The organism is Cognataquiflexum aquatile, assembly GCF_003316845.1.
GTDB classification, from domain to species: Bacteria; Bacteroidota; Bacteroidia; order Cytophagales; family Cyclobacteriaceae; genus Cognataquiflexum; species Cognataquiflexum aquatile.
On record NZ_QMIK01000004.1, the window covers coordinates 230,687 to 346,029 of the forward strand.

At 40.3% G+C, this 115,343-nt stretch carries 110 protein-coding genes (2 of these 110 running past the window's edge); 61 read left to right on the forward strand and 49 right to left on the reverse strand.

Annotated elements, in window-relative coordinates; translation table 11 throughout:
• A protein-coding gene (gene ppsA, locus DQW11_RS12485) for a phosphoenolpyruvate synthase (protein ID WP_449396618.1) crosses the window boundary here: on the forward strand, nt 1-262 show its 3' end. It extends 2,219 nt beyond the left edge of the window; 262 of the gene's 2,481 nt are visible here — the last part of the coding sequence; the start codon falls outside the window, past its left edge; the stop codon is at nt 260-262.
• Between the two features lie 109 nt (nt 263-371).
• Nucleotides 372-827, forward strand: a complete 456-nt coding sequence (locus tag DQW11_RS12490) for a hypothetical protein (protein WP_113924412.1) — start codon at nt 372-374, stop codon at nt 825-827.
• On the opposite strand, the gene DQW11_RS12495 is transcribed toward DQW11_RS12490, so the two are convergent.
• The 4 genes from DQW11_RS12495 to DQW11_RS12510 form a co-directional block, all read right to left on the reverse strand.
• The gene (locus DQW11_RS12495) at nt 814-1,572 is read right to left on the reverse strand and encodes a hypothetical protein (RefSeq protein WP_113924413.1); all 759 of its coding nucleotides are present in this window, start codon (nt 1,570-1,572) and stop codon (nt 814-816) included. The two genes, DQW11_RS12490 and DQW11_RS12495, sit on opposite strands and share 14 nt — an antisense overlap.
• A gap of 168 nt (nt 1,573-1,740) precedes the next feature.
• A complete protein-coding gene (locus DQW11_RS12500) occupies nt 1,741-2,943 on the reverse strand; it encodes an ATP-grasp domain-containing protein (RefSeq protein ID WP_113924414.1) in 1,203 nt (400 codons plus the stop codon).
• Between the two features lie 31 nt (nt 2,944-2,974).
• Nucleotides 2,975-3,397, reverse strand: coding sequence for a DUF2141 domain-containing protein (locus DQW11_RS12505; RefSeq protein ID WP_113924415.1), 423 nt, complete (start codon nt 3,395-3,397; stop codon nt 2,975-2,977).
• Nucleotides 3,394-4,470 (reverse strand): AMP-binding protein, encoded by a 1,077-nt coding sequence (locus DQW11_RS12510; protein WP_113924416.1) that lies wholly within the window; start codon nt 4,468-4,470, stop codon nt 3,394-3,396. Before DQW11_RS12510 ends, DQW11_RS12505 begins: the two co-directional genes overlap by 4 nt.
• A gap of 81 nt (nt 4,471-4,551) precedes the next feature.
• On the opposite strand from DQW11_RS12510, the gene DQW11_RS12515 reads away from it, so the two are divergent.
• Together DQW11_RS12515 and DQW11_RS12520 are read left to right on the forward strand one after the other, a co-directional pair.
• The gene (locus tag DQW11_RS12515; RefSeq protein WP_113924417.1) at nt 4,552-5,391 is read left to right on the forward strand and encodes a 1,4-dihydroxy-2-naphthoyl-CoA synthase; all 840 of its coding nucleotides are present in this window, start codon (nt 4,552-4,554) and stop codon (nt 5,389-5,391) included.
• Nucleotides 5,391-6,233, forward strand: coding sequence for an alpha/beta hydrolase (locus DQW11_RS12520; RefSeq protein ID WP_113924418.1), 843 nt, complete (start codon nt 5,391-5,393; stop codon nt 6,231-6,233). Before DQW11_RS12515 ends, DQW11_RS12520 begins: the two co-directional genes overlap by 1 nt.
• A 112-nt stretch (nt 6,234-6,345) precedes the next feature.
• Here DQW11_RS12520 and DQW11_RS12525 read toward each other — a convergent pair whose 3' ends face one another.
• Both DQW11_RS12525 and DQW11_RS12530 read right to left on the reverse strand, forming a co-directional pair.
• The gene (locus DQW11_RS12525; protein ID WP_113924907.1) at nt 6,346-7,149 is read right to left on the reverse strand and encodes a universal stress protein; all 804 of its coding nucleotides are present in this window, start codon (nt 7,147-7,149) and stop codon (nt 6,346-6,348) included.
• Between the two features lie 100 nt (nt 7,150-7,249).
• Entirely contained in the window at nt 7,250-7,855 is a 606-nt protein-coding gene (locus DQW11_RS12530; protein WP_113924419.1) for a class I SAM-dependent methyltransferase, read from the reverse strand.
• Between the two features lie 377 nt (nt 7,856-8,232).
• Here DQW11_RS12530 and DQW11_RS12535 point away from each other — a divergent pair, with 377 nt between their 5' ends.
• From DQW11_RS12535 to DQW11_RS12545, 3 genes are all read left to right on the forward strand, one after another.
• Nucleotides 8,233-9,129: a sterol desaturase family protein gene (locus tag DQW11_RS12535; RefSeq protein WP_113924908.1), complete on the forward strand. Its 897-nt coding sequence runs from the start codon at nt 8,233-8,235 to the stop codon at nt 9,127-9,129.
• Nucleotides 9,110-9,373 carry a hypothetical protein gene (locus DQW11_RS12540; RefSeq protein WP_113924420.1) on the forward strand — a complete coding sequence of 88 codons (264 nt, stop codon included), beginning with the start codon at nt 9,110-9,112 and terminating at the stop codon, nt 9,371-9,373. The genes DQW11_RS12535 and DQW11_RS12540 overlap by 20 nt, the downstream gene beginning before the upstream one ends.
• Nucleotides 9,374-9,437: 64 nt before the next feature.
• Nucleotides 9,438-9,773, forward strand: coding sequence for a rhodanese-like domain-containing protein (locus tag DQW11_RS12545; protein WP_113924421.1), 336 nt, complete (start codon nt 9,438-9,440; stop codon nt 9,771-9,773).
• A 79-nt stretch (nt 9,774-9,852) separates the two neighbouring features.
• Here the strand turns inward: DQW11_RS12545 and DQW11_RS12550 are convergent, their stop codons facing one another.
• Nucleotides 9,853-11,445 (reverse strand): glucoamylase family protein, encoded by a 1,593-nt coding sequence (locus tag DQW11_RS12550; protein ID WP_113924422.1) that lies wholly within the window; start codon nt 11,443-11,445, stop codon nt 9,853-9,855.
• Nucleotides 11,442-13,871 (reverse strand): penicillin acylase family protein, encoded by a 2,430-nt coding sequence (locus tag DQW11_RS12555; RefSeq protein WP_113924423.1) that lies wholly within the window; start codon nt 13,869-13,871, stop codon nt 11,442-11,444. The genes DQW11_RS12550 and DQW11_RS12555 overlap by 4 nt, the downstream gene beginning before the upstream one ends.
• Before the next feature lie 159 nt (nt 13,872-14,030).
• On the opposite strand from DQW11_RS12555, the gene DQW11_RS12565 reads away from it, so the two are divergent.
• On the forward strand, nt 14,031-14,450 hold the full coding sequence (locus DQW11_RS12565) for a Dabb family protein (protein WP_113924425.1): 420 nt from the start codon (nt 14,031-14,033) through the stop codon (nt 14,448-14,450).
• An 89-nt stretch (nt 14,451-14,539) separates the two neighbouring features.
• Here the strand turns inward: DQW11_RS12565 and DQW11_RS12570 are convergent, their stop codons facing one another.
• Nucleotides 14,540-14,947, reverse strand: a complete 408-nt coding sequence (locus tag DQW11_RS12570) for a hypothetical protein (RefSeq protein WP_113924426.1) — start codon at nt 14,945-14,947, stop codon at nt 14,540-14,542.
• Nucleotides 14,948-15,608: 661 nt separating this feature from the next.
• Between DQW11_RS12570 and DQW11_RS22265 the strand changes: the two genes are divergently transcribed.
• Nucleotides 15,609-15,833 (forward strand): hypothetical protein, encoded by a 225-nt coding sequence (locus tag DQW11_RS22265; RefSeq protein ID WP_157966109.1) that lies wholly within the window; start codon nt 15,609-15,611, stop codon nt 15,831-15,833.
• Between the two features lie 132 nt (nt 15,834-15,965).
• Complete coding sequence (locus DQW11_RS12580) at nt 15,966-16,208, forward strand: hypothetical protein (protein ID WP_113924428.1); 243 nt, start codon at nt 15,966-15,968, stop codon at nt 16,206-16,208.
• An 831-nt stretch (nt 16,209-17,039) separates the two neighbouring features.
• Here the strand turns inward: DQW11_RS12580 and msrB are convergent.
• Complete coding sequence (msrB, locus tag DQW11_RS12590; protein WP_113924430.1) at nt 17,040-18,143, reverse strand: peptide-methionine (R)-S-oxide reductase MsrB; 1,104 nt, start codon at nt 18,141-18,143, stop codon at nt 17,040-17,042.
• A 278-nt stretch (nt 18,144-18,421) separates the two neighbouring features.
• Between msrB and DQW11_RS12595 the strand changes: the two genes are divergently transcribed.
• Nucleotides 18,422-19,000 carry an outer membrane beta-barrel protein gene (locus tag DQW11_RS12595; protein WP_113924431.1) on the forward strand — a complete coding sequence of 193 codons (579 nt, stop codon included), beginning with the start codon at nt 18,422-18,424 and terminating at the stop codon, nt 18,998-19,000.
• Nucleotides 19,001-19,105: 105 nt separating this feature from the next.
• Complete coding sequence (locus DQW11_RS12600) at nt 19,106-21,808, forward strand: PQQ-dependent sugar dehydrogenase (protein WP_113924432.1); 2,703 nt, start codon at nt 19,106-19,108, stop codon at nt 21,806-21,808.
• A gap of 69 nt (nt 21,809-21,877) precedes the next feature.
• Here DQW11_RS12600 and cas6 read toward each other — a convergent pair whose 3' ends face one another.
• The 5 genes from cas6 to DQW11_RS12625 all read right to left on the reverse strand — a co-directional run bounded on the left by cas6 (nt 21,878) and on the right by DQW11_RS12625 (nt 26,025).
• Nucleotides 21,878-22,747 carry a CRISPR-associated endoribonuclease Cas6 gene (cas6, locus tag DQW11_RS12605; RefSeq protein ID WP_113924433.1) on the reverse strand — a complete coding sequence of 290 codons (870 nt, stop codon included), beginning with the start codon at nt 22,745-22,747 and terminating at the stop codon, nt 21,878-21,880.
• Nucleotides 22,748-22,854: 107 nt separating this feature from the next.
• The gene (gene ychF, locus DQW11_RS12610; RefSeq protein WP_113924434.1) at nt 22,855-23,952 is read right to left on the reverse strand and encodes a redox-regulated ATPase YchF; all 1,098 of its coding nucleotides are present in this window, start codon (nt 23,950-23,952) and stop codon (nt 22,855-22,857) included.
• Between the two features lie 13 nt (nt 23,953-23,965).
• The gene (locus tag DQW11_RS12615; RefSeq protein WP_113924435.1) at nt 23,966-25,048 is read right to left on the reverse strand and encodes an AI-2E family transporter; all 1,083 of its coding nucleotides are present in this window, start codon (nt 25,046-25,048) and stop codon (nt 23,966-23,968) included.
• A 121-nt stretch (nt 25,049-25,169) separates the two neighbouring features.
• Nucleotides 25,170-25,499: a DUF3276 family protein gene (locus DQW11_RS12620; protein WP_113924436.1), complete on the reverse strand. Its 330-nt coding sequence runs from the start codon at nt 25,497-25,499 to the stop codon at nt 25,170-25,172.
• Nucleotides 25,500-25,677: 178 nt separating this feature from the next.
• A complete protein-coding gene (locus tag DQW11_RS12625; RefSeq protein WP_113924437.1) occupies nt 25,678-26,025 on the reverse strand; it encodes a 4Fe-4S dicluster domain-containing protein in 348 nt (115 codons plus the stop codon).
• Between the two features lie 144 nt (nt 26,026-26,169).
• On the opposite strand from DQW11_RS12625, the gene DQW11_RS12630 reads away from it, so the two are divergent.
• Nucleotides 26,170-27,183, forward strand: coding sequence for an acyl-CoA reductase (locus DQW11_RS12630; protein ID WP_113924438.1), 1,014 nt, complete (start codon nt 26,170-26,172; stop codon nt 27,181-27,183).
• Nucleotides 27,184-27,191: 8 nt separating this feature from the next.
• Here the strand turns inward: DQW11_RS12630 and DQW11_RS12635 are convergent, their stop codons facing one another.
• Complete coding sequence (locus tag DQW11_RS12635) at nt 27,192-28,940, reverse strand: sensor histidine kinase (RefSeq protein ID WP_232826738.1); 1,749 nt, start codon at nt 28,938-28,940, stop codon at nt 27,192-27,194.
• Between the two features lie 483 nt (nt 28,941-29,423).
• On the opposite strand from DQW11_RS12635, the gene DQW11_RS12645 reads away from it, so the two are divergent.
• The 4 genes from DQW11_RS12645 to DQW11_RS12660 all read left to right on the forward strand — a co-directional run bounded on the left by DQW11_RS12645 (nt 29,424) and on the right by DQW11_RS12660 (nt 36,092).
• The gene (locus tag DQW11_RS12645; protein WP_113924440.1) at nt 29,424-31,688 is read left to right on the forward strand and encodes an aconitate hydratase; all 2,265 of its coding nucleotides are present in this window, start codon (nt 29,424-29,426) and stop codon (nt 31,686-31,688) included.
• Between the two features lie 56 nt (nt 31,689-31,744).
• A complete protein-coding gene (locus DQW11_RS12650) occupies nt 31,745-32,332 on the forward strand; it encodes a hypothetical protein (RefSeq protein WP_113924441.1) in 588 nt (195 codons plus the stop codon).
• Nucleotides 32,332-33,009 carry a DUF2490 domain-containing protein gene (locus tag DQW11_RS12655; protein ID WP_113924442.1) on the forward strand — a complete coding sequence of 226 codons (678 nt, stop codon included), beginning with the start codon at nt 32,332-32,334 and terminating at the stop codon, nt 33,007-33,009. Before DQW11_RS12650 ends, DQW11_RS12655 begins: the two co-directional genes overlap by 1 nt.
• Nucleotides 33,010-33,140: 131 nt before the next feature.
• Entirely contained in the window at nt 33,141-36,092 is a 2,952-nt protein-coding gene (locus DQW11_RS12660) for an ATP-binding protein (RefSeq protein ID WP_113924443.1), read from the forward strand.
• Here the strand turns inward: DQW11_RS12660 and DQW11_RS12665 are convergent.
• Both DQW11_RS12665 and DQW11_RS12670 read right to left on the reverse strand, forming a co-directional pair.
• Nucleotides 36,083-37,018 (reverse strand): tetratricopeptide repeat protein, encoded by a 936-nt coding sequence (locus DQW11_RS12665; protein ID WP_113924444.1) that lies wholly within the window; start codon nt 37,016-37,018, stop codon nt 36,083-36,085. The two genes, DQW11_RS12660 and DQW11_RS12665, sit on opposite strands and share 10 nt — an antisense overlap.
• The gene (locus tag DQW11_RS12670) at nt 37,005-38,090 is read right to left on the reverse strand and encodes an AI-2E family transporter (RefSeq protein WP_113924445.1); all 1,086 of its coding nucleotides are present in this window, start codon (nt 38,088-38,090) and stop codon (nt 37,005-37,007) included. The genes DQW11_RS12665 and DQW11_RS12670 overlap by 14 nt, the downstream gene beginning before the upstream one ends.
• 139 nt (nt 38,091-38,229) lie before the next feature.
• Here DQW11_RS12670 and DQW11_RS12675 point away from each other — a divergent pair, with 139 nt between their 5' ends.
• Together DQW11_RS12675 and DQW11_RS12680 are read left to right on the forward strand one after the other, a co-directional pair.
• Nucleotides 38,230-39,225 carry a cation diffusion facilitator family transporter gene (locus DQW11_RS12675; protein WP_113924446.1) on the forward strand — a complete coding sequence of 332 codons (996 nt, stop codon included), beginning with the start codon at nt 38,230-38,232 and terminating at the stop codon, nt 39,223-39,225.
• A 372-nt stretch (nt 39,226-39,597) separates the two neighbouring features.
• On the forward strand, nt 39,598-41,034 hold the full coding sequence (locus DQW11_RS12680; RefSeq protein WP_113924447.1) for an amidohydrolase: 1,437 nt from the start codon (nt 39,598-39,600) through the stop codon (nt 41,032-41,034).
• 112 nt (nt 41,035-41,146) lie between these two features.
• Here DQW11_RS12680 and DQW11_RS12685 read toward each other — a convergent pair whose 3' ends face one another.
• Complete coding sequence (locus tag DQW11_RS12685) at nt 41,147-43,174, reverse strand: M3 family metallopeptidase (RefSeq protein ID WP_113924448.1); 2,028 nt, start codon at nt 43,172-43,174, stop codon at nt 41,147-41,149.
• Between the two features lie 122 nt (nt 43,175-43,296).
• Entirely contained in the window at nt 43,297-43,944 is a 648-nt protein-coding gene (locus DQW11_RS12690; RefSeq protein WP_113924449.1) for a sulfate ABC transporter permease, read from the reverse strand.
• A 76-nt stretch (nt 43,945-44,020) separates the two neighbouring features.
• On the opposite strand from DQW11_RS12690, the gene DQW11_RS12695 reads away from it, so the two are divergent.
• The 5 genes from DQW11_RS12695 to DQW11_RS12715 all read left to right on the forward strand — a co-directional run bounded on the left by DQW11_RS12695 (nt 44,021) and on the right by DQW11_RS12715 (nt 49,310).
• Nucleotides 44,021-45,214, forward strand: a complete 1,194-nt coding sequence (locus tag DQW11_RS12695) for a tetratricopeptide repeat protein (RefSeq protein WP_113924450.1) — start codon at nt 44,021-44,023, stop codon at nt 45,212-45,214.
• Nucleotides 45,215-45,424: 210 nt separating this feature from the next.
• Complete coding sequence (locus DQW11_RS12700) at nt 45,425-45,907, forward strand: Lrp/AsnC family transcriptional regulator (RefSeq protein ID WP_113924451.1); 483 nt, start codon at nt 45,425-45,427, stop codon at nt 45,905-45,907.
• Nucleotides 45,908-45,969: 62 nt separating this feature from the next.
• Nucleotides 45,970-46,509, forward strand: a complete 540-nt coding sequence (locus DQW11_RS12705) for an NUDIX domain-containing protein (protein ID WP_113924452.1) — start codon at nt 45,970-45,972, stop codon at nt 46,507-46,509.
• A gap of 18 nt (nt 46,510-46,527) precedes the next feature.
• Nucleotides 46,528-47,895, forward strand: coding sequence for an MATE family efflux transporter (locus DQW11_RS12710; protein ID WP_113924453.1), 1,368 nt, complete (start codon nt 46,528-46,530; stop codon nt 47,893-47,895).
• 59 nt (nt 47,896-47,954) lie between these two features.
• On the forward strand, nt 47,955-49,310 hold the full coding sequence (locus DQW11_RS12715) for a M24 family metallopeptidase (protein ID WP_113924454.1): 1,356 nt from the start codon (nt 47,955-47,957) through the stop codon (nt 49,308-49,310).
• A gap of 3 nt (nt 49,311-49,313) precedes the next feature.
• On the opposite strand, the gene DQW11_RS12720 is transcribed toward DQW11_RS12715, so the two are convergent.
• The 15 genes from DQW11_RS12720 to mltG all read right to left on the reverse strand — a co-directional run bounded on the left by DQW11_RS12720 (nt 49,314) and on the right by mltG (nt 64,900).
• Nucleotides 49,314-50,039 carry a lysoplasmalogenase family protein gene (locus tag DQW11_RS12720; protein ID WP_113924455.1) on the reverse strand — a complete coding sequence of 242 codons (726 nt, stop codon included), beginning with the start codon at nt 50,037-50,039 and terminating at the stop codon, nt 49,314-49,316.
• 173 nt (nt 50,040-50,212) lie between these two features.
• A complete protein-coding gene (locus DQW11_RS12725) occupies nt 50,213-51,400 on the reverse strand; it encodes an MFS transporter (RefSeq protein ID WP_113924456.1) in 1,188 nt (395 codons plus the stop codon).
• Nucleotides 51,401-51,473: 73 nt separating this feature from the next.
• A protein-coding gene (prfB, locus tag DQW11_RS12730) for a peptide chain release factor 2 (RefSeq protein WP_113924457.1) occupies nt 51,474-52,575 on the reverse strand; the annotation gives its coding sequence in 2 pieces (ribosomal slippage) (nt 51,474-52,514 and nt 52,516-52,575; 1,101 coding nt in all).
• A 60-nt stretch (nt 52,576-52,635) separates the two neighbouring features.
• On the reverse strand, nt 52,636-53,160 hold the full coding sequence (locus tag DQW11_RS12735; RefSeq protein WP_198669895.1) for a hypothetical protein: 525 nt from the start codon (nt 53,158-53,160) through the stop codon (nt 52,636-52,638).
• A gap of 328 nt (nt 53,161-53,488) precedes the next feature.
• On the reverse strand, nt 53,489-54,556 hold the full coding sequence (locus DQW11_RS12740) for a branched-chain amino acid aminotransferase (RefSeq protein ID WP_113924458.1): 1,068 nt from the start codon (nt 54,554-54,556) through the stop codon (nt 53,489-53,491).
• A gap of 4 nt (nt 54,557-54,560) precedes the next feature.
• Nucleotides 54,561-55,109 (reverse strand): cob(I)yrinic acid a,c-diamide adenosyltransferase, encoded by a 549-nt coding sequence (locus tag DQW11_RS12745; protein ID WP_113924459.1) that lies wholly within the window; start codon nt 55,107-55,109, stop codon nt 54,561-54,563.
• Nucleotides 55,110-55,189: 80 nt separating this feature from the next.
• Nucleotides 55,190-55,912, reverse strand: coding sequence for an ABC transporter ATP-binding protein (locus tag DQW11_RS12750; protein ID WP_113924460.1), 723 nt, complete (start codon nt 55,910-55,912; stop codon nt 55,190-55,192).
• Nucleotides 55,913-55,992: 80 nt separating this feature from the next.
• The gene (locus DQW11_RS12755; protein ID WP_113924461.1) at nt 55,993-58,803 is read right to left on the reverse strand and encodes a tetratricopeptide repeat protein; all 2,811 of its coding nucleotides are present in this window, start codon (nt 58,801-58,803) and stop codon (nt 55,993-55,995) included.
• Nucleotides 58,803-59,090, reverse strand: a complete 288-nt coding sequence (gene gatC / locus DQW11_RS12760; RefSeq protein ID WP_113924462.1) for an Asp-tRNA(Asn)/Glu-tRNA(Gln) amidotransferase subunit GatC — start codon at nt 59,088-59,090, stop codon at nt 58,803-58,805. Before gatC ends, DQW11_RS12755 begins: the two co-directional genes overlap by 1 nt.
• Nucleotides 59,087-59,851 carry a lysophospholipid acyltransferase family protein gene (locus DQW11_RS12765; protein WP_113924463.1) on the reverse strand — a complete coding sequence of 255 codons (765 nt, stop codon included), beginning with the start codon at nt 59,849-59,851 and terminating at the stop codon, nt 59,087-59,089. The genes gatC and DQW11_RS12765 overlap by 4 nt, the downstream gene beginning before the upstream one ends.
• Nucleotides 59,852-59,854: 3 nt before the next feature.
• Nucleotides 59,855-60,241: a globin domain-containing protein gene (locus tag DQW11_RS12770; protein ID WP_317047884.1), complete on the reverse strand. Its 387-nt coding sequence runs from the start codon at nt 60,239-60,241 to the stop codon at nt 59,855-59,857.
• Between the two features lie 58 nt (nt 60,242-60,299).
• Nucleotides 60,300-62,396: a phosphate acetyltransferase gene (gene pta, locus DQW11_RS12775; RefSeq protein ID WP_113924465.1), complete on the reverse strand. Its 2,097-nt coding sequence runs from the start codon at nt 62,394-62,396 to the stop codon at nt 60,300-60,302.
• 86 nt (nt 62,397-62,482) lie between these two features.
• On the reverse strand, nt 62,483-63,436 hold the full coding sequence (locus DQW11_RS12780; protein ID WP_113924466.1) for a YihY/virulence factor BrkB family protein: 954 nt from the start codon (nt 63,434-63,436) through the stop codon (nt 62,483-62,485).
• A gap of 11 nt (nt 63,437-63,447) precedes the next feature.
• Nucleotides 63,448-63,855: an acyl-CoA thioesterase gene (locus tag DQW11_RS12785; RefSeq protein ID WP_113924467.1), complete on the reverse strand. Its 408-nt coding sequence runs from the start codon at nt 63,853-63,855 to the stop codon at nt 63,448-63,450.
• A 1-nt stretch (nt 63,856) separates the two neighbouring features.
• Nucleotides 63,857-64,900, reverse strand: coding sequence for an endolytic transglycosylase MltG (mltG, locus tag DQW11_RS12790; RefSeq protein WP_113924468.1), 1,044 nt, complete (start codon nt 64,898-64,900; stop codon nt 63,857-63,859).
• A 75-nt stretch (nt 64,901-64,975) separates the two neighbouring features.
• Here mltG and DQW11_RS12795 point away from each other — a divergent pair, with 75 nt between their 5' ends.
• The 7 genes from DQW11_RS12795 to ctlX all read left to right on the forward strand — a co-directional run bounded on the left by DQW11_RS12795 (nt 64,976) and on the right by ctlX (nt 72,480).
• Entirely contained in the window at nt 64,976-65,383 is a 408-nt protein-coding gene (locus tag DQW11_RS12795; protein ID WP_113924469.1) for a (deoxy)nucleoside triphosphate pyrophosphohydrolase, read from the forward strand.
• A gap of 26 nt (nt 65,384-65,409) precedes the next feature.
• On the forward strand, nt 65,410-66,039 hold the full coding sequence (locus tag DQW11_RS12800) for an L-threonylcarbamoyladenylate synthase (RefSeq protein ID WP_113924470.1): 630 nt from the start codon (nt 65,410-65,412) through the stop codon (nt 66,037-66,039).
• Between the two features lie 80 nt (nt 66,040-66,119).
• On the forward strand, nt 66,120-66,752 hold the full coding sequence (locus DQW11_RS12805) for a WbqC family protein (protein WP_232826739.1): 633 nt from the start codon (nt 66,120-66,122) through the stop codon (nt 66,750-66,752).
• A gap of 82 nt (nt 66,753-66,834) precedes the next feature.
• Nucleotides 66,835-69,360, forward strand: a complete 2,526-nt coding sequence (locus tag DQW11_RS12810) for an ATP-dependent Clp protease ATP-binding subunit (RefSeq protein ID WP_113924471.1) — start codon at nt 66,835-66,837, stop codon at nt 69,358-69,360.
• 152 nt (nt 69,361-69,512) lie between these two features.
• On the forward strand, nt 69,513-70,454 hold the full coding sequence (locus DQW11_RS12815; RefSeq protein ID WP_232826740.1) for a hypothetical protein: 942 nt from the start codon (nt 69,513-69,515) through the stop codon (nt 70,452-70,454).
• 168 nt (nt 70,455-70,622) lie between these two features.
• On the forward strand, nt 70,623-71,525 hold the full coding sequence (locus tag DQW11_RS12820) for a hypothetical protein (protein ID WP_113924472.1): 903 nt from the start codon (nt 70,623-70,625) through the stop codon (nt 71,523-71,525).
• Nucleotides 71,526-71,544: 19 nt separating this feature from the next.
• On the forward strand, nt 71,545-72,480 hold the full coding sequence (ctlX, locus tag DQW11_RS12825) for a citrulline utilization hydrolase CtlX (RefSeq protein WP_113924473.1): 936 nt from the start codon (nt 71,545-71,547) through the stop codon (nt 72,478-72,480).
• Here the strand turns inward: ctlX and DQW11_RS12830 are convergent.
• Nucleotides 72,472-74,028, reverse strand: a complete 1,557-nt coding sequence (locus DQW11_RS12830; RefSeq protein WP_113924474.1) for a SulP family inorganic anion transporter — start codon at nt 74,026-74,028, stop codon at nt 72,472-72,474. The two genes, ctlX and DQW11_RS12830, sit on opposite strands and share 9 nt — an antisense overlap.
• A 156-nt stretch (nt 74,029-74,184) precedes the next feature.
• Entirely contained in the window at nt 74,185-75,531 is a 1,347-nt protein-coding gene (gene purB / locus DQW11_RS12835) for an adenylosuccinate lyase (protein ID WP_113924475.1), read from the reverse strand.
• Nucleotides 75,532-75,821: 290 nt separating this feature from the next.
• Between purB and DQW11_RS12840 the strand changes: the two genes are divergently transcribed.
• Nucleotides 75,822-76,928 (forward strand): ferredoxin--NADP reductase, encoded by a 1,107-nt coding sequence (locus DQW11_RS12840; protein WP_113924476.1) that lies wholly within the window; start codon nt 75,822-75,824, stop codon nt 76,926-76,928.
• Nucleotides 76,929-76,932: 4 nt separating this feature from the next.
• Nucleotides 76,933-77,424 (forward strand): hypothetical protein, encoded by a 492-nt coding sequence (locus DQW11_RS12845; RefSeq protein ID WP_113924477.1) that lies wholly within the window; start codon nt 76,933-76,935, stop codon nt 77,422-77,424.
• Between the two features lie 22 nt (nt 77,425-77,446).
• On the opposite strand, the gene DQW11_RS12850 is transcribed toward DQW11_RS12845, so the two are convergent.
• Complete coding sequence (locus DQW11_RS12850) at nt 77,447-77,770, reverse strand: HesB/IscA family protein (RefSeq protein ID WP_113924478.1); 324 nt, start codon at nt 77,768-77,770, stop codon at nt 77,447-77,449.
• A gap of 117 nt (nt 77,771-77,887) precedes the next feature.
• On the opposite strand from DQW11_RS12850, the gene DQW11_RS12855 reads away from it, so the two are divergent.
• The 5 genes from DQW11_RS12855 to DQW11_RS12875 all read left to right on the forward strand — a co-directional run bounded on the left by DQW11_RS12855 (nt 77,888) and on the right by DQW11_RS12875 (nt 81,670).
• Nucleotides 77,888-78,409 carry a DUF7935 family protein gene (locus DQW11_RS12855; protein ID WP_113924479.1) on the forward strand — a complete coding sequence of 174 codons (522 nt, stop codon included), beginning with the start codon at nt 77,888-77,890 and terminating at the stop codon, nt 78,407-78,409.
• Nucleotides 78,410-78,413: 4 nt separating this feature from the next.
• The gene (locus DQW11_RS12860; protein WP_113924480.1) at nt 78,414-78,827 is read left to right on the forward strand and encodes a YkvA family protein; all 414 of its coding nucleotides are present in this window, start codon (nt 78,414-78,416) and stop codon (nt 78,825-78,827) included.
• Between the two features lie 48 nt (nt 78,828-78,875).
• Nucleotides 78,876-79,592 carry a Rossmann-fold NAD(P)-binding domain-containing protein gene (locus DQW11_RS12865; RefSeq protein ID WP_113924481.1) on the forward strand — a complete coding sequence of 239 codons (717 nt, stop codon included), beginning with the start codon at nt 78,876-78,878 and terminating at the stop codon, nt 79,590-79,592.
• A gap of 3 nt (nt 79,593-79,595) precedes the next feature.
• The gene (gene dtd / locus DQW11_RS12870; RefSeq protein WP_113924482.1) at nt 79,596-80,048 is read left to right on the forward strand and encodes a D-aminoacyl-tRNA deacylase; all 453 of its coding nucleotides are present in this window, start codon (nt 79,596-79,598) and stop codon (nt 80,046-80,048) included.
• Nucleotides 80,049-80,176: 128 nt separating this feature from the next.
• Nucleotides 80,177-81,670 (forward strand): ATP-binding cassette domain-containing protein, encoded by a 1,494-nt coding sequence (locus DQW11_RS12875; protein ID WP_113924483.1) that lies wholly within the window; start codon nt 80,177-80,179, stop codon nt 81,668-81,670.
• 3 nt (nt 81,671-81,673) lie between these two features.
• On the opposite strand, the gene DQW11_RS12880 is transcribed toward DQW11_RS12875, so the two are convergent.
• Nucleotides 81,674-82,327, reverse strand: coding sequence for a metallophosphoesterase family protein (locus DQW11_RS12880; RefSeq protein WP_113924484.1), 654 nt, complete (start codon nt 82,325-82,327; stop codon nt 81,674-81,676).
• A gap of 236 nt (nt 82,328-82,563) precedes the next feature.
• Between DQW11_RS12880 and DQW11_RS12885 the strand changes: the two genes are divergently transcribed.
• Nucleotides 82,564-83,142 carry a DUF4136 domain-containing protein gene (locus DQW11_RS12885; RefSeq protein WP_113924485.1) on the forward strand — a complete coding sequence of 193 codons (579 nt, stop codon included), beginning with the start codon at nt 82,564-82,566 and terminating at the stop codon, nt 83,140-83,142.
• A 6-nt stretch (nt 83,143-83,148) separates the two neighbouring features.
• Here DQW11_RS12885 and DQW11_RS12890 read toward each other — a convergent pair whose 3' ends face one another.
• The 8 genes from DQW11_RS12890 to DQW11_RS12925 form a co-directional block, all read right to left on the reverse strand.
• Nucleotides 83,149-84,711, reverse strand: coding sequence for a glycoside hydrolase family 3 protein (locus DQW11_RS12890; protein ID WP_113924913.1), 1,563 nt, complete (start codon nt 84,709-84,711; stop codon nt 83,149-83,151).
• 416 nt (nt 84,712-85,127) lie between these two features.
• The gene (locus tag DQW11_RS12895) at nt 85,128-86,411 is read right to left on the reverse strand and encodes an MFS transporter (protein WP_113924486.1); all 1,284 of its coding nucleotides are present in this window, start codon (nt 86,409-86,411) and stop codon (nt 85,128-85,130) included.
• Complete coding sequence (locus DQW11_RS12900; protein WP_113924487.1) at nt 86,408-86,887, reverse strand: GNAT family N-acetyltransferase; 480 nt, start codon at nt 86,885-86,887, stop codon at nt 86,408-86,410. Before DQW11_RS12900 ends, DQW11_RS12895 begins: the two co-directional genes overlap by 4 nt.
• A complete protein-coding gene (locus DQW11_RS12905) occupies nt 86,884-88,581 on the reverse strand; it encodes a glycoside hydrolase family 10 protein (RefSeq protein ID WP_113924488.1) in 1,698 nt (565 codons plus the stop codon). Before DQW11_RS12905 ends, DQW11_RS12900 begins: the two co-directional genes overlap by 4 nt.
• A 6-nt stretch (nt 88,582-88,587) precedes the next feature.
• Nucleotides 88,588-89,253 carry an N-acetylmuramoyl-L-alanine amidase gene (locus tag DQW11_RS12910; protein ID WP_113924914.1) on the reverse strand — a complete coding sequence of 222 codons (666 nt, stop codon included), beginning with the start codon at nt 89,251-89,253 and terminating at the stop codon, nt 88,588-88,590.
• Between the two features lie 162 nt (nt 89,254-89,415).
• A complete protein-coding gene (locus DQW11_RS12915) occupies nt 89,416-89,862 on the reverse strand; it encodes an Hsp20/alpha crystallin family protein (RefSeq protein WP_113924489.1) in 447 nt (148 codons plus the stop codon).
• A 117-nt stretch (nt 89,863-89,979) separates the two neighbouring features.
• Nucleotides 89,980-90,939, reverse strand: coding sequence for a formimidoylglutamase (gene hutG / locus DQW11_RS12920; RefSeq protein WP_113924490.1), 960 nt, complete (start codon nt 90,937-90,939; stop codon nt 89,980-89,982).
• A gap of 50 nt (nt 90,940-90,989) precedes the next feature.
• Nucleotides 90,990-91,214 carry a hypothetical protein gene (locus tag DQW11_RS12925; protein WP_113924491.1) on the reverse strand — a complete coding sequence of 75 codons (225 nt, stop codon included), beginning with the start codon at nt 91,212-91,214 and terminating at the stop codon, nt 90,990-90,992.
• A 249-nt stretch (nt 91,215-91,463) separates the two neighbouring features.
• Between DQW11_RS12925 and DQW11_RS12930 the strand changes: the two genes are divergently transcribed.
• The 12 genes from DQW11_RS12930 to DQW11_RS12985 all read left to right on the forward strand — a co-directional run bounded on the left by DQW11_RS12930 (nt 91,464) and on the right by DQW11_RS12985 (nt 102,844).
• Entirely contained in the window at nt 91,464-92,870 is a 1,407-nt protein-coding gene (locus tag DQW11_RS12930) for an anthranilate synthase component I family protein (RefSeq protein WP_113924492.1), read from the forward strand.
• A gap of 97 nt (nt 92,871-92,967) precedes the next feature.
• Entirely contained in the window at nt 92,968-93,534 is a 567-nt protein-coding gene (locus tag DQW11_RS12935) for an anthranilate synthase component II (protein WP_113924915.1), read from the forward strand.
• 259 nt (nt 93,535-93,793) lie between these two features.
• Nucleotides 93,794-94,807 (forward strand): anthranilate phosphoribosyltransferase, encoded by a 1,014-nt coding sequence (gene trpD / locus DQW11_RS12940; RefSeq protein WP_113924493.1) that lies wholly within the window; start codon nt 93,794-93,796, stop codon nt 94,805-94,807.
• Nucleotides 94,808-94,812: 5 nt separating this feature from the next.
• The gene (trpC, locus tag DQW11_RS12945) at nt 94,813-95,631 is read left to right on the forward strand and encodes an indole-3-glycerol phosphate synthase TrpC (RefSeq protein WP_113924916.1); all 819 of its coding nucleotides are present in this window, start codon (nt 94,813-94,815) and stop codon (nt 95,629-95,631) included.
• A gap of 1 nt (nt 95,632) precedes the next feature.
• Nucleotides 95,633-96,271, forward strand: coding sequence for a phosphoribosylanthranilate isomerase (locus DQW11_RS12950; RefSeq protein ID WP_113924494.1), 639 nt, complete (start codon nt 95,633-95,635; stop codon nt 96,269-96,271).
• A 66-nt stretch (nt 96,272-96,337) separates the two neighbouring features.
• Entirely contained in the window at nt 96,338-97,516 is a 1,179-nt protein-coding gene (gene trpB, locus DQW11_RS12955) for a tryptophan synthase subunit beta (RefSeq protein ID WP_113924495.1), read from the forward strand.
• Between the two features lie 166 nt (nt 97,517-97,682).
• Nucleotides 97,683-98,456, forward strand: coding sequence for a tryptophan synthase subunit alpha (trpA, locus tag DQW11_RS12960; protein ID WP_113924496.1), 774 nt, complete (start codon nt 97,683-97,685; stop codon nt 98,454-98,456).
• A 4-nt stretch (nt 98,457-98,460) separates the two neighbouring features.
• A complete protein-coding gene (aroF, locus tag DQW11_RS12965; RefSeq protein WP_113924497.1) occupies nt 98,461-99,480 on the forward strand; it encodes a 3-deoxy-7-phosphoheptulonate synthase in 1,020 nt (339 codons plus the stop codon).
• Nucleotides 99,481-99,730: 250 nt separating this feature from the next.
• Entirely contained in the window at nt 99,731-100,510 is a 780-nt protein-coding gene (locus tag DQW11_RS12970; protein WP_394337146.1) for a phenylalanine 4-monooxygenase, read from the forward strand.
• A 219-nt stretch (nt 100,511-100,729) separates the two neighbouring features.
• Nucleotides 100,730-101,323, forward strand: a complete 594-nt coding sequence (hisH, locus tag DQW11_RS12975) for an imidazole glycerol phosphate synthase subunit HisH (RefSeq protein WP_113924499.1) — start codon at nt 100,730-100,732, stop codon at nt 101,321-101,323.
• Between the two features lie 213 nt (nt 101,324-101,536).
• Nucleotides 101,537-102,259, forward strand: a complete 723-nt coding sequence (gene hisA / locus DQW11_RS12980) for a 1-(5-phosphoribosyl)-5-[(5-phosphoribosylamino)methylideneamino]imidazole-4-carboxamide isomerase (RefSeq protein WP_113924500.1) — start codon at nt 101,537-101,539, stop codon at nt 102,257-102,259.
• 96 nt (nt 102,260-102,355) lie between these two features.
• Nucleotides 102,356-102,844: a hypothetical protein gene (locus DQW11_RS12985; protein ID WP_113924917.1), complete on the forward strand. Its 489-nt coding sequence runs from the start codon at nt 102,356-102,358 to the stop codon at nt 102,842-102,844.
• A gap of 70 nt (nt 102,845-102,914) precedes the next feature.
• Here the strand turns inward: DQW11_RS12985 and proC are convergent, their stop codons facing one another.
• Entirely contained in the window at nt 102,915-103,718 is an 804-nt protein-coding gene (proC, locus tag DQW11_RS12990) for a pyrroline-5-carboxylate reductase (RefSeq protein WP_113924501.1), read from the reverse strand.
• Between the two features lie 208 nt (nt 103,719-103,926).
• On the opposite strand from proC, the gene DQW11_RS12995 reads away from it, so the two are divergent.
• From DQW11_RS12995 to rfbB, 7 genes are all read left to right on the forward strand, one after another.
• Nucleotides 103,927-104,340, forward strand: coding sequence for a hypothetical protein (locus tag DQW11_RS12995; protein ID WP_232826741.1), 414 nt, complete (start codon nt 103,927-103,929; stop codon nt 104,338-104,340).
• A gap of 18 nt (nt 104,341-104,358) precedes the next feature.
• The gene (locus DQW11_RS13000; protein WP_157966110.1) at nt 104,359-104,811 is read left to right on the forward strand and encodes a hypothetical protein; all 453 of its coding nucleotides are present in this window, start codon (nt 104,359-104,361) and stop codon (nt 104,809-104,811) included.
• 11 nt (nt 104,812-104,822) lie between these two features.
• Nucleotides 104,823-105,023, forward strand: coding sequence for a helix-turn-helix transcriptional regulator (locus DQW11_RS13005; RefSeq protein ID WP_113924503.1), 201 nt, complete (start codon nt 104,823-104,825; stop codon nt 105,021-105,023).
• Between the two features lie 125 nt (nt 105,024-105,148).
• Nucleotides 105,149-106,327, forward strand: coding sequence for a 6-bladed beta-propeller (locus DQW11_RS13010; RefSeq protein ID WP_113924504.1), 1,179 nt, complete (start codon nt 105,149-105,151; stop codon nt 106,325-106,327).
• 100 nt (nt 106,328-106,427) lie between these two features.
• Nucleotides 106,428-107,591: a glycosyltransferase family 4 protein gene (locus DQW11_RS13015; RefSeq protein WP_113924505.1), complete on the forward strand. Its 1,164-nt coding sequence runs from the start codon at nt 106,428-106,430 to the stop codon at nt 107,589-107,591.
• A 94-nt stretch (nt 107,592-107,685) separates the two neighbouring features.
• Entirely contained in the window at nt 107,686-108,738 is a 1,053-nt protein-coding gene (locus DQW11_RS13020) for an NAD-dependent epimerase (protein WP_113924506.1), read from the forward strand.
• An 85-nt stretch (nt 108,739-108,823) separates the two neighbouring features.
• Nucleotides 108,824-109,873, forward strand: a complete 1,050-nt coding sequence (gene rfbB, locus DQW11_RS13025) for a dTDP-glucose 4,6-dehydratase (RefSeq protein WP_113924507.1) — start codon at nt 108,824-108,826, stop codon at nt 109,871-109,873.
• Between the two features lie 75 nt (nt 109,874-109,948).
• On the opposite strand, the gene DQW11_RS13030 is transcribed toward rfbB, so the two are convergent.
• Nucleotides 109,949-113,116, reverse strand: a complete 3,168-nt coding sequence (locus DQW11_RS13030) for a VPS10 domain-containing protein (protein ID WP_449396768.1) — start codon at nt 113,114-113,116, stop codon at nt 109,949-109,951.
• Between the two features lie 400 nt (nt 113,117-113,516).
• Between DQW11_RS13030 and DQW11_RS13040 the strand changes: the two genes are divergently transcribed.
• The 3 genes in view from DQW11_RS13040 to DQW11_RS13050 are tightly spaced (at most 6 nt apart) and all read left to right on the forward strand, a layout consistent with a single transcriptional unit that may run on beyond the window.
• Nucleotides 113,517-114,683 (forward strand): LysM peptidoglycan-binding domain-containing protein, encoded by a 1,167-nt coding sequence (locus tag DQW11_RS13040; RefSeq protein ID WP_113924510.1) that lies wholly within the window; start codon nt 113,517-113,519, stop codon nt 114,681-114,683.
• 6 nt (nt 114,684-114,689) lie between these two features.
• On the forward strand, nt 114,690-115,244 hold the full coding sequence (locus DQW11_RS13045) for a hypothetical protein (protein ID WP_113924511.1): 555 nt from the start codon (nt 114,690-114,692) through the stop codon (nt 115,242-115,244).
• A gap of 1 nt (nt 115,245) precedes the next feature.
• Nucleotides 115,246-115,343 carry the 5' end (the start) of a TIGR02757 family protein gene (locus DQW11_RS13050; RefSeq protein WP_113924512.1) on the forward strand. 667 nt of this gene lie beyond the right edge of the window, so 98 of the gene's 765 nt are visible here — the first part of the coding sequence; it begins with the start codon at nt 115,246-115,248; its stop codon lies off the right edge, out of view.

A 115,343-nucleotide genomic window follows, 5' to 3' on the forward strand; every position in this document is an offset into this window, starting at 1 on the left:
GGATTCAGAAATAGTTTCTGACATTTTTGACGAGAACAATGAGGCCGTCAAAAGCATGTTATCTATGGTAATCCAATCAGCCAAAAAAGCCAAAGTCAAAATCGGTCTTTGTGGGCAGGCGCCGAGTGATTACCCGGAATTTGCCGGTTTTTTGGTGGACGAAGGTATTGACAGCATTTCTTTCAATCCTGATGCGCTTTTGAAAGGAATAGAAAACATTGCACTTGCAGAATCAAAAAAACACACGAAAATCAAAAATTAAGAGCTTCAATTTAAAGGAACATTGGCCCGAAAACAGTAACTTAATTTCGGGAATTAAAATAAATTTAAAACCGAGCAATGAACATTTATATCAATAAAACCCAAATAATATGAACAGCAATTCATTCAAACAAGTAGGCGTGTGGATAGACCACTCTAAAGCACATTTTGTTGGATTCAATGATGGGAACACCGTTTTGATCGAGACAATTGAATCCCCTTTTGAAAGCATGAAGCGGGAAGTTGGGGAAGGAAGTGACAAAACAAGGTTCTCCTCCTCAAATCTCCATTCCTCCAACAATGAACACCGAAAGCATAATATTTCCCAAAAGGAACTCAATGAATATTACAAAATGATGGAAACCAAACTTCATTCTTTTGATGATATTCTTCTGTTTGGTCCGGGTGTAGCCAAAGAACAAATGCGGAATCGCCTGCGCGAAAACAAATCTTTTGATGGAAAATGGCTATCTGTACAGACGAGTGATAAGCTTACCGATAACCAACTCTTGGCCTTTGTGAGGGATTTTTACATCAATGCCAATCCTGATTTCAAATCAGTCTGAGAAAACCTTGCTTAATTTTACTTACTGCATCAAAGGAGTCGTCAATATTGAAGACTCCTTTTTGCATATCATGCCAATACCCATCGCCGCACTCGATAAAATGACCTTTTTGGGTTGGCTTTGACTCGGTTGCGATTCCATAATCATAGTCAGGTAAAAAAATGAAGGAAAGCAATTCTTTGGTTTGGTCCCAATCGGCTTCTTTGGTTTTTCCGTTCACAGTTGCCTCAATTTTTCTGATCGAAAATTTCACTGTCAAACTGATTTCGTTTACTTTTTCGTTTTCTCTGATCAGATAATGAAGAGTGAGAGGTGCTTCTTTTTTTGAGATTTCGTATATGGCCTGAATATAATCCTGAGAAAAAAACTGCCAATCTTCTTGGTTAAATGGTACCGTCCGTACAATCTGACCGTGAGAATCTTTTGCAAGGAGTTTGATGCCACCTTCTTCGTCCAGCTTTTTATTGGACCATTTTGACTTGGCGTAAAGTTCCCTCAACGGTTTTTCCCACACTTTTGGAATTTCCCCCTGAAAATGATAATCATCATCCATGGTAAAACCCTCATTGAGAATTTCATCCTCAGAAATCTCTTCGCGGTCTGTATACACCAAATCCAACTGGGTTTCTAGAAAATTCTTTCCAAAACCGATTTTTAACTTGAATATATGACTGTATGGCGGTGGCATTACGCCTGAATCATATTCAATTTCGATTCTTGTCAGGTCTTCTGTTCTAAGATGCATGCTGTTTGGATTCAAATGAAGGATATTCTTAGTCAAAATTAAGGGATTCTTTTGATTTTGAGTGTTTCGGTAAGAACCTCATGGGAATGGTGAAAGGTTCAATCGCAATTTCACCTCGTTTCAAACTTCATTTAACAAAGGTGATTCCACCGCTTTTTACCAAAATGGTCACATCAATATTGCTTTATTTTCAAAACCGGATTTGAGTTGGATATATTTTTTGAGATCTGAATGGAGAATTTCTGTCAACTCAGATTCATTTTCCTCAGAAGTTTCGGTAAATAAAAACCCGAAAACTCCAAACCTGTCCAAGTCGATTTTTCTGAGGTGCAGCGGGTTTTCAAAATCTGAGAGGAGCGCATCATAATCAAATCCTGCGATTTCTTGAGGCTCAAATCCGGTCGTATTGTCCAAAAGGATTAAACTGTATTTTTTCCCTTTTCTGGTTTTGAATATAGATTCCCAATCCGGCTTTTTGGAATAAAAGAAATGTTCATACGAATTGATTCCATAAGCAAACCATGACAGGTCTCCCGTCGTGCACCATCCTCCAAATCTCATTGGATTGACTTCAATGGGAAAAAATTTTCCCTCGTCGTCTATCCGAATTTCAATATGCAAAGGGAAATTTCTGAGTTTTACTTTTGACCCAATAACACCGAGAAAGTCCAAAATAGGACTTTGAAGTTTTTGGATGATATCGGGAGAACTTGAATAAACCCGGTCGCTGACGTCGTTTTCTGAGGTGAAAACATGGTTCAGGATGTTTAGAATCACGGGATTACCTTCCCCATCAAAATAACAATCAAAAGCATATTCCTCGCCCCTGATGTATTGTTCGATGATAAATTCGGTATTGTCGATGACCTCCTTGGGGTAGAGAGATTGGGTTCTGATGATGTCTTGTTCAATCTTTGCCACTGTGCCTGTCCACGCTTCGGGGCTGTCCACTTTGTATACTGCAATGCTGAAAAAACCCACTGCAGGTTTGATGATAAACGGAAATTTGAATCCGGAAACATCCATACTCCTCAGATTTTCCGCTGCCACAGCTTCGAAAAAGTAATCAGGATAGGCCGTTTTTATAAGGTTCCTAAACTTATACTTATTTTTGAAAAGGTCTATGATTTCGGGAAGATCCGTTCCTTGGGTATTTTGTTGGATCCAACTGATGCTGTTTTCCGAATTGGTATAAATAGGAGTGTGGGGATTATCCTTGAGAATGCGGGCCGCATCTTCCTCAGCCATCCAATTGATGGCTTTGTTGCCTCCAATTTGCTTTGCTTCTTTTGTGGCGATCACCGGGAATTTATTTTCAATAATCGTCTGTAGCAGAAAATCTGATACATAAGGGTAATCAAGCAGGATCATTTTGAAAGGGTTTATTGACGCAAAGGTAATTTCATCTCAGTTTGATGCTGACATTATTTTTACCGGCGGTTACTTTAAAGGCAGCTTTTTCAAATGAAGGCGGACCAAAAGTACCCATCGAATTGTTTGAAAAACCATATCCATCCCTTGGGATTCCAAATGAATTGGTTCTCAATTTGCCTGTGTTCTGACTGTCATGAAATACCGAAAGGGCATAAGTCCCTTCTGGAACAGCTCCAAAATCTATCACTGCCTTTCCATCTTTGATCTTGACTGAAGCACTTTTGAAGGCTTTAGCTTCATCATCAGGAAAGCCTGCCTCACCTTTGAAAAGCAATACCCTGACTAATCCCTGGTCGTTTTTGACGCGGGTGACCTGAAGGGAAAGTGTTGTCGGATTTTGATTGACAAGGAATAATGCGGACATGGTCAAAAATAGAATTAGCAGTTTCATTTTGTGGATTTAATGGTTTCTGATTTATTGATTTTGCCGGAAGGGGTTTTAACAAATTCCTTAACGAAGATGACTTCTTTTGGGATTTGGTATTTGTGGACCAAGTCGGAAATGGAATACAGCAATTTTCCTGCCTTTTCATTATCTGTCTGGTTGGATCCGATGACCAAGACCAATTTTTGACCCAACTTCTCGTCATCCAGTCCGAAAAGAAAAAACGCTACCTTTCCATAATAGGCTTCAATAGTAGGAGCAATTTGGGACTCCAAGATTTCCGGTTGGATTTTGAACCCGCCGGAATTGATGGTGAAATCTGATCTCCCGATCCACAAGAAATGCTTCTCATCCACGATATCTACCAAGTCATTGGTCTGCAACCTTTTTTCTTTTGCCATTGGCGCTTCTATCCAAAGCCTTTTGTCCAGATCTACACCAATGGTTACCCCGGGAAGTGTTTCATAAACCAACTCAGTTCCTGCTATTTTGGCCAAAGCAATATGGGAAACGGTCTCTGTCATCCCGTAAGTCTGGAAAGAAGAAATCTTTTCCTTCGAAAGAAATTCAAGAAGTGATATAGGAGAAGGTGCTCCGCCGATCAGAAGAGTTTTGATTTTTCTCAGTTTTTGGAGGGAGGGGTTTTGAGAAAGGCATGCAGCCACCTGTATCGGGACCATGGCCACAAAGTCAAACGCGCCATCCACCCATTCTTCTTCGAGAGGATTTTCTTTTGGCTTTGTCAATATCAGGTTCGCATCCCACATCATTGCCCTCACCAACATCATTTTGCCAGCTATCATTTGGGTATTGAGGCAGCATAGCAAGCGGGGATTTTTTGCAATCCCGAAGAATTTTCCGGTAGCTGTTGCTGAAATCTCCATTTGTCTCCTGTCTACAGCAATGGTCTTTGGGATTCCGGTCGAACCGGAGGTTTGGAGCAAAAAGGAATCCTGCCCGTGCAGCCAACTTTGGCAAAAGTGAAGTGATTCATTAAAATAAGCATCCGCTTCCTCCCAATTGCCTTGTTGGATTTGGTCAAAAGTGTACGCATTTTTTTCAAGAATGATTTTTCCCATTGTAAAGCATTGCCTTTTCAAAAATCAACAAAATTCCTTTAAGGCTGTTATCTTGCGTAAAATAATTAAACCAAAAATAGCATGGAGATCAATTGGAAAACCGCTAAGGAATACGAAGACATAACCTATAAAAAATGTGATGGCGTGGCAAGAATTGCTTTTAACAGGCCTGAGGTAAGGAACGCTTTCCGTCCAAAAACCACCAAAGAACTTTATGATGCTTTTTATGACGCCCAAGAGGATACATCAATAGGAGTAATTTTGCTTTCTGCAGAGGGACCTTCACCAAAAGACGGCATTTATTCATTTTGCTCTGGTGGTGACCAAAGGGCTCGTGGTCAGCAAGGGTATGTCGGAGAGGATGGCTACCACCGATTGAATATTCTGGAAGTTCAGCGTTTGATCCGGTTTATGCCAAAAGTCGTCATAGCCGTTGTTCCCGGTTGGGCGGTAGGAGGAGGACATAGCCTGCATGTGGTCTGTGACCTGACTTTGGCGAGTAAAGAACATGCCATTTTTAAGCAGACCGATGCGGATGTGACGAGTTTTGATGGTGGATATGGTTCGGCGTACCTTGCCAAAATGGTGGGACAGAAGAAAGCCCGCGAGATATTTTTCCTCGGCAGAAACTATTCTGCACAGGATGCCTATGAAATGGGAATGGTCAATGCCGTGATTCCACATGCCGAATTGGAGGCTACCGCCTATGAATGGGCACAGGAAATATTAGCCAAATCCCCAACATCCATCAAAATGTTGAAGTTTGCGATGAACCTGACGGATGACGGTATGGTCGGGCAGCAGGTTTTTGCAGGGGAAGCCACGAGGTTGGCCTACGGCACAGAGGAAGCAAAAGAGGGAAGAAATGCCTTTTTGGAAAAGAGAAAACCGAATTTCAAAGACATCAAATGGATCCCTTAATGAAACATCTGGAGACAAGTTATACGACTCATGATGGCTTGAAGCTTTACCTTCAGGCTTGGATGCCGGAATTACCAAAAGCAGCTGTTCTGATAGTTCATGGTTTGGGTGAGCATTCTTCCAGGTATGCCCATTTGGCCAAAAAGCTTGTGGATAAAGATATTGCGGTCTTTACCTTCGATGGGAGGGGACATGGCAAATCCTGTCTTCCTAAGCCGGATGCCTACTTTTCCGATCATGAGGATTACCTCAAAGACATCGATGCTTTATTCGGAAAAGTAAAAACTTACGTGCCCAATGTCCCTGCATTTATTTTTGGACACAGTATGGGTGGCGGATTGGTTGCCGCCTATGTGTTGAAATACCAGCCAAATGCAAAAGGGATTGTCCTAAGTGCCGCAGCTTTGAAGCCTGCAGATGATGTCTCCAAATTACTTATTGCAGCTTCTTCAGTGGTGAGTAAAATAGCTCCAAGATTAAAGGTATTGAAATTGGATAGCAGCAAAGTTTCGCACGATCCTGCAGAAGTAAGAAAATATGATGAAGATCCTTTGAATTACCATGAAGCGATTCCTGCCAGGACAGGCTACGAATTGCTCAGGATGATGAGGGAAATAGAACAAAAAGCCAGTCAATTCAAACTTCCGGTACTTTTGCTTCACGGGACCGGTGATATGCTTACCAATCCAAAAGGATCAGAGGAGTTTTTTGGGAAAATTTCATCCCATGATAAATCCTTTAACAAATATCCAGGCCTTTTCCATGAACTGGTCAATGAATATGAAAAGGAGGAAATCATGGGAGATATTGTCAAGTGGATTGAGGAGAGGGTGGATGCTTAAATCTTGGATAAAGATTATTGGTTAATACGGTAAGAAGAAAAAGGTAAGAGGTGGAAACCGATTACCTCTTACCTTTAACCACTTACCTTTTACCTCTAATCTTTCCCCTTTTTCACTTGATCACCAAAAGTGGCACGTGGGTATGGTAAGCCATCTCCAGACTCGTGCTTCTGTTGAATAGGTATTCAAAAAATGATTTGTTTTTGTAAAACATAACCAAAATAGATCCCGGATTTTTTTTGAGATAAGATTCTATACCGGAGTTGACATCAGAAGATTCTTCTACAACAAAGCTGATTTTCTCATTTTTATACTTTTCCTTAAGCACATCCTCGAGCCCTATCAATCCAATTTCCTTCTCAAAACTATCTTCGGTTTTGACATGAAAAAATTCATAAGGTAGGCTCATGTGGCCGGTTAGTTTAAACAATAAATTGAAGAATTTTTCCTCCTCCTTATCCAGTTCAAGGCCTATGGAGAATTTAGTCCAGTTCTCCCATTTTGAATTTTGGGGAACTGCCAGAACCGGAACTTTACTTTCTTTGATGACATGTCCCGTGTTTGAACCCATTAGGGCTTTTTTTATACCTCCTGCACCTTGTGTTCCCATGATGATCAAGTCAAATTCCTCTCTGTATGCGAGTGCTGTTACTGCTGAAGCTATGGCACCTTGGACAATCCTGAATTCAGTTTCAATTCCAAGCGCTGTAACTTCTTTCGCAGATTTTTTTAGAGCTTTTCTCGCATCTGATTCTATTTGATTGACGATTTCTGTGGCTTGGGCTGCGAAATCATACACGGCATAAAAGGCAAACATCAACGTTATAGAAGCCTTTTCCTTTAAGGCGATTTTTGTTGCAAAATCCAATGCATTGTTTGCATTGTCTGAAAAGTCGGTGGGAACAAGAATTTTCATGGCCATGTCAGGTTAGGGTTTAGCTATTGTTAGCTTTATGGGCTTTTATTTGGTCTCAATTTAAGAGAATTTAAAAAACAAAAAGCTGATATTCATCAGTTTATAGTTTGATTTTTTCCCCAACCAATCTGATAACATGTGCCTCACCGACGTGACCGACGCCTTCATTCAGTTGGATTATCCCGTCAAATTCGATTTCCCATTTTAGGTTTTTAAAAATTGATTTTAAACTTGAAAGTTCATAAAGCATATCAAGATTTTTTGGACCTCCTGATTGGTATTGGAGCTGCTTTTTACCAAAACCTTCAATAATCATTTTGCCTCCCGCTTTCAAGGCTTTCTCAAATTTGGAATAAACTTCAGCCAATATTTCTTTTGGCAGGTGAAAATACACCAAAGCAACCACATCAAAAGATTCCGGTTCGGGTATATACACCAAAGCATCACATTCATGGTATTCGATCCGAAGTCCTAATTTTTCGGCTTTTTGTAAACAATGTTTTTTGGCGGTTTCACTTTGGTCAATGGCTGTCACCTGCCAACCCATAGAAGCAGCATAAAGGGCATTCCTGCCTTCTCCCTCTCCCGGAAAAAGGATTTTGCCGGCTGGCGTCGAATCGATATATGATTTTACAAACTCATTAGGATGCTCTCCATATAAATTAGGAGTTTGAGAAAACTTTTCATTCCAGAAAATATTGTCCATTTATAGTTTTTGCTCAAATAACTCCAAATATTTTCATGAGTTCTGAAATTAAAGGTACTTTTTCAGATTAAAATCATGAATAAATGTAACATTCGTCACATTTTTATGTGGTTGTTGTGATTACTTTTGAATTGTAATAATAAGACAGTTAATATTTCAGACCCAGAGTTTAGGGTTTTTGAGAACTGGTCTTAGCTATTTCCGAATAAGTTAATTGGAATTCTAAGTTGGTCAAAAAAAAGTAAGCTTGGGAAAAAGGTGAAAATCCCTCCAAGCCGAAAACAAAGATAATTAGTTGTGGTTTATGGGAGTATCGAAAGAGGGCAATCATGTGGATTGTCCTTTTTCTTTTAAATGAAAAAAGCTAGAATATGGAATTGGAGAAATACATCAAAATCATCGGGGATTCCTACTATGGTTATTGGAATTACCTCATCAGCGAAATGTTTTACCCTTCCTGGCACAATTACTTTTGGTGGTTATTGGGACTATCGGTTGGGGTTTGGTTATTGGAGATTTTTCGCCCTTGGAGGGAAAACCAGTCAGTCTTCAGAAAGGATTTTTGGCTGGACGGATTTTATATGTTTTTCAACTATTTCCTATTTTCCCTGATCGCCTACAATGCCATTTCCAATGTTGCGGTAGAAGCATTCAATGACTTCTTGGGATTATTCGGGATTGAAAATATGGTGGCCTTACATATTGAAACCTGGCCAAGATGGTCCCAATTTTTGCTGTTATTCTTGGTTGCGGATTTTATTCAATGGAATGTCCACAGGGTATTGCATAGGGTTCCGATCCTTTGGGAGTTCCATAAAGTCCATCACTCTGTGGAAGAAATGGGTTTTGCGGCACATTTGAGATTCCATTGGATGGAAACCATCCTTTACAAATCTGCCCAGTATATCCCTTTGGCAATGATTGGCTTTGGTCTGGAAGACTTCTTTATCGTGCATATCTTCACCACGGCCATCGGTCATCTCAACCATGCCAACCTGAGAATCACCTATGGTCCGCTGAAATATATTCTAAATAATCCCATCATGCATTTATGGCATCATGTGAAAGTTTTGCCAAAAGACAGGCCTTACGGAGTCAATTACGGCATCACCCTCAGTGTTTGGGATTACCTTTTTGGTACCAATTATATTCCCCATGAAGGCAGAGATGAACCATTGGGTTTTGAAGGAATGGAAGAATTTCCCAAGACTTTCTTCCAACAGATCACTTACCCTTTTATAAAGAAAAAGCAACATGAAAGCAACCCTCAATAACTGGCGCTTTGTCATTATCCTCAGCCTGACTTTAGGTTTGGCCCCTTTTGTCCCTGAGCCACATATATGGGGAAAGATCAAATGGATAGCTGGTGGAGCCAAAGGGATGGCTGCTTTGGATTGGTTTGATTTTGTTTACCATGCCATTCCTTGGGCATTGTTGATCAGACTCTCCATCCTCCAACTGACCGGTAAGCTCTCAAAACCTTTAGAGAATCAAACAGAAGCAAAAAATCCTATGTGATTTTGGTTACGGTTTGGAAGTATTTCTGATCATAACTTTGTAATCATAATAAAACGAAAAAAACATGTTTGATTTCTTTAGAACTAAACCAAAAAAATATACAGACCTATTTTGTGAAGATTTCCAAAAAGGTATGACTGCCAAAGATGCTGTGATTCTTGATGTGAGGACTGCAGGGGAGTTTCACTCCGGAAAATTGAAAGGAGCTAGGAACATTGACATGATGAGTCCAAACTTTATGTCCCAAATCCAAAACCTTCCCAAGGATAAAAAGTATTATATCTACTGCCGAAGTGGAAACAGGAGCGGACAGGCTTGCGAAATCATGAGTGAAATGGGATTTGAATACACTTATAATATGGCCGGCGGAATTATCAGATGGCCTTACGAAATCGTTTAAAATATTGATTGGGTTGAATGGTGTTAAAGTCCATCGGCAGGCAACTGACCGATGGATTTTTTATTATTCCTAGGGTCTATCACTGCCCCTCCAATCCATTTTTGTTGACTGAAAATCCGAGTTTTTCCAAGCCTGTGGAGATTTCTGGAGCCTGCATGAACAGCTTCCAACCCAAGCCTGTGCGGTAATTTTCGATCAGGCCCACAATTGGTCCCTGGTCAATTGCGAGATATCTTTTTGGGAAAAATTCATGTTCCGGACTCATGGCATCATAGAAACCATATTTTCCAAAAACCTTGTCACCGTAGTTGAAATACAGGTTTTTCAACACTTTCATAGATTCTTCATAGGAGTAAGGAATGGAAGAAAGTGCCGCAGTCGGAGAAATAACCCCTGTATCATTTCCCGGATGGTGGGCATTATAGCCATTGATAGAGTAGGAGGCAGTCAATCCCCAAAGATCTTCTCCATATCCTTTAAAGTTTCCTGGATTTGCTATACACCAAGCTCGATTGATCAGGGTTTGGTTTTGGTTTTCCTGCCAATAATCGGCATACTCATCATTCAATCCCCTTGGATCCAAGCCCATGTAAGAGTAATGGGCCCAAAACAATGGACCTCCCATTTTTTCGGCATAATTGTGTCTGAGCTGTAAAGGAAATCCGAATGCTTCCACCGGGTTTTTGATACTTCCGGACCGTGCCCATCCTTTATGGTAGGCGGCAGAGTCAATGGTAAAAGTTGGTGAAGCTGCCGCCAGGACATAGGTAATCAGACATTCATTGTATCCTTCCAAGGGGAAATTCATTTCCCATCCAAAGTTGGGGGACCAATGCCAATACAATTTGTTTTCCCCGTTTTTGGTATGAAAATTCCACTGCATTTCTTCCCAAAGTTTGTTGATTCTTTGGGATAATGCCTTTTCATCGTTGTTCCCGTTTCGGTAATATTCCCTTACCGCTAGGAGTCCCTGCACCAGGAATGCGGATTCTACCAAGTCTGCACCATCGTCTTTTGGAGAAAAAGGTTTGGTTTTGCCTGTTTGGCCATCCATCCAATGTGCCCATATACCGTGGTATCGGTCAGCTTTTTCCAAGAAAGTGACCATTTTTTCAAAGTGTGCTAGTCCCTGTTCTTTGCTTATCCAACCTCTTTCAATTCCTGCTATCAATCCAAAAATCCCAAATCCTGTTCCACCTGTGGTGACAATATGGGCATCATTTTCAGGGTATTCGCCATCGATATGAATCCTTTCAGGCGCCATGCCGGAAGTAGGTTCTGCACCATAATAAAAATACCTAAAGGTGTAAAATTGAACCATGTCCAATAATTCTTCCTCATTCATTTCACGGGTTTGGGTGGTTATCTGTGCGACTTCCTTCTTCCCTTTGTTGGTGACTGCTTCGATTTTATAGTCTATTGGCTTTCTTCCATCTTCCTTATTCATCCAAAAATCCATCAGCAACGTGTCCGAAGTTTCGGCTCTTTGGGCAAATTCGCCTCCATCCAAACTGGCAAAAATCAAATAAGAATTTGCTCCCTCAATTTTTGGCCATTGGAGCTCAATGTGGCTGTCATAAGGAAACACCTGGATTTCAACCTCTTTTTGTTTGCATGAATAGAAACCTGATAAGGCAAGCAGGCAGCTGATAAAAATATGTCGGATTTTCATGGGTTCATTGGTTTTAAGTAGATTCGCTCGATTGCGTTTTTTTTGACTCTATCGTATCCGAAGGGTATATTGACAAACTCGTCCGCCGCCCAAATAGGAAATAGATTTCTATAAAATGGACTATTGGGATTGCCTGATTGACCGGGAGTATTGATGCCAATGGTCTTTTCCCAATCACCGGTATCGACTACAATCCTGAATGAAGCACCTGAAGTATTGTTGTCCCCATAGGCATTTGCACTGGGTGTAAAACTGTAACCACCTCTCGCCACCGGACCTGCATCCAATTTTTTCTTCCAGGCATCCGACAAGGCAGGGCTCAAAGGATGTGTGATGTAGGCATGTTTGTAGGAAGTCTGACCGTATTGCCAGTTGTTGCTGTTTTTTCCAAGTTTTGACTCGAGTTCTTGAATAGCCAACTCAAAGCAATTTACGAGAAACTTATCCCTTTCCATAGCGGGATTATTGGAAAATAAACCTTCTGGATGCTCTATCCAAGTTATCACACGGGTCATTTGTATGCTGCCGACCAAACCCAAAACCTCTTTGGGAACTGAGATTTCCTTTATTCTTTCTCTGATTTTTCTTTCCCACATGACATAAATTCCTGCTGGAATAGAGTTCTTTCCCAGCTTGAAATCCCAATCCAAAAGCAAATCCCTCAATTTTCCGGCTTCATTTTTCTCAAAAACAAGATCCTTTAAGTAGGGGACCAAAGTTCTTGCAGGAAGCGACAGATAGTCATTTTGAAGCTTTCCCATTTCTTCCACTGAAAAATTGGATCCTTCTCCGAGAACTTCCCTGACCCGGTCACCGCGATACGAGTCAGACCATTCATAACCTAGGGCATTTTTGTGTGGATAGTCCGCCGGAGTTACGTTTTCATTGGCGGTGGCTATAAAACCATTTTCAGGGTTATAATCATGTGGTCTCTCAGAAATGGGCAAGTAGTCGTCCCATTCCTTACTTCCATCTCCCAAAGTTGCTACCAAACCCGAAAAACCATTTCTGATGGGTGAGATTCCTGTTGCCTGCCAACCGATGTTCCCTTCCCTGTCTGCCCAAATCATGTTTTCAGCCGGAATGTGGTTGTAAGTACAGGCATCTCTGAACTCTTCCCAAGTTGTCGATTGGTTCATTCTCAAGCTAGCCAAATAGGGTGCGCCGCCCTTTTCAAGCCATGCACACTGTACTGCAACTGCTTTTTTCAGATCCTGATCTACGAATGTCACCGGACCATGGATGGTATAGAAATGTTTCACAACAGCATCGGATTTTCCTTTTACCTTGATAGTATCCGAAATCACTTCCATTTCATGCCATTTTCCTTTATGGAAATATAGGTGCGGATTTTCGGGATGAATGTCATAGATGCGCATGTCCTCGTTATCTGTTTCGAAAATCGTCAAACCCCAAGCTCCAAATTGGCTGTGACCTATCGATACTCCGGGAATCACAGGTTCTCCGGCGCCAACCACATCCCAACCCGGTGCATGGAGGTGAACCATATACCTAAGCGAAGGAACTGCGATCAGTCTATGGGGGTCATTTGCCATGATAGGATAACCACTTTCAGTTAATTTGCCACTGACTACCCAATTGTTGCTACCGATGGAAAATTTCTCAGTCTCGAGGGTTTCCTGAATTTCGGTTTCATAATCCAGTAATTGGGTAAGGAATTTTTCGGGATTGTTTCGGGCTTCCGGGATGATGTATTCAGGATAATAGGTCATGCTTTTCCGAAAAGCATTATAGGGAGCAAGAATATCCTTGAACAGCAACGCTGTCGGGATAGACTTGTCAAGAACCAAAATGGGTTCATTAGGGTGGAAATAGTGGATTCCTTTCGTTTTTTCGGCTCCGATGAGACTTACAATCCGGCTAAAATTCAATTCATCTTTGACGTTTTCTAGCAGTCCTTGATGGCGGGAAATGACTACTTCCCAAGTCCAAAATTCAGGTAAGATGCCCAAAAGCTTGAATTCTATTGGAAGGTTTTCCGGCGATTGGAGGGCTTCTGAAATGTAGGTGTTGACTCCTTCCACAAATGAATCAATGATCAATTCACCCCGCGGATGATAATGGGCCAATTCGGATTTTTTATCTCCTCGAAATTTGAAAAGTCTTACCCCTTTATCCCGATCCAATTCTTTTTCCCCGAAGATTTCTGCCGAGGTTCCCGTGGCCTGCCTCCTCCAGATTTCAAACTGGAATAAGCGGTCCTTGGCAGCCATGTAGCCTTGGGTAAAAAAAAGGTCCTGTTCGTTTTTGGCAAAAATATGGTTGATCCCGCTGCTGTCCCGAAATACTTCGACTTCCCCGTGCAGATTTTTTATGCTGAGTTGCTGTGAAAAAGAATTTTGGTTTATTACTAAGAAGAGGAGAAGTATAAATAAGATGTTTGGTTGTTTTTGGAGTTTTCTCATTGTTCTTAATTTCTGGCTGACAACAATAAATGGTCAGGGAGGTTTAATGTCCTTTTTAAGTTCTGAAAATATTTTGAATCCAATAAGAAAATTGGATAAACGGTCGAAACCATTCATCTTTATTTTTCAAATTGCTACCATAACCAAAAACCTTCAACCATGAGAAACTTAATGATTTTGGCTTTTTCGCTGCTGCTGTTTGCAGCTTGCCAAGCTCCCCAAAAAGAGGAAAAAATTATTGAAAAAGTAATCGAAAAAGAAATAGTGACTATGGACAAAGCACTGCGACATGTTGTTTTATTTAAGTTCAAAGATGGTACTGCCGAAGCGGACATTCAGAAAGTGGTAGATGCCTTCACCGCACTTCCATCAAAGATTGATGTCATCAAGTCAATCGAATGGGGAACCAATAACAGTCCTGAAGGATTGGATCAAGGCTTTACGCATTGCTTTTTTCTAACCTTTGCCTCTGAAGCAGACAGAGACATTTACCTTCCACATCCTGACCATAAGGCTTTTGGTGCAGTATTGGGGCCACATTTTGACAAAGTATTGGTGGTGGATTATTGGACTAAATAATCAAAATGTAGAAAAAATAAAAACTCCAACAGGTTCAAATTCTGTTGGAGTTTTTTATTTGATTTTTTTGGAAAATTTAGATTCTCAGGTCAGTTTTTATTCATGGGTAACTCGGTATTGACCTCGCCCCTCCCGCCTATTTCGATGATTTCATAGACTACTACTTCGCTTGCGCCTCTCCAAGGTAAAGAATTGAGGTACTCTTTGTACCGAAGTTCAACGAATTTGCCACCTGCACGCTCAAGCTGCTCAACAAGAGCTTCATTCTGAACACTGAATCTAAACTCGTTGCTTTGAAGGGCACCGGCAGTAGGACTTTGGAAACCTTCCTGAACGATACGGCCTTCCCAGGTTTTGAAGACGTATCCTTTTTTCTCAAAATAATTGAGCGTGCCGCCTTTGACACCTTCACTGAACACAAAGTAATACCTCCAATAGAATACTCCTGCAAGGATAATGATGAGGGCAAAAATGCCGATTTTAACGAATTTGTTCATGTTGGTTGGTTTTTAGATTCTTTAAACAATTACAGAAATTGTGCAATTTAAACTATAAATCTGAAAACCAATTTCTCATAAATGCTTCAATTAAACAACAATTTATTTGGGCATTTATTTTAACCTCATCCAAAGCCCAAAATCATTAATCCCTGAGCGTAGAAAGGTGAAGGCGCTAGGTGCAGATTCTGTCTATACCTTTTTATTTAGTAAAATTTGTAATTCATTTTACCAAGAATTACCTTTCGTTAGGGTGTTTGGTTGAATCCAATTACATCCCGATCATTGTCGCGGATGGAAAAGATAAAAGGGTGGAGTCAGAGGTCAAAAATGACTTGTTCAAGTTCTGGAAAAAACGATTCGAAACCAAATTCAAAAAGAAATGAAGGATCAAAAAAAACTGAGACAACCAGAAAAAATAGCTGGTTTAAAATTTATGAGTTGCTTCAAAGTGTGGAAGATTGGATCAAACGGGGTTTTCGGTAAAGATAGATTTTCAATAGCATTCATTACTTTTATCTTGATAGTCATGTGTTTTTGTAATCAGAAATCTAATGTTCTTGTAGAGGATTTTGATGATTTCTATCGAAAATTCAATAACGACTCATTATTTCAATTGAGTCGTGTCAAGTTCCCGCTTCCGGGCTTGAATACCGAGGAAATGAGCGCTCTTGACTCTGTATATTTTTGGGAAATGGAAGATTGGAAATATGTAGGATTGTCCAAAATCGATACCTCGCATTTTAGCCATATTATTGAGAACCACAGAGGATCAGTGAGAGAGGAAGTAAAATCGAAATCCTTTTTGGGTCTTGTTTTTAGAAGAAAATTTGAGCAGATCGACGGGATTTGGTATTTGACATCTCAGGAAGATATCAATCTTTAGTGAAGGATATTCTTTGAACTGAAGATAATTCTATACGGGAGTAGGTGATCTAGAAATTTTTAAAACTAATTCCTTTGAAATCGGGAATCAAATAGCGGACGGAATAATATATTATTTAGAGAACAATAAACGATGAAATACACACTAATCATACTTTTGATTTTTCATGTGAATGCGGCATTCTCTCAGAAGGTTTCCACCTTAGATGAAGCAACACAATTTTCTATTTCTCTGCTAATGTTGCATGAACTAAACCCGATTGAGACATGTGAGTCTCAAAAAATTAATGAAATGCTGAAAAATTCAGCCAAACAATATTTAGAAAATGAAAGCGCAGTCAATGAAGAAAAAGAGAAGATTTTATTAACTCTCTAAGTGAACGGAAGGTCTGAATATGATGATTCAGTTGATGAAAGAAGAATGAGAACAAGACGAGCAATATGCCTTATAGCACTGGCTTTCCAATCAGATCCATCTTGCAGGAATATTTTTGTTGAGTTTGCAAAATTTTCATTATCCTCGTGCGATCAATTTTCCGAAGACAAATTGCTGGCAGAGGAGAAACTGGGAATACAATTGGTTGAATTGTTGTTTAAATTCGAGAACAATCAGCTTCAAAGACAGGATGTAACTCGTGTTGAAGAATTTCTAAGGGCAAACTCAACCAACTTAGCTTCAGATGTGAAACATAGAACATCATTATTTTTGGAGTATTTTATAGACAATTTAAGTAGACATTAATTCACTTACCAGTTAGGGAATCCCACATTTTAGTAGAATTCCCCGTCAGGAAGTAGAATGGCGTAATCGCTAAGGGTAGTTTGTAACTACCCTTTTCTATTATATGAATTTGTAATTCATTTTACCAAGAATTACCTTTCGTTTGGGTGTTTGGTTGAATCAAATTACATCCCGACAATTGTCGCAGATGGAAAAGATAAAAGGGTAGGACAAGGCGTTTGGAAATGATCCCTATCTGGGAGTAGAATGGCGTAACCGCTAAGGGTAGTTTGTAACTACCCTTTTCTATTATATGAATTTGTAATTCATTTTACCAAGAATTACCTTTCGTTAGGGTGTTTGGTTGAATAGTCCAATTGTAAATTGGAAAAGATAAAAGGGTGGAATTACAAATTCCACCCAGTCCTAGGATCAATCGTTATATTACGCCGAATTGAGATTGACCCACCTTTGTGCAGGTTTTTTTTAATCGACTACCCAAAGCCAATCTTTGTAACCTTCTTTTTCCATGTCCTTTTTTGGGATGAATTTCATGGCGGCTGAATTCATGCAATACCGAAGTTTGGTAGGTTCGGGTCCGTCATTGAATACGTGCCCAAGATGGGAATCACCGAGTTTGCTCCTGACTTCCACACGCATCATTCCGTAAGCGGTATCGGTTGGTTTGCCGATGACGCGGGCATCGATCGGTTTGGTGAAACTCGGCCAACCTGAATAGGACTCATATTTATCCGAAGAACTGAACAAAGGCACGCCCGAAACAATGCAGACATAGATTCCTTCTTCTTTGTTTTCATTGTAATCGTTGGTAAATGCCCGCTCAGTTTCTTCATGCATGGTGACTTGGTATTGAAGTTCTGTGAGTCTTTTCTTTAACTCTGAGTCAGAAGGTTTTTTGTATTTATCTTCCAATTTTACAGGCCAATGTTTTGCAATAAATGCATCCCTTCCCGAACCTGTTCTGTAAGCATAATACTCGGTCGGGTTCTTCTTATAATAATCCTGATGGTAATCTTCCGCCGGATAAAAGTTAGTAAACTTGATCAAAGGAGTCACGATGGGTTTGTCAAATTTACCTGATTGGGAAAGCTTTTGAAGGGAAGTTTCTGCAGCCGCTTTTTGAATTTTGTCATGGTAAAATACTGCAGAAGTATATTGAAATCCCCTGTCATAAAAAGAACCGCCTTCGTCCGTGGGGTCAAATTGCTGCCAAAAAATTTCCAATATCTCCGAATAACTGATGATATCAGGATTAAATGTGACTTGTACAGATTCTCTGTGGGTTGTTTTTCCTCCTGATACATCCGAATAGGTTGGATTTTTTTCTTTGCCACCGGCATAGCCGGAAACCACAGATACAATACCGTCAACTCCCTCAAAAGGAGCTTCTATACACCAAAAGCATCCACCTGCAAAAGTGGCCAAAGCTGTAGGTCCATCATAAATTTCTTCAGGAGCATCGGAATTTTCACTTTTTTGTTTTCCATTTTCTGCCTTTGAGCAGGAAAACACCAAAAGACTGAAAGTAGGAATTAATACCAGATAAAGGATTTTTTTTGAAAAGGCCATGATCTTATTGACTGTTTTGATTATTGAATTTGAATGGGGCATGATTTTAGATAATTGGCATACTTGGGATTCGGTTGCTGTCTATAAAGACAATTGAATAACGACATTTTCTGGACATTCAAATTATACAAGAATCCGGAAGATATACGTTTACTAACAGCAAATCAGATGAATGTGTTTGCAAAGATTAACAATTGCTCAAAAAAGAATTGTCAGATATGCGTCAACCATGACATCATTTGCTGAAAATATATTTCAATTCACATAAACCAACTATTATGAAAACTACATTGAAAGCAAGCGTAATCATGTTTGTCCTGATGGTATTCTGCCATTCAGGGTATTCTCAAACCAGTGGAGGGTTTGGAATCAAAGGAGGATTAAATTACAATTCAAACGGACAGTATTTTAAGGATGCTGAGGCGATTTGGGGATCTCCAAAAAATAACCTTGGCTACCATTTGGGATTATTCGGGAAGGTAAATGCAGGACCTGTTTTTCTCAGACCGGAACTTAATTATACCAATTTAAAATCAGAAATCAATTCAGTCCAACTGCAAACCCAAAGACTTGATGCTCCGGTTTTGGTAGGAATCAATCTTCTCGGGCCTCTGGTTTCGGTATTCGCAGGGCCTTCTTTCCATTACTACATAGAAGACGAGTTGCGGGACTTCGAATATGACAAATTCAATGCAGGGTATCAATTTGGAATCGGACTCAATCTTGGGAATGTCGGATTGGATCTCAGGTATGAGAGAGTTCTAAACGGGCAAACCGTAGACATTGATAATGTCTTCACAGGAGATGGTGATTTCAGATTCCAACAATTGATGCTTGGCCTATCATTTAAATTTTAATTACTCCAAAATCCATTTGTTAAATCCCCTAGCCTCTAGGGGATTTTTTTATTTGTTTAAACCTTATTTTCTATATCTTGGTCTTATCTCAAACCCATAAGGCCCATGAAACCACTTTTACCCATAATTCTTTTTTCAGCGATGCTTACTGTTTTTTCCTCCTGCCAAAAGGAAGAGGAAAAATTTGTCACTGAAAAGCCGGAGGATAGCCGCTTTACCAAAGTCGCTTTGGTGGAAAAACTGGATGAACCCATGGAATTGGAGGTGCTTAGTGATGGTAGGGTGATATTCATTGAGAGAAAAGGGAGAGTCAAAATGTATGAGCCCTCTAATGGAGGAACCAAAGAAATCGGTTATCTGAACGTTTACTTTGATGGGGAAGATGGTTTGTTGGGAATGGCAAAGGATCCCAGCTTTGATAAGAATAATTGGATTTACCTTTATTATGCTCCTGTAGGAACTGTCAGCATCAACCGTTTGTCAAGATTTACGCTTGTAGATGACATGATAGACATGACATCTGAAAAAATCATGTTGGAGATTCCCCATTTTAGGGGCTGTTGCCATAGTGGTGGCTCTATTGAGTTTGACAATAAAGGGAATCTTTTCCTTTCACTAGGCGATGACACCACTCCTTTCGAATCTGACAGCTACAATCCCATCGATGAGCGAAAAGGAAGGCCCGAAAACGTCGACGCACAGAGAAGTTCCGGCAATAGCAATGACCTTCGTGGAGGGATATTGAGAATTACACCTCAGCCCGACGGGACATATACTATACCTGAGGGCAACCTTTTTCCTGCAGGAACTCCTGATACCCGTCCTGAGATTTATGTCAAGGGAAATAGAAACCCCTTCAGAATTTCGGTTGATCAAAAGAACGGGTATTTATATTGGGGAGAAGTCGGACCTGATGCCACAAAAGACAGTCTTCAAAGAGGGCCAAGAGGTTACGATGAAGTCAATCAAGCCAAGAAAGCAGGCTTCTTTGGATGGCCATACTTGATTGCAAACAATAAGCCGTATTGGTATTATGATTTTGAAAAGCAGCAAAGCATTTTTGAATATGATCCCAAGGCACCGGTCAACAATTCTCCAAACAATACCGGAGTCAAGCAACTTCCGCCCGCCCAACCGGCATTTATCTGGTATCCATATGCTGACTCTGAGGATTTTCCCCAATTGGGTTCAGGAGGGCGGAATGCCATGGCAGGACCTGTTTACTACCATGACTTGTTTCCAAAGACAGACGTGAAATTTCCAAAATACTATCATGGTAAACTGTTTATCTATGATTGGATGCGGAACTGGATTTTCACAGTCAGCATGGATGAGAATTCCGATTTGGATTCCATGGAAAGGTTTCTTCCCAGTGTAGTTTTTGATAAGCCGGTGGACATGCAGTTTGGACCCGACGGTTCTCTTTATGTGCTCGAATATGGGACTTATTGGGCGGCTCAAAATGACGATTCAGGTTTGTTCAAAATAGAATTCAGTGCCGGAAACAGAAAGCCCGTGGCCAAAGCGGCTGCGGATAAAAACCAGGGAGCAGCGCCCTTGACCGTTCAATTCTCCAGTGAAGGGAGCATGGATTTTGATGAAGGAGACAGCTTGTTGATCTATGAATGGGATTTTGAAGGAACAGGGAAAATACAGTCGCGAGAACAAAATCCGACATTCACCTTTAAAAAAACGGGAATTTTCAAACCGACTCTGACCGTCAAAGACAGTGAAGGGAAAATTGCCACTTATCAATTGGAAGTTTCGGTGGGCAATGAGCCTCCGGTAATTTCAATTCAAATGGATAACAACCAATCATTTTATTGGGGAAATCCTTCGATTGATTACCATGTGACTGTCACAGACCGTGAGGATGGTGTCATTACAGAGGATAAGATCATGGTCACGTGGGATTATTTGAAAAATGGTTTCGATAGGGTGGAAGCCGCGGAAGGGCATCAGCAGGAAATGTCTTCAGTTAGTTTATTGGGTCAGAATCTGACTGTCAAGAGTGGTTGCAATGCCTGCCATGGCATTGACAATCCATCCATTGGTCCAAGTTATGCAACAGTGGCAGCCAAATATGAAAGTGATCCATCAGGCAAAAACTATCTTGTAAAGAAAATCACCAATGGTGGAGGGGGTGTTTGGGGTGAGCGACAGATGCCAAGCCATTCCCACCTATCCCAAGGAGACATTGGTGAAATGGTAGAGTATATTCTTTCCTTGTCTCCAAACCGGCAATCCAATCCCAAAAACCGGATTGCGGCGAAAGGCGTTTTGAGTTTAAACCAACATGCCAAAGGGACTTTGAGTGGAACCTACCTCCTGACAGTAAGCTATCAGGATAAAGGGGCAAATGGTATCTCTCCCATTTTGAGAAGGGATCAGATAGTGCTGAGAAATCCGATGCTTCAGGCTGCTGATGCTGATTATTTCAAAGGAACTGCAAAAGCCAATTGGGAGGATTCAAAATTGGTCAAGTTTACCGAGAACTTATCCTACATTGGATTCAGTGACATTGATCTTAGAGACGTGAGAAGATTGGTCTTTTCTATAGATCCCAATAAAAAAACAGGGTGGTTTGAGGTAAGGGTTGGCGGAATAGGTGGAAAAATTGTCGGAAAGACACCGGTTTTAAATGAAGATAACAGGCCAAAAAACAATCGGGATAAATGGTTTGATTACAGTCTGCAAATAGAAGAAACGAATGGAAGGGAAGATTTGTACATTATTTTCCAGACTGAAACAGGGGTAGATATTTGGGGCTCATTTCTGATGAACACTGTCAGTTTTAAACCTGATTGAAAAATAGTGATACAGAGAATGAAAAAGTAAATAAAACAATAAAACCGGCTTTCGGCCGGTTTTATTGTTTTAAAGTTCCTCTTGTCCTTCTTCCATTTCCCCGGACTTAGGTCTGTCTTGGGCTTTGTAAGGAATGAAACCTTCTCTTTTGAACTTGTAGGGTTCAGCGCGTTGGTTGGGAGCATGGTTTGCAAGGTCTAGCATACCAAATCCTTTGTGGGTGAAAGCACCCAATCCGCACTTAAACACAAAATCTTGTACCTCTGGAGCAGCATATAGTGTAAAAGGTAAAGTATACCCTCTTACTTCATATTTGACATCCATGTCGTAGACGGAGTAGATTCTAGCAAATTTCTTTTGCTGTTCTCTCAACTTATTTACATAATTCATGTCAGGTACAACTTGGAATTTGTAGAATGACTCCATTTGTTCTTGGTTGTACCATCCTGATCTTTCCATCCTTGTCAAGGTAGATTCATACAACAGGTCAGAAAATTCATCTGTATCCGGGTTGATAAATCTTTTTCCTGATTCATCATTGAAGGCAGGTGTCAACAATACCAATGGAGAGATACAAACAAATTTGTTTGATACTTCCAATGTTGGTTCCGTTTCCTGTTCTGTGTACTCAGGGGAAAGGATAAGGTTTCCTAACTCAATTTTGGGAGTTTCGAATACCTGCTCCAGCAAATAGTCCATAAATTCTTCATTGGGTGATGAAAGCACTAGAGTGACTAAGCTCGAGTAGTAGTGAAGTCCGCTTCGACTTACTTTGGTCTGACCTTTAAGACCAGAGAAATTGAAGTAATTGTAGTTAAAAAATTCCTCCCTGCCGCCTTTTACAATCAATCCTTTCAGGAATTGAGCCAAGATGTACTGGTGATGGAAAGGTAAATAAGCACCTTTGTTTTTTAACGAAAATATTAATCTTATTCTCACGGGTTTATTAAAAATAGAAATGAAACAATTATTTAAACTTGGTAATTAATCATTATTCTCAATTATCACGGTTCTTGCAAAAGTACAAATTAATTTCTTGAAACTTGTTATACATTGAATCTAAAATGCATTATATCTCCGTCTTGAACCACGTATTCTTTGCCCTCAATCGATATTTTTCCATTTTCCCTACATGCGGCCTCCGATTTATACATTTCATAGTCAGAAAGTTTGATTACCTCTGCTTTGATGAATCCTCTTTCAAAATCTGTGTGGATCACTCCTGCAGCTTGGGGAGCCTTCCATCCTTTTTTGATTGTCCACGCACGGACTTCCTGAACCCCCGCAGTGAAATAAGTGATCAAATCAAGCAATTTATACGCCCCTGAGATCAATTTGTTTAAGCCGCTTTCGTCCAGTCCATATTCTCCCAAAAACATGGCTTTTTCATCTGCATCGTCCAATTCAGCGATTTGAGACTCAATTGCCGCACAGAGAATGATGACATCTGCGTTCTCTTCTTTTACTTTTTCTCTCAGTTGGTCCACATATTTATTGCCGGTCAAAAGACTTTTTTCATCCACATTGGCTACATACAGCACAGGCTTGATGGTCAAAAGATGTAAGTCTCTGACAGCTTCAAATTCCTCTTTGTCAATGGAAACAGCCCTGGCGTTTTTTCCTGCTTCGAGCTCTGATTTGAATGTTTGAAGAACTTCAAGGTCTTTTCGGGCCCTTGCATCTCCTGATTTTGCAATTTTTTCTATCCTTGCGATTTTTTTGTCTATTGATTCCAAATCTTTGAGCTGAAGTTCGGTATCGATTACCTCTTTGTCAAATTCCGGATCTACTCCTCCTGCCACGTGTACAATGTTTTCATCATCAAAGCACCTGATCACATGAATGACTGCATCTACTTCCCTGATGTTTGCAAGAAACTTATTCCCTAAACCTTCCCCTTTGCTTGCTCCTTTTACAAGTCCGGCGATATCAACAAACTCAATTACAGTAGGAACGACACGGTTGGGATTTACAAGCTTTTCTAAAACCGCCAAGCGCTGATCCGGCACGGTGACTACACCGACATTTGGTTCTATTGTACAAAAAGGAAAGTTGGCAGCTTCAGCTTTTGCAGCAGAAAGTGCATTGAATAAAGTTGATTTTCCAACGTTGGGTAAGCCAACGATGCCACATTGTAAAGCCATTTAAGATTGTTTTTTACATTTTAAAGATTCGGTATTCACGGTATCCCCTGTAAAATTCCAATACCGACACCCTGAAAATGGTGTAAACCGGTATTGCAAAGATCATCCCAAGGATACCGGCGATTTTCGCACCGGCAAAGATAATCACAAAAATTTCAAGAGGATGTGCTTTTACAGATTTGGAGAAAATCACTGGTTGCAAAATGATATTGTCAGTCAATTGGACGACTCCAAAAACCGAAAGTATTTTGATTACCATAAATGTTATTTCATTGGAGTTCTCAAAATTTCCTGTAGAAATTCCTACAATAACCCCAAAAGTAGCCCCTAGAATAGGTCCTGCATAAGGAATCAGATTTGCCACAGCTGCAAACATGGCGATAGTCAAAGCATAATCAATTTCCATCAATGTAAGTCCGATTGCAGCCAAGGAGAAAATGCAGGTGATTTGGATCAAAAGCCCGACTAAATAATTGGAAAGCAGTTTTTCAACTTTATTGAATGTAGATACTGATAATTCGAAATAGGAATTGGGAATGAGGTCCATGATATTCCTTCTTAGGAGACCATTTTCAAGCAACAAAAAGAAGGAAATAAAACTGACGGCCATGACACCTATCAAAAAAGAACTTGTGGTATTGACCACAGTATTGACAATGCCCTGATAATTGATCGACCCAAAACTTGATATCAGTGTTTCTCTGACTTGGAGTATCAAGAATCCTGGATCGCTTTTGACCAATCCAAATTTGATCAATAAGTCCTCGATTTTTCCAACCGGGTTTTGGATCTGCTCATACAGGAAATCCGGGTCATAAGATGAAATCACCTGAATCTGCGCGCTGATCAGGGGAATAAAAAGTAAACTGATCAGAAAAATCAAAGTCAACACTATTCCAAAAGAAAACAAAATGGCAAGCCATCTTGGTGTATGCTGCCCGATGATATGAAATGAATTGATCCTGTTGGTCAAAGGCCGTAAGATAGCCGCTAATACCAAAGAGAAGATAAAATAAAAGGTGATGTTTGAAAAATACCAGCCAATGGCAAAAAGAAGGACAATAAAAAATAAAATGGCAATGATAGGCTTTTTCATAAGTAACAGAAATATAGGAAAAAGAAACAATCACAATGATATCTTTCAAAGTGGATTGTCCAAAATCCCATTAAGATTCCTTGAAATTGTTTCTTTTTCCTTATGATTTAAAAAATCGGGACTATTCCCACTTCAGCTCGTCATCAAATTCAGTTTCTGATTCCTCGACATCATATTGTGAGAAATCGACTTCAGGCATTAGGTCATTCTTGACATGGTCCACAGCGCTTTGCAAAGCTTCGATGAATTTTCCGAAATCTTCTTTGTAAAGAAATATTTTGTGTTTTTCAAAAACAAAAGTGTCGCCCTGCATCCTTCTTTTGCTTTCTGTGATGGTAAGGTAATAGTCGTTTGATTTCGTTGATTTTACATCAAAAAAGTAAGTCCTCTTACCTGCTTTCACTCTTTTTGAGAAGATTTCTTCTCTGTCATTTCCTCTGTGATCTTCCACTTGCCAAAGTTTATGTTTGATATAGGTTTTTATTTTGAGGACAAGTTAAATCAATTCAAAAATCATATTCAAGGGATTTTCTAGTTTTTTTTAATTGAGGATAAGGTTTCATGGATTATTGGATCAATTCTGCCATTCAATCCTGATCAAAACAAAAAAAGAGGGGATTCCCCTCTTTTTATTCTCCATGCATATGAATCTTTTTGCCCATCAGATCTTCCTCCGTTTCCCTGTGGTCCGGATCGTCTACACAACAATCCACCGGACATACCGCGGCGCACTGTGGCTCCTCATGAAATCCGGTACATTCCGTACATTTTTCAGTGACTATATAGTAAAACTCGTCAGATCTTGGTTCTTGTTTTTCATTGGCATCAATCACAGACCCATCAGGAAGGGTCACTTCTTTTAGCTTGGTACCGCCAGCCCAAGTCCACGATATGCCACCTTCGTAAATGGCGGTATTAGGACATTCTGGTTCGCAGGCACCACAGTTGATGCACTCATCGGTTATCATTATAGCCATAATCCTCTTTTTTTGTTGCCCAAAATTAACATGGAATTAACCATTCCTGCAATAAAAAGTTGTCATGCTAAGTAATTTATTTTCATTCGGCCAAAAATCATTATTGTTTTGATTTGGATATCTTTGCCAAAATTACCGAAAACAATGATCCTTGAAGAGAGAATTGACGCATTTGACCAACTTGGAAGCATTATCAGAAATATTTCTGAAGAAGATCTTTCCAATTTGTGCCGAAGAGTAGAGAACCAAAACAATTGGTTTTCGCCTCCACAGACAAAAAATGCGCTGAATGCCCTTTTGGTTTTTTTGAACAAGGAAAGTCTGAAGAATTGGCTTTCGGTTTATGATCTTTCCCCCGCCAATGATCCAAAGTCCGTGGGTGTCCTCATGGCAGGCAATATTCCGGCTGTTGGGTTTCATGACCTGATGTGTGTCTTGTTAACCGGACACAGGGCTTGCATCAAACTCAGTTCTTCAGATCAGGTGCTTATCCTTTGGCTAATCGAAAAACTGGTGTCGATCCAACCAAAATTTAAATCTTTGATTTCTGTAGAAGAAATGCTCAAAAATAAAGATGCGTATATCGCCACCGGAAGTGATAATTCAGCAAGGTATTTTGAGTATTATTTTGGCAAATATCCCAATATCATCAGGAAAAACAGGACTTCCGTGGGGATATTGGACGGAACTGAATCCAAGGATGATTTTAGTAAACTTGGGTCCGATATTTTTCAATATTATGGGTTGGGCTGCAGAAATGTATCCAAGATTTTTGTTCCAAACAGGGAGATTCTCATTTCTTTCATGGATTCCATTGAAGATTTCAGTGAAATCGCCAATAACCACAAGTTCTTCCACAATTACGAGTACAATAAATCCATCTTACTGGTAAACAAGGAAGATCATCTCGATAATGGTTTTCTGATCTTGCAGGAAAGCAAAGGTCTGGTTTCTCCTATTTCCGTTCTTTACTATGAAGTCTATCAAACCACAGCGGAACTGAATGAATTGATCAAGACGGTCAGCGACAAAATCCAATGTAAGCTTTCTCGGGGAGGTTGGTTTGAGGACAGCCTTGATTTTGGTCAGGCCCAATGCCCCACTTTGGGAGATTATGCAGATGGAATTGATACCATTGCGTTTTTAAAAAGTATATAATTCAGTATTTATTCATTTTTGGGAAGGCTAAAACTGAATTCACTTCCTTTTCCTGTTTGGCTATGGATGCTTAATTCTCCGCCATTTTTGACGATATAGTCATGCACAAGAAGCATTCCCAATCCGGTTCCGGTAGTTTTGTCTTTTCCGGGAGTAGTGAATGATTCCCTGTTTTTGAGCTTTTCCAGATTTTCTTCTGATATCCCTAATCCCGTGTCTTTGACTTTGACAGAAATGGTTTCTTCATTTTCTTTGAGAATAACGGTCACATAATCCCCTTGTCCGGAGAATTTTATCGCGTTGCTGATAAGGTTCCGAATAGCCAGATCGATCATGTTTTTATCAGCAAAAACCTGAAGATTACCATATTTTTGGAGTGTCAGCGTAATTCCTTTTTCTTTCGTGATCTTTTCAAAGAGTAAAATCTGCTGCTCTACCAATTTGTCAAGGTCAAAGATTTTCTTCTCCAAATATTCTCCTTTTAGTTGGCTGCTGGTCCAAGCCAAAAGGTTTTCAAGCAAAATAGAAACCGAGTCCATGTTTTTATTGATTTCAGGAAGGATTTCAAAAAACTCTTCTTTGGTGATCACGCCTTCAAATGACAGTTTTATCAGTTCCCTGATCCCAAAAATCGGCCCTTTCAAATCATGGGAAATTATGGTAAAAAGTTTGTCTTTAAGGCTATTGAGATTTTTTAATTCCTCTGCCTGTTTTCTAATTTGGTTCTGGATAGATTTCTTGAGGGTGATGTCCTCAAATATGACCATCATTCCTATCGGTTCACCTTTTTTGTCTTTGATAGGAACATACTCTATGGAAAGGTCTTTTTTCCCGGACAATAGATTTAAGGAGGATTCAATCTCCATTTTTTCACCTTGCTTCAGGTAACTTTCAAATTCAGTTTTTTCTCCAACAATTTCTTCAAGCCTTTTTCCAATCAAAAACGGAAGCGGCTGTTCCAGTATTTTCCCAATATGCGGGTTAAAATCAATGATCCGGAAATTGGGATCGAATACAAGAATTCCTTTGGTGATTACCTCAAATACTTTATCTCGTGCTATCGGTTTGATGCTGAAAAGATCGAATCTGATCAGCGCGATCCCCACTACAATATACATGATCAAAAATGCATAAGGAGTAAGGTCTATATGCCCAAATGGTCTGAATCCAAATAGGTAAATTAAGTTGAAGGCCCAGGGAAAAAGCCCCGCAAGAACCAATAGGTTGTTTTGTTTTTTGAATACGGGATCAGCGTTTTTGAATTTATAGAGCAATATTAAAATCCCAAGGAAGAGTGAAATGTAAAAAAAGGATAGGTGGATATAGTACCACGGCCCTATTTTGATGGCAAGCAAAGGGAAGGGACCGGATTCATCCACTGATACTTCCTGATAGTGTAAGTGGTGAAATTCATTGGTAAGCACCATCAAAAAAGTAATAGCGGGGACCACAAAAATCATAAGTAGGATTTTCGGTGTGGCGTACTTTTCAAGTCCGGAATATTTGAGGGAAAACCAAAGCCATGTTCCCGGTGCCATGGAAATCCCGATATATTCGATTTTGATCCAAAAAAGCATGGCATCAAGGCTTTTGACAGAAAGCTCAAAGCCATACCCAAGCGCCCAGATAGAGACAAATAACATGGTAAATGCAAACCACCGCACTGAGTCTCCTAATCTGTAGATGATTACAGTAGAAATGGCCGCTACGATTATTCCCGATACCAAAAGGGTAATGGAAAAAATATTTAGTTCCACAGATGTTTGGATTTGATTAAGGACAGAAATGTAAACATTTTTAAAACCAAAGGACAGGTTTTTTGTATTTTGGGTTTGAACTTTAGTTTTTAAAGGGCAAACACATGAATGGGTATAAAAGAGCCAGATTCATTAAAATCACATTTTTATGGATTATCCTTTTTTTAAAAAATCAAAAATTCAGGATATACAATTGGGTGGTTTACCCTCAAATATGAAAATATCTAAACACCAAATAGGTGATATGAACACAAATAATTTGAAAACTTCGATTCTCCAATTTCTCAGTAAATTTTGGATAGTGAGACCAATCTTGGGACAGAGGGCGATAAGGACCTGAATAAATGGTCAATTGGAAAATTTTAAAACATTTCGGCCAAATAAATAACGTAGCTTACATGAAAACACTTCCAATTTTGGCCTGTTTTTTTATCTTTGCGAACGATAAAATTAACCTTCTCAACATTTTAAATACAATTCCCAATGGCATTTGATATAGAAATGATCAAGGCGGTCTATTCCAAATTCCCTTCAAGGGTGGAAGCTGCCAGAAAAGCAGTAGGAAAACCACTGACCTTGACCGAAAAAATATTATATGCGCACCTTACCCAAGGGGAAGCGAATTCTTCCTTCGAAAGAGGTGTGTCATATGTGGATTTCAATCCTGATAGGGTAGCCATGCAGGATGCAACTGCGCAAATGGCACTTTTGCAGTTTATGCAGGCAGGAAGGGATAAGGTTGCGGTTCCATCAACGGTACATTGTGATCACCTAATCCAAGCCGAAATCGGGGCCTTGGCCGATCTTAAAAAAGCAAATGATAAGAACAAAGAAGTGTATGACTTTCTTTCTTCTGTCTCCAATAAATACGGAATAGGATTTTGGAAACCCGGAGCAGGTATTATCCACCAAGTGGTTTTGGAAAATTATGCTTTTCCCGGGGGAATGATGATAGGGACTGATTCCCATACACCAAATGCAGGTGGCTTGGGGATGATTGCAATAGGTGTCGGTGGCGCCGATGCATGTGATGTGATGGCAGGATTGCCTTGGGAACTGAAGTTTCCAAAATTGATCGGAGTAAAATTGACGGGGAGGCTTTCTGGATGGACTTCTGCCAAAGATGTAATCCTTAAAGTGGCGGGAATTCTTACCGTAAAAGGCGGAACAGGAGCAGTGGTTGAATATTTTGGAGATGGTGCAAGGTCTCTTTCTGCTACAGGAAAAGGAACAATCTGTAACATGGGAGCTGAAATCGGAGCAACTACTTCAATTTTTGGTTATGATGAAAAATCAGAAGCCTATTTGAGAGGAACTGAAAGAGGAGACATCGCCGATCTGGCCAATACTATCAAGAGTCACCTTACCGGCGATGATGAGGTGTATTCCAATCCTGAGAAATATTTTGATCAGGTAATCGAAATCAACCTTTCTGAACTTGAGCCGCATATCAATGGGCCATTTACTCCTGATTTGGCGTGGCCGATTTCAAAATTCGCAGCAGCAGTGAGGGAAAACGGATGGCCTGCCAAGTTAGAGGTCGGGTTGATCGGTTCCTGTACCAATTCATCCTATGAAGATATCTCAAGAGCAGCATCATTGGCGCAGCAGGCAGTAGACAAAAAATTGACGGCAAAGTCAGAATATACCATTACACCCGGTTCAGAGCAGGTAAGATTTACTGTCGAAAGAGATGGTTTTCTTGGGATTTTTGAAAACATGGGAGGAGTTGTTTTGGCCAATGCCTGTGGTCCATGTATCGGTCAATGGGCAAGGCATGGTGCTGAAAAGCAAGAAAAGAATTCTATCATCACCTCTTTCAACAGAAACTTTGCAAAAAGAGCAGATGGAAATCCAAATACGCACTCTTTTGTAGCTTCCCCTGAAATCGTGACGGCAATGGCGATTGCGGGAGATTTGACCTTCAACCCTTTGACCGATTCCCTTATCAATGAGGAAGGCAAATCAGTAAGACTGGAAGAGCCAAGTGGAATGGAATTGCCTTCCAAAGGTTTTGCCGTTGAAGACGCCGGTTACCAGGCGCCCGCTGCAGATGGATCCAAAGTGAGTGTGTTGGTTGATCCCAAATCTGAAAGATTACAATTGCTTGAACCTTTCAAAGCATGGGAAGGAGCTGATCTGAAAGGATTAAAATTATTGATCAAAGCAAAAGGAAAATGTACCACAGACCATATTTCTATGGCAGGACCTTGGCTTAGGTTTAGGGGACATTTGGACAACATTTCAAATAATATGCTGATTGGTGCCCAAAATGCATTCAATTTGGAAACCAATAAGGTGAAAAACCAACTTACCGGTGAATATGCAGAAGTTCCCGCGGTTCAACGTCACTATAAGCAACACGGAATTGGATCAATCGTAGTTGGGGATGAGAATTATGGAGAAGGCTCATCAAGGGAACATGCTGCCATGGAGCCAAGATTCTTGGGAGTCAGGGCGATATTGGTAAAATCTTTTGCCAGGATACATGAAACAAACCTAAAAAAACAAGGTATGTTGGCACTCACTTTTGCAAATCCATCTGATTATGACCTGATTCAGGAAGATGATTCTATTGATATTGGAGGATTGACTGATTTCAAACCAGGTAAGCCTTTGACTGTGGTTTTGAACCATGCTAATGGGACCAAAAACGAAATCGCGGTCAATCATACCTATAATGAAGGTCAAATTGGTTGGTTTGTTGCAGGTTCTGCTTTGAATCTGATCAAAGAGGAGATTGATTAATATTGTATTGGCCGCGGATTATTTTCCGCGGCTTTTTGATATTTGAATATTTAAATATGAGGATTTCAAATTTCCTTAAAACGCTTTTTTTATTCATTCTAAGTTTTGGGCTAATTCATTTTTGTTTTTCTCAAGAGAAAATAGAGAAAGAATCAAGGATTAGATCAAGCGAAGTTCCCGAACCTGCCAAAGAATGGTTATGTGATTCTTTTGAAGAGCTTAAAAGAGTAAGGTGGTTTTTAGAAAGTTCTCAAAACGGTATATCCTATGAAGCAAAATTCCATTATAAAGGTGATTATCATAGTGTAGAATTTAATTCGTCAGGTATTGTGGAAGATGTAGAAATTGAAATTAGGCAATCAAGAGTTCCCAAAGAGGTCTGGAATGAGATTTCTTCTTATTTTGATGCAGAGTTTGATCAAGTAAAAATTGAAAAGATACAAATACAGTTTTCAGGCTCCATATCTGATTTAGAGGATTTTTTTGATGAAAACGATAGAGAGGGAATTCTTTCGCGCTATGAAATAGTGTTTCAAGGTAAGAGTTCTAGTTGGGGATTATGGGAAGCTCTTTTTGATTCTACAGGAAAATTTATTTCAAAGATTAAGGTTAAAATCCGGCCTAATGACAATTTGGTTTTTTAATGAAAGTCATTCTAGTTTTGATCATTTATTTAATAATTACCAATGCTACGGCTCAGGAAAACCAAACGTTTTTTACCGGGATTTTCCCTGAAGTTTCTTTAACAAAAAAAATCAGCGATGTGAATAAATTGAATTTTAAAATTGAAAATCAAAGAGTACTTTTTGATAATAGAGATAAAGAGAACCCACAATTTACCCATTATAGGACTGATTTAATGATGTTTTTTGATCATAGTGTCAGACCGGGAGTTAGCATGGCATTGGGTATTTTTCATCGTTTTCAAGAAAATGAAAATAGTAATAGAATTATTCAGCAGTTTGCAGTTTTGCAGAGGATGAGGAATCTGAGGATTAACCATCGTATTAGAACTGACCAAACTTTTACCCGAAATGACGACCTAGAGCTTAGGATGAGGTATCGTATTTCTGGTGAAATCCCTCTTCAAGGTAAAATAGTTGACCCTAAGGAATTTTATTTAGTGATATCAGAAGAGCTTATTTTTAGTTACAAAGGTGGTGACTTCGAGATTGAAAATCGGGTGGCATTGGCGCTTGGAAAATTATATAATAGCAGAGAAAAACTAGAGTGGGGAGTGGACTATCGAACTGATGGATTTATTCAGGATGGATTTAGAACTCGATTATGGGGAAAAATTAGCTATTTCTATAATTTTTAATTCAAATTCCTTTGTGTAAACTGTAATTTTTTTGTTTTGAAATACAATTTGTTATATGTTTACAGATAAATAATTTTAAAATTATCCCCCAAATTTTAAAACTCTTTAATCACCCCCTTTTGCAAGTCCTTATGAAGGAAAGAGGTATCAACAATACATTCAAGAAGATTATTTATGAATCATCAGAAATGGTTTTCTTGGCCGACGATACCTATCCATATAATATTTTTTATACAAATGAATCTTTTGATAAAATAATCGGGGACAAATTAGTGGACAAAACCTTGGTGGGTTTGGGATTGGATATTAATTCTTACATATTCAGCGAGGAAATGATTATCAGTTTCCAAGATCACGAATTTGTTTTTAACATTGAGTTACCTCAGGATAATGGCTCAAATTATTTCCTTTTTTATAAAGGAAAAGAAATGAGGGCGCTTGGAATGCCCACCAAAAAGGAGACAGGGGAATTTTTCAAAAACACCCATGACCTGATAGCTATAGGTCAAGAAAATTTTCTGACATGGATCAGCAGTTCGGTCGCCGAAGTGTTGGGATATTCTCCGGAAGAAATGACAAATGTAGAGCTATGTCAGTTTTTTCATTCCGAGGATTTGCCACAGGTTCAGGAGTTATTGTTGGGATTTAAGAAAGGGATATCCTACGGTCATGTGGAAGTAAGGATGATTTCAAAAAACGGGGATTTCAAGTGCATTGATTGGAATGTAAATTATCTGGAAGGGATTTTTTATGCGATAGGTAGAGATATTACAACGGAAAGACTTGTTAAAGAAGGGTTGGCTTGGAAAAATGAACTTACCAAACTTGGGGAAATTGTTTCCAAAACCGGGGTTTGGGAAATCATCATGCCAGAAAACAAGGTGATTTTGAGTGAAGGTTTTTGTTCGATTTTGGAGATGGGGCAAAGTGATTTTTTGAGTATTGAGCAAATCATTCAATATTTTTTACCTGATTTTCGACCAATGATTCAAAAGTCCCTGACTGAATTGATGGCTATTGGAAAAGACTTTGACTTGAGACTTAAAATCAAGTCAAAGCTTCAAAAAGAAAAATGGGTAAGGGTAATTGGAAAGAGTCAATTCAAAGACAATGCCACCTCAAAGGTTTTTGGGACTATCCGTGATATTTCAGAAGAAAATGACCTTTTGAGTGAGTTGGGGCTGTATAAGGAAATGTTTGAACATTCTCCTGAATCAATATTGATTTCAGACATGTCCGGTAAAATCATTTTTACAAACCAGGAAGCGAACCAAAAACTTGGAATTTTAATCGGGTCAGGGGAAACGTATAAGATCGGGAATTTTGATGAGCGTTTTGTTGAGGGAAGTGTCTGGGAAAACTTCCTCAGCCAATTAGCAAGAGATAAGAATCTCATGTACAAAACCCAATATATCAAGAAGGATAAATTGGGGATTCACATGGAAGTGAATTGCAGTTTGGTAGAAATCAACCAGAATAAATACGTTGTTTCTTTTGCAAGAGATATTTCAGAGCGGGTCAATCTTGAACAGACGCTGCAGGATTCCTCGGATTTTCTACTCCATCTAACCGAACAGGTTCCCGGCGCTCTTTATCAATTTGTTTTAGACAAAGAAGGCCAGATGAAGTTTTCGTACTTAAGCCCGGGAATAAAGGATTTGTTGGGAATCAAAGAAACGGAATTAAAGGATTTTAGTGATATCAGCCTTGCCATCAATAAAGTTCATCCTGAAGACATTGGTCTTGTACTTACTTCGACAGTGACTTCAGCAAGGACACTAAAGCCTTGGAATTGCCAATTCAGAGTCAAAGAACCTGCAAATGGGCAATTTAAGTGGGTCTATGGTGCAGCAAAACCTGAAATGTTGGAGAATGAAGATGTGGTCTGGTATGGATATCTGACTGATATTTCTGACCAAAAGAGATTTGAGGAAAACCTTAAAAATGCCCGAGAGCAGGCTGAAAGGGCCAGTCAGATCAAATCCGAGTTTTTATCCATGATCAGTCATGAATTGCGTACCCCTCTCAATGCCATTTCCGGATCAGTTTATACTCTGCTTCAGGATGATCATACTTCCCAACAAGCATCTGCACTGAATACCATAAACTTTGCGGTTGATAACCTGATCATCATGATCAATGATTTATTGGATTATCAAAAAATCGAAGCCGGCAAACTTACCTTGGAATACAACCCAATGAATTTAAAGGAGGTTGTCAATCAGGTGGTAAAAGGCCTTGAGTTTCATGCAAAAGACAGTCGCAATAAACTGATTCTAAATATCCAGGAGGAATTAAATCAAGAGGTGAAAGGCGATAAAGTCAGACTTGCCCAAATTTTGAATAACCTGATTACAAATGCCCTCAAGTTTACCAACAACGGAGAGGTAGAGATTGAGGTCAGGATTAGGGAGTTCTTGGATGAAAAAATCAGGGTTTATTTTTCAGTGAAGGACAGTGGCATTGGGATAGCCAAAGAACACCAATCAAGGATTTTTAACCAATTTGATCAGATTCACCATTCTTTCAGCAAAAAATATGGAGGAACCGGATTGGGTCTTTCCATTACAAAAAGGTTGCTTGAACAAATGAACAGTCAGATCGGTCTTGAGTCAGAATTGGGAATGGGTTCCATCTTCTTTTTTGAAATTGTATTCGAAAAAACCAAGAAACTATTTGTTCCTGCCCCTCAAAAGGAAAATGCTGCCATGTTGCCCTTCGATAAAATAAAACTATTGATGGCTGAGGACAATGATGTAAATGCACTTGTACTTGGAAAAATCATTAAAAAATGGGGTATTGAATATGACAGGGTAAATAACGGCCAAGAAGCTGTGGATGCTGTAAAAAATGAAAAATATGATTGTGTTTTAATGGACATTCAAATGCCTGTTATGGATGGATTTGAGGCTACAAAACTTATCAAATCAATCTCAAATGTCCCGGTTTTGGCATTATCTGCTGCTGCCAAGCAGGATTTGATAGAAAAAATCGACCAGAGTGGATTTACAGGTTATGTCTCAAAACCTATTGATGCTTCAGAGTTATTGAAAAAAATCAAAGAAGCATTGAATCACTTTTGATTGCATTTGGCAATATATTCTTTGACCAGTTCTATTTCCGGATCTTTTTCATACACTTCTTCAAAATAGCTCAAAGCCAACTCCTTTTGGTCTTTGTAGAAATAATAAATCCCTTTGTTTCTGATGGCATAAAGGTTTTTGGGATTTTGCTTCAGGCTGTAATTGATGTCTTCAAGACCTTTTTCATGTTCGCCCAAATAAATAAGATACAGTCCTCGGTTATTGTAGAAGAAAGCCTCTTTTGGGTTGAGTTTTATTGATTTTTCAATCCATTCCAGTGCCTTGGCATAATCCTTTGCTTCAAAAGAAAGCATTGCCCGGAGATTATAGATGTTAGGTTCAGAGGGGTTAAGTTTTTGGGCGAGATCCAAGGATATTTCGGACTGCTCAAATTCTTTCAGGTAATAATGAAGCGTGGCTTTATTGATTAAAACTTCAGGATTGTCGGGTTGTAGCTCCAAAGAATTATCAAACGCCAAGAGCGCTTCGGAATAATTTTTCATTTTCTCCAAAATTAATCCGCTCAAAAAATGGCCTTTCCAGCTTTTGGGTAGGTTGGATAAAAGGTTCTTACTATCCTCAAGAGCCTTGTAATATTCCCCGTTATCCATGTAACCCACCCCTCGTTGAAAAAGGGCCAAAGAGTCAGTTGGGTTAACCATGAGGATTGCGGAAAAATCGGAAATTGCTTCTTCCAACTTATTGAGCTGCTGATAAACCAAGCCCCTGTTATAGAGCGCATCTTTGTAATTAGGGTCTATCAGAAGCGCTTCAGTATAGAATTCAACTGCGGCCTCGGGATCATTTTCTTTCAGCTTTTCATTTCCTTTGAGTAGAAACCGTCCTTTTTTAGTTTCGGTATTGTCACATGAAAATAAAACCAGAACCCCAAAAAGGAATATCACTGAAAATTTAAGATTGTTCATTAAGGAAATCAACGTCATTTTTTTCTTCGCCCAATAATAATGCATAAGGCTTTGTGGCATCTGTAAGTTCAAATATTTTTCTTAAAACCGCCAAGGAAGGTATAATTAGGATCATTCCCACCACGCCCCAAATCGATGCACCAACCAATAATCCGATAATGGTTGCAAATGCATTTAGGTTTACATTGCCACCTACAATTTTTGGAGTTAGAAAATTTGATTCAATCATTTGGATCAATTGAAAAGAAACGATAATGGCAAACGGATAAAACAATCCGTCTTTGGTCAAAAATGCAAACACAACAGGTAAGGTAAGGGCAATCAATGGACCCAAATAAGGCACGATATTTAGGACTGCAGCAATAACACCGAAAAATATAGCATGCTTGATCCCTAATCCCAACAATACAGCGGTATTTAAAATGGCCAATATTACCATTACCTTGAAAACTCCCACTATATAATTTTGTACAACTTTTCGGAGGATCAGGATTTCTTCAATCACTTTTTCCTTATTATGTCTTGGAAAAAGCATTGAAAGGAATACGGTCAGGTGGTTCCGGTAAAGTAGAAAGAAGAAAATGAAAATTGGCAACAAAAGAACCATCGACAAGGATCCTATAGTGCCAAAAACAAATTCAGCTAAAGTGGATCCATGAGATTGGATCCAATCAATCAAATAGTGTTTGTCGATTCCATTTCCTATGCCGGTTTCAATCTGGAAATTCTGCAAAATGAAGCCATCGATCTGAATTAAGTAGATGTTAAGCTTTTCTTTCACATTTCCTAGATCCCTCCCAAATGAGGCGACCTGAAATACTATGAAGACCATCAACCCCAAAATGAGAAACAGGCCTGAAAGAAGTGAAGCGAGAGTACTCCAAACCCGTGAAAGTTTTTTTCTTTCCAAGAAATCTGACATCGGAGTCAAAAGTATAGAGATCAAGCCTGCCAAAAACAAAGGGACCAAGAGACTCCGCCCTATAATCAAAATAAAAATGATCAGGCTAATCAATGACAAAACAGCAAGTGCTTTCAGGTAGGGGGGTAAATTAATGTTACTTTGGCTCATAAAAAGGTTTAAAAGAAGGTTAAGCAGAAATGGTTTTGGTTGTTAGCTTTACTTATTCAATCTAAAGAGATTAATTAAAACAGTGATTATCAAAACTCATTAAATTTAATTCTATTTTTAACAGATCAAAAATATTGAAGTGGAAAGAGAAAAGTCGATTTGGATAAGAGTGTCCTTTATTGTCAGTTTTGTTTTGTTGGTAGTCAAGTTCTATTCCTATTATATTACCAATTCTACTGCTATTCTGACCGATGCCCTTGAAAGCATAGTCAATGTTGTGGCAGCAGGTTTTGCCACTTACAGTATTTATTTGAGTTCAATGCCAAGAGATGAAAATCATCCTTACGGTCACGGTAAAATAGAATTTTTTAGTGCAGGAGTGGAAGGTACCCTGATTATTCTTGCAGGTTTGTTTATCGTTTATCAGTCGGTTTATAGTTTTTTCTTCCCACATACTCTCGAAAACCTATTTGCAGGTATTGTATTGATTACCATTTCCGGAACGGTAAACGGTATTTTGGGGATTATGCTACAAAGAAGGGGCAAATCCCTCAACAGCATCACTTTGGAAGCAAGCGGGAAGCATCTGATTACAGATGCTTTGTCCAGTTTTCTATTGATTTTGGGGGTTGTCGTCATTTTGGTTACAGGATACCAGTTCCTTGATTCCATTATTGCAGTATTTTTCTCTTTCTATATTCTTTATTCAGGATATGGATTGGTAAGGAAATCTGTGGCGGGATTAATGGATGAATTGGATCCGACTGCGATCGATTCGACCGTGAAAACCATCAACCAAAACCGGAAGCCGAGTTGGATTGACATCCATAATATGAGGGTACAGCAATATGGCGGAGACAGGCATATAGACCTTCATTTGACTTTGCCTTATTTCTTTGATTTGAAACAAGTACATAATGAAGTGGAAGAGTTGGAACATGCCTTAGAAGATGCGTGGCCTGGCATTATGGAAGTTTTTGTACATGCAGATCCTTGTATTCCGGAAAAATGTTGCCATTATTGTCAAATGAAAGACTGTGTTGTTCGGCAATATCCTAAAGACACCAAAATAGAATGGACATCGACGAATATGTCAAAAAACCAAAAGCATTATCATGAGTTTATTGAGCAATAATATTTCATAACTTAAAAAAAATTAAAATATTTTATCCCTTTTTTCAAGAATACAATTATCTTAGTATATTCAACAAAAAAAAAGCTATGAACGAGGACAAACAATTTCGGGTACTGTTAGCGGTTACTTCCGTAGTATGGTTAATTCTTGTTGGAGTTCTAATCATAATCTAACAAGATATTAAGGTTTTAAGCTGTACCTACACCAACAGCAATTGCTTTTCAAATGGATTAAGGAGTATAAAAAGGGATATGTAAATACGTATCCTTTTTTTATTTTCTAATTTTCTCATTTTTCAGTTTTGTTTTAATCTCACGATAATTAATTTTAAGAACACTTACTTTCATAAAATTTCATTTAAAAATTATCGCCATGAAGAGAATATTACTTGGATTATTAGGGGTGCTGATTTGGTTGCCGGCTTTGGCCCAAGAACCATCCCATGAGGCTTTTATCGTCAAGCAATTGGATGCCAATACCGAAAGGTTTTCAAAAGCCGCACGGGAGATATGGGAAAATCCTGAATTGGGATTTTTGGAAGTTACCAGCTCCAAAGTATTGATCGATGAATTGAAAGCCTCGGGATTTAATGTGGAGGTGGGTGTAGCCGGAATGCCTACTGCATTTGTGGCCACCTATGATAAAGGAGGTCCTGTAATCGGTTTCCTTGCGGAATATGATGCTTTGCCTGGTTTGTCACAAGACGCGGTTCCCTACAGGTCGGTTATCGTGGAGGGTGGTAATGGCCATGGATGTGGACACAATCTTTTTGGAACAGCTGTAGTCGCTTCAGGCGTAGCTTTGAAGGAGTGGATTGACGCCAACAATATCAAGGCAACTATTAAAATCTTTGGTACGCCGGCAGAAGAAAGTGGCGGAGGGAAAGTGTACATGGCCCGTGATGGAATATTTAATGGAGTAGATGCAGTCATCAACTGGCATCCTTCTGACCGAAATGCTGCCAACGCTTCCACCTGTAATGCGGTAATCGGTGGCAGATTCAGATTTTATGGAGAAACTGCCCACGCAGCCGCATCTCCTGAAAGAGGAAGGTCTTCCTTAGATGCTGTAGAGGCAATGAACATGATGGTAAACATGATGCGTGAGCATGTGGATCAGGAAAGTAGGATACATTATATTATTTCGAGTGGAGGCTTAGCACCAAATGTCGTTCCTGATTTTGCAGAAGTGAGGTATATGATCCGCCATCCTGATATTACAGAATTGAAAGATATGTGGGCGCGAATCGGAAAAGCTGCCGAAGGTGCGGCTATGGGAACAGGTACAAGGGTTGAAATTGAATTGGCGTCAGGATTATATGGTTTACTGCCAAATGAAACTTTGGCCAAACTGATGCATAAAAACCTGAGCTCACTCGGAGGAGTTGAGTATGACGAGGAGGAAATCAAATGGGCCACAGAAATCCAAAAAACCTTTAACTCCCCCAAAGTACCTTCTTTGGATGTCGCAAAAAAAGTCCAGCCCTATGCACTGAATTTCTTTCCTGCATCCACTGATGTTGGTGATGTAAGTTATGTAGTGCCAACAGTCGGTTTGGGAACAGCTACTTGGGTTCCTGGAACTGCCGCACATACATGGCAGGCAGTTGCTGCCGACGGAATGAGCATCGGATTTAAGGGAATGATGCTTGCTGCAAAAACCATGGCCTTGACAGGAAAGGACTTGATTTTAAATCCTCTGATCATCCAAGAAGCAAAAAAAGAGTTTGACGAAAGATTGGGAGGTCTGAAATATGAAGCGCTAGTTGGCGATAAAGTGGTTCCTCTTGATTTTAATGTTACCAAGTAGGATCAAAACCTTTTGATATTCCGATAAAAAGCAAATTTTTCTTAAATGCAAAGAAGCAGTAAATCGAAAAGTGAAAGCCAGCCTTCAATTTAATTTGAAGGCTGGCTTTATTTTAAACCAATCCTGCTCTTTTGAGCAAAGCATCAGGTTTTGGATCTCTTCCTCTAAACCTTTTGTAAAGTACTGTAGGATGTTCTTTTCCTCCTGCTGACAAGATATTTTCCTTAAATGATGTGGCTGTTTCTCTATCGAAAATTCCTTTTTCGAGAAACATTTCAAATGCATCAGCATCCAAAACCTCAGCCCACTTATAACTGTAATATCCTGCTGCATAGCCACCTTGGAAAATGTGGGAAAAGGACGTACTCATCAAGGTACCTTCCACATCTGGAAGCAGGGAAGTCGGTTTTAGGATTTCTTTTTCGAATGAAAAAATTTCCGAAATGGTTGATGGATCAGTTCCATGGTAAGCCATGTCAAGTAGGCCAAAGCTGATCTGCCTGACTGTCTGATAACCTTGTTGGAAATTGGCTGCGTTTTTTATTTTTTGGATTAACTCAGAAGGTATAATTTCTTCTGTTTCATAATGCTTTGCAAAAAGATCCAAACATTCTTTCTCGTAACTCCAATTTTCAAAAATCTGGGAGGGAAGTTCTACAAAGTCCCAATAAACACTCGTGCCTGTCAGCGATTCATAATTGCCCTTTGCCAGCATGCCATGCAGTGCATGTCCAAATTCATGGAAAAGCGTAGTAACTTCATTGAATGTCAAAAGGGAAGGCTTGGTTTTGGTAGGTTTGGTAAAATTGCAGACTATCGAAACATGTGGTCTTGATTCTTTTCCTTTCACTGTTTTTTGTCCCCTGAAACTGGTCATCCACGCACCGTTTCTTTTTCCTGCCCTTGGAAAAAAATCAGCGTAAAAAACCGCAACATGATTGCCTTCGGTGTCAATGACTTCATAGGTTGTCACCTCAGGATGGTATTTTGGGATGTTTTTGTTTTCTATGAAATGGATACCAAATAATTTTTCGGCAGTAAGAAATACCCCTTCAATTACATTTTCAAGTTTGAAGTAAGGACGAAGTAACTCATCGCTGACCTCATATTTTTGGTTCTTGAGTTTTTCGGAATAGAAGGAAAAATCCCATTTTTCAATTTTCTCCAGACCATCAAGTTCCTTTGCGAAATTTTCAAGTTCTTTGATTTCTGCAAGTGCTTTCGGTTTGGCCATTTCCAGAAGGTTGTGAAGAAAATCCATTACTTTTGGAGCACTTTTAGCCATTCTTTCTTCCAATACGAAATCCGAGAAGCGTTTATATCCAAGCAGATTTGCCCTTTCATTTTTGAGTCTCAACATATCTTTGATATGCTGTCGGTTGTCCAATTCGTCTCCCTTACAGGATTTTGTACTTGAGGCAATGAACAATTCTCTTCTCAACTCCCTATTTTCGGAATACATCATAAACGGGATGTAGCTGGGATAGGCTAGTGTAAAGACCCATTTTCCGGGTTTGCCTTTTTCTTCGGCAGTTTGCGATGCAGCTTCTTTGACAGCGTCCGGCAATCCTGCAAGGTTTGACTCTTCAGAAACGACCAATTCATATTTGTTTGTTTCGGCCAATACATTTTCACCAAACTTCAAACCTAATTGGGAAAGATCCCTATCAATCTCTCTCAGTCTTTGCTTTTGGTTTTCGTCAAGTTTGGCTCCATTTCGCACAAAACCCTTGTATGTTTTTTCCAGAAGGGTTTTCTGTTCTTCGGTCAGGGTAAGTTTCTCCTTTTGTTCATAGACAAATTGTATGTTCGCAAATAATGCTTCATCCAACAGAATGTCATTGCTGTGTGCTGTCAGAAGAGAGGAGATTTCTCTTGCCAAAGCCTGAATTTGATCATTGGTCTCGGCACTGTTGAGGTTGAAAAATATGGAAGATATGTCATTCAGTTTTTCACCGGATTGATCCAAAGCAACTATCGTGTTTTCAAAAGTAGGAATCGGGCTATTTTTTATTTCCTGAATTTCCTCTTTTGCTTTTTTTATGGCTTCCTGAATGGCAGGTAGATAATGTTCTGCTTTAATCAAGCCAAATGGTGCTGTTTCAAATGGGGTGTCGAATTTTTCCAATAATGGATTCATGGTTTTTGATTTTGAAATTCAAGGAAATTAGTGTCAGCAAATGTAATCAAGTTTATATCCCTGACTGAAGATAGAAACCTTAAAAAGTGTCAAATCAATTGGAAAGTAGTTTGTTCTGTAGATTATTTGTACACCAAAATGTAAAACAAAAGCCACAACAAAAACATCAAAACATAACTGAAAAGAATCACAAAGGTTGATTCAGAGAGTGTTCGGCGGCTGACAGTATGAAATCCAAAAATCAAAAAAACAACATAAATCAATTCAAAGAGGTTGATTGCTCTAAGCGGATAATGATATTTGGTGGCAACACTTTCAGGATTGACCATTGAAAATAAAGAAAGCGGGTAATAATCCCTGATTTCCTGAAAAGTCACTGAATCTGATGGTTTGATATAAACCAACATTTTGATCAATTCCGGAATGATGAAGATAAATTCTGCTACCAAGACAAATTGCCACAGACGAACAAAAGGCGCCTTGTAGCCAAAAGCAAACGCCCCCAACCAAATCACAAAGGCCGTCGCGGTAAATTTCCACAACAGGGCAAAAGGTGTCCAAACGTAATTCAGCGCGTTGAAAATATGGAATACCATGAAAGATCCTTCGGACTCCAGTTTGTCATATCCGGGGATGGACTGTAGGATCAGGTCATTGGTCACATACCTTACCAAAAGGAACAAAATAACCAAAATCAAAAAAAACAGCCTTTTATCGAAATCTAAATTGGCTTCGATGCGTTGTGAGATAGGACTGGGCGTTTGTGACATAATCTGAAATAATTATAGCCAAATCTAAATGATTGTTTGGAATAGCATATAATTTTGGAGAAAATTTAGAATAAGAATGCGAAAAGGAAGTTTTTCAGTGATATTGATTTTGATGTTTTTTGCAAAAGTTTCTATTGCACAAGACCGTCCTTTAGATCAGGTGGGCAAGAGTGAATCTCCCTATCTGTTATTGGACAAAGGGCTGCAGTTTAGAATCACAGAAAATGTCAACGCCTTGTATAACTTTGATTTTGAGACTGCGGAGCGTGGATTTAGGGTGATGCAATACCAATATCCTGAACATCCGCTTCCCTATTTTTTATTGGGTCTGAGTACTTGGTGGAAAATTGCCCCTGATGTCGAAAACGACAAATACGATGACCTTTTTATCGATCAGATGGATGTCGTCATTGACAAAGCTGAGGAAATGTTGGATGACGATCCCAAAAATAAGGAAGCAGCATTCTTTTTGGCAGGTGCTTATGGTTTTCAGGGAAGGTTATACAGTGAGAGAAAAAGCTGGACAAGAGCAACTTTTGCAGGAAAAAATGCGCTCAAATACTTAAATCTCAGCAGGGGAGAAGAAGAGTTGGGTCCTGAATTGCTGTTGGGTGATGCCTTATTCAATTACTTTTCTGTCTGGATTCCTGAAAATTATCCTTTGCTAAAGCCTGTTGTCGCCATGTTTCCCAAAGGAAATAAAGCCCTTGGCCTTAAACAATTGGAAGACGTGGCTCAAAACGCCTTCTATGCCAGAATCGAAGCGCAATATTTTCTTTTCAGACTCTATGCTTCTGAAGAAAAACAACCCTATAAAGCCTTGGCTATCACGGATTATCTGCATAGTAAATTCCCAAATAATCCGTATTTCCACCGTTCTTATGCCAGACATTTGTATACCGTAGGGAGAATCACCGAGGCGAAGGAAATGTCTGAACAGATTCTCCAAAGGATCGATGACAAATGGACAGGTTATGAATCCAATAGCGGGAGGTATGCAGCATTTTATATTGCCCAATATTATGACAGGATTGGAGACCAGAAAGAAGCTAAAAAATATTACCTAAAGACGCTTTCATATGGGGAAGAATCCGAAAGTCAGGAAAGCGGTTACTACCTTTATACATTGATTGCTTTGGGAAAAATGGCAAACCAAGAAAAGAACAAGCCCTTGGCAAAGAGTTATTTTAACCAGGTGAAGAAATATGCCAAGCGAAATCACCCCGCACATAAGGAAGCAAGGGATTATATCAAAAAGAATAAACTTTAATCATATTTTCCCGTATGAGATATATCAAATTCAGGAGATAATTTGATTAACTTCCATAAGTTGAAAACAATTCAATGCAAATATTCTGAAAAATTGCTAATTGGTAAACAATATTTTGCAAACAGGGTTTTATTTTGTAATTAATTGTTTTAAAACAATATCAAATTATATTAACTTTGCACGACATAAAATTTTGAAAATTCAAGAATCATGGATAATAGCATAAAAGTGAAATTCGACAAAATAGACCGCAAGATTCTGGAGATACTTCAGGCGAACGCCAAAATAACCAATGCCCAACTTTCAAAAGACATCGGACTTTCTCCTGCACCGACTTTGGAAAGAGTGAAGAAATTGGAACAATCGGGAATCATAAAAAGCTATCATGCCAAATTAGATCCTGAAAAAATCGGACTTGGTGTCAGCACGTTTGTTTTGGTCAGTCTAATCGGACACAACAAAGGCAACATTGATGCCTTCATGAAAGAAATCAACGAAATACAGGAAGTGATTGAGTGCCACCACATCACAGGAACAGGTGATTTTATCCTCAAGATCATTGCAAAAGACATAACTGCCTATCAAAAATTGATGCTCGAAAAAGTCAGTGAAATTAAAGAAGTTGATTCCATGCAATCCATGGTGATTCTTTCTACTTTTAAGGACAGTAAAGTATTGCCTATCCCTGCTTAATATTTATTAAACATAAATCACAAGGGTGGCCAAAAGTCACCCTTTTTTTATTGGAACAATACATGGAAAATCCCTGGAAAACCAAATCCAAAACCACCATTTATCAAAATCCTTGGATCAAACTTGAGGAGCACCAAGTGGTAATTCCTTCAGGAAAAGACGGGATTTATGGAAAAGTCATTTTTAAGAATAAGGCATTGGCCATTGTTCCTGTTGATGAAGATCTGAATACATGGCTCGTTGGGCAATTTCGGTACACTTTGGATGAATACTCATGGGAAATCCCTATGGGAGGTGGGCTTTTGGAGCTGGATATTCTGGATTCAGCCAAAAGAGAACTGAAGGAAGAAACCGGCCTTTCTGCCAAAAAGTGGACAAAAATCATGCGGTTGCATACATCCAATTCTGTGACGGACGAGGAAGGATTTGTATTCCTTGCAGAGGAACTCACCCCGGGCGAAACGGAATTTGAGGAAACCGAACAGCTTCAAGTCATCAAACTCCCTCTCAAGGAGGCGATCCAAAAGGTCATGGATGGAGAAATTACGGATGCTATTTCAATTGCAGGCTTATTGAAAGTGGCAAGAATACTCAATATCTGACGATTATATTTTCTCAAAATGACTCTCCACAATTTCAAGGAAAATTTTTCAACAACCTTTTACCTCGCCTATCCAGTGATGCTGAGTCAGTTGGGTCAGGTTTTGGTAGGGGTGGCCGACAGCATGATGGTTGGAAGGCTAGGGGCAGTTCCCCTGGCAGCGGCCTCTTTGGCAAACAGCATTTTCTTTGTCGTTTTGATGTTTGGGATTGGTGTATCTATGGCCATGACTCCCTTAGTGGCTATGGCAGATGGAAATCACAAAGGCAAACGAATTTCCCGGTTGTTCAACCATGGTTTTATAATCAATATGGCAGGCGGGATTTTGATGTTTTTTCTGATTGTGATGGCTTCTCCTTTTCTCAAGAACCTCAACCAACCGGAAGAAGTAGTCACTTTGGCTATTCCATATCTGGCTATCATCACGTTTTCTTTGCTTCCATTCATGTTTTTTCAGACTTTCAAGCAATTTGCCGAAGGACTTTCCCAAACCAAACAAGCCATGTACATTACAATTTTCTGTAATGGGATCAATGTGTTTTTTAATTGGGTAATGATCTATGGGAATCTTGGTTTTCCAGCGCTTGGCTTGAACGGCGCAGGATGGGCCACATTGATTTCGAGGATATTCATGGGATTGATGATGGCCTATTATGTTTGGAATTCAAAACGTTATAAGCCATATAACCTGAGTTTGAGAATGACAAAACTGAGTTTCCCGATGTTGTCCAAATTGATTAAAATAGGCGTTCCGACTGGTTTTCAGTTTATTTTTGAAGTAGGGGCATTCAGCGCCGCAGCTATTATGATGGGGTGGATCGGGGTTACTGCCCTTGCTGCGCATCAGATTGCAATCAACCTTGCCTCGGTCAGCTATATGATGGCCTCAGGGCTTTCGACAGCAGCGATGATTAGGGTGGGTAATCAATTGGGGCGGAACGACATCAGAGCTCTTAGGGAGGCAGGTTTTACTGTATTTGTGATGGTGGCCATTTTCATGAGTGTGGCAGCGGTTATTTTTATCGTTTTTCGGGAATTTTTTCCCGCACTTTATATCAATGATGTTTCAGTGATACAGATGAGTGCAACTCTGCTGATCATTGCCGGCTTTTTCCAATTGTCCGATGGCATTCAGGTGGTGGGTCTAGGCGCTCTTAGGGGAATGTCAGACGTGAAAATTCCTACCATCGTGACCTTAGTGGCTTATTGGGTGATTGGATTGCCTTTGGGCTATATCTTGGCATTTTCATTTGGCATGCAGGAAATTGGAATCTGGGTTGGACTTCTGGTTGGCCTGACCGTGACAGGCATCATGTTGCTTTACCGTTTTCATAAACTTAGCCAACGGTTATTGCTTAGGCAAGAAAGCAATATTTCAATGGCATAGTTTGTCTTTTTAATATTAAGATTTCTTTCTATTTTCCGAAATTAAATTTGGAAATCACCATGAAAAAATTCTTGTTATCAATTGCTTTGTTCATTGGGTTAAGTCAGATCCTTCCTGCACAAACCCCCCATATTTTGAGTCAGAGAGAGCAGGCAGCTGTCATCGATGCTTGGCTGGAAGAGCGGATTCAAACACTTTTGCCCTCATTGATGGACAGGACCGAGATAGATATGTGGGTGATTATTTCGAGGGAATACAACGAAGACCCTGTGATCAAAACATTTTTACCTGCGACCTGGCATGCGGCCAGGAGGAGAACCATGCTGGTTTTATACAAAGCTCCCGGTTCAAAAACTGTTGAAACATTCGCTGTGGCGAGGTATGATGTAGGTAAATCCTTCAAAAAAGCTTGGGATCCGGATACCCAACCGGATCAATGGAAGCGACTTTCAGAACTGATAGTGGAGAAAAACCCCAAGAAAATCGGTTTGAATATAGCCAAGGATTTTGGTCATGCAGATGGTCTCAATGTCACAGAATACAATACCCTAAAGTCTTACCTGCCTGAGAATTTTCAAAATAAAATTACCTCTGCCCAAAACCTCGCTGTCGGATGGCTTGAAACACGTACGCCTTCAGAAATGGCAACTTACAGGCATCTTCAAACAATCGCCAATGACATCATCGCAGATGGACTTTCTGAAGAAGTAATCACGCCCGGGGTCACCACGACTGATGATGTGGTATGGTGGTACAGGGAAAGAATCAAAGAACTGAAATTGGATACCTGGTTTCATCCCTCCGTCGATATCCAAAGGGCAGATCCTGCCTCACAGGGCCAATTGAGGTCTTTTGCAGTGAAGGCAGATTCCGAGGTCATCATGCCTGGAGATATGCTTCATATTGATTTTGGTATTTCCTATTTAAGATTAAATACCGATACACAGCAACTTGCGTACGTTTTGAAGCTTGGAGAAAATGAAGTCCCTCAATACCTCAAAGATGCCATGAAAGTCGGCAATAGGCTTCAGGATATACTCACTTCTCAGTTTGTGACCGGTCGTTCAGGCAATCAAATCCTCCGGGAAACCAGAAAAATCATGGATGCTGAAGGCATAAAGGGCAGTATTTATTCGCATCCTCTTGGCATGCACGGCCATGCATCCGGGCCGACTATCGGTATGTGGGACAATCAGGGAGATACTCCCGGTGCAGGTGATTATCCTATGTATCCCAATACCGTTTATGCGATTGAACTGAACGCGGTGGTTTTCCTGAAAGAGTGGAACAAGGAGTTAAGGGTTCAGCTAGAAGAAGGAGCTTTTTTTGATGGTGAAAAGGTCACTTATCTAAATGGGAGACAGATAGAAATCATGCCTGTTCCAAGGAAAAATGGATTTTTGCACAATCCATAAACTCTACTCAAACAAAGATTTGACAGGAATTTCTTGGTTGATTAATTCACCGATTTGGGTAAGTATCCCGTAGCTGCAAAGGTAATGTCCTCCCGAATAAAAGAGTATCGCAACCGCGTACCTTATTTTATTGGTTGCATAAAGGTCAAACCCTGTTAGCGAAGCACTTAAAATAAATAGAAAAGCTCCGGAAAACACCAAAATGAAACTGCGGCGGCTAACAAAAAACCTTCTGTTCAAAGCCAGTACAAAGGTGGAAATACCAAAGAATGAATAGAGTAATCCCGGAAGAAAAAACTCATTGGTATATTCCAGGACAATAGCTGCATAAATTCCCAAAACAATTAAAGCAATTAATTCAGGCCATCTTTTGACAAGAGATGGCTGGATGCTTTGATCGGTAAATTGGGTGGAAAAAAAATACAATAGACCATAGCAGGTCTGTGCTACAATAAATGTACAGATACCCATGGTTTTGAACAGACTTTCTTCAATATCCAATATCATCAAAAAGTCCCCGGCAAATGAGAATATGGATGCTACAATCATCAATGTCATTAATGAGTGGGGATAATTTTTAAACTTAAGCAAAAGCCCAAAAATCAAAATAGGCAATGTAGACAGATTGAAAAAAAGGAATCCAACCCTTAGGTCAAAGAGAAGGAAGGCAATTCCTAAAATGACGGTTAAGAAATAAAGGATAGTAAACTTGCTGTTCCAGACTAACATTCAGAGATTCAGTTATTAATCAATTCTAAAAATAATCTTTTAAAACAGAATAAAATGCTTTAATTGTAAAATAAATTGTTAAAAAATTTTAATAATCCATATATAACCAATTTATTTTACTTTTTCGTTAGGTTTTGGGAAAATTGGTAAATTTCGATTTTTCAATTATAATTTTACTGGTTAGACGCTTTTTCTCTATTTTTCTGGATATTCTTGATGAAAATTAGGATAACAAAAGCGGTCAAAGAGAATACACCTGCAATCGAAAAAACCAAAGGGAAATTGGCAGATTTGTTGGCATAAACATAACCGGAAACCAAAGCACCAACACCGATTCCGGATTCCATAGCAATATACATTGTGGCCAATGCTCTGCCTCTAAATTTATCTAAAGAAAGGTCAATCGTCCAAGCTGAAATAGTGGGGGAATTCATACCCACCGAGCAACCAAAGATTACTCCTCCAAAAAGAAACATGGCTTTGGATTCCGCAAAACCAATCAGAAACATGGCTATTCCCATAGAAAGGCATGCAACGAGCATCACAGGAATTCTTCCATATTTATCGGAAGCCCTGCCGGCAATGATTCTGATTCCCAAAGAAGAAAGCGTGAAAACCGCGAAAAACAGTCCTTTGTTGAGGATACCCAAATACTCAGAAAAGTCGGGAATAATAGTCAGTACTGCTCCAAATGAAAATACAGTCAAAAATAACACAAGAGAGGGAGCTAAAACCCTTTTTTCAATCACTTCATCCCTCTTCAATTTCAATAACCCTGGATGGAATTTTTCAGGTTTGGCGACAGTTTCCTTTAGCCTGATCAAAATCAGAATGGAAAGAATTGCCGTAAATGCAGAGGTGTAAAACAAAGGTTGAATCCCCCAAATTGAGCCAATATAACCGCCAGTCGCCGGACCTGCAGCCATTCCCAAAGACCCAAAAAGAGATTGGATACCCATAGCTTCCCCACGTCTGTTGAATGGGACAATGTCTGCCACGTAGGCGGAAGTTCCTGTTGGAGTGAATCCCGTAGAGAATCCATGCATAAATCGTAAGAACAGAAATCCTGCCACTGAAGTGACAATGGGATAAGCCAAGCTTGCAATGATGCAGACCACAGCTCCAAAAACCATCACCGGTATCCTGCCGATTTTGTCTGCCAACTTACCGCTAAATGGACGTGAAAGTCCCGCAGAAAGTGTGAATAAGGCAATAATCAATCCTTTGTAATCCTCACCGCCCAAAGAGCTCAGGTAGGAGGGGAGCTCCGGGATGATCATATTGAAACTTGAAAAAAACAAAAACGAACTCAGGCAGAGGAGAAAATAATCCAACGTAAAGAATGGAGGCAAAAATCTCATGAAGGAGTTCGGTTAGAAATAAAACAATCCTGATCCAGAACCTGTCTGAACCAGGATTGTAAAGTTAAAAAGATCAATCTTGATTGGCTTCTTCTTCGCTTTGGGCAAGCAAGAAAGCCTTAATAAACTCATTGATATTCCCGTCAAGTACACTTTGGGTGTCTGAGGTTTCATAGCCTGTTCTTGCGTCTTTTACCAATTTGTAAGGATGCAGGACGTAGTTTCTGATTTGAGAGCCAAAGTCAATCCTCAGTTTTCCTGATTCAACTTTTGCCCGCTCAGCATTCCTTTTTTCCATTTCCATTTGATAAAGCCTGGACTTCAACATTTGCATGGCCTTTTCCCTGTTGGCTAGCTGAGAACGCTCAATCTGGCAAACAACCACGATTCCTGTCGGTTTGTGGGTAAGCTGGACTTTGGTTTCGACCTTGTTTACATTCTGGCCACCTGCACCACCTGAGCGTGATGTATGAAGTTCCACATCTGCAGGATTGATATCAATTTCAATGGTGTCATCCACCTCGGGATAAGCATATACTGAGGCGAATGAAGTATGCCTTCTTCCATTGCTGTCAAATGGCGAAACCCGAACCAATCGGTGAACACCAATTTCTGATTTAAGAAAACCGTATGCCAATGGTCCTTCAAACTCCAAAGTACAGGATTTGATTCCGGCGACTTCACCTTCCTGCAAATCCACTTCGCGAACTTTATACCCGTTTTTTTCGCCCCACATGATGTACATTCTCATGAGCATGGATGCCCAATCGTTACTTTCTGTACCTCCTGCACCGGGATTGATTTCTAGCACGGCATTGAGTTGATCTTCCTCACTGCTGAGCATTTTTTTGAGTTCGAGGTCTTCCACCTCTCCCAAAACTTTTTTATATTCGGCCTTCATTTCTTCTTCAGAAACTTCGTCCATGGAATAAAAATCAAAGAGAACTTCCAGATCCTGAAGGCTGGTTTCTACTTTTTCGTATGGAGCAGTCCATCCTTTTTTGGATTGGATTTGCTTCATGGTCTTCTCCGCTTCATCAGAATCATTCCAGAAACCGGGCTGTGATGAAACAGCCTCTAAATCTTCTATTTCTGCTTTCTTCTTATCGTAGTCAAAGATACCTCCTCAAAGCCGAAACGCGGGCTCTCAAGTCTTTCAACTGGTCTGATGTCATAATTTATTTAGTTTTTGAGGTGCAAAAGTCGTAAAAAATCCCCGATTTACCTATTCCTTTTCAATCTCCATACAGAATTACAATCTGGATTTTGTTGTCTCCTTTGTGTTTGAATTCTTTGTAACGGAGTTTTGAAATCACAAATCCACCGGCAATAAGACCTGCGGACAAAGCCCAAGATTCTTGTAATCGCGAAAGGTCTCCCTGTTGGTAAAGGCTGTTGACAGTATTGACAAGTAGGTATATGACACCCGCACCCATACTCAGGTAAGCCAGGTTTTTGATCGTTTGGTTTCTAGGGTCTTTGTTGCGGATGTCGACCACGGTGATATCCTTGGGTTGGAGGACATTTTCTGAAAGAACGATAATGTCTGTTTTGATATCTACGATCACATCTGTGACATAATAATCAAACTTGGTGGACTTGTAAGTAATTTCTTCACCGACCTCAAATCGGAGCGCGGTTTTGGTATTGGATCCGTGCTGTAAAAGCAGGAATTTTTGGGAATAGGAATAATGGGCCAATGAAAACAAGAGTATCAGGGAAATCAGGGATACTTTGGTTTTGAAAAAAGTGCTCTTCATGCAATCGGCCTTTTTGGTGCTATTAGCTATAACGGAAATCCCCAAAAGAGTTTTATGCTCAAATAGAAGATTTTAGGCTAATATAAGGAAATGAGCGCGATTATGAATATTGGGTAATTTTTAGAATGGTTTAAAATCACTGGATTTCTTCTTCTTTAAGATAAAGCTCTGAAATAGGCTAAAAAAGAAGTTTTTGGAAATTGAAAACAGTTTTTTCCTTGTATTAAAAATATTTATCTCCTACATAACATGATGTGAAAGGTGAGCAATTGAAACAAAAAAACCACCCATCGGTGGTTTTTTAAAATATCACTTGATAGAATCTTTTTTACAATTTGATAATCCAGCCCCGTTTGTCTTCTTTTTTGCCATACTTGATGTCATCGAGGGTTTTCTGGACCTGATGGGAAAAAGCATAGGATGGTTTTTCGGGAAGGATGTAATCCTGTCCATGGATATTGATTTTGAAGATATGGGCAATGGTCGCCGCTGTGCCTGTTCCAAATGCGTCCTGAAGTTTTCCTTCTGTAAGAGCTTTCTCCAGTTCAGTCACACTCAAAAAACGCTCTTCCACTGGATAACCCATTTCTCTCGCGATGGACAAGACAGAATCTCGGGTGATTCCTTTAAGGATAGTCCCGGTGTGGGTCGGAGCGGTGATGATGGTGTCATTGATCATAAACATCACATTCATCGTACCGCTTTCTTCGATGAATTGATGGGTTTTACCATCTGTCCAAAGCAATTGGTCGTAGCCTTCTCGTTGTGCCAAGAGAGCCGGATACAGCGAGCCTGCATAGTTGCCGGAAGCTTTCGCCTGTCCTGTACCGCCTTCAATGGCCCTCGTATATTTCTGCTCCACTTTTACTGCCACAGGCTTGGAATAGTAGTTTCCAACAGGGCATGTGAAGATCATAAATTTATATTTTTCTGATGGTCTGACACCGATATAGTCATCAGTTGCAAATACAAAAGGCCTGATATACAATGAATAACCTGGTTTATTCGGAATCCAAGCCCTGTCCAGATCCAAAAGTGTCATCAGTCCTTCCATAAAAATCTCTTCAGGAACTTCAGGAATGCACATTCTTCTTGCTGATTCATTCAATCTCTTCTGATTTGCATCTGCCCTGAAAAGAAGGATTTCACCTTCCTCATTTTTGTAGGCTTTCATTCCTTCAAAAATTGATTGCCCATAATGAAGGGTGGCATTGGAAGGATTGAGGGAAAGGGGTGCATAAGGCTCAATGCGTAGGTCTGTCCATTCGCCATCTACATAATCAGCAACAAACATGTGGTCGCTGATGGTTTTTCCAAACACCAAGTTGTCAAAGTCAGTCTCATGGAGTCTGGATGCATCCGTTTTGGTGATGTCTATTTGTAATGCTGTTTTCATGGTATTAGATTCTGGGCTTCCAAGTAACCTCCTCAACTCCTAACTCTTGGGCAATTAACCTTCCCAAAACAAAAAGATAATCAGAAAGCCGGTTTAAATATTTTACGATTATTTCATCTACATGCTCTATCTCCATCAGGTCTATAACGCAGCGCTCGGTTCTCCTGCATACTGTCCTGGCCACGTGGCAAAAAGATACACTTTGGTGTCCTCCGGGTAATATAAAATGCCGCAATTGTGGCAATTGGGATTCCATATCGTCAATTTCCTTTTCCAAAAGTTCCAGATCTTCGTCATGAAGATCGGGCTTTTTAATATTTTCTTTTCCCGGTTCGGAGGCCAGGGTAGCGCCGATAGTAAAAAGCCTGTCTTGGATTTCTTTGAGGAGAGTCTCTCTTTTTTTGTTGATTTCCTGATCCCTTAGCAACCCGATGAAACTGTTAAGTTCATCTACTGTTCCATAAGCATCAATTCTTAATTCTGCTTTTGAAACCCTCCGGCCTCCCAACAATGAAGTCTTTCCCGTATCTCCGGTTTTGGTGTATATTTTCATGGAAGCAAAATTGTATCTAAGCAGGCCTTTCTCAACCAAGCCACAAAAATAACATAAAGATTTATAAATGCTTCACGAATTTACTCAGATACCAACATCGAAATTCCTCTAGTAGGATTTGGATTGACAGTATCTGATTCTACTAGACCATCCCTCAATCGGATAATCCTATGGGCATAATGTGCGATGTCATCTTCGTGTGTCACCATGATGATGGTATTTCCTTTTTGGTGGAGTTCGTGGAAAAGCTCCATGATTCCATAAGAAGTTTTGGAATCCAGGTTACCGGTAGGTTCATCGGCCAAGATGATACTTGGGTTATTGACCAAGGCACGGGCGATGGCCACCCTTTGTCTCTGACCACCTGAAAGTTCGTTTGGCTTGTGGTGGACCCGGTCTCCAAGTTCGACGTTTTTCAACGCCTGATTCGCCATTTCCTGTCTGTCGGTTTTATTATATCCTGCATAAATCAATGGAAGCGCCACATTGTCTAGGCAAGTGGCTCTTGGAAGGAGGTTAAAAGTCTGGAATACAAATCCGATTTCCTTGTTTCTGATTTCTGCAAGCTCATTTTCGGTCATGTCACTGACGTCCTTTCCATTGAGGACATAAGAGCCGGTTGTGGGAGAATCCAAACAACCTATGATGTTCATCAAAGTGGATTTTCCTGAACCTGAGGGACCCATAAAAGCTACATATTCGCCTTTGTTGACTGTAATGGTTATGGATTTTAGCGCTTCTACTATTTCCGCACCCATTTTATAGGTTTTACTGATTGCGGTGGTTTCTATTATCTTAGTCATCGGCAAATAATTTTAAAGTCTTAAATTAATGGAAAAGATCTGTAGCAAAAAACTTTACTTCAAGATTACGATAAAAGGTGCTATAAGTTTTCCAATTGCAGTTTTTCAATTTGGGAAATAGTCAGCCAGCCTTGCATCTCCATCAGCGCACTGCTTGCATAGCTGTCTAGTCCTAGTTTCCTGCTTTGTTTCACATATTGAATCCAAAGCATCGGGTCTTTGGAAAATTGGATCGCGTCCTGCAGGATCTCGTATTTCTTCAGGTCATCGGATTCGGCCTTAACTTTTTTCAACACCAAGGGAACCCAATATGCATTTCGACCCAGGTCCAGATCTGGTTTGATCAATGCTTGGGTTTTTTCCGTCAGTTCTGTTTTTTCTTCTTTGGTTACAAATGAATACCAAGAATCCAAATCTTCAGAAGACCATACATCACCCAAGTTTTGAAGCAGAATATTCTTCACTTTCTCAAAATCAGAGGCATTCAGCCAATGCATTTTGTGTAACAATACTTTGAAAGCATATTCCGACTTGAATTTAGGGTCTTGGATTTCTTCCAGATTATTCAGGAAATCAACAGGCATTGCGCGGTGCAATTTTGATAATCTATCAAAATAGACCGTCTTCGGATTTTCTGCCAAATCCCCGTTTTCATCCAAGACCATCCAATCCGGAAATGGAACAGCAAATTTTTGAGAAATCATCTGCGCTTCTGCAGCTTTTCCACCAAAATAAAGAATAGCCAAATGAATGGGCTGAAAGTTTTGAAAACCTCTTTCCTGAGCCACCAAAATGTCCACCGAGGATTTCTCAAAATCCAATTCTCCATACAAAATTTTGGCAGAAATGGAATGGTAGTAACCTGCGGCATTGGGTAGAACCATCGCAGTACCGTTGAGGTATTTCAGCGTTTCATTGATATACGATTCTTGAAGTGTCCTCAATATCCTCGTTTCCCGAAGATTCATTTCCTCAGAACTCACCTGCGCTTTTGCCACAAGTGAATCAATGATGGGCAGGTCCGAGGCTAACGGTGCTGTAACCTTATTGGTCCATTGGTTTCGGAGAAGGGCTGTTTTCAAAGAATAATTTTCTGAAAGGTCATTTGTACCCAACTCAAATGGAGCAAAGTTTCCTTTTTTGTTTTCAAAAACCAGGTAGTTGATTTTGAAAATCTTATCATCTGGAATAGATACTTCATCTTCCTGTTCGATCTGATGCTTGACTTTTAAGGCAAGAAGATTAGACTGAATGACAGGGTCTTGGTCAACAATTTCTTCCATCATCGAAATTGCTTCTGTCGGTTTATTGAGTTTGGAATAAAGTAGGGAAAGGTTATTGGCCAAATATGGATTTCCAGGAAAGTAACTCAAACCTCTTTCTAGGTAAAAAACAGCATCGAAGATTTTCTCCTGTTCATGAAGTTTGGAACTGAGCAAGAGTGTGTTGATGACCGAGGGGGAATTGTCAAATACCTGATAGAGATTCTCCATTCCCAAATTGGTTTGGTTAAGCGAAAATCTCAAATGGGAGGCTGTATTCTTTGCTTTGTCGTTTTTTCGGTATTGGATCCAAGAACTCTCATAAAGAATGGCCGCTTCCAACGGACGGTCGGTTTGGTAATAATATTCCGCATTGATATTGGAACTGCCCGAGGCCAACTGCACTCCAACGATCCCATCCGCATAGATGGTTAGAACCACCACAGCCATGATTGCTCCGATTCTCATGTGGAAATAGGCGAAAAACTGAGGCTTGAAAATGATTTTCTCCAATTCTTTTCCTGAGTTAAGAATTTGGGAAAAATTGGCCATCAGGTACAAATAGAACAGCAAGCTGAATGCCACCTGACCATAGATGAAAATATGGTTGAAAAATTCAATCATCGGTTGGTTGTCCTTAAAGATAACCCAAGCCCAGGTGAATGTGGTCAAAGCATAGCCAATCCAAAAGAAAGATTTGCCAATATCAGGATGGTTATATACCTGATCTGTCTGTTCGATTTTATACTGCAATACAAAATATCCAATCAATCCGCTGATCAGCATCAAAATCACAGGAGGAAGGATTGGAAAAGGCAAATCAACCTCACCTGTAAGGTCCAAAAACGAAAAGAAGACCAGAAAGAAATAAATCAGGAAGATGAAAAGGATATGCCATGTGATTTTGATCCCGGTTCCCTTATTCAGCTTGATCAATAGAATCGAACTGCCGGAAATGAACGCATGACCGATATGCATGAGGAAAACCATTGATACTACTGCTGGAGGAAAAGCGCTGTTTTCCCCTAGCCAAAGCCATGGAGATGGGATTTCAGATACCTGCGTCAAGAGATATAGTGTCGCAGATCCTGAAATCAGGATTACCAAAAACCTTCTCAATATTCCCCAAGAGGGGGCAAAAAAGGACAATCCCATCAATGGGATCAAGATTCCTGCCATCAATCCAATCAAAGCATAATTGCTTGATATACCGCCAATATTAAGGCCGTTGATTCCGCTGAATGCCAGCAGAAAGATCACCAGAGCTGTCGCCGCAGTGAAGTAAAGCTTTTTGAGGGAGCTGATCAAGGCAAGTCCCAAACTGAAAAGTATCCATACCAAGCTGCCAAACAGTAGGGTGAGGGAGGGGTAAACCAACGCTGGGATGGATTCGAAATTTTGGAACAAAAGAAAATTGTCCATTTCAATCCTGACCAATTCCCCACCGACCTGTACCAGTTTCACAGGAACCGAGACAGCTTCAGAAAATATTCCTGGAAGGACAGGCATAATCCCACGTTCCCAAACGAAGCTGCTGAACAATAGGAAAAGGCCTCCTACCACCGAGAGTGATATTGGAAGGCCTTTCAAAATGATATTGTCTAATTTTTGGTTGTTTTTTGTCGGCATTATTCGAGCACCTTTGGAACCCTGAAGTAATCCGAATCCCGCTGTGGGGCATTGAGCAAACCTGCTTCATGCGAAAGGTGCTCTCCCACGACGTCTTCTCTCATGACATTGACTTCGGAAGACATGGTCGTGATAGGCTCAATCCCTATTGTATCGACCTCATTGAGTTGCTCCACCCAATCAAGGATCTGGGTCATGTCTTTTTGGATTTTTTCTGCTCCTTCCTCGTTAAACTCAAGTCTGGCGAGGTGGGAGATTTTCTTTACGGTATTCAAATCAATTTTCATAAAGTCTGAATTATGGTTTTTTCAGTATCCAAGAGATTGTTGTCTTCCCAAAGTTGGTCCTGGATGGTGTAGTAACATTTATTTTTGATGCTTGAAAGATCTTTGGAAGTCAGGCCAAGCGTTGGGATCGGAGGATGAATTACGATTTTTCCTTTCTTAAAATTCAATATAAGCCGCCCGTCGTCGGGCAAAATTAAATGATTAAACGATAATGTGACAGGAATCAATGGTATTTGTTTGTCTATTGCCAGACTAAATGCCCCATCCTTGAACTTGTTCATGTGGGGAGGCATACCTGTGGTGATACCCCCTTCAGGAAAAATCACAATGCTGCTTCCTTTGGAAATTGCATTTTTTGCTCTTACCAACACTTCACTGCGGCTTTTGATGCTTGACCGGTTGACGGCTATATGCAGTTTTTTGAAATAATAACCAAAAAGAGGGACTTTGCGGATGGAGCTTTTGCCGATATATACCACATCGCCCGGGATAAATCCCATCATGGCAATATCAAGGTAGGAAAAATGGTTTGCTGCAAAGATGTAGGGTTGTCCTTTTTTAATATTTTCCTTCCCTTCCACTTTGATGGGCATAAAGATCAGAAAAAAGAACAGGTTGGCCCAAAACTGATTGACTTTCCTGCCGTATTTCTCCCAATTTGGAATCCAGATACAAATCAGAAATAAGGGGAAAAGTAAAAGAAATGTCAATCCAAAGATCAAAAAAGCATAAATGGAATAAATCTTCTTAATTACAACCATGGTTTATTGATTAATCATATGGTTAGCTACCTTGACAAAATATCCTTGTAAAGCATCTTTTATTTCTGTGTCCATTTCTACTTTTTCGATTGCAGGCAGCATGCAGTTGAGCCAGGAGTTTCTCATATCGCCGTCGATTGGCCATTGGAAATGTCTTTTGCGAAGCATGGGATGTCCCCGTTGCTCCAAGTAGGTATGAGGTCCACCAAATACATGGATGAGGAACAAAAATAGCCTTTCTTCGGCAGGTGCCAAATCCTCTGGGTAAAGCTTCCTCAATTCTTTAATTTCTGCCACATTTTGGTAGAAATATTGGACAAGTAGCTTAATCTTTTCCTCACCGAGGGATTCATAAATGGAAATATTGGAATTCATGAGGGAACTTAACAAAAAAGGTTTGAGAACAGATAAAAATCAATTCTCAAACCAAATTTATTTAATAAGAAAACTATTCTTGGGCCTGAATGGCGGTGATGACAACCGTGTTGAACACATCGTCTACCGTACAGCCTCGGCTGAGGTCATTGACAGGTTTATTGAGTCCCTGAAGCATCGGTCCGATGGCCATTGCACCTGTTTCCCTTTGGACTGCTTTGTAGGTATTGTTCCCTGTGTTAAGATCAGGGAAAATCAAAACCGAGGCATTTCCTGCAACCTTTGAATTGGGCATTTTTTGGCGTCCTGTCACCGGGTCCACGGCTGCATCATATTGAATTGGACCTTCTACTTTGATGTCGGGCCTTTTTTCTTTCACGATTTCGGTCGCTTTTCTGACTTTTTCTACATCTTCTCCTGTTCCTGATTCACCGGAGGAATAGGACAGCATCGCTACTCTAGGTTCGATTCCAAACCTTTTACTTGTGTCTGCGGAGGAAATGGCTATTTCCGCCAATTCTTCAGAAGTTGGGTTGATATTGATGGCGCAATCACCAAATACCGTAACCCTGTCCGGAAGGCACATGAAGAAAACGGAAGATACCAATGAGATACCCGGCTTTGTTTTGATAAACTGAAGTGCAGGCCGAATGGTATGTGCCGTGGTATGGATTGCTCCGGAGACCATTCCGTCAGCGTGGCCTTTATGAACCATCATTGTTCCGTAATAGGCCCCATCGGTCATCAGGTCACGGGCTACTTCCAATGGCATATTTTTTCCTTTTCGGAGCTCATAGAGGGTATTGGCATAATCTTCAAAATTCGAAGAATCCTGTGGATTGATGATCTGACAATTGTCCTTGTTTAGGTTTAATCCTAGCCTAGTGATACTGGCATTGATCTCGTGAACATCTCCAAGGAGGGTGATTTTCACAACTTTTTGCTTCACAAGTCGGTCAGCGGCCTTCAATATCCTATCGTCTTTTCCCTCCGGCAATACGATATGTTTCTTTTTGTTTTTCGCCCATTTGACAAGTTGAAACTGGAACATCCTTGGGGTCATGCCAACACCCACGAAATTGATCATTTCTTTTTCTAGGGCTTCTGTGTCAATATATTTTCTAAAAGTATTGATCGCCCCCATGATCTTATCCGGGCAGTCGGGACTGATTTTGGAATGGATGGCGGCTACTTTGGTCGCCGCATAAAAAGAGGGATCGTCCACTCTCAAAATAGGAAGGTTTACATCAGAGCCTTCAATGAGTTTGATGACGGAATCAGCGATTTCAAAACCCCCGGTCAGTACCATTCCTGCCATCCTCGGGAAGTTTTGGGAATGATTGGCCTGAAGGGAAGCCAAGATGATATCCGCCCTGTCTGCAGGTGTGACGATCAGGACATTCTTTTTGATGTGTTTGAGAAAGTTTGAAATCTGCATCGCACCAAAAATGAAGTGGTCCACAGGATTGGAAAGAAATTGTCCTCCAAACATGACCTCCGCTCCAAGGTGTTCTTTGATTTCTTTCATGGAAGGGCTTTTGAGTTCCTGTATTTTTGGAATCACTGCCAAGATGATATCCTTATTCAATTGGCTTTGCAAGCTCTTTTTGATCTCTTTTCTGAATTCATCATCCACTTTGTTGATGACTACTGCCAACACTTTTACTTTCCTTTGCAGGAAATTATTGATAGTCACTATGGCCGAGGTAACTACCTGAGCCGCCGATTTACCATCTCCCGAAAGGACAATAATAACAGGGGAACCTAGGTTTTTTGCAATGGCAAGGTTGGCATCAAATTCAAAAGCTGTCCCTTCTCCCAAAAAATCACTCCCTTCAATGATCGTGAAATCATATTCTTCTTCAAGGACTTTGTATTTCGTGATGATGGTATCTATGATTTCTCCCTGCTGTCCTGCTTCGATCAGATGATTTGCCTCTTCTCGGGTAAAGCCGTAAGACTTTTCGTATTGGATCGGAAGTTTGAAATGTTGTATGAGGGTTTCGAAATGAGGGTCCTTTTTGACTCCGGGGTTGTGGTTGATGATGGGTTTGAAATAACCGATCTTGTGTGCTTTTGAAAGCAGCATATCGACCAATCCTAGTGCAATGATTGATTTTCCGCTAAAGGGTTGTGTTGTGGCAATAAAAATGCTTTTGTTGGTTTCCATAGAAAACGGTTTTTGAATCAGGTACAAAATTAGAATGCGGGGAGGACTCCAAACTTGATGAAAATGCTATATAATCATGATTAAAATCATATTTTTTCTTCAACCATCCCTTTGGTGAGGAGATGTCTACCTGCTGCTTTGTCCAGACTGACATTGATCTCAAAACTCACCAAGATAATCAGGGAAGTGATAAATAGCCAAAGCATGACTGCAATCATGGCCCCGATAGAGCCATAGAGTTTGTTATAGGTTGCAAAATTATTCAGATAAAAAGAAAAGAGATAAAATCCGAATGTGATCAAAATGCCACCTGTGAGAGATCCGGCAGAAAAAAACTTCCATTTGTCATGGACAGCGGGAGCAAACCGAAAAATAAAAGCTGTAGCGATCAAGAAAACAGACAGCAAAACCAGAAACCGAAAAAAGGTCAGCATATAAATATAAAGGTTGCTGGAGACCATATCCCACTCCGATATTCGGTAAAGAATACTTCCTCCAATAATCATGATCAATACCGCCCCGCAAACAGCCAATACCAATACAGTCACGATGCTTACTGCTATCAGTCTGGTCATCCAAAAAGACCTGTTCTCCTTCGTCCTGTAGACAGCATTGAAAGCATTCATCATCGAAACCACGCCATTAGTGGATAAGAAAAGGGCTAGGAAAAAACCCAAAGACAATAAACTTTGCCTGGGTTTGCTGACAATATCCATGATCGTGGCTTCGGCTTCCTGATAGACACTTGATGGGATAAATTCTGCAATGAAAAGCAGGATGTTTTGTGTCGTCACATTTGGAAAAAATAATCCTACGTAAGGGATCATATTCAACAAAAACAGCAAAAGCGGAAACATCGCGATCGTAAAACTAAAAGCCATAGCACCTGCCCTTTCAGTAATTTCATCCTTTCGCATCTGAATCATAAAAATCCTACCCACATCATATAGGTTTTGATCAGGATTTCCAAGGTGGAATTTTCTCAGAAACTTAGCTTGTCTTGTAAATCTGATAGAAAGTAAGCGGATCCTCTTTTTCACTTAAAAATGGATTACTGGAAATATGGACGTAATAAATCTAATAAATATTGGGAAGGTCTGCAGGGTTTGTGGCTTTCTTTTTTCAAAAAAGTCAAAGTCGTCCGGCCTTTTGTTATTGGTTCCCCTGCTTCGTTGAAGACTTCATACTCAAACTTTATCCTGATTCCTGGCATTTCGGGTATCGTTGTCTTGATGGTCAGCAGCTCGTCATATTTACCTGGTTTGATAAACTGTGTATGGAGATCTAAGACCGGCATAATGATTCCGTCATCCTCCATTTGCTTGTATGAAAAGCCTGCAGATCGAAGCGCTTCGACCCTTGCCACTTCAAAATACATGGCGTAGTTTCCATAATACACATATCCCATTTGGTCTGTTTCTGCGTACCGAACTCTTATTTTGGTTTCAGCTTGGAACATGTCAGTATATTTTTGATTTGTTTAAAGCTGTCTGGTACCTGCGGGCATTATTCATGTGTTCGTTGTAATCTTTTGCAAAGGCATGGTAACCTGAAAAATCCTCTTTGGCACAGAAATATAAATAATCGTGGTCTTCATAATTCAAGACAGCTTCGAGCGCAGAAATTTCAGGTAAGTTGATCGGACCCGGAGGAAGACCGGGATACTTATAGGTATTATATGGGCTATCGATTTCTTTGTGGACATTCAATACTCTTTTTAGATTGAAATCGCCCACAGCAAAAACCAACGTCGGATCCGCTTGCAATGCCATATTGATTCTCAGTCTGTTCAGATATACACCGGCCACTTTGGGTCTTTCATCTGCCTTTTGGGTTTCTGCCTGTACGATGGATGCCAAAGTAGAAACCTCGTTTTGAGTCAATCCCAATTTTTCGGCTTTAGCCAATCTTGCTTCTGTCCAGAAATTTCCATATTCCTTATACATCCTGTCAAATAGTTTTTCAGCACTTGTATTCCACCATATTTCATAGGTATTTGGAATAAACATTCCCATGACGGTTTCTTCTTCAAACCCAAATTTCCGGATATAGGTAGAATCTGTGATCAGATTTAAAAACTCGTCTTCGCTGATTTCAAGGTTTTTGGTAATTTTTTCTGCAAGGTCCTCTTTGGTCCTGACATTGTTGAATGTCAGTTTTACCGGTGTCTGTCTCCCTGACTTCAGAAGCCTGACCAGGTTAAGGTTACTTGTTTTGGCAGGAATAATGTACAAACCCGGCTTCACATCATCTTGGTATCCCAAAACTTTTGCCACAAAACTGAAGGTAATCAAATCGTGGATTACTTTATTTTGGTAGAGGCTGTCAGACACCATCTGAAAAGTCGCATTACTTGGAATTTTCAAAGTATATGATTTTTCTTTCTCTGTAAGTGCATTTGGGCTGAAAAATGCCTGATAAAAATAAAAAGACAAAGAAGTAAGGAGCACCGAGAAAGTTATCACGGCAATGAGGAAATATTTTGTTTTATTGTCTTTGAACATATAATTAGGGGGCAATAATAGATTAACGGCAAAAATAGAGATTTTTGTTCAAGGGCTGGCAATTCCTTTCTACCTATGGCAAAAACCATTCGAGTGACCTGTGCGATCATCCTCAAAGATGGTAAAATCCTTGTTGCCCAAAGGGGCGAAAAAATGGATCTACCATTTAAATGGGAATTTCCGGGAGGAAAGATTGAAGAAAATGAATCGGCCGAAAATTGCCTAACCAGAGAAATCAAAGAAGAACTCGATATCGACATTAAGGTTAAAAAGCCATTTAAGAGTAACTTCCATTCTTACAAAGAAGGGAAGGAAATTGAACTTATTCCTTTTCTTTGTGGCTATATAAGTGGACATTTGGTTGTCAAAGAGCATCAGCAGATCCGATGGATTGAGCCTGAAAATCTTCTTATTCTTGATTGGGCAGATGCTGATGTTCCTATTGTGAATAACTTTATCGAATGGTTTAAAGCAAACCATTGACCTTACCAACGAATTGAAAAGCTGCCATGGCTGCCGAATTTATCAAGCTGTACCCTGAGAATCCTGACCCAAGGAAAATCCAGAAAATCGTCAACATCCTTCATGATGGCGGCGTGATCATATATCCCACAGATACGGTTTATGGGATGGGCTGTAACATTCATAACCTCAGGGCGGTGGAGCGGATTGCCCTGATCAAAGGCATAAAAGTCAAGAAGCATAATTTTTCGTTTATCTGCTATGACCTGAGCAATATCTCCGAATATACCCGGGCTTTGAGTACGCCAGTTTTCAAAATGATGAAAAAAGCACTGCCCGGGCCGTATACCTTTATATTAGAAGCCAATAATTCTGTTCCAAAAATCCTCAACAGCAACAAAAAAACCGTGGGTATAAGGGTTCCTGACCATGCCATTCCCAGATTGCTTGTAAAAGAATTAGGTTCTCCGATATTGACTACCTCCATCCACGATGAAGACGATGTGATCGAGTATAGTACAGATCCGGAGTTGATCTATGAGAAGTTTAGGGATTTGGTGGATGTGGTCATAGATGGCGGATATGGAAATAATGTCGCATCGACTATTTTGGATTGTACCGGTGAGGAGATAGAGGTAGTCCGTCAGGGATTGGGGTCTGTGGAGGATATCATGTGAAAAATTTTCCCGAAGGACTGAAACAAATCCGATCAAGAATGCAAACATTTGAAAATCAACTTATTTAAATCAGGGATCATTTGAACCAAGATAGCACCATAATTTCCGATCTTTTTTATTTGCCTTCGATCGAATTTTTCGTAGCCGTCCAGGATTGTGATGAAATAAAGATAGACCCATCAGAGAGATTTCAGAAGCAGACTTACAGGAATAGAGCCCATATTTTATTGACAAACAAAGTGGATGTACTATCAGTACCTGTCTTGGGAAGCAGTAAAAAACAGTGCTATAGAGAGGTGAAAATCGATTACAGCCAAAAGTGGAAAAATGTCCACCTTCGGGGAATCCAAAGTGGATATGGAAAGGCGCCTTTTTTTGAATATTTTTATCCCTACTTTGACCATGTCTTTGAAAAAAACCTGACGTTTTTGTTTGATATGAATCTGGAGTTACTGACAGTTTGTCTGAAACTTCTCAAACTGAAGGTAAGCCTGAATGTGGAGCAAAATATCGGCAAAGTACCTGAATCTGCCGATATCAGGGGAATAATCCACACCAAAGCAGGATTTGCCGATAGAGACTTCATGACACCCTCTATTTACCCACAATTGTTTGGCTTAGACTTTGTTCCCAACCTGAGCATACTTGATTTGTTGTTTTGTATGGGTCCAGAATCAAGAGAAGTCCTCGCTCAATCAAAAAAAAATCATTGAACAATCTGCAAATAGATTGTGTTTTTAAAACAAATTCGGTAACATTATTACAGATTTAAAATAAAATTTAGAAAGGAAATACATGGAAGCAAAATTTTCAAACAGGGTCAAAGAGGTGATCTCTCTCAGTCGTGAAGAAGCATTGCGGTTGGGACATGATTACATCGGTACAGAGCACCTCTTGCTGGGTATGATTCGAGAGGGGGAAGGAGTGGCTGTTTCCATATTAAAGAAATTGGGTGTGCCACTTGACGAGCTCCGAAATTCTATAGAAAGGGCTGTTAAAGGAACTGCAACGCATAATGTAAAGAATCTTGCCAACATTCCGTTGACAAGACAATCCGAAAAGGTTTTGAAAATCACTTATCTGGAGGCAAAAATATTCAAAAGCCAACTGATAGGAACTGAGCATCTTTTGTTATCGATCTTAAGGGATGAAGACAATATAGCGACCCAAATCCTTCATAAGTTTGATACCAATTATGATTCTGTAAAAGAGATGCTTGAATTCCAGACAGATTCGGCCCCAAGAGCAAAAGCGGAAGCTGATGATCCAGATGAGGACGGGTCAAAGTTGTTTGGTTCATCAGGTAGCTCTTCAGGAGCGTCCAAAACCACAGGAGAAAAATCAAGAACCCCAGTATTGGATAACTTCGGTCGTGACCTTACCAAAATGGCCGAAGATGATAAGCTTGATCCAATCATCGGTAGAGAAAAAGAAATCGAAAGGGTTGCTCAGATTCTTTCAAGAAGAAAGAAAAACAATCCGATCCTTATTGGCGAACCCGGTGTAGGTAAAACTGCCATTGCAGAAGGACTTGCTTTGAGAATCGTCCAGAAAAAGGTTTCCCGTGTCTTGTTCAATAAGCGCGTAGTTACTTTGGACTTGGCATCGTTGGTGGCAGGGACAAAATATAGAGGACAATTCGAGGAGAGAATGAAGGCCGTCATGAACGAGCTTGAGAAATCTCCCAACGTAATCTTGTTTATCGATGAGTTGCACACAATCGTAGGCGCAGGTGGTGCCAGCGGATCCTTGGATGCTTCCAATATGTTCAAACCGGCTTTGGCAAGGGGAGAAATCCAATGCATCGGAGCCACCACTCTGGACGAATACAGACAATACATCGAAAAAGATGGTGCTTTGGCAAGAAGATTCCAAATGGTGATGGTAGATGCTACTACACCTGAGGAAACCATTCAAATCCTCAACAACATCAAAGACAAATACGAAGATCACCACAATGTAATTTATACTCCTGAGGCAATTGAGGCCTGCGTGAAGCTCTCAGACAGATATATCTCCGACAGATTCCTTCCTGACAAAGCCATCGACATCCTTGACGAGGCAGGAGCTAGGGTTCACATCAACAATATTCATGTTCCGGAAGATATACTGAGACTTGAAGAAGAAGTGGAGAAAATCAAAGTAGAGAAAAACAGGGTTGTCAAAAGCCAGAAATATGAAGAAGCAGCCCAACTGAGAGACAAGGAGAAAAAACTTCTTGAGCAGTTGGAGAATGCTAAAAACAAATGGGAAGAAGATAGCAAAACCAAAAGATACACTGTAGAAGAAGACAATGTAGCCGAAGTGATTGCCATGATGACGGGAATTCCTGCCAAGAGAATAGCCCAAAATGAAGGCCTGAAACTCTTGAACATGAATGAAGAGCTTCAGGCAAAAGTAATCGGTCAGGAAGAAGCTATCAAAAAACTTTCAAAAGCAATTCAAAGAACAAGAGTCGGATTGAAAGACCCGAAAAAACCAATCGGTTCATTCATTTTCCTTGGTCCTACAGGTGTCGGAAAGACAGAGCTTGCAAAGATGTTGGCCAACTATCTTTTCGATAAAGATGACGCGCTTATTAGAATTGACATGTCGGAATACATGGAAAAATTCAGTGTCTCCCGACTTGTGGGAGCGCCTCCAGGATATGTCGGATATGAAGAAGGTGGACAGTTGACAGAGAAAGTCAGAAGAAAGCCTTATTCTGTAGTACTTCTTGACGAAATCGAAAAGGCCCATCCGGATGTTTTTAATATCTTACTACAGGTTTTGGATGATGGTATATTGACAGACGGGTTAGGCAGACGGGTTGATTTCAGGAACACCATCATCATCATGACATCCAATATTGGTGTAAGGGACTTGAAGGATTTTGGGGCAGGAATCGGTTTTGCGTCTAAAGCCAAATCCACCAGCATGGACGATGTGATGAAGTCCACGATTCAAAGTGCTTTAAGAAAAGCCTTCAGTCCGGAGTTCTTAAACAGGTTGGATGATGTTGTAGTCTTTAATTCGCTTGATAAAGAGCATATCCATAAGATCATTGATATCAGTTTGAGCAAATTGTTCAAAAGAATCACAGATTTGGGTTATTCTATCCAATTGACTGAAAAAGCCAAAGATTTCTTGGCTGACAAAGGCTATGACCAGCAGTATGGTGCAAGACCATTGAACAGGGCAATCCAAAGGTATCTCGAAGATGCTTTGGCTGAAGAAATACTCAAAGGAGAACTTTCAGAAGGCGATGTGATTATGGCAGATTACTCCGGAGAGGGTGATCAGTTGACCATCACAGTAGATAAAAAAGAGAAAGCGGGATAATCCTTAGAAGTTTTCATTGAAAATAGGCGAACAAGAAATTGTTTGCCTATTTTTTTTGGGTGATACACAAATCATAGCCATGATTGTAAGTAAAATCAGCCTTCAGGAATTTATTTCTTACCTTGCAGCTGTAATTCCAATCCGATAATCTGATGAAATTCCATTTTTATTTGCCTCTATTGGTAATCTTTCTTTTTTCATGCAAAGAAAATGAAGCTCCGGATAATAGCCCGGTGGGGAACATTCCTTTCAAATCTGATTATAAATTAAGTGATTTAAAAAATTCAGAATTTTTTGAAACAAATGCCGAATCAAAAGGAAAAGTAGGATTGAAGGAATCATCCGGACTTGCTTACAGCCGAAAAAACAGTGGATTTGTCTGGACCCTTATGGATAAAGGCAATACCAATAGCATTTACCTTCTCGATGCCAACACCGGTGAGACAGTTGCTGAATACAAGATCAGTGGCGCTCAAAATAGAGATTGGGAGGATCTTGAAATCAGTATAGGTCCCGAATCAGGAAAAACCTACCTATATATCGGCGACACAGGCGACAATAATCTGGATTATGAAGATTATACCATTTACCGTATAGAAGAGCCTAGGTTTGAAGAAACTCATCGGTCCAAAACCATTGACCTGGAAGTACCTTTGGATAAAATCGTATTTGAATATCCTGACAAAAGCCATGATGTTGAAGCAATTTTGGTAGATCCAACCACAAAGGATATTTTGTTGGTTACCAAAAGGGACATCTTCTCCCTGCTCTTTTCTTTACCCTTTCCTCAAAAGACAGATAAATTAAACAAAGCAATTCTATCCGGTACTTTTCCATTTAGAATCGCAACAGCAGGGACTGTGTCAGAGGATGGCAATGAGGTTTTGATCAAGAATTATGACAAAATTTTCTTTTGGAAAAAAACCACAGACCAATCCTTGGTGGAATTGTTGGGTAGCATTCCGTCATTTGCGCCTTACGAAAAAGAAGAACAGGGAGAAGCCATTTGCTTCGATGATAAGGGTGGTTATTTTACCTTAAGTGAATGGAATGATGATGTTATTCCTGAATTGAACTATTACAAAAGGAAATAATTAACGGATCAATTGAATTTAATCGGTCGGATTTTGTTTAAACATTGAATCGCCGGATTATTAAGGATACCCCAAGCCGGATTTGGATAGAAATCCTAACAATAATTAACTTTGCCAAACCCAAAAAAGCCTGAACTTTGCTACCCATTATAAAAGAGAGACTGAAAAATGAGTGAATACATGAGGTTGTTTTTGTTTTTGTACTTTTTTCCATCCATGCTGATGCTTAATATCCCCCAACCAAAATTGGTCAGGCTTGAAAAAATGGCTGATCAACATGTTTTTACAAACCAAATCAGCGTTGGCACTTTAGAAAACAAGGAAATTGAAGAGGCGAGCGGGATGGCATTCTCTAGAGACCATGATGGTCTGATCTATACCCACAATGACAGTGGAGGTGGAAGAAGGGTTTACGTGATTGATTCCCTCGGAAAAGGAATGGGTGTATTCAAACTCAAGGGGGTTTGGAATAGGGATTGGGAAGATATAGCTGTTGGCCCTGGACCGGATCCAAAACTGAATTATGTTTACGTTGGGGAGATTGGTGACAATCAGTTAAAGTATACCAATATTTTCATTTATCGATTTCCTGAACCCGATCAATTTTTAGAAGCGATGGAAGTAGAGCCTGAGATATTGAAACTCAGCTACCCTGATGGGGCAAAAGATGCAGAGACGCTGATGGTAGACCCGATTTCGAAAGACATTTTTATTTTGACCAAGCGTGATAGCCTGAACATCCTTTACAAAACTACCCAAGAGGCGTTTGAGAGTAAAGAGGCGGTTCTGGAAAAAGTGATGGAATTGCCGTTTACGATGTCCGTAGCCGGGGATATTTCGGTAGATGGCAAAGAGATTTTGATCAAAAATTACTTTACTGTCTATTATTGGAAGAGAAATGTAAATGAAACTATCGCTCAGGCTTTGGCGCGGGATCCTTTGATTTTGCCCTATAAACCTGAGCCTCAAGGTGAAGCACTTGGTTTTCATCCGAATGGAAAAAGTTATTTCACTTTAAGCGAAAAAAGGTTCAACATAGAACCTGTATTGTACAGATACAATCGAAAGTAGTATTCCCAATCAAAACTTCATGAAAAATCAGATTACTTCCCACATTTTAATGGTTAGACCTGCAAATTTTGGTTTTAACCCTGAAACTGCTGAAAATAACTTTTATCAACAAAAAGATGATCGCAGTACAGATGAGGTAAATGCTGTGGCTGGGCAGGAATTTGATGCTTTTGTTTCCCTGCTTCAAGAAAAAGGCGTCGATGTTTTGGCGGTTGAGGATACAGCTTTACCAAAAAAAACCGATGCGGTTTTTCCAAATAATTGGTTCAGCACCCATCATGACGGAAAATTGGTGCTTTATCCCATGTTTTCTCCAAACAGGAGATTGGAAAGGAGAAAAGATATAATTGAAATCCTCATAAAAAAAGGATTCAAAATAAGTGAAATAATTGATTTGACATTTTTTGAGCAGGACAACCAATTTCTCGAAGGTACGGGAAGCTTGATCTTGGATAGAATAAATAAAATAGCTTATGCCTGCCGGTCCCAAAGGACACACCATATTCCATTGGGATATTTCGGTAAATTAATGGGATTTGAGATTGTTGACTTTGATGCGACTCAAGTTATAAATGGTGTAGCATCGCCGATTTACCATACCAATGTGATGATGCATGTCGGTTCTGAGATTGCTGTTGTCTGTTTGGACAGTATTCCGCTTGCCTCGGAAAAACTGAAAGTCCAGGAGTATCTCGAAAAGACTGGAAAAAAAATGATTCCGATTACGTCCAAGCAGAAATTTCAGTTTGCCGGGAATATGCTCGAAATACAAAACCGTAAGGGTGAAAAATTTACCGTCATGTCTCAATCTGCATTTCAATCTCTCAATGAGGTACAAATTAACATTATCAAAAGATACACTGAAATCCTTGTCCCGAAGATCCCTACCATTGAAAAAATTGGTGGTGGAAGTGTCAGGTGCATGATGGCTGAAATCTTTTTGCCCTTAGTCTAACCCCTTCGTTTTGGTTGATTTGATCTTGATTGTGTCCACATCTATGTTTCTGGATCCTGCATTGGTTTTGAATTTCTCTATTACTTCGAGGACATCGTAGTCAATTACTTTGGATTTGGAACCGTCTATAATGACGTGTTTTCCATCGGGAATATCTTCTAGGGCTTTAATCAGCGCACCTTTATTGAGAAAACTCACTTCTTCTGACAGGATTATCCTGACCGAACCGTCGCTTTCCTCTTTCCTATCATCAAGCAGATAAGAGTTTTGGTAATTTCTCAAAAGGATAAACACCATCGCTATACCCATCCCCAAACCAATTCCTATCAATAGATCGAATAAAACAATCCCCAAAATAGTGATGATAAATGGGAGAAATTGATCCCAACCAAGTTTTGCCTGATTCCTGAAAAGAGACACCTTGGTAAGCTTGTATCCCACCATCAGCAATATCGCAGCTAGGCATGCCAAGGGGATCAAATTTAGCAGACCGGGGATAAACATGACACTTGCAAAAAGCAAGATCCCGTGGAAAACCGTGGACATCTTGGTCCTACTTCCTGCAGTTACATTGGCAGAACTCCTGACAATAACAGCTGTCACCGGAAGTCCTCCTACAAAGCCGTTGAAAACATTACCGATACCCTGTGCTACAAGCTCCCGATTTGGAGGGGAAACACGTTTCAGTGAGTCTATTTTATCTGCAGCCTCCAAACTTAGCAAGGTTTCCAAACTTGCAATAATCCCGATAGTCACTGCCGCAAGCCAAACATCGCTGTTACCCAATTGCGAAAAATCCGGGAATGTGAACAGGTTGAAAAATCCATCAAAAGACTGGACTACTGGCAAAACTACTTTATCTTCATCGCTCAAATACAAGGAAGGAACAAAAGATTTAAAATAGTTATTCAATCCAATTCCTAATAAAACCACAATCAAAGGACCGGGAATTATTTTGGAAAAAGACAGCTTTTTGACAAAAGGTTGGTCCCATAAAACCAGGATGCCAATGGATATTGCTGATATAATAATTGCCCCAAAATCAAATGTTTTGGACAAATTTCCCAGACTCAGGACAGTATCCCAGTCATTGACAAAGGGAATATATTTTTCCAGTTCCTTGGTTTCGTTTATGCCAAATGCATAGGGGATTTGCTTGATAATCAAAATAATACCAATACCGGCCAGCATTCCTTTAATTACCGAAGTGGGGAAATAATTCCCTATCACCCCGGCTTTTAGAACGCCAAAACCAACTTGGATTATTCCTGCAAGGACTACCGCAGAAAGGAAAACTTCAAAACTCCCAAGTTCGGTGATGGCATTGAGGACTATAACCGTCAAACCTGCCGCAGGACCGGAGACAGAAGTGTGCGAACCGGATAAAGAACCTATGACGATACCCCCGATAACTCCTGCTATAATTCCGGAAAATAAGGGTGCGCCCGACGCCAAAGCAATTCCGAGACATAAAGGAAGAGCTACCAGAAAAACGACCAATCCTGCAGGTAAATCATTGCCTAGGTGGGAAAAGAGGTTTTTTTGCATGGAATAAGGACTTGTTTGGTTCAATCTTTAGGCTAAAATATCATTTTTAACCAAATCTTAAAGAACATTTTTGATAAAATGAACATTAAAGTAAATCCAATAAAGTCATCCTTTGTTCAAAAACCATCCGTATTTCAAATTCCCAAACCCATTTTTTCAATATTTCCCTGTAAAATTAAAAGGGCTTATTCTGCTTAATTCGGCCTTTATCGAATCTGAAACATTCAAGGTGCCTATAAAATGTTTGATGGAAGTTTCGGTGATTTTTTCATTTGTCCTAGTCAATTCTTTCAAAGCTTCGTAAGGTTTTGGATAACCCTCTCTTCTTAAAATTGTCTGAATGGCTTCTGCAACCACCGCCCAATTGTCCTCCAGATCAGCATCTATAGCTGCACGGTTGAGTTCAAGTTTTCCAAGTCCTTTTTCTAAAGACTCGAAAGCAATCAGCATATGTCCCAAAGGAACTCCGATAATCCGAAGTACCGTACTGTCCGTAAGGTCCCGCTGCAACCTGCTAACCGGGAGTTTGGCAGCCAAATGCTCCAAAAGTGCATTGGCAATCCCTAAATTTCCTTCTGCATTTTCAAAATCAATGGGATTTACTTTATGTGGCATGGCAGAAGATCCTATTTCTCCGGCTTTGATTTTTTGCTTGAAATAATTCATGGCTACATATTGCCACACATCTTTGGACAGGTCCAAAAGGATGGTATTGATTCTTTTTAACCCATCAAAAAGCGCAGCAAGGTTATCATAATGCTCAATTTGGGTCGTAGGATAGCTTCTTTCCAATCCCAAATATTTTGAAACAAAACCATCTGCAAATCCATGCCAGTCTGTGTCTGGGTACGCCACAAAATGGGCGTTCAAATTCCCAGTGGCCCCTCCAAACTTTGCGGAATAAGGTACCTGTGACAATAATCCAAGTTGTTTTTCAAGGCGTACCACAAATACCAAGATCTCTTTGCCCAACCTTGTCGGGGAGGCAGGCTGACCGTGGGTTTTGGCAAGCATCGGGATATCTTTCCAATCGTTTGCCTGGGATAGGAGCTTAGACATGACCCGATCCAAAGCCGGTAAAATCACCTCATTGAGCCCGTTTTTGAGCATCAGCGGAGTAGAGGTATTATTGATGTCCTGCGAAGTCAGGCCAAAATGGATGAATTCCTTGAAGTCTTGAAGGTACAGTTTGTCAAATTTCTCCTTAATGAAATATTCCACCGCTTTCACATCGTGGTTGGTTGTCTTCTCTGTTTCTTTGATGGTCTCGGCATCGACAATTTGAAACTCAGAAACAATCTTCCTCAAAGCGGGGAAAAGGTTTTTATCAAAATCCTTCAACTGTGGAAGTGGAAGTTCGCAAAGGGCGATAAAGTACTCTATTTCTACGTGAACCCGGTATTTGATCAAAGCAAACTCTGAAAAATAGGAACGAAGAGGAGCGGTTTTATTTCCATAACGGCCGTCAATGGAGCTCACGGCTGTCAGATGTGTCAATTCCATAAGGATGATTTTTGATTTGAGCCTGCAATTTAGGTTTTCAATATGAAATACGGAGGTAAATTTTTAATAAAAGGCTTTTCTGTAGGTGGTATAGTCCGCGTAATTTGTTTATTTCTTATTTCAATTTGATTTTTAGAAAGTTTTAAAATTCCTTTTGCCTAATTCGAACCTGTTTCCCATTAATTTGTTGTGATGATGGTTATTAATCAGTGAATAAATAAAATAATTACAAAACAGAACCTTAATTTTGGGCGAGCCAAAATTGTTAGTGTGTAAATTGAAAATCGCGAATGTTTAATCTATTCAAGAAAAAGAAAGAGGACAATAAGAGGGGAGACCATTATATGTCTTTGAAAGTAAGGGAAGTAGTCAAAGAAACTTCAGATACAGTTACCATCTATTTTGAGCAGCCGGAGCCATATCTCGATTATAAGCCCGGTCAATACATCTCTTTGATTCTGGAACTGGGTGGAAAAGAAGTAAGAAGATCTTATAGTCTTTGTACTTCTCCTTTTACAGATCCTCATCCGGGGATTACCGTCAAGCGTGTCAAAGGCGGTTTGGTTTCCAATTACCTCAATGAACAGATCAGACCTGGTAAAACCATAGAAATAATGAAACCTCTGGGACATTTTACCACAGAGTTTCATTCCAAAAATAAAAACCACTTCGTAATGGTGGCCGGAGGAAGCGGGATTACTCCGATCATGGGTATCATCAAGTCAGTTTTTGTCAATGAACCTGAATCAAAAGTTACCCTGATTTACTGCAGTAGGTCTGAAGATCAGATTATTTTCAAAAAGCAACTTGATGCTTTTGAATCAAAATATCCCGACAGGCTCAAAATATTCCATAATATCAGTCAGCCTAGTTCCGGTTGGACAGGACTAAAAGGCCGGTTGGATGTAGAAAAGGTCAAGACCATCCTTAATGAAAATAACTACCCTGGACTCGATACTCCAAAATTTTTCACCTGTGGTCCTGATGGTGTAATGGACACTGCGATCTCAGCATTCGAATCTATAGGTTTTAACAAAAAATCCATCTTTAAGGAAAGCTTTTTTTCTGACATTCACGCCAAAGAGGAGACACTCAAGTCGGAAGGTAAATTGTCTCCTGAGCTGACCCGGGAAATCGAGGTAACTGTCGAAGGACAATCCTACTCTTTTGAAGTTCCTGCCGGAAAAACAATTCTTGAAGCGGGATTGGACAAAGACATCAATATGCCTTACAGCTGTCAAAGTGGTCTTTGCACTGCCTGCAGGGGAAAATTGATTTCCGGTAAAGTTGATATGATCGAAGATGCAGGATTGAGCGAAAGTGAAATTGCAGCAGGATATATTCTATGTTGTTCGTCCAAGCCGGCAAGTTCTGATATCAAAATTGTAATCGAATAGGATTTTGGAAGACTCACAAATAAGGAAAATCTACGACAATTTGGAACGGACTGTGCTGATCATGATCGCCATTCCGATTCCCTTTTTTGGATTTGTTTACCTGAATTCAGAGAGCCCGATTTTCTTTTTCAACGTGCCTCAATTACCTGGATTTTGGGAATATTTTGGTTTGGGAACTGTTTTTACTCTTTTGCTAGCCCAGTTTGTGGTTTTCCAAAAAGAAAGCAAAAGTATAGTCAACTCCAATTATGACCTTCCAAAAAAGCTCCATTCCTATTCCGAAGCCTCATTCAAGAGATTTGGGTTACTGCTGGTAACAGCATTGATATCGGCATTGGGTTTGTTTTTATTTGAAAACCCGGGATATACAGTCTCTTTTGCCATTGCCTTGTTGTTTTTTTCAGTAGCCAAACCTTCACCGGACAGGATTATCAGGTCATTGAAGCTGGTAGGGGAAGAAAAAGAGCTTGTAAATGGATTAAAGAGAAGGGGATAAAAACTTTGCTTGCTTCTACCTGCTACTTGATGTCACTGTCATGTCTTTTTGGAATATCAGGATTGACAAAAGTAAAGCCTCTCGCCTCATCTCCTTCAAAAAAATCAACCTGCATCCCCATCAAAAACATGTAATGTTTTTTTTCGATCAAAACAGGAATTCCGGCTACTTCAAATTGTTGGTCGCCTTCCTTGGGTTTATCAAACCCCAAAAGATAGGACATTCCGCCACAGCCTCCCCCTTTGACTCCAACACGGAGCGAGTAGTCAGGAGGGATATTTTTATGGGCAATTATATCCTTGATTTCGGATTGTGCCTTATCAGTGATTTGGATCGGAATCAACATGTCTAATTAATCCACTTTTTGAAAGGTAAGTTCAAATTTAGGTTTTAAAAATATCAATTGGCAAAGTTTTATTGCGTCTATTAATTTCTGATATTCGGATCAAATTATTGTAATTATATGGCGTATCTCGCGGATTTATTGAAAATTATTTTGCCTGCAGGATTGGTGATTTATGGGATGTACCTGACTATCATGTCCTTTCTTCAGAAAGAAAGGGAGAAAATGTTGTTGGATTTGAAAACCCAAAACACACAGACGATTTTGCCTATCAGGTTGCAAGCTGGTGAAAGACTTTGTCTTTTACTTGAGAGGATCACCCCAAATAACCTTGTCAGAAGAATCAGCAACCCTGAATTTTCGGCCAGGGAATTCTATAGCCAATTGCTACATGAGGTAAGGGAGGAGTTTAACCATAACCTTTCTCAGCAGATTTATTTTACTGATGAAACTTGGGAAAGCGTCCGCAGGGCGGTGGAAAGTGTCGTTACCATCATCAATTCCGCCATGCAGGATTTGCCGGAAGAGGCCAGAAGTATCGATCTCGCCAAGCGGGTTTTTCAGCTAACATTGGACCAGAAAAATGATGCCATCCAAATGGCTTTGAAATCCGTTAAGTCTGAAATAAGAATATTCTTCTAAAAACATGGCATCATTAAGGGAAAAGACAGTTGATTTTTTTGGTAAGGCCAAAATCCTTTACCTCGAAAAAGCAAACCAAATAGCAGGGGAGGACAGTAAGCTTCAAAAGCTTCTAAAAAATGTCGGAGAAAGATTAAATGCGGTTTCCCAAAACCCTAAAGTTCAGACAGCTTTGGAACCGATCTTGATTTTCAAAAGGATGATCCAGGCCCACAGAAGTGGAAAATTTAAAGTTTCATCCAAAACCCTAGGTCTCATCGTTTTGGGTTTGGTGTATTTTGTCACCCCAATAGATATTATTCCTGACTTCATGCCGATTTTGGGTTTTACTGATGATCTTTCCGTGATTTTAGCGGTGTTCAATTCTGTCAAACATGAAGTCCAGGATTTTTTGAATTGGGAAAAGACCCAGGCTTAATGACTTTGAACTTTTGCTTTTCATCTTTTTGGGCGTACTTTACCTGATATGAAAAAAATAGCATTTCTCGCAGGTACCTCAGGTTTGATTGGCATGCAGCTGCTGCACCAGTTGCTTCAGGACAGTTCTTATGATTACCTCATTTCAGTAGGACGTCGGAAACTCGCTTTGAAGCACCATAAGTTAGTCCAGGTGGAAGGTGATTTCAGCAAAATCCGAAGTTGGGACATAGAATCCAAACTCCGGGAAGAGGACTTGGGCGGGGTGTTTTTCCCCCTTGTAGATGCCATCAATAAAAAAACCTGTGAAATGCATGCTTTCTGTTCCTTGGGCACTACCATCAAAGTGGCAGGATCGAAAGAGAAATTTCACGAAATTGATCATAATTATGTGATCGGATTTGCAGCTTGGACACATACTTTGGGTGTAAATAAATTTTTATATGTCAGTGCAATGGGTGCCAATCCACAGTCTTCGGTTTTTTACAACAAAGTCAAAGGAGAGACCGAAGAGGACCTTAAAGTGATACCATTTGATTATCTTGGTCTGTTTCAGCCTTCATTATTGGTCGGGAACAGGAAAGAATTCAGGTTTGGGGAAGAAGTGGCCAAAATATTGACAAAGCCTTTGGTATGGTTGAAATTGGGGAAGTCTTTCCGTCCTATCAATGACAATCAGGTTGCGAAGGCAATGATTCATAATGCCAACCAAACCAAACCGGTAAAAGTGGAGATTATTTCCTCTAAGAAGATGCAGGATTTTTGAGTTATGATAGCAGTGATTCAAAGGGTATCTGAGTCCACAGTCAAAATAGACGGACAGGTCAAAGGCCAAATCGGGACAGGATTAATGGTCTTATTGGGAATAGAAGAGGCGGATGGCAATGAGGATATAGAATGGCTAAGTAAAAAAATCGTCAACCTCAGAATTTTCCCTGATGAAAATGGGGTGATGAACAGAAGCATTCTTGAGGCCTCAGGAGACATTTTGCTCATTAGCCAGTTTACTCTCCATGCAAGTACCAAAAAGGGCAACAGACCCTCTTATATCAAAGCTGCAAAACCTGACATTGCCATTCCGATCTACGAGAACTTCATTCATTCCCTTGAAAAGGAATTGGGAAAAGCCATCCAAACAGGGGAATTCGGCGCCGATATGAAAGTAGCCTTGGTCAATGATGGCCCGGTGACGATCATCATGGACAGTAAGAATAAAGTTTGAGGAAGAAGTAAGAGTTTACAGTTAACAGTCGCAGTAGGCAGTTTGGCAAAACCCAAAAACTCGACAACGCGATAACTTGACAACAATTACAACCACTACAACAATTACAACCAACACAACCCCCCTTCATGTCCACGCTAATTTCCATCCAAAAAGCCACTGTCAGACAATTTGATAAAGTAGTTTTTGAGAACCTGGATTTTGAATGGGAGAAGGGTCAACATTGGGCAATTTTGGGGCAATCCGGTGTGGAACTCACGGCTTTTTTGGATACCCTATTAGGCAAAACCATGGTGACTTCAGGTAGGATCCAAAGGTCTTTTGCCAAAGAATACCAAGAGCAAAAGTCAGAAGCAGGCGAAGTAAACTCATTCAGGGATTTGATTGCCACCGTTTCTCAGCAATATACTTTCAAGAATAAGTCCAACCTTGGGAATTTCTATTACCAGCAGCGCTTCAACTCGATGGAGTCGGACGAGGCCCTGACTGTGGAAGATTATCTTAAAAACATAGAAGTAAAAGTGCCTGGTCCCTGGAGTTTATCAAAAGTAATCAGGTTCATGAATTTAGAGCATCTCAAAGACAAATCCCTTATCAAATTGTCTAATGGAGAGACCCGCAGACTTTCATTTGCCACAGCTTTGATCAAGAATCCAAAAATTCTTTTGATGGACCAGCCGCTTACGGGTTTGGACAAAGAAACGAGGGGCGATTTTGGAGGTATGCTTTCGGATATCATTGCCTCGGGGATCCATGTCCTGATGAGTACCCACCATGACGAGATTCCATTGGGAATCACCCACGTAGCCATATTGGGCGAAAATAAAATCTCCAATGCCGACAAAGCGGAAAGAATAAAAGGAGTGCACCAAAGCTTGCGGTTTGAGAATGACGTTGATCCGGAATTTGTAAAAAGGCTTTTGGTTAAGAATTCGGCATTTTCTTTCCAAAAAATTTTGGAGTTTAAAAATACTGCGGTAAGGTATGGAGACAAGCAGATCCTGGATGGCATCAATTGGACGATTCTCCCCAATGAAAAGTGGGCTCTAAAAGGAGAAAACGGTGCTGGAAAATCCACTCTTCTCAGTTTGGTATTGGGTGAGAATCCTCAAGCCTATGCCAATGAAATATGGCTTTTTGACCGGAAAAGAGGATCAGGAGAAAGTATCTGGGATATCAAAAAACAAATTGGATTTGTAGCACCGGAGCTTTCAAGGTTTTTTCCTCCCAATCAAACTTGCATCAAAGTGGTGCTATCGGGATTATTTGATACCATGGGTTTGTTCAAGAAAGTCTCTCAGGATCAGGAAAAATTGGCAATGGATTGGTTGGGATTGTTTCATTTGGAAAATATAGCCAATCGATTGTTAAGTCAGGTTTCACTCGAAAACCAAAGGTTTATCTTGCTTGCAAGGGCTTTGATCAAAAACCCTGAATTATTGGTTTTGGATGAGGCTGCCCAAGGAATGGATGACTTACAAAGGGTCAGGTTCAGAGAAACTGTCGATCTGGTTTGCAAAATCCTGCCGGTTTCGATGATTTATGTGAGTCATTATGAGGAGGATATTCCAAAATGCGTGGATAAAATTTTTAGATTAAAAGGAGGAAAAGCGGCTTTTTGATCCTCAGAGAAGGTCGCTTGCTTCTGTGGGAATTGAAACAGTCTCTATAAAAGTCCCATCATCTTCCAATCTGATTCCTGTCAGGCAGACACCCCCATAAGCTCCTGTGTCAATATTCCAGGAATTTGATTCCTTGCTGTATTTGGGGACTCCGTCCCAATTTGGTGTATGCCCGATTACCTGAAGTTTCCCGGTATTGATCAAAGACTTTCTGTTCCATAAAAGCCCGTTGGTGTTCTTTTGGTCATAAGGATTTCCAATTCCTGAAAACCCCGCATGTGTTACCTGCACAGAGTCGTTTTCCCATACCAAAGGAAGGTCTGTCAACCAAGTAGAGTAGTTGTCCGGATCTATGTGGGCTTCTTCAAACTGACGGAGGGTTTTGTTTCCTCCATTCGACTGCCACACTCCCAACCTGTCTTCCCCTTTCATGTAGTCGATCATCAGTTGCTCGTGGTTGCCTCTCAAAAAATGGGCTTCTTTTTTAAAATTAATCTGAAGTTCAAAAGCCAGATGGATAACCGAGGGTGATAATGACCCTCTGTCCACCAGATCGCCTAATTGGATCAGGGTTTCAGATTTCGGATCCCAATGGTCCAAAAGATTCAAGAAGGTATTGAGACACCCGTGGACATCTCCAACAATGAATATTCCCATAGAATTTAAAAGGTTAAAAACTAACAACTTTCTTGGATTATAAAAAAACCAATAAATGATTCTATTATTTTCTTGTTCTGATCAATAAATTTAATTATAATCACTTCATAATCAATTTTATAACTTCAAAACATTCGTGGCCTAAAGAAGTTTTCTATAAGTCATTAATGAATTGAATCAATAGCCAGTCTTTATGTTTGTTTAAACGATTTAAATTCCCTCAAAGGTTGTTTGTTATGAAAAAATCAGCACTATTTCTCTTTTCCCTTGCTGTTGCATTTTCTGCTTGCATGAGCCAAAAAGATTACATCGCAGAATACGATTTTAATTATGCTGGTAATTTTAAGAGATACAAAACTTTTGGTTTTGTCATTAACCCATTTCCCGATACGACTAACCATCATTTGGCTATTGAAAGGACAATTACCAATAGATTGGGTTCTCAGGGTTTTAAATTACAGCCCGAGAAGCCCGATATTTTGATCAATTACAAGGTATTTATCGATGGAGTGAAATACCGGGGATATGAACAGCCTAATTTTGATTATTGGGTGCAGAGAAGGAGCGAGGAAGTAGAACTGACAGAACAGCAGGAAAAAGAAAACCGGGAGAAAGATGAAAATTACAATCAGGTAAAATTCACTGAAAACAATGGCATGTTGGTTATTTTTGTGATCGACAACAAAAGGGGTAACACTATTTGGCAAGGATATACTCCTGCGAGTTTTGATTTTTATTCCCCTGAAGTCAATACCGAACTGACCAAAGCAACCTATAGGGTAATGGATCAATTTAAGATTTTGACAAGAAATTAACCACAATCAATCAAGCTTGCCCTCTGCTTCAATTTTTCCCAAGAAGTGGAGGGCAGCTGCTTTTTGGGCAGATTCAAAATTTTGGAAGGCACAAATGATTTTACTGAATTTTTGGAAATTGCCGATTTCATTCAGTGAAAGGGGAGACCCGAACAGATAGAGTTGACAGTTTTTATTTTCAATACAGATCATAAGCTTTTTGATCATTTCGATGTCCATCCCAAAATTATTCACAGGCTTGGCCGAGGGTACAAAAACCGCGATCAGAAAGTTGTCAAAATCCTTTAATTTTTCCCAGCTCGGATCGGTAAGGGAAGTCAAGCCAATTGATTGAGAAGAAGTGACTTTGTCCAATTCTGAAAAGAAAACATTTTCATTTTCTTGAAATAAAGAAACCTTCGCAAACTTGGCATCTGATAAATCAAGGGAGGTTTGTGGGTTTTGGTTGGAAATTTCGGTGATGTAATGGCGTGGGAGCTTGTCATTGAAAGCAATATGACCAGACCAGTCGAATCCTTTTTCTTTCGGAAGGTAATCAGAATTGATTCCGAGTTTTTCCTTAAGGCGGGTCACTTTTTGATAACTATCCAAAATCTTTTCTTCTGATCCATTCCTGAGGATCATCTCTATTCCTTCTGCCACATTTTCTGAAAAACAGAGCAGGTCATTTCCTGCAAGGAATGCTTCCCACTCCAACTGTCCCGGTTCGGGAAAAAGGTCAGAGACACTTTTCATATTCAATGCATCGGAAACCACGATTCCTTTGAATCCCATTTCCCTTTTCAATAAGTCGGTAATGATTTCTTTTGAAATGGATGCGGGAATAGTTTTTCCGTTGGAAAGCGCCGGTGCAGCCAAGTGCCCCACCATGATCATGTCGATACCCGCTTTGATCCCATTGGCAAAAGGATAAAGTTCTTCGGAAATCAATTCTTCTTTTGTTTTATTAATCACAGGAAGTCCAAGATGGGAATCAGTGTCTGTATCTCCATGTCCCGGAAAATGCTTGTAACAGGCCCCAATTCCGGCTTTCTCCATACCTTGATACATTGCCAAGGCAAATCTGCTCACCTTCTCTTTGTTAGGTCCAAAAGACCTGTATCCGATCACAGGATTTTTGGGATTGGTATTGATGTCCGCAACCGGGGCAAAATTCAGGTGAATTCCAGTCTGCTTGAGGTCTTTTCCCATCCGGTAACCTGTTTGAAAAACCAAATCCTCATGTTCAAGAGAAAGTGCTCCCAAGGTAATGGCGTATGGATATTGGGGTGTATTTTCTATCCTCATCGCCAACCCAAACTCGGCATCAATACTCATTAAAAGTGGTTGTTTGGAAATGGATTGGTATCGGACGATCAATGCCCGAAGTTTTTCAAGCGTATTTTCATAAGTCAGCTTTTCTTGTCTTTTCTCAAAATTTGCTGCGGCACTGTGGCGGCTATGGAAAAAAGTAAGGCCACCGATGTGTTGGTTTTTGATCAATGACTCGATTTTCAAATAATTTTCTTCCGTATCATGGATAAATGCCGCCGGCGAAAAAAGCTGTCCAATTTTTTCTTTTAAAGTCATTTTTGAGAAAATTTTTGATTTCAATTTTAAATCCATTTTAAAGACTTCTCTCTTCGTTCGAAGTGACAAGGAGAAATTTTTTCTTCAATTGGGCTTTTTTACTAAGAGTTGCTCACCCCTTCATCCTTCAACCTTTAGCCTTCATCCTTTAAAAAGACTTCTCTCTGCGTTCGAAGTGACAAGGAGAAATTTTTTCTTCAATTGGGCTTTTTTTCTAAGAGTTGCTCACCCCTTCATCCTTCAACCTTTAGCCTTCAACCTTTAAAAAGACTTCTCTCTGCGTTCGAAGTGACAAGGAGAAATTTTTTCTTTAAACAACTAAATCACTTCTCCCAACCTATCCATTCCTCTTACCTTTCACCTCTAACCTTTTACCAACCTTCCACCTCACTACTTCGAACTTCCAACTTCATCCTTCAACCCTCACCCTTCATCCCTTCTTTTTTCTTCCCATATTCCTTTGGAAATTTCACATACCTCACCAAAAGAATACCAGGAATTGCTGCCGCGACTACCCAAAGGAAGAACCCTTCATACCCCAACCATTCCTGCACAAAACCACTTGCCATACCGGGAAGCATCATTCCCATGGCCATAAATCCAGTTGCTATGGCATAATGGGAAGTTTTGGAAGGTCCTTCTGAAACATATATCAGGTACATCATAAAAGCTGCGAATCCAAACCCATAACCCAACTGCTCCACTACTACAACAGCGCCGGCCCAAAATGCGGATTCAGGTTGGAAATAGGCCAAAAGGTAATAGAAGAAATTGGGTACGTTCAATGCCAAAATCATCGGCAACATCCATTTGCCCAAGCCATCTTTAGATATGACGACACCTCCGATGATGCCTCCAAGAGAAAGTGCAATAATCCCAAATGTCCCATAAATCCAACCGACGTCCGTGGTACTTAGACCCAAACCACCATCAGCTCTGCCATCTAAGAAAAAAGGAGAAACCATTTTTAACAATTGGGATTCTCCCAAGCGATAGAAAAGTATAAAGGCCAACGCGACCCAGATTTCTTTTTTCTGAAAAAAAGAACCGAAAACCTTCCCAAATGTCAGTTGAACCTCTTTCACGTAGCTGCTACTTTTTTCTATGTTGGGAGTTGTCCAGAGATTGATCAGTGTCAGTATAAACATCAATCCCCCGACCAACACCATGGTCAGAGACCAAGCTTTGGTATTGTCTCCGTATGTGACTTCAAGATATCCAGCCACAATCACAATCAATCCCTGACCGGTTACCATCGCCACACGATAGAATGTGCTTCTCAGACCGATGAAGAACGATTGTTGTTCTTCCTTCAAAGCCAAGAGGTAAAACCCATCCGAAGCAATGTCATTGGTCGCAGAAGCAAAAGAAGCCAACCAGAAAAATGCCAATGTCAAAACAAAAAACTGATCTGTAGGTACACTGAGGCCTATGCAAAGAAAGGCAAAAGACAATACCAGCTGCATTGCCAAAAACCATTTTCGTTTGGTTCCATAAAGGTCTACCAATGGACTCCAAAGTGGCTTGATGACCCAAGGGAGGTAAAGGAAACTGGTGTAGAGTCCAATATCAGAATTTTCCACCCCCAGTTTCTTATACATGATGACAGAAACCGTGATGATTAACACATAAGGAATCCCTTCCGTCAGATACAGAGGTGGAACCCAATACCATGGATTGTTTTTGATGGTTTTGCTCATGGCTTCTTTCTGATGAGGTTTTGGTAAATGCTGATTTCAGAACTTTCAATGATGCTTGCCCCAACAGTATTTTTATAAAAATCAGCAGGTCCCACTCCCCCGATGATGGCATAGGCATATCCCATTTCCTTCATGGATTGAAGGCTTTTGACCAAAAGTACTTTTCCTATTCCTTTTCCCCTCATAGCTTCCAGAGTTCCTGTTGGCCCAAAAAAGTTCTTTGCAGTAGATTCAAAACAGGCAAAACCCAAAATCTCATTTCCTTTTTGCGCAATCCAACAGTTTACAGGAATTTGGCAAAAGGCTGACTCCACTTCATTTGCCCAGTAAATACCGAAATTTTCAAACACCCATTCCCTGACAAATGACTTTTCAGGAGGTATCGGTTTTCGAAACACGATATTCTCCTTAGCCAAAATGGCTTCATTCTCCGAAATATCCGGGAGTTCCATCAAGCGGACAAGCATGTCTTTCATGGGATTTGGGTTTTTGGGTTAGCCTGAATTTCGAAAACCTTTGGTTTTGTTTCTTTACCAAATCGATCCAAGAAACTGATGGCAATGTATTTTTGACTGATGGTATTCAAAACCGGAAGCAACATCCTGTTGCTTTCATCCAGATATATCCTTTGGGAGGAAACATTCTCTTTGCGTTTTTGCAGATCAGGAAGGGTCGGCGCGATGTAGATCAATGCAAACCGAAAATCCGGCTGTATACCCCGCTCAAACTGAAAAGCAAATCCGTCGCCATGTGGGATCAGAATGGGAGTTTGGCCTGTTGGATTGCCATTGGGATTTGGAAGTACATCAGGAGGCAATGCCGCGAAGTGGTAATGGTTTTTGTGCAGCAAATCGGCGACATCCTTATTTTTTACATACATCGATTTGGCACTGAAGTAAGCGTTCCCGGATATGTTTGGAGTGATCTTGGACAGTCCCACCTGATTGGAGATTTCCATTGGGTTTTCCCAGGCTTTGTCCGCATTGTCACGGATTTTGTAGGGGCCGTTTCCGATATAAATTTTGGTGTTGTAATGGTTTTTTGACCACCAGTTTACCAATTCTCTGTGTGAAGCAAGGTTATAATCCATGCTCCAGTACAATTGGGGAATGAGGTAGTCAATCCATCCGTTTTTCATCCATGTCAGGACATCGGCATAAAGATCGTCGAAGTTGGTCTGTCCGGCTCTGGTTTTGGATCCTGACGGGTCTTTGTCGATGTTTCTCCATACGCCAAAAGGACTGATTCCGAATTGAACCCAAGGCTTTTCGGCTTTGATGGTTTCATTTACTTCTTTGACCAAAAGATTGACATTTTCTCTTCGCCAATCATCGAGTTTTTGTCCGGGTTTTCCATACTTTTTAAAAGATGCTGCGTCATTAAAAACTTCCTTTTCCACTTTGTAAGGATAAAAATAGTCATCAAAGTGGATGGCATCAATATTGTAATTTTGGACTACTTCTTTGATGATTTCTACCAGATGAGCCCTTACTTCGGGCAAACCGGGATTGTAATAATACTTCGTGGCATACTTGATCATCCAATTGGGATGCTTGACAAAATCATGGTTTGGACTGAGGTCTTTGGTTTCCATGGTCATGGTAGCCCGGTAAGGATTAAACCATGCATGGAATTCCAATCCCCGTTTGTGCGATTCCAATATCATCCAAGAAAGAGGATCTTCCATGGTATTTGGTTTTTGGCCTTGTTTCCCTGCCAGGTATTTGGACCAAGGGGAAAATTTGGATGGATAAAATGCATCGCCGGCTGCCCGAACCTGCACAATCACCGCATTGAAATTGAGTGATTTGTAATAATCCAGAAGCTTTACAAAATCTTCCTTTTGCTTGGAATAGGAATCTGTTGAAGAAGTTGGCCAGTCAATATTGGCGACTGTCGCGATCCAAACTCCTCTGAATTCCCTTGGACTCGGTCCCAATTCAATTTCCAAAGGTTTGTAAAAAGAAGGAGGACTTGGTGCAGTAACGGTTTTGGGAGGATAGTTGCTGTTGCCGTCAGGTTTAGCGGGAACAGAGACTTGCGGACTTGTTTTCGTTCTGGAAGTGGGGACAGGTGTCATTGTCTTGCAGGACTGTATTCCCATGACCAGGGCAAAAAGGAAAGCTAAATGAAATATTCGGGATTTATTCAATTTGAATGGAGGCTTCATGTTTGGTTAAGGATTACTTTTGAAATTCAGATCTGCCAGTTTTTTTCTTAGCTTTTTCATGAATTTTGGTCCTGGATCCTGTTTTTGGGTCAGGTAGTTGGGGTCAGTTTCTTTCCAAATGGGTGTTCCCTGAAAGGCATAATATTCGTGGTGCCCGATGACATAGGTCAGTTTATATTTTCTGTTGAGGTATCTGATCAATGCAGCATTGGCCTTGACCTGCGCTTTGGTCAGTGGCGCATCCGGGCCCCCGATATTTTCGATACCAATTGCAGTATAGTTGAGTCCAATGGTATGTCTTGCAAAGGTCGTGTCAGGAAGTAACCTGAAGATAGTTCCGTCCCGGTCAACCAAAAAATGCGCCGAAACATTGAGGTTACTAGCAGCAGTAAGTTCCGGTCGGCCACCAAGTTGAACAGGATTGAAAACATCAAAAGTCGATTCCAAGGAATACACTGCGGTCCAATGCACTACAACCATGGTGGGAACAATTGTCGCGGTTTCCTTTTCAATCCCGTGTCTGTTTTTCAGGTATTCAATAGAGAGTTTTTCTCTTTCCTCGTCAAAAATAATGGGCTTGTCAAAGATCCGAAAAGTCTGCGCTTGGGCTCCTGATACCAAAGCAGTAATTAAAATGACCGATAAATAGACCAAAAGACCTTTTTTATTCATGGTTTTTGTTGTGAGGGTGTTGAATTTCAATTTTTACTCAAAATAAAGGAATTTATTGGTAGGTATATTCCAATCATCAAAACTTTGGACAATACAACGCTTTTCCAAAAACAAAAAGCCCCAGCCTTATAGGCTGGGGACTTGCATACGTAGGAAAAAATCTTAACCTACCGAAATGGCCTTTTTGGGTTTGTCACTTTCAATAACCTTCTTGGGGAGGACAACATTCAAAATACCGTTGTCATATTTGGCATCTATTTTTTCGTCCATCACATTCTCAGGAAGGCTAAATGAACGCCTGATACTTGAATAAGAGAATTCTTTCTTACGGTAATTTTCTTTTTTCTCTTCTTTCTTCTCTTCTTTTTCGGCGCTGATATTCAGCATTCCATCTACTACTTCGACTTTAAAATCTTTTTTGTCAAAGCCCGGTGCAGAAAGTTCAAGTTTGAACTCTTTGTCATTTTCAATCACATTGGTGGAAGGAATTTCCACGCCTTTTTCAGGAAGCCAGAATTTTTCATCCAAATCAAAAGGGTTTTCTGTTCCGAAGAAATCCTGGACCAATTTTGGCCAAGCACTTCCGTTTTGCTTAGTTAGTAATCCCATGGCTTTAAGAATTTAGAGTTAATTGGATTTATTTAACAGCACCAAGTTAACATTGTTCCAATAAAAACCACATGACAATAGTCACATTACCAACTGATTGTGGTCAAAAAATACAATTCAAAAAAGCTTTCTTACAATATTTTCAATACATTTTGAAGCCAATCTTCCTGTGGCATTATCCCGATCAAAATCCGGATTGAGTTCGACAATATCCATGCTTATCAGCTTTCCTGTTTTGGCCAAATAATCGAATATCCTGAAAGCCAACTCAGGTGAAAATCCCAAAGGAGAGGGCGCACTCACCCCGGGTGCATATGCTGATGAAAAACCATCAAGGTCTATACTGAGGTATATTTTATTGAATTGAAGACAAAAATCATCTAAAGTTTGTGCAATGGTTTCCCAATTTGCCAAAGTGAATTCCTCCATTTCCATCCATTGGACTTTATGTTTTAAGGCAGTTTCAAAAAGCACTTTTGGATTGGATGATTGTTGGATACCAAGGCATAGGTAATGGAATTGGCTTTGGTAATCATTGGCCAACTGAAAAAAGGGGGACCCTGAATGTCCTTTGCCGCTGTTCAATTCCCTGAGGTCAAAATGTGCGTCCAGATTGATGATGCCTAATTTTTCTCCTTTGGGAATCAAATACTCCATTATCCCGCGACCATGGGCAAAAGCAAGGTCGTGTCCACCACCCAATAAAACAGGGAAATAGTGGTTTTGGAGTAATTCGGTGACGGTTTTGGAAATGAGGGAATGGCTGGATTCCATGTCTTCCCCTTCTGTGATTATATCCCCCAAATCATAAATCCCAACTTCCTCAGGCAGGTGAAAGGCCATCGGGCCCATCATTTTCCTGATAGCTTCCGGACCTTTGGCTGCACCCGTTCTTCCCTGATTTCTACGTACGCCTTCATCTCCTGCATATCCTAGGATTGCAATCCCTTTTCCATTTGAAGGTTGATCGATGTGCAGATTATCCACACAGGTCACAGCCTGATGCCAATATTGAATGGAATCTGAAGGACGTCCTGTCCAGGTATGCGGAAGTGTAGGATGGTGAAGAAGAGTCATTTTTAAGGATTGAAACCGGTTTTCGTTTAAAGTTTTACCAAAAAATTCGGTTATGATTTGGCAAGATAAAGGTTGAATTCCAAGGCATTGCCCGCTACAAATTCATCCACGGCGAGGTCTTCCATGATTTCATCATCAAACTCCATTTCGGTTTTTTCCACTTTTCCGTCGGGATGGATAATCAGTTCAGTTCCGGTCCAATCCTCAGGATTGACCTTGACCAATACCTGGTAATCGTCAAACACCCTTTTGAAATATTTTGGCATCGTACCCATAGCGTTCAATTTTTTTATTCAAAATTACCGATAATTTTTATTCAATAATTTTTTGTTAAGCAAAATGCATTTTTAACTTTGTCCCACTGAAAAAAATGAAAACAACTCAAAACAAATATTGGTGGTGGCATTCGACTTCTAAAATGGAAGAACCGGTTGTTGTTGCCTAATTTTGTGTTTGACTGACATATCGAAAGGGCTTACTGGTTTTTCCAGTAAGCCCTTTTTTTATTCCTTAAACCCTCTGCAATGGAAAAGTTCAAAATCAATACCCATCATAAAAAGCGCTTGGCTGACACGATTACGCCGGTCAGCATTTACCTTCAGATCAGGGATAGGTTTGCCAATCCCATTTTGTTGGAGAGTTCTGATTACCATGGGCAAGAGGACAGTTTTTCCTATATCTGTTTCAATCCGATCGCGTCATTTTCATTCAATGCAGGTCAGGTGAAGGAAACACTTCCTTTTGGCGAGTCCATATCCTATCATGTTGGGCCTGAATTGAGCCTTGTTGATGCGCTGCGAAAGTTCTCTGGTAGATTTCAGGATGACAACGGGAAGCACAAATTCATCAGCAATGGACTTTTTGGGTATATGCAATATGATACTTTGGCTTATTTTGAAGATATCAAGCTGGAAAATTCCTCTCCGGATTCGGTTCCGATGCTTCATTATGCGGTTTATCAAAACGTGATTGTAGTCGACCATTTCAAAAATGAGATGCATCTCTTTGAACATCAGGTGGAGGGAATCGAAACAGAAGTGCAGCTTCCGCTTTTGGAGACGCTTCTCAACAATAAAAACCTTCCTTCTTATTCTTTCAAATTGGTAGGAGAGGAGTCTTCCAACTATACCGATTCGGAATTTTTGGATATCCTCAAAAAGGGGCAGGAGCATTGCTTCCGTGGCGATGTGTTCCAAATTGTGCTTTCGAGGAAATTCTCCACCCAATTCAAAGGAGATGAATTCAATGTCTACCGCGCACTCCGGTCCGTCAATCCTTCGCCTTATTTGTTCTATTTTGACTATGGATCCTACAAGGTTTTTGGGAGTTCACCGGAGGCGCAGATTGTGGTAAAAAACAACAAAGCCACGATTTATCCGATTGCCGGGACTTTCAAACGGACAGGAAATGACATGGCTGATGCAGACTTGGCAAGGAAACTCTATGACGATCCAAAGGAGAACTCCGAACATGTCATGTTGGTAGACCTTGCGAGAAATGACCTCAGCCGGTCCTCCGAAAAAGTGGAAGTAGAGGTTTTCAAAGAAATTCAATACTATTCCCACGTCATCCATTTGGTGTCCAAAGTGACCGGTATCCTTCCCGAAGGTACCAACCCACTGCAATTGGTGGCCGATACATTTCCTGCTGGTACGCTGTCCGGCGCTCCCAAGTACCGGGCAATGGAACTCATCGACCAACTTGAAAATACTTCCCGTAAATTCTATGGAGGCGCTATCGGATTCCTGGGGTTCAACGGTGACTTCAATCATGCCATTTTGATCCGGTCATTTGTTTCCCAAAACAACAGATTGCGGTTCCAGGCCGGTGCCGGAGTCGTAGCCAAATCTTTTATCCAATCAGAATTGCAGGAGGTAACCAATAAACTGGAAGCTTTAAGAGTAGCCCTGAAAGCAGCAGAAGCGATTTGAAAAATTTAAAAAGTTGAAATTTAACCAAGGAAAGCTTAGAATAAACTGGATTTTAATTTTCCAATTTTTCAATCTTTCAATTTTCCAATCTAAAAAAATGAAACTCCTAGTACTAGACAATTACGACTCCTTTACCTACAACCTGGTTTATATCATCAGAGCTTTGGGCTATGGTCCACAGATGGATATATTCCGGAATGATAAAATCAGCCTTGAAGAAGTCTCCAATTATGATAAAATACTCCTTTCTCCAGGTCCTGGCGTTCCTGCCGAAGCTGGGATTATGCCCGAATTGCTGAAAAAATATTCCGCTACCAAGGATATCCTCGGCATCTGTCTTGGACATCAGGCGATCGGAGAGGCTTTTGGCGGGACTTTGATCAACCTTTCGGAAGTAGTTCACGGACTTGCTTCTGAAGTGAAAGTCGCTGACGATCTGATCTTCAAAGGCCTTCCCGAAAAATTCAAAATAGGCAGATACCATTCTTGGGTGATCAATGAACAGACACTTTCCCCTGATTTGGAAATCACCGCCAGAACACCCGATGGACAAATCATGGGTGTGAGGCACAAAGAATTCAAAGTCCGCGGTCTTCAGTTCCATCCTGAATCTGTGTTGACAGAACATGGCATAGAGATGATGAAAAATTGGCTGGAAAGCTAGGGGAGATGGGAAGGTTGGAAGTCGGGAAGTAGGAAGTATGTAAGTAGGAAGTATGGAGGTCGGGAAGTTGGAAGTTGGGAAAGTAGGGAGTACAAATATTAAGTACCAAGTACGAAGTGTCCAAAATTAGACCCAGCCAGATAACCATTAACCAATTAACCATTAACCCAATAACCAATAACCTGATAACCTGATAACAACTACAACCATTACAACAACCACAACCAATACAACAACTACAACCTATTAACCAACCTCCATGAAAGACATACTCAACCACCTGATTGAACACCGGAGCCTTTCGAAAGACCAAGCAAAGGAAGTTTTGAAAAAAATCACTTCAGGTTCTTACAACTCCAGTCAGATAGCGGCTTTCCTGACCGTGTACCTGATGAGAAGCATCACCGTAGAGGAATTGGGCGGATTTAGAGAAGCGATGTTGGAGTTGTGCATTCCTGTGGAGATAGCCGAATACGATGCCATGGACCTTTGCGGTACAGGCGGTGACGGAAAGGATACTTTCAATATCTCTACCCTTGCTTCCTTTATCGTAGCAGGTGCAGGACAAAATGTAGCCAAACATGGTAATACCGGTGTGTCTTCGATATGTGGTTCTTCCAATCTACTGGCGCACTTTGGTTATGAGTTTACCAATGACATCAGCAAGATCAGAAAGAGCCTCGATGAAGCAGGAATCTGTTTTCTTCATGCGCCGCTTTTCCACCCTGCCATGAAAAATGTTGGCCCCATCAGAAAGGAATTGGGTGTAAAGACATTTTTCAATATGTTGGGCCCGATGGTTAATCCGAGTTTCCCGAAAAAACAATTGGTAGGGGTTTTCAGTCTTGAGTTGGCGAGACTCTATGCCTACCTCTATCAGGAGCACGATGGCAACTTCAGTATTTTACATGCCTTGGACGGCTATGATGAAATTTCCCTCACAGGGGATTTCAAGATGATTTCCAATTCGGGGGAAAAACTCCTCAGTCCGGAGAGTATTGGTTTACCCAAAATATCTCCCGATTCCATCTTGGGGGGAGAAACCGTAGAAGAGTCCGCAAGAATATTTGACAATATATTGAAAGGAAAAGGAACAGTTCCGCAAAATTCTGTTGTCCTTGCCAATGCCGCTGCGGCGCTGGTAACGGCAGATCCTAAATTGGGATTTGAATCTGCCTTGGAAAAAGCCAAAGACTCCCTTTATGGGGGAAATGCGCTGAAAGTTTTCAATGCCCTGGTCAATCCAAAAACAACTGTTTCATTTTCAAACTGAACATGATGAATATTTTAGATAAAATAATTGCCCACAAAAAATTAGAAGTTGCTGAAAAAAGCAGCTTGGTACCTGTAAAGTTGCTTGAACAAAGTGTCTACTTTGACAGCAATGTCGTGTCGATGAAAAAGTACATCAAACACGAAAATAAAACAGGCATCATCGCAGAATTCAAAAGGAAATCCCCTTCCAAAGGAGCCATCAATACCAATGCCTCGGTGGAGACAGTCAGTATTGGTTATATGCAGGCAGGTGCTTCTGCATTGTCTATTTTGACAGACAAAGAGTTTTTTGGCGGAAAAAATGAGGATTTGACAATAGCCAGGAAATTTAATTTCTGTCCCATCCTTCGGAAGGATTTTATCATTGATGAATACCAGATCATCGAGGCCAAATCCATCGGAGCAGATTGTATCTTGTTGATAGCGGCGGCATTAGAACCAAAAAGACTTAAAGAATTGGCAGTTTTTGCGCATTCTTTGGGATTGGAAGTGTTGATGGAAGTCCATGATGGCGAGGAATTGGATGCTTCTCTGAACGAGCATTTGGATCTGATCGGAGTCAACAACCGAAGCCTGAAGACTTTCGAAGTTTCTTTGGAAACTTCCTTTGGTCTTGTGGAAAGGATTCCTACAGACTTTATCAAAATCTCAGAATCGGGCATTTCCCAGCCCGAAACCTTGGTATCGCTGAAAAATGCGGGATTTGATGGATTTCTTATCGGGGAAAATTTTATGAAATCTGCGCGTCCTGAGCAGGCTGCATATAATTTTATGCATGAATACAGAAGGTTATTGGTAGAAAATCAAGCAATTTCTCAATAAAATGAAGCTAAAAGTCTGTGGCATGCGGGAATCCGCCAACGTCAAGAATCTGTTGGGCCAAGTCCAACCGGATTGGATGGGGCTGATTTTCTACCCGGCTTCACCAAGGTTTGTGGACGATATCCAAGCTGATTGGATCAGAGATACAGAGATCAGGAAAGTAGGTGTATTTGTTGATGCCTCTCTTTCAGATATTGCAGACAAGGTCCAAAAGTTTGGACTTTCCACTGTGCAGCTTCACGGAGATGAAAGTGCGGAAGAGGTGAATAAAATAAAAGAAAAAACAGGTTTGGAGGTTTTTAAAGTCTTTTCAATCGACCAAAAAATCAATTGGAACAAACTTGAGGAATACCTGCCTCATGTGGACTATTTTCTTTTCGATACCTTCACCAACGCATATGGAGGAAGCGGAAAGACATTTAACTGGGAAATCCTCTTGGATTATCCTTTTGACAAACCCTTTCTGCTTAGCGGTGGTTTAACCATTGGACATGTGGAGGCCATCAAAGATTTGAAGTCCAAAGTTCCCCAATTGGAGGGCTTGGATATCAATTCCAAATTTGAAATCGAACCCGGACTAAAGGACATCGACTTGGTCTCTGAATTCAAAAAGTCACTTACAAAAACCCTATTTAAATAAGGTTTAAAAAACCAAAATGCCGAAGTCTCAAATCTCAAATCTCACGTCTCATATCTATCTATAAAAATGATCAAAATCGACGAAAAAGGCTTTTATGGAAAATTTGGCGGGGCGTATATCCCGGAGATGCTCCATCCCAATATTGAGGAACTCAGAGAAAACTATGAGCAAATAATGGCCACACCGGAATTTCAAAAGGAATTCAGAGGCTTGCTCAAAGACTTTGTCGGAAGACCGACTCCATTGTATTTTGCCTCCAGGCTTTCCGAGAAGTATGGTGCCAAAATCTATCTCAAAAGAGAGGATCTTTGCCATACCGGTGCACATAAAGTGAACAATACTGTGGGTCAGATTATCATGGCCAAAAAACTCGGGAAGAAGCGCATCATTGCAGAAACCGGGGCCGGACAACATGGTGTGGCCACCGCAACAGTCTGTGCGCTGATGGGGATGGATTGCACGATCTATATGGGTGCAGTGGATATCCAAAGACAGCGGCCCAATGTCGAGCGAATGAAAATCCTTGGAGCCAAGGTAGTGCCTGCGACTTCCGGTAGCCAAACCCTCAAGGATGCCACCAATGAAGCGATGCGCCAATGGATCAATAATCCTGTCGATACACATTATATTATCGGTTCTGTGGTAGGACCACACCCATACCCTGAGATGGTGGCAAGATTTCAGTCAGTAATTTCTGAGGAAATCAAATGGCAGCTCAAAGAAAAAGAAGGAACCGAAAATCCCGATATTATCATCGCCTGTGTAGGTGGAGGGAGCAATGCTGCAGGAGCTTTTTTCCATTATTACAATGTTCCCCAAGTGAGATTGGTGGCTGCAGAGGCTGCAGGCTTGGGAGTGACTTCAGGAAAATCAGCAGCTACGACTGTTTTGGGAACATCAGGAATCCTGCATGGCAGCAAGACATTGCTGATGCAGACAGAAGATGGACAGGTGGTAGAACCCCATTCTATTTCAGCAGGATTGGATTACCCGGGAATCGGACCCGTACATGCGCACCTGTTTGATATTGGAAGGGCCGAATTCGTAGCCGTGGAGGATGAGGATGCGATGAAGGCCGGAATCGAACTCAGCCGTACCGAAGGAATCATTCCCGCTATAGAAACTGCACATGCGATCCATGCTTTGAACCTGATTGAATACAGCAAAGATGACATCATCGTCATCAATCTTTCAGGAAGAGGAGACAAGGATTTGGATACTTATATCAAGTGGGGAGGATATTGAAGTAAGTAAGAAGGTAGAAGGAGGAAGTACGAAAAAGACAGAAGTCGGAAGACAGAAGACGGAAGTTTTTAAACCCTCATCTTCCTCCTTTCTCCTTTTCGCTTAATTTCCAACTTTTATCAAAATCCAGTCTCATATCTCACATCTTATGTCTCAAGTCTTAACTATGAATCGGATAGATAATTTATTCCAAACCAAAAAAGAGCGGGTGCTCTCCATATATTTCACGGCAGGTTTTCCAAAACTCGAGGATACGCTTACAATCATGCAGGCCATCGAGTCGGCCGGTGCTAACATTATCGAAGTGGGAGTTCCTTATTCCGATCCGATTGCCGACGGGCCCACGATTCAGGACAGCAATCAGATTGCCTTGGACAATGGCATGAGCCTGAAAAGGCTTTTTGAGCAATTGCAGGACATGCGCCAAACTGTTTCTTTGCCGGTGGTCTTGATGGGCTACCTCAACCCGATCATCCAATATGGAATGGAAGCTTTTTGTAAAAAATGTCAGGAAATTGGCGTGGATGGACTGATTCTCCCTGATCTGCCTATGCAGCAATACTTGGATGAATTCAAGGAGGTTTTTGACAAGTATGACCTTCGCAACACATTTCTGATTTCTCCACAAACAAGTGAAAAGAGAATCCGGGAAATTGATACCCATTCCAATGGGTTCATTTATATGGTTTCTGCGCATAGTATCACCGGCGCAAGGACGGGGATTTCCGAGGAACAGATTGCCTATTTCCAAAGAGTGGAGGCCATGAACCTAAAAAATCCGAGATTGATCGGGTTTGGGATTTCCGATTCAGAAACATTCACCACCGCCTCCAAATATGGAAACGGAGCCATCATTGGCAGTGCTTTTATCAAAAAAATCAAAGAAAGTCAGGACTTGAAATCCGACATTGAATCTTACATACAGTCCGTAATCCATTGAAATTATGATTGTCCAGTTAAAAGAAGAAATTACCGATTTGCAAAAAGACAAACTGATCAACGAGATCAGTCAGATCGGCTACAAGATCACCGAAGTCAAAACCCAATTGGGAGATTACCTGATCGGGATCGGAAAAAATGATTTTGATATCCGCAAAATCGGTCAGCAAGAGGGTATTAAAGACATTCATATCGTTTCGGACGAGTACAAACTTGTCTCCAAAAAGTGGAAAGTTAAACCGACTTCGATTGACCTTGGCGATGGCATATTCATCAAAGATGGCGATATGGCGATCATGGCAGGACCTTGTTCCATTGAGTCTGAGGACCAAATTGTCAAAATCATCAACCACCTCAAGGCCACCGGCATCACCATGATGCGTGGCGGTGTCTTCAAACCACGTTCAAGTCCTTATGCCTTTCGGGGTTTGGGAATTGACGGTTTGAAATTATGGTATGGTTTGGCCAAAAAAGCCGGAATCAAAATCGTCACCGAAGTCATGCAGGTCTCCCAGATCGAGGAAATGTACCCTTATGTGGATGTGTATCAGGTAGGGGCGAGAAATACCCAAAACTTCAATCTATTGGATGAATTGGGAAAAGTGGACAAAGCTGTAATGATCAAAAGGGGGATTTCCGGTACCATTGAGGAATTGCTCCAATCTGCCGAGTATGTTTTTTCGGGAGGAAATGAAAAGTTGATTCTCTGCGAAAGAGGAATCCGTACCTACGAAAGGGCGAGCCGAAATACCTTGGACCTGAATGCAGTTCCTGTTTTGAAAGCAAAGTCCCATTTACCTGTGATCGTGGATCCATCGCACGGGATTGGGATCAGGGAATATGTACCCCAAATGGCACTTGCGGGTGTGATGGCAGGAGCAGACGGGATCATCTATGAAACCCACGAGATTCCTGAAAAAGCTTATTCAGATGGCCAACAGACTTTGGATTTTGCACAAAGTGCCTTGTTGGCAGATTGGATCAGGAAGACTTTTGCTATGAGGAAATCCTTTACCTTAATTTGATTGGTAATAGTTTCCGATTTTGGGTAAGGTTACAGGTTTTGTTAATTTTGAAAAATAGGAATCAAATAGACGGATCTTTGAATGGGAGAATTGAAATTTTGAATTCAAAAAAACGCTTCCTTCATGACTCAAACAGAGGTTTTGAATCTACAAAGGACGGGCTGTCGACTGTGGACTATGGACTATTGACATAATGCCTCTGAACCCCAATCAGGTTAAGAATTAAAATATACAACCCAAATATAGAATAATGAATAAACCCAAAGACTGGGTCTTTTCGGACCCGAGATTACAAAAGTTGGAGCAGGACTATGCTGCTTACAGAAAGGAGGACTTTGAAGTATGGCGGATTCTTTTCGAAAGACAGATCGTCAACCTTCCCAAAGCGGCTTCGATAGCCTATTTGGAAGGAATCAAAGAAATCAACTTCACTGCAGACAAGATTGCGGATTTTGAAGACGTCAACAGAAGATTGGCCAACACCACAGGCTGGCAAATCCAAGTGGTTCCGGGTTTGATTGACGATGACCTATTCTTCGGTCTGATGAACAACAGAAGATTTTGTTCTTCTACATGGCTGAGAAAAATGGAACAGTTGGATTACCTCGAAGAGCCTGATATGTTTCATGATGCCTTTGCCCACATGCCGATGTTGACCAACCAACCCTATGTGGATTTTCTTGAAAATCTAAGTGGATTGGCACTGAAGCATATCGATAACAAATGGGCGATCGAATTGCTTTCGAGGATCTATTGGTTTACGATTGAGTTTGGATTGATCCGCGAGGAAGGCCAACTCAAGATCTATGGAGCTGGAATATTGAGTTCCGCAGGAGAAACCAAATACAGCCTATCGGATGTACCCGCCCATTATGAGTATGATGTCAAAAGGATTTTGAACACTCCTTACTGGAAGGATAAATTTCAGGACAAATACTTTATCATTGAAAGCTATGAGCAGTTGTTCGAATCATTGCCTGAGATTGAAGAAGTCTTAGAGGAAATGGTAGCCGAGGAAGCGGGAAAATAAGGATGAAGGCGGAAGGATGGTAAAAGGTAAGTGGTGAAAGGTAAGAGGAATTGATTCGGTGGAAGTTTAGAATTCGCCTGTAAATGAAAAAAACTTGTCCTTGTCACTTCGAACGCAGAGAGAAGTCTTTTGCATTTTCCTCAAGAATATAAATCTGATAAAATTAAAATTTAGGCTCAGTTTTGGGATGTCTCAAATCTCCTGTCTCAAATCTAAAATATGAAAGTAGCAGTCATCAAGTACAATGCCGGTAATGTGCAGTCCGTCCTTTATGCTTTGGAGCGGTTAGGGGCGGAGGCTGTTCTTACCGATAATTTGGAAGAAATAGCCAAAGCGGACAAAGTGATTTTTCCCGGACAGGGAGAAGCAAGTACTGCCATGCGCTACCTGAAGGAAAAGCAGTTGGACAAACTTATCCCAAACCTTACCCAACCATTCTTTGGTGTATGTCTTGGCCAACAGCTTCTTTGTGACTATTCAGAAGAGAATGACACAACATGTTTGGGTGTATTTCCTGTCAAAGTCAAAAAGTTTATACCCGAAAGCTATGTGGACTTTAAAGTTCCTCATGTAGGTTGGAACAATCTTTTTGATTTGAAAACCCCATTGTTGGAGGGACTGAGTGACGAATCCTTTGTCTATTATGTCCACAGCTATTACTGCGAATTGAGCGATTTTACCATTGCCAAAACCCACTATGTGCTTGATTTTGCGGGATTGATGCACAAGGATAATTTCTACGCCATGCAGGCCCACCCCGAGAAAAGCGGAAAAGTGGGAGAGAGAATACTAGAGAATTTCATGAGGATTTGAAAATTTATAAATTGTAAAATTTGAAGATTGGAAAATTGAAAAATTAACCACGCTCGCACCCTTAACCTTTTACTTGTTACCTTCCTTTCACCTCTGATTCCTGATTTAGATAATTCCAATCTTTGACTTCTAACTTCCAACCTCTAACCATTTACTTCTTACTTCCAACTTCCTTACTTCCTACTTCCCAACTTCCCAACTTCCCACTTCCCCATGAAAATCATCCCTGCCATAGACATCATCGGAGGCAAGTGCGTCCGTTTAACTCAAGGAGATTACAGCCAAAAAAAAGATTACCATGACAGTCCTTTGGAGATGGCAAAACGATTTGAGGGAGTCGGAATCAAAAATCTTCATTTGGTAGATTTGGATGGAGCGAAAGCGAAAAAAATCGTCAACCTTGAAGTCTTGAAAAGTATTGCCGAAGGAACTTCCCTGAAAGTAGATTTCGGCGGGGGTATCCAATCCGATTTTGATATCAACCTTGCATTTGAATCCGGTGCACATCAGGTTACAGGTGGAAGCATAGCTGTCAAAAATCCTACTTTGTTCGAATCCTGGATAGCAAACTTTGGTGGAGAAAAAATCATTTTGGGAGCAGATGCCAAAGACCGGAAAATAGCAATCTCAGGTTGGGAGGAAACCACAGCGATGGACCTGATCGAGTTTATCAAATCTTACCATGCCAAAGGAATCCAATATGTAATCTGCACTGACGTGGCAAAAGACGGATTATTACAGGGTCCCTCAGTGGAATTGTATCAGGATATTTTGGCTGAAATTCCAAGTATCAAACTGATAGCAAGTGGTGGTGTGGCAGGAATAAGGGATTTGGAAGAACTTCAGAAAATTGGGGTTTACGGGGCGATTGTAGGAAAGGCATATTATGAAGGGAGGATTTCTTTGGAAGAGTTGGGAATTTTAGCAAATAAATAGTGGTTGTTTTTGATTTTTTTTCTCAAATTAGTTTTAAGGTTATTTACCTGTTTTAAAAAAAATAGACTTGCCCTGCTAAACTCAAAAACAAAAACTATGAAAAACAGACTTACGATTCTTGTGTTTTTTTTCTCTTTACATTTCGCTTTTGGCCAAACTGACGTGAGTTTCCATGCAAAAGGAATAGAGGGATGTTATACTGATTATTATATAGCCTTTACAGAAAGAGGTGCAAATCCCGTGACAGACGGACAGCATGAAGTGGTCATAACTGTAATTCACCAAGGAAAGAGTGAATGCTATCTTGGTAAAGCAACAGTAAAAGGAGGAAAATTTACCAATCCAGTAATGATCCAAAAAGATGACATGACTTTCGTACCCTTAAATACTATATTCAAAAGTCTGGATCAAAACTGGCTTGAAGAGCAGGACATGGCAACCCTTAATGATATTACTGATGGCATGAGTAATGTTTTTGTTACAAAAGATAACTATGAGTTGAGGATGTTCTTTTACACATTTGTTCATCCCAACGTCAGGGCAAACAGGAAAGCGCCTCCTGCGGATGTATTGCTGAAAAAATAAATTTGGGAATCTCACAAACCAAAAATTCCCTGTCTCCCGATTCTATTTTTGAGGCAGGGAATTTTTGTTTTTATTTCTTTTCAATTTTTTCATAGGATGCTAAAACCCCTCTGACCATGGCGGCTGAAAAACCCTGATGCTCCATTTCATTGAGTCCGACGATGGTACAGCCTTTCGGCGTAGTCACTTTGTCGATGGCTTCTTCGGGATGGATGTTTTTTTGGATCATCAATTCCGCTGCGCCTTTTACTGTTTGGTTTACGATTTTGCTTGCAGTCTTTGCATCAAATCCAATTTGGATTCCCCCCTGAATCATCGCCCTCATAAATCTCAGTACATAAGCAATTCCACAGGCACCAAGGACAGTAGCCGCTTCCATCAGACTTTCATCAATGGTGATACTGAACCCGACACTGTTGAATAAATCCTTCACTTGTGTTTCTGTCGATTCGGTGATATTCCTTCCGCAGATGCAGGTTACGGATTCACGGATATCGGCAGCGATATTGGGCATGGCCCTAAATGCAGTCGTCTTCGGGTCTATTTCCTGAAATATTTCATCCAAAGTGATACCTGTCGCGACGGATACGATAATCTGTTTTTTGGGGTCGAGTGCCGGTTTGATTTCTTTCAAAATAGCCGAGACATTATATGGTTTCACGCCAAGAATAACAATGTCCGATTCCTTGGCAGCGATCAAATTGTCTGAATGAACCCGTACTCCTTTGTCTTGGAGATAAAGGAGGTTGGCAGGGTTTCTTTTGGTGACGTGGAGGTTTTGTGGCAAAAAATCAGCCTGTTCCAGCAAGCCGTTGGCGATGGAGGTCCCGAGATTTCCGCAACCTATGATTGCGATTCTGATATCTTTCAGCATGTGGTGTTTTCGGTGTTTTAGGTTTGATTATCAAAGGTAACTAGGAATACGTGTTTTTTTGGTGTTTTCCTTTCAATTAAAACAGACGATCGGCAAATAGCCTACTTGATTTTTTTTTGTTTAAATAATTTCATTTAAAAATTTTTATCAAATTTGTTTGACTATATGTAAAACAAACTTTACATTTGGTAAAAATATCTTTACAAATATGAAAAATGATGATTTAATGTACGTACCGATGTTGGAAAGGAAGTGGAGGGCTTTGTCGTTTCTCTTTTTTCCATTGCCGGTGGTTATCGTGATTGTCTTGGCTTTGTTGCAAGTGGGATTAAGTCCTGACAATGCAGCCGAAATTATCTATGGAAGTTGGGCGGTGGGTTTTACGCTGTTGAACCTTTCCAAAGAAAAAATAGAAGATGAGATGGTCAAGACCTTTCGGTTGCAGGCATTTCAGACCGGATTTTTTTGGTTGATGTGTGGCTTGGTCGCTATCATGGTGGTCAATTACCTTCGGTTTGGAGAATTCAGACAGGAGATATTTTCTGCACCCCTGGTATTGTTTCTACTCAATGCCTATGTATTTGCTGCCTTCGAATATCAAAAATGGAGATCAAATCAATAAAATGTAAATCAAAACTATATGCTGACTAAATTACTTTTGCCTTATCGTTTAAAATTTATCGGTTTGGCGCTTTTACTTCCAATGACGCTTTTGCTCATTCTTTCGGGTGTTCATGAATATGAATTATCATGGTTGACCTGGGATGGTTTCCGAAAAACAGGTGATTTGTTTTATGGTTCAGATGAAAATTTCACCTATGAGTTTGCTTACATAGGGACATTTTTGTCTATGTTTTTGATTGCTTTTTCAAAAGAGAAAATCGAAGACGAATACATTCAAAAACTCAGACTTGACAGTCTTCTGTTGGCTTTTTATTTGTATTCCCTGATTTCTATTTTGGGGACATTGGTCTTTTACAGTTTTGATTATTTGCTGTTTATGGGTTACAATACATTTTCTCTGCAGCTGGTGTTTATCATTAGGTTTAGATGGGTGATGTATAGACAACAGGAAACCCTTACTTTGATTTAATCGGAGGTGATATGAAAAACACAGTCAAAGTAGAACGTGCCAAGAAAGACATGACCCAACAGGACCTTGCGGATAAGATCGGTGTCTCCCGGCAGACGATCAATTCCATTGAAGCGGGAAAGTACGTTCCGTCTACAGTTCTTGCCCTCAAAATTGGCCGGGTATTCCAGACGCCTTTGGAGTTGATTTTTGAATTGGAGGAAGGGGATTAATTAGTTGACAGTTGGCAGTCGCAGTCTGGAGAAATTGCCATTTGAATTTCCCCTCTGACTAAAAAATAGTGAGAAAACAGGAAAGTTTCTATTGCGGATTTAGGTGATTTTTATAATTTAGTTTTATGAAAGAAAACAAAGCCATCATTTTTATACTATTGACCTTCCTGCTGATTCCGATCTTGATTTCTTGTGAATCAGAGACCAAAGGGGATATTAAGATGATTCAAGTGGATGTTGATGCTGCTCAAAAAGGAAAAATATCAGATCATTTCGAATCCATTGAATACATCCTTTTGGACTATCCGGACAGTCTTCCGATTGTTGGTCCTTATAAAATGATATTGACCGATGATCGAATTTTGGTCGAAAGCAGGGAAACCGCTGCGGTTTTTGTTTTTGACAGGAAAGGGAATCTTCAGAATGTCATCAGGAATTTTGGTGATGGTCCAGGCCAATTCCGGTTGATTGATGATATGTTTCTGGAGGGGGATTTGGTTCGGATCCATTGTAACTATTTGCAAAAATACCTGATTTTCAATATTAATGGAATATTGATTGAGGAGGGAAAATTGAAGGAAATGGCTGATAGGAGTTTTATAGGAAAAGAATTCATTCTCTATCAATTTCAAGAAGGGTATGGTCCTGAAAAGAATACGATTGTAAGTATTAAGGATAATGTCATACAAGGATTTGTCCCAATCAACAAAGATTTAGAGCATTTCAACAGTTATAATAGTCTTCATGGATTTCAATATGATCCTCACCGGGATTCTTTTTTTATCACAAGTTTGCTAAATTATGAAATACCTGTTTTTGATGGCAAGGGCTATTTGAAACAAAAACTTGAATTCGACTTTGGCAAAAACAACTATGATATCAATAAAAGGAAAGAGTTTCCTGAAAATCCTCGTAAGGTAAATACTTATGCTATGGAAAATAATATTGTCCAACATATCAACTCATTTTTCCCTTTCAAGAATAAGATTTTTATTCAATTTTTTTCAGGCATCAGAAATTCCCATTTCCTGTTTTTAGATAACAACTTTGATGTCATCTATCATGTCGATGAACTTGAAAATGATTTTGATGGAATGAAGCTTAAATTGTGGTCGTGGGCTTATTCCGAAAATGAGGTAGTTTACTATTATGAATCAAGTAGATTTTACAATGACTATGTTGAAACTTTCAATGACAGGAAAGTGACCATCGAAAAAGGCGATATCCATGATTTTTTCAGGAACAATAAAGAAAAATTGAAAGAGGAAAAGCATGTATTGGTGGTAATGAAAGTCAAAGAATAAACACTTCGATTTTGAAACAATCCTTTTGACTTTTTTGGGATTTTTTCCATTCCCAAAGCAATAAATAGTTATATTTGGCATTTTAAAGACAAAAAACTGAATGTCAAAAATTATCCGAATCACCACAGTACCCATTTCATTAAAGCTTTTACTTTCAGGTCAGATGAAGTTCATGAAGGATGCAGGGTGGGAGGTAATTATGGTAAGTGCTGACGGCAAAGAGATCAATGAAATAGTAAAAAAGGAAGGTTGCCCGCATGTGGTTATTCCTTTTACACGAAAAATCACCCCGTTTCATGACCTCGTCTGCTTGTGGCAGCTCTACAATCTGATCAAAAAAGAAAAGCCTGATATCGTCCATACCCATACTCCAAAAGCTGGGTTGTTGGGAATGTTGGCAGCTAAAATGGCAGGGGTCAAAACAAGGATCCATACTGTGGCCGGCTTGCCGTATATGGTGGCAGAAAAGCAAAAAAAGAGCCTTCTTGTCAATGTCGAAAAGCTAACCTACTCATGGGCTACCCAAGTATGGCCCAATTCGCCTTCTTTGAAAAAATTCATTGTCGAGGAAGAATTGGTCGGACAGGAAAAATTGAAGGTAATTGGATTTGGTTCCTCTAATGGCATTGATTTGGAGAAATTCAACCGTGGGATTCTCAAAGAAAACCACCTTGTGGCAGCTACCATGAGAATTATGCCCGGAGACAATGATTATATCATCCTTGCCGTTGGAAGGCTGGTGAAGGACAAAGGAATAGAGGAACTCGTCACTGCGTTTTTGGAATCCAAAATCTCTGATAGGTCTAAGCTTGTATTGCTCGGTTCTTTTGAACAGGAACTAAATCCGATAGATGAGGAAATAGTCCGAAAGATCAAAGACCACGCGAGGATTGTCCAAATCGAATGGACGGATCATGTCGCGCATTATCTTGCATTGGCGGATGTTTTGGTTCACCCGTCGCACAGAGAAGGATTTCCCAATGTGCTCTTGGAAGCCGGTGCTATGCAGGTTCCGATTATTTGTTCGGACATCATCGGAAATACAGACATCGTGACCAACAAAAAAACAGGTCTTATATTTCCTGTGAAAAACAAGGATTTTCTAAAAGATGCCTTGGAATTTGCTTATGTAAAGCGGGATTTTATGCAGGAATTGGCTGACAATTTGTACAAGGAAGTGGAAGGAAAATACCAAAGAGGGAAAATGCATCAATTGATTTTGGAGGAATATAAAAACTCTTTACGCTCAGTTGAAGGAAATTAAATTTGCCCAAAGCAAAAATTCTTAGAAATAAGGAGGATTTAGGTAAATTAATTTAAATTTTATTCGTTTTTTAGCAAATAATTAAAAAAAGAAAATGAAATATCTCGTTACAGGTACTGCAGGTTTTATCGGCTTTCATGTCGCATTGTATCTTCTCAATAGGGGAGAATCTGTAGTAGGGGTTGACAATATCAATGATTATTATGATGTCAATCTTAAGTATCAAAGACTTGCTGAATGTGGAATAGTCCGTGAAAGTATTTCAGACAATAAAAAATCGGTTTCTACGAAATTTCCCAATCATTCCTTTTACAAGATGGACCTTTCCAACAAGGTTGTTTTGATGGATATTTTTCAGAAGGAAAAAATAGATGTTGTGATCAATCTTGCTGCCCAAGCAGGAGTAAGGTATTCACTGACAAACCCTGATGCCTATATTACCGCAAACATCCAATCTTTCTTGAATATTCTGGAAGCTTGCAGGGCGTACCCTGTCAAACATTTGGTCTATGCTTCTTCCAGTTCGGTATATGGCGCCAATACCAAAATGCCTTTTTCAACTTCTGACAACATTGACCATCCGGTAAGTTTGTATGCCGCTACCAAAAAATCAAACGAATTGATGGCGCATACCTATAGCCATCTTTTCAATATTCCGACTACAGGACTGAGGTTCTTTACGGTTTATGGACCTTGGGGCAGACCTGATATGGCTTTGTTTTTGTTTATCCAGGCTATTGAAAAAGGCGAACCCATTCAGGTTTTTAACCATGGGAAAATGAAAAGGGACTTCACCTACATAGATGATATTGTAGAAGGCATCATCAGAGTAGCTGATAGACCTGCCAAGCCAAATCCAGCATGGACAGGCCAAGATCCTGATCCTGGATCTTCTTATGCCCCTTTTAAAGTGTATAATATTGGCAATTCCCAACCTGTGGAATTGATGGATTACATCGCTGCTTTGGAAAAAGCGATGGGTAAGGAAGCTATCAAAAACATGTTGCCTTTGCAGCCCGGAGATGTACCTTCCACTTATGCCGATGTAACTGACCTCAAAAGAGATACCGGCTATCAACCCCAAACCTCAGTGGAAGAGGGTGTTGCCAAATTTGTGGCTTGGTATAAGGAATCCTACGGAAAATAACCTGAACCAAAATTTCATCCCACAAACGAACTTGGTGAATTTTATTTTTATTCATCCAATCTCTCAATCTTTCTAATCCGCAATTATGAAAAAGAACATCCTCATCACAGGAGGCGCAGGATTCATAGGCTGTCATGTCGTACAGCTTTTTGTGCAGAAATATCCCCATTACCATATTATCAATCTGGATTGCCTGACTTATGCCGGCAATCTTGAAAATCTCAGCGAGATTGAAAATGCCAAAAATTACACTTTCGAGAAAGTGAATATTTTGGATGTGGAAGCTTTGACTTCTGTTTTTGAAAAACATCAAATTACAGATGTGATCCATTTGGCAGCAGAATCCCACGTGGACAGGTCTATTACCGATCCTTTGGCATTTGTCAAAACAAATATCATCGGCACCGTAAATCTACTGAATGTCGCCAAGTCATATTGGAAAGATCTGGAAAACCACCTTTTCTACCATGTCTCTACAGATGAGGTTTACGGATCCTTGGATCATGGAGGATTCTTTACAGAAACTACACCTTACGATCCTCAATCTCCTTATTCAGCTTCAAAAGCAGCCTCAGATCATTTTGTAAGGGCTTACAGCAATACTTACAAATTAAAAACCGTCATTACCAACTGTTCCAATAATTACGGGCCAAACCAATTTCCCGAAAAGTTGATTCCGCTTTGTATCAACAATATTAAAAATAACCGACCGCTTCCTGTGTATGGAAAAGGAGAAAATATCAGGGATTGGTTGTATGTCGTGGACCACGCAAGAGCCATTGACATGGTGTTTCACAAAGGAAAAAGCGGGGAAACATATAACATTGGGGGTTTCAATGAGTGGATGAATATTGACATTGTGAAGCTTCTCTGTCAAAAGATGGATGAAAAGCTCGGAAGGGAAATAGGAACATCCGAAAAACTGATCACCTATGTCAAGGACCGTGCAGGACATGACCTGAGGTATGCCATAGATGCTTCCAAAATCCAGAAAGAACTAGGATGGGAGCCAAGCCTTCAGTTTGAGGAAGGAATCAGTAAAACCATAGATTGGTATTTGGAGAATGAAACTTGGCTTGATAATGTTACCTCAGGGAATTACCAAAAATATTATCAGGACCATTATGGTAAATGATTTTACCATTTGACTATAAACGAAAAACACCCGACCAAATGGCCGGGTGTTTTTCGTTTTAAGGATAAGTTGCAGTTACTTTACCTCAACTTTTTCGATTTCCTTGAAGATGTCAATCTGAGTGGCTTTTGCTTTTTCCTCAAATTGCTTCCAGTCATTTTCGAAGAAATTGTTCCAAACCTTCATCGCGGACTCGGCACTTTCTTTTGCCTGCTGCAACAGCCTTGCTTCAGTAGGTCCCGGTGCAGTGAAAGAAGAATTGGCATAGCTTCTAGGTGCAAATAGCCTTGTCATGGTGCTTGGATAAAGATTTCTTACAATTCCCTGGCCTTCTCTCGTTGGTCCGTAGAATGCCTCTCTTGTCGTATCCACTTTTTTCTTGGTTTCATTGGCGAGTTTGACGAGTTCTTTGACAGGTTCGGAATCCACATCTTTGGCATAGGCCAAGAGTTTGTCGATCGTCTTTTTGGCATCATCAAGCTGCCTGGTGGCTTTCATGACTTCACCTGATAAAGCTTCAATTTGTAGGATAAATTCTTCTCTGGCTTTCAGGTCGGTCAAATTTGTTTTGATTCTCGGGTCTGAATAAACCATAATGGAAGTTTCAGCGGTGTTTTCTCCATATTTGAATACCACCTTGTATTTACCCGGAAGTGCATCGCCGCCGCTTGCTTCATAAAATCCGCGTGATCTTGCACCTTGGCCACCGCCACCACCTCCACCACCAAATGATGGGGTTTCTACAGAAGATTTTCTGTCAAGGTTCCAAGTAAATTTATTAACACCTTGAGTCGGGAGTCTCTTGATGGTTCTGATTTGTTCTCCTTGTTCATTGAAAATGGAAACTACCACAGAATCCAATTTCTCTTTTCCCGGATCATTGAGAATAAAACTTAATCTTCCACCAAATTCCCTGTTTTCGGCTGCATACTTTCCATTTGCTGGAAATCTTTCGCCATGAGGCTGATGGATTTCTGCCTGATAAGCATCAGGTGCAGGAACTGCTGTTAACTTTTCAATTGGAGTTTTGCCTGTGTTCTTAGCAAAGATTCTCAAAGGCCTGATGTCGTCAAGGACATAAATAGACCGGCCAAATGTTCCGATTACCAAGTCGGCTTCCCTTTCTTGTATGACCATATCATAGGTGGATACAGCATTTGGATAACCATGTCGCCATTGGTTCCATGTTTTGGCATTGTCAAAACTCACATAAAGGCCGTATTCGGTTCCCAAGAAAACAAGATTCGGTTCAACTGGATCTTGCACAATAGATAGAGCAAATCCCCAAACCTTGCTGTCATCAGCAATCCTTTCATAAGACGTACCATAGTTTTTGGTTCTATAGGCATAGGCGGAGAAGTCATTGTTTCGATAGTTATTCGCAATGATCCATGCTTCACCTGCATCGTATTTGGATGCTTGAATTTGTGGAATCCAGCTTGCCTTTGGTAGACCGGTCAGCTTGGCTGCGGTATTAGTCCAGGTTTTTCCTCCGTCTTTGGTTACTTGGACATTGCCGTCATCTGTACCTACCCAGATCACATTGGGATCTACGGGACTTGGCGCAATGGCTATGATGGTTGTATGATTTTCTGCCCCGGTCACATCAAAGGTCAAGCCGCCTGTTTCTTGTTGTTTTTGTTTTTCAGGATCATTGGTAGTCAGATCGGGAGAAATAACTTCCCAGGTCTCACCTCGGTCTGTACTTTTATGTAAGAACTGACTTCCATAATAAATCGTGGTTTGGCTGTGCGGATCCTGTGCGATTGCCGCATTCCAGTTGAATCTTAAAAACACATCCTTGTCTGGATGGGTGGGTCTGACAGTTCTCGTATGTCCTGTTTCTTTATCATATCGACCAACATTTCCTCCTTGGGACATGGCGTAGCCATATCTGGAATCAGCAGGATCAGGCACCACATCGAATCCGTCACCGAACATGATTTCTTGCCAATATGTGTTCCTGATACCATCTCTTCTCCAAACATAAGCAGGTCCAACCCAGCTCCCATTGTCTTGAAGACCTCCATAAATATTATAAGGTACTTCATTGTCTACATTGATATGGTACCATTGTCCTACAGGGATGTTTTCGGCAAAGTACCAAGTCTTGCCTCCATCCCTTGAGATATTCAATCCACCATCATTTCCGTCAATCATTAATTTTGGATCATTGGGATTGATATACCAAGCATGGTGGTCAGGGTGTACACCGTCATAAGACAATAATTGCGAAAATGATCGTCCGCCATCTTCGCTCATTCCCACTCTTGAATAAAGTGTGTAGAGACGGTCAGCATTCTTTGGATCTGCATGGATTTCAAAATAATAAAAAGGCCTGTCTCCGATCTCGGCTTTGTCATTTACCAACTTGAAGTTGCTTCCACCATCCTCAGATACATATAATGCATTTTTGGAAGACTCAATCAAAGCATAAACCTTTTGACTGTTGGCTTTGGACATGGCCAATCCCATCCTTCCAAGATCTCCTTTAGGCAAACCGTTTTTGTCATCCAGTTTTTTCCAGGTTTCTCCACCATCTATTGTCATATGAAGTCCTGAAGAAGGGCCTCCTGATTTGAAAAACCAAGGATACCTTCTGTGTTCCCACATATTGACAAAAATCTTGTTTGGATTATTGGGATCCATGATCATTTCGCCGACACCGGTTTTTGTGTCGATGTAAAGGATTTTTTTCCAGGTTTTGCCACCGTCTGTGGTTTTGTATACACCACGGTCCTCTTGCTCTCCCCAAGGAGAACCGATAGCACCGACATAAACTGTATTTGGATCATCAGGGTGCACGATGATTCTGTGGATAGCTTTGGTTTTTTCCAATCCCATTGCCTGCCAGGTCTGACCTGCATCCATGGATCGATACACGCCGAGGCCCATGTTCAATGAGTTTCTGGGATTTCCTTCTCCTGTGCCTACCCAAATGATATTTGGGTTCTTTTGGTAGATTGAAATCGCACCGATTGAGTGCACTTTTTCTTCATCAAAAATCGGAGTCCAGGTTATTCCCCCCGAAGTTGATTTCCACAGGCCCCCGGATGCTGAACCTGCATAAATGATTTGAGGATTGTCATGAATGGCATCTATTGCAGTGATCCTTCCGCTCATGGCAGCAGGTCCTACATTTCGTGCTTTCATGGATTTGAATTGGTCCATGTCTACTTTCTGGGCAAACAATGCTGATGTTGGGGCAAACATCAACAGCATTATCAAACAGAGAAAGCTCATTTGGGTAAGTATTCTTTTTTTCATAAGGGCATATATTTGTTTTCTAAAATATTAAATAAATTCAAATTAGTCGGGTAAAATATTCTTTTGATATAAGGGGGGTATTGGATTGATGGATGGAGTATTGGTTTTTCCATTTTTGAAACCAAATTCCTTCCATTTGACCCACCTCCCAATATCAGGATGGAGGAGTTTTTTTTCAAAAAGGATTATAGATAAAGTTTGAATCCAAGGAACTTAAAATTCTTGCTTTTTATTTTTTTTGGCCTTTCTCCTGATAATAAACCTACTTTTACCCGTTGGTAAATTGGGTGAAAGAATGTCCGGGGCAAGTGTAAGTTTCCTTGCAAATGAAAAAATAAATCTGAACTTTGTACGCAAATAGGTAGGTTACATATACATGAAAAAGATTGCAATAGTAGGATTTTGTCTGGCGTTTGGGTTTCAGGTCAATGCAAAAGAATTAGTATCAAGGGATTCGGTAGGGATAGAAAAAGTGGGAAACAAGACTTTCATCATCCACCAAGTAGATGAAAAGGAAACGCTTTTCGGGATATCAAGAAGATATCAGGTTGCGGTCAGTGATATTATTGAAAATAATCCTTTGCTTTCGGAGGGAATAAAAATTGGGCAGCGTATCAGAATCCCTTTTATTCCCAAAACAGCTGTACCTTCAGGGTCAACTCTCCATAAAGTTCTTCCTGGTGAAACGATGTTTTCCATTTCGAAAAAATATGGCGTATCAGTAAGCGATATTTTGGGATGGAATACCCTCGAAGGCACCGACATCAGTGTTGGTCAATCTCTCATCATCAAAGGTGTAGAACCCAAAGCTGCTCCTGTTCAACCTGAGGCTCAACCTATAGTCCAACCTGTAGTCCAACCTAAAGAGGAAAAAGCAGCACCTATTATTACCCCACCTGCAACCGTGAAAACTGTTCCGGAACCTAAAAAGGAAATTGCCAAAGCTTCAACTCCCTCTCCTGTAGCCACAAGTCCGGTAAAGACCGCTACGCCTTCAAACCTTCCTGGTGATTGGATTACGCATACAGTAGCCCAAGGGGAGACACTTTTCTCTATTTCAAAAAAGTACAATACCAATGTAAATGACATCCAATCGTGGAATGGATTGGGATCAAACAATATTTCTGTAGGACAAAAACTGAAAGTGGGTAGGGAATCCAATTCCAATGTCCCTGTGGTTACTTCCACAGTGCCTGTCATTATCAACAACGAAAAAACAAATGCAACCTTGAGTACCGCAAAACCTGATTTGGGCGATACAGATGCAAGTACTGCCTACAAAAACATCAAGGAAACAGGTTTGGCAGAGGTAATTGAAGGGACTGCAAACCACAAAAAATACCTGGTTTTGCATAAGGAGGCACCTGTCGGTACCATCATGAGGGTTAGAAATGAAGAAAATGACATTACCATATTTGCCAGAGTAGTTGGTAAACTTCCGGATACCGGAGACAACAGCAAGCTAGTGGTGAAGTTGTCCAAAGCAGCCTATGACCAGCTAAGGGCAGTCAATCCAAGGTTTCCTGTTGAAGTTTCTTATTGATTTCCGATGAATAAAATCCAACTGATATTTCATCACTTTTTTAGGTTCATCTGGAATACAATATTTGTGTTGACTTATCCCATCTTGGCGACTTTTGGATTGTTGTTTGTTGGGATTACTTACCTCTTTTCTCTATTGTCAAGGGTTTTTGCAGGATTAAGAAAAGGGAAAAATCCCGAAGTAATTCTGGATTCAGATTGGGTGACGTTGCCACAGACAAAGGGTCTGTTGGAAGCCAAAATGCATAAGCAAATCATGTTTGGGCCTTCCTGCTTCCAGTTGAGGAGAATTGACGGGGTGCCATCGGTGATTCAGGATTATTTTTTTGGAAACAAGGTGAGGTTTATCGAAGAGGGAATTTTGCTCGAAAAATGGAACAGTACTGATTCAAAGGAATTGCCTGATTTTGATATTTGCCTTTATAATCCCGATACTGACAGCCTTACTTCTCTGGCCAATATAAAATGCTTTGATTGGCATCTTTCTGAGAAAGAGAACAAAAACCTGTCTTTCAAATGGTTTGATGGCATACAGGGTGGAGAGGTAAAAGTGGCTATTTGAGATGGATTTAAAAGAATTTTTGGATCAAAAAGTAGCGCACTTCAATCAGCCTGATTTTATTACCCTGGACCCTATTTCTATCCCGCATAGATTTTCTAT

What these genes read in the sequence shown, in the direction of transcription:
- DQW11_RS12695 (WP_113924450.1), top strand. Translation starts at nt 44,021, where the DNA reads ATGCGAAAAGGAAGTTTTTCAGTGATATTGATTTTGATGTTTTTTGCA.
- dtd (WP_113924482.1), top strand. Translation starts at nt 79,596, where the DNA reads ATGATAGCAGTGATTCAAAGGGTATCTGAGTCCACAGTCAAAATAGAC.
- ctlX (WP_113924473.1), top strand. Translation starts at nt 71,545, where the DNA reads ATGAAAAATCAGATTACTTCCCACATTTTAATGGTTAGACCTGCAAAT.
- hutG (WP_113924490.1), bottom strand. Translation starts at nt 90,939, where the DNA reads ATGACTCTTCTTCACCATCCTACACTTCCGCATACCTGGACAGGACGT.
- DQW11_RS12860 (WP_113924480.1), top strand. Translation starts at nt 78,414, where the DNA reads ATGGCATCATTAAGGGAAAAGACAGTTGATTTTTTTGGTAAGGCCAAA.
- DQW11_RS12820 (WP_113924472.1), top strand. Translation starts at nt 70,623, where the DNA reads ATGAGTGAATACATGAGGTTGTTTTTGTTTTTGTACTTTTTTCCATCC.
- DQW11_RS12755 (WP_113924461.1), bottom strand. Translation starts at nt 58,803, where the DNA reads ATGCCGACAAAAAACAACCAAAAATTAGACAATATCATTTTGAAAGGC.
- hisA (WP_113924500.1), top strand. Translation starts at nt 101,537, where the DNA reads ATGAAAATCATCCCTGCCATAGACATCATCGGAGGCAAGTGCGTCCGT.
- DQW11_RS12700 (WP_113924451.1), top strand. Translation starts at nt 45,425, where the DNA reads ATGGATAATAGCATAAAAGTGAAATTCGACAAAATAGACCGCAAGATT.
- DQW11_RS12905 (WP_113924488.1), bottom strand. Translation starts at nt 88,581, where the DNA reads ATGAAGCCTCCATTCAAATTGAATAAATCCCGAATATTTCATTTAGCT.
- DQW11_RS12685 (WP_113924448.1), bottom strand. Translation starts at nt 43,174, where the DNA reads ATGAATCCATTATTGGAAAAATTCGACACCCCATTTGAAACAGCACCA.
- trpB (WP_113924495.1), top strand. Translation starts at nt 96,338, where the DNA reads ATGATCAAAATCGACGAAAAAGGCTTTTATGGAAAATTTGGCGGGGCG.
- DQW11_RS12530 (WP_113924419.1), bottom strand. Translation starts at nt 7,855, where the DNA reads ATGGACAATATTTTCTGGAATGAAAAGTTTTCTCAAACTCCTAATTTA.
- DQW11_RS12830 (WP_113924474.1), bottom strand. Translation starts at nt 74,028, where the DNA reads ATGCAAAAAAACCTCTTTTCCCACCTAGGCAATGATTTACCTGCAGGA.
- DQW11_RS12720 (WP_113924455.1), bottom strand. Translation starts at nt 50,039, where the DNA reads ATGTTAGTCTGGAACAGCAAGTTTACTATCCTTTATTTCTTAACCGTC.
- DQW11_RS12515 (WP_113924417.1), top strand. Translation starts at nt 4,552, where the DNA reads ATGGAGATCAATTGGAAAACCGCTAAGGAATACGAAGACATAACCTAT.
- ychF (WP_113924434.1), bottom strand. Translation starts at nt 23,952, where the DNA reads ATGGCTTTACAATGTGGCATCGTTGGCTTACCCAACGTTGGAAAATCA.
- DQW11_RS12705 (WP_113924452.1), top strand. Translation starts at nt 45,970, where the DNA reads ATGGAAAATCCCTGGAAAACCAAATCCAAAACCACCATTTATCAAAAT.
- DQW11_RS13010 (WP_113924504.1), top strand. Translation starts at nt 105,149, where the DNA reads ATGAAAGAAAACAAAGCCATCATTTTTATACTATTGACCTTCCTGCTG.
- DQW11_RS12735 (WP_198669895.1), bottom strand. Translation starts at nt 53,160, where the DNA reads ATGAAGAGCACTTTTTTCAAAACCAAAGTATCCCTGATTTCCCTGATA.
- DQW11_RS13000 (WP_157966110.1), top strand. Translation starts at nt 104,359, where the DNA reads ATGCTGACTAAATTACTTTTGCCTTATCGTTTAAAATTTATCGGTTTG.
- DQW11_RS13015 (WP_113924505.1), top strand. Translation starts at nt 106,428, where the DNA reads ATGTCAAAAATTATCCGAATCACCACAGTACCCATTTCATTAAAGCTT.
- proC (WP_113924501.1), bottom strand. Translation starts at nt 103,718, where the DNA reads ATGCTGAAAGATATCAGAATCGCAATCATAGGTTGCGGAAATCTCGGG.
- pta (WP_113924465.1), bottom strand. Translation starts at nt 62,396, where the DNA reads ATGGAAACCAACAAAAGCATTTTTATTGCCACAACACAACCCTTTAGC.
- DQW11_RS12740 (WP_113924458.1), bottom strand. Translation starts at nt 54,556, where the DNA reads ATGAAAACAGCATTACAAATAGACATCACCAAAACGGATGCATCCAGA.
- DQW11_RS12665 (WP_113924444.1), bottom strand. Translation starts at nt 37,018, where the DNA reads ATGAACAATCTTAAATTTTCAGTGATATTCCTTTTTGGGGTTCTGGTT.
- DQW11_RS12855 (WP_113924479.1), top strand. Translation starts at nt 77,888, where the DNA reads ATGGCGTATCTCGCGGATTTATTGAAAATTATTTTGCCTGCAGGATTG.
- DQW11_RS12660 (WP_113924443.1), top strand. Translation starts at nt 33,141, where the DNA reads ATGAAGGAAAGAGGTATCAACAATACATTCAAGAAGATTATTTATGAA.
- purB (WP_113924475.1), bottom strand. Translation starts at nt 75,531, where the DNA reads ATGGAATTGACACATCTGACAGCCGTGAGCTCCATTGACGGCCGTTAT.
- DQW11_RS12930 (WP_113924492.1), top strand. Translation starts at nt 91,464, where the DNA reads ATGGAAAAGTTCAAAATCAATACCCATCATAAAAAGCGCTTGGCTGAC.
- trpD (WP_113924493.1), top strand. Translation starts at nt 93,794, where the DNA reads ATGAAAGACATACTCAACCACCTGATTGAACACCGGAGCCTTTCGAAA.
- DQW11_RS12525 (WP_113924907.1), bottom strand. Translation starts at nt 7,149, where the DNA reads ATGAAAATTCTTGTTCCCACCGACTTTTCAGACAATGCAAACAATGCA.
- DQW11_RS13040 (WP_113924510.1), top strand. Translation starts at nt 113,517, where the DNA reads ATGAAAAAGATTGCAATAGTAGGATTTTGTCTGGCGTTTGGGTTTCAG.
- msrB (WP_113924430.1), bottom strand. Translation starts at nt 18,143, where the DNA reads ATGGCCTTTTCAAAAAAAATCCTTTATCTGGTATTAATTCCTACTTTC.
- DQW11_RS12765 (WP_113924463.1), bottom strand. Translation starts at nt 59,851, where the DNA reads ATGGTTGTAATTAAGAAGATTTATTCCATTTATGCTTTTTTGATCTTT.
- DQW11_RS12810 (WP_113924471.1), top strand. Translation starts at nt 66,835, where the DNA reads ATGGAAGCAAAATTTTCAAACAGGGTCAAAGAGGTGATCTCTCTCAGT.
- DQW11_RS12625 (WP_113924437.1), bottom strand. Translation starts at nt 26,025, where the DNA reads ATGGCTATAATGATAACCGATGAGTGCATCAACTGTGGTGCCTGCGAA.
- DQW11_RS12850 (WP_113924478.1), bottom strand. Translation starts at nt 77,770, where the DNA reads ATGTTGATTCCGATCCAAATCACTGATAAGGCACAATCCGAAATCAAG.
- DQW11_RS12655 (WP_113924442.1), top strand. Translation starts at nt 32,332, where the DNA reads ATGAAAGTCATTCTAGTTTTGATCATTTATTTAATAATTACCAATGCT.
- DQW11_RS13045 (WP_113924511.1), top strand. Translation starts at nt 114,690, where the DNA reads ATGAATAAAATCCAACTGATATTTCATCACTTTTTTAGGTTCATCTGG.
- DQW11_RS12885 (WP_113924485.1), top strand. Translation starts at nt 82,564, where the DNA reads ATGAAAAAATCAGCACTATTTCTCTTTTCCCTTGCTGTTGCATTTTCT.
- DQW11_RS12505 (WP_113924415.1), bottom strand. Translation starts at nt 3,397, where the DNA reads ATGAAACTGCTAATTCTATTTTTGACCATGTCCGCATTATTCCTTGTC.
- DQW11_RS12715 (WP_113924454.1), top strand. Translation starts at nt 47,955, where the DNA reads ATGAAAAAATTCTTGTTATCAATTGCTTTGTTCATTGGGTTAAGTCAG.
- DQW11_RS12865 (WP_113924481.1), top strand. Translation starts at nt 78,876, where the DNA reads ATGAAAAAAATAGCATTTCTCGCAGGTACCTCAGGTTTGATTGGCATG.
- DQW11_RS12785 (WP_113924467.1), bottom strand. Translation starts at nt 63,855, where the DNA reads ATGTTCCAAGCTGAAACCAAAATAAGAGTTCGGTACGCAGAAACAGAC.
- DQW11_RS12840 (WP_113924476.1), top strand. Translation starts at nt 75,822, where the DNA reads ATGTTTAATCTATTCAAGAAAAAGAAAGAGGACAATAAGAGGGGAGAC.
- DQW11_RS12570 (WP_113924426.1), bottom strand. Translation starts at nt 14,947, where the DNA reads ATGAACAAATTCGTTAAAATCGGCATTTTTGCCCTCATCATTATCCTT.
- DQW11_RS13005 (WP_113924503.1), top strand. Translation starts at nt 104,823, where the DNA reads ATGAAAAACACAGTCAAAGTAGAACGTGCCAAGAAAGACATGACCCAA.
- DQW11_RS12580 (WP_113924428.1), top strand. Translation starts at nt 15,966, where the DNA reads ATGAAATACACACTAATCATACTTTTGATTTTTCATGTGAATGCGGCA.
- DQW11_RS12600 (WP_113924432.1), top strand. Translation starts at nt 19,106, where the DNA reads ATGAAACCACTTTTACCCATAATTCTTTTTTCAGCGATGCTTACTGTT.
- DQW11_RS12750 (WP_113924460.1), bottom strand. Translation starts at nt 55,912, where the DNA reads ATGACTAAGATAATAGAAACCACCGCAATCAGTAAAACCTATAAAATG.
- DQW11_RS12925 (WP_113924491.1), bottom strand. Translation starts at nt 91,214, where the DNA reads ATGGGTACGATGCCAAAATATTTCAAAAGGGTGTTTGACGATTACCAG.
- DQW11_RS12565 (WP_113924425.1), top strand. Translation starts at nt 14,031, where the DNA reads ATGAGAAACTTAATGATTTTGGCTTTTTCGCTGCTGCTGTTTGCAGCT.
- DQW11_RS12995 (WP_232826741.1), top strand. Translation starts at nt 103,927, where the DNA reads ATGAAAAATGATGATTTAATGTACGTACCGATGTTGGAAAGGAAGTGG.
- DQW11_RS12890 (WP_113924913.1), bottom strand. Translation starts at nt 84,711, where the DNA reads ATGACTTTAAAAGAAAAAATTGGACAGCTTTTTTCGCCGGCGGCATTT.
- DQW11_RS12910 (WP_113924914.1), bottom strand. Translation starts at nt 89,253, where the DNA reads ATGAATAAAAAAGGTCTTTTGGTCTATTTATCGGTCATTTTAATTACT.
- DQW11_RS12800 (WP_113924470.1), top strand. Translation starts at nt 65,410, where the DNA reads ATGGCTGCCGAATTTATCAAGCTGTACCCTGAGAATCCTGACCCAAGG.
- gatC (WP_113924462.1), bottom strand. Translation starts at nt 59,090, where the DNA reads ATGAAAATTGATTTGAATACCGTAAAGAAAATCTCCCACCTCGCCAGA.
- DQW11_RS12650 (WP_113924441.1), top strand. Translation starts at nt 31,745, where the DNA reads ATGAGGATTTCAAATTTCCTTAAAACGCTTTTTTTATTCATTCTAAGT.
- DQW11_RS12725 (WP_113924456.1), bottom strand. Translation starts at nt 51,400, where the DNA reads ATGAGATTTTTGCCTCCATTCTTTACGTTGGATTATTTTCTCCTCTGC.
- DQW11_RS12630 (WP_113924438.1), top strand. Translation starts at nt 26,170, where the DNA reads ATGATCCTTGAAGAGAGAATTGACGCATTTGACCAACTTGGAAGCATT.
- DQW11_RS12545 (WP_113924421.1), top strand. Translation starts at nt 9,438, where the DNA reads ATGTTTGATTTCTTTAGAACTAAACCAAAAAAATATACAGACCTATTT.
- trpC (WP_113924916.1), top strand. Translation starts at nt 94,813, where the DNA reads ATGAATATTTTAGATAAAATAATTGCCCACAAAAAATTAGAAGTTGCT.
- hisH (WP_113924499.1), top strand. Translation starts at nt 100,730, where the DNA reads ATGAAAGTAGCAGTCATCAAGTACAATGCCGGTAATGTGCAGTCCGTC.
- DQW11_RS12520 (WP_113924418.1), top strand. Translation starts at nt 5,391, where the DNA reads ATGAAACATCTGGAGACAAGTTATACGACTCATGATGGCTTGAAGCTT.
- DQW11_RS12690 (WP_113924449.1), bottom strand. Translation starts at nt 43,944, where the DNA reads ATGTCACAAACGCCCAGTCCTATCTCACAACGCATCGAAGCCAATTTA.
- DQW11_RS12595 (WP_113924431.1), top strand. Translation starts at nt 18,422, where the DNA reads ATGAAAACTACATTGAAAGCAAGCGTAATCATGTTTGTCCTGATGGTA.
- aroF (WP_113924497.1), top strand. Translation starts at nt 98,461, where the DNA reads ATGATTGTCCAGTTAAAAGAAGAAATTACCGATTTGCAAAAAGACAAA.
- DQW11_RS12815 (WP_232826740.1), top strand. Translation starts at nt 69,513, where the DNA reads ATGAAATTCCATTTTTATTTGCCTCTATTGGTAATCTTTCTTTTTTCA.
- DQW11_RS12970 (WP_394337146.1), top strand. Translation starts at nt 99,731, where the DNA reads ATGAATAAACCCAAAGACTGGGTCTTTTCGGACCCGAGATTACAAAAG.
- DQW11_RS12900 (WP_113924487.1), bottom strand. Translation starts at nt 86,887, where the DNA reads ATGAAAGACATGCTTGTCCGCTTGATGGAACTCCCGGATATTTCGGAG.
- DQW11_RS12985 (WP_113924917.1), top strand. Translation starts at nt 102,356, where the DNA reads ATGAAAAACAGACTTACGATTCTTGTGTTTTTTTTCTCTTTACATTTC.
- DQW11_RS12915 (WP_113924489.1), bottom strand. Translation starts at nt 89,862, where the DNA reads ATGGGATTACTAACTAAGCAAAACGGAAGTGCTTGGCCAAAATTGGTC.
- DQW11_RS12880 (WP_113924484.1), bottom strand. Translation starts at nt 82,327, where the DNA reads ATGGGAATATTCATTGTTGGAGATGTCCACGGGTGTCTCAATACCTTC.
- DQW11_RS12875 (WP_113924483.1), top strand. Translation starts at nt 80,177, where the DNA reads ATGTCCACGCTAATTTCCATCCAAAAAGCCACTGTCAGACAATTTGAT.
- DQW11_RS13030 (WP_449396768.1), bottom strand. Translation starts at nt 113,116, where the DNA reads ATGAGCTTTCTCTGTTTGATAATGCTGTTGATGTTTGCCCCAACATCA.
- DQW11_RS12745 (WP_113924459.1), bottom strand. Translation starts at nt 55,109, where the DNA reads ATGAAAATATACACCAAAACCGGAGATACGGGAAAGACTTCATTGTTG.
- rfbB (WP_113924507.1), top strand. Translation starts at nt 108,824, where the DNA reads ATGAAAAAGAACATCCTCATCACAGGAGGCGCAGGATTCATAGGCTGT.
- DQW11_RS22265 (WP_157966109.1), top strand. Translation starts at nt 15,609, where the DNA reads ATGAGCGCTCTTGACTCTGTATATTTTTGGGAAATGGAAGATTGGAAA.
- DQW11_RS12795 (WP_113924469.1), top strand. Translation starts at nt 64,976, where the DNA reads ATGGCAAAAACCATTCGAGTGACCTGTGCGATCATCCTCAAAGATGGT.
- DQW11_RS12490 (WP_113924412.1), top strand. Translation starts at nt 372, where the DNA reads ATGAACAGCAATTCATTCAAACAAGTAGGCGTGTGGATAGACCACTCT.
- DQW11_RS12500 (WP_113924414.1), bottom strand. Translation starts at nt 2,943, where the DNA reads ATGATCCTGCTTGATTACCCTTATGTATCAGATTTTCTGCTACAGACG.
- DQW11_RS12895 (WP_113924486.1), bottom strand. Translation starts at nt 86,411, where the DNA reads ATGAGCAAAACCATCAAAAACAATCCATGGTATTGGGTTCCACCTCTG.
- DQW11_RS12645 (WP_113924440.1), top strand. Translation starts at nt 29,424, where the DNA reads ATGGCATTTGATATAGAAATGATCAAGGCGGTCTATTCCAAATTCCCT.
- mltG (WP_113924468.1), bottom strand. Translation starts at nt 64,900, where the DNA reads ATGTTCAAAGACAATAAAACAAAATATTTCCTCATTGCCGTGATAACT.
- DQW11_RS12540 (WP_113924420.1), top strand. Translation starts at nt 9,110, where the DNA reads ATGAAAGCAACCCTCAATAACTGGCGCTTTGTCATTATCCTCAGCCTG.
- DQW11_RS12510 (WP_113924416.1), bottom strand. Translation starts at nt 4,470, where the DNA reads ATGGGAAAAATCATTCTTGAAAAAAATGCGTACACTTTTGACCAAATC.
- DQW11_RS13020 (WP_113924506.1), top strand. Translation starts at nt 107,686, where the DNA reads ATGAAATATCTCGTTACAGGTACTGCAGGTTTTATCGGCTTTCATGTC.
- DQW11_RS12615 (WP_113924435.1), bottom strand. Translation starts at nt 25,048, where the DNA reads ATGAAAAAGCCTATCATTGCCATTTTATTTTTTATTGTCCTTCTTTTT.
- DQW11_RS12710 (WP_113924453.1), top strand. Translation starts at nt 46,528, where the DNA reads ATGACTCTCCACAATTTCAAGGAAAATTTTTCAACAACCTTTTACCTC.
- DQW11_RS12495 (WP_113924413.1), bottom strand. Translation starts at nt 1,572, where the DNA reads ATGCATCTTAGAACAGAAGACCTGACAAGAATCGAAATTGAATATGAT.
- DQW11_RS12935 (WP_113924915.1), top strand. Translation starts at nt 92,968, where the DNA reads ATGAAACTCCTAGTACTAGACAATTACGACTCCTTTACCTACAACCTG.
- DQW11_RS12555 (WP_113924423.1), bottom strand. Translation starts at nt 13,871, where the DNA reads ATGAGAAAACTCCAAAAACAACCAAACATCTTATTTATACTTCTCCTC.
- DQW11_RS12670 (WP_113924445.1), bottom strand. Translation starts at nt 38,090, where the DNA reads ATGAGCCAAAGTAACATTAATTTACCCCCCTACCTGAAAGCACTTGCT.
- trpA (WP_113924496.1), top strand. Translation starts at nt 97,683, where the DNA reads ATGAATCGGATAGATAATTTATTCCAAACCAAAAAAGAGCGGGTGCTC.
- DQW11_RS12550 (WP_113924422.1), bottom strand. Translation starts at nt 11,445, where the DNA reads ATGAAAATCCGACATATTTTTATCAGCTGCCTGCTTGCCTTATCAGGT.
- DQW11_RS12680 (WP_113924447.1), top strand. Translation starts at nt 39,598, where the DNA reads ATGAAGAGAATATTACTTGGATTATTAGGGGTGCTGATTTGGTTGCCG.
- DQW11_RS12950 (WP_113924494.1), top strand. Translation starts at nt 95,633, where the DNA reads ATGAAGCTAAAAGTCTGTGGCATGCGGGAATCCGCCAACGTCAAGAAT.